We start from the raw sequence: 115343 nt of genomic DNA, 5'->3' as shown, positions 1-115343 counted from the left end.
ATCAGTCTATTCAAAAAGCCGATCGGTTGTATATTAGGTCGGGTGAATATAAAGATATCAGCGAAACATTATACATAGATGATGTTGGAACTCAGGATGAATCCAAATTTAAATTAGCATTAATTGAAGAACAGGAAGACATCCTTATTTATGAGAATTTTAGGGAGAATAAGCTTTTAAGTATGGATGTGATAGCCAAGGACTTGCGTTATAGCGATTTTAGTTATAGCGATTTTAAACAATGCAAATTTGTGGATTGTGTTCTTATTGGCACTTGCTGGAGAGACTCAGATTTAAGAGATGCGAACTTTGACGGTTCTTGGCTAATTGATGCAGATTTTTCGGGAAGTGACCTGAGAGGGGCTTATTTTGGCACGGCGAGCGGTCAAGCAAATCGTGAGGGGGCTGCCCGTTCACCAGGGCTACTAGGTATCAATTTTAGCTATGCTAATTTAAATGATGCAAATTTAGCAAATGTTCGCTTTTTTGAAAATGTGCAATTTAAAGGTGCGTCCATGCAGGGAACAGTGATTTCCTTGCAACACAAAGGGAAGATGAGTTTAACCGATTCGCAAATTAATTCTATCCATTGGATGGAATGAGCAAGGAGGATCATGGTGCAAAATTATTATCTCATCCAGGATGATACTCGGGTATCACATAAAATTTATCCAGCTCACTTTACTAATCTGAAGCTGCCATTTGAGAAAATGCCCCCTGTTCAGATTTGTGAAGTGCATACTGCTCCATCGTCTGAATACGTGGATTGGATGCTCCAGCCCACCATGCTGGTTTCTGATCGGCTAAAAAGAATATTGGAAAAATACAATCTGTATGTCCGATTTAAAAGCATATATTTAATAGATAAAATAAATGACCGGCAATCCTTATATTGGTTTTCGAAGATTCCTCGAATAGAAGGTCTATCTGAATTGACAGAGTTTAATCCTCATGATCAATCCATAAAAAAATTAGTGTTAGATCGAGGAAAAGTAAAGGGAAATCATATTTTTAAAATTAAAGGGATTAGAGAATCTTATTGCATGATTAGCGAAGATGTTGCTGAGAGTCTTCTTCGAAGAGGAATAAATGGATTTGTATTGACAAAAGTAGCTCTGGACGAGCTAGGGGTGTGCTGATGGCTGAATGGTGGGATGAATTTTTCTTAGAACAACGTAATAACCAACTCATTCATAGTCAAATGGCAGAAGCAGCGGATGAAGAGTGGATGATGTTTTCCGAAGAAGAATGTCTGGAGGCAATTTCTGAAGGAACCCTCCAACTACAGGATGGTAGGAATATGCAGTTTAAGCAAAGCCAGGTTTTTAATAATCAAATGACAATTTCGATGCCGAATAGCTTTATCGAGGAAATTAATTTAAGGGAAGGTAATGCTAGGAAGAGTAATCGGCGGATGTTTCAAGATAATGAGGCTGGAGTCACTTTTGGTATGCATTGGATGGACCATGAAATGGATAGTGAGCAAATAGAAGATTTTCTGCAAATCATATCCTTACAGGCAGTCCAATTGCGTCCTGAGATGAAGATTCTTAATCAGGTAGCCATTGAGAGTAATCAGCAAATCTTAGCTTGTTATGAAGGTCTATTCTTAGTTGAGCCTTATCCCTACTATCAGGTTGTTTTTCTTACATCGTGGCATGGAAAAGCTCTGTTGGGTAGTTACCAGTACAAACTGGAAGACGCCCCTCTATGGTATCCGTTAAGCTATGCTTTGCTAAGGTCAATAAGCTGGTAAAGGGAATGAATACTATATTTAGGTAAATGAAAAGGAGGACATCTATGATAATTCCAATGCTACTTCGCTCGTTAGTGCTTAATTTAGCAGAGGAGGATTATTCATATGTTGTAAGAGGTGCTGTACTAAAATGCAGCCAAGGCAGTCAGCCGGGAGTGTTAAATTTGCCAACATGCCATGGCGTTTATATTAAAGACCAACCACTATTAAACGTTGCTGATGCTGTTTGTGGCGCAAATATTAGTAAAATTGGTGCATTTGGAATGTGCAAGCTAACTTGGGATATTTGCAGGCCGGAAATTGCTCCCGGTATGGAATGGACAGATGGTAAAAAGGATGTCCTTATTGACGGTGAACCAGCACTGCTGAGCAAGTCAAAGTTAGTTTGTTCATGTAAAGATCCTGGTGGAATAATAACGATTGAAAATGACGGCCAGGATTTATAAAAAGAAGGTGAGAATATAAATTATGACGGCAAATTTGTCGGAGGTCATAACCTTTCATAATATTAAGGTCATTTGGCCGTATGGGGATGTGCGGCTGCAGCATGTGGAAATGACACAGGGATTTGGAGAGCACGCAAGATTGCTTATCACTGGCTACATGAATGAGGAATACGAGGAGAAAATCATTAACAGTAGTCAAAGCGGAGATCTCATTGAGTTATGGCGTATACAAGACGACGGTCAGGAAATACCACTATTCATGGGTCAACTATATTGTGTGGATGTTCAAAAAATACATAATAATTTATTTGCCACAATACATTGTGTATCTCATAGCTTTAAACTGGACACTCAACTAAAAAGTCGTTCATTCCAACAGGTCAATTATAGTTATAGTGATATTGTAAAGCGAATTCTTAACGAGTACTCAAACTCAGACATGCTTGATGAAGCATTCGGGAAACAGTTGACCGGGAAATTCATAATGCAATATCAAGAGAGTGATTGGACATTCATTAAGCGATTAGCCTCTCATGTCGGAGCGATCGTAGTGCCTAACATTACTGCACATCGTATTCAATTTTGGATTGGAATTCCACAAGGACGACGCCAGATATCTTTAAATAATGTTCCTCTTCAAATAAGCAGGAATATTGCTAATTATATGGATAAGACGATCAATGGGGCAATAAGGACATCGCCGGATGATTTCACGAGATATTCATTTGAATGGGACGAAATTCTTGGGCTTGGCGACGAAGTTTATTGTGATCATAAAATTTATGTCATTATTTCTCGCAAGGGTTCGATGGTATCGGGAGTCATGAAATGGTCTTATGAATGCGCCCTTCCTGGTGGTATGACAGTAAATAAAGTACTTAATCCTACCATAATTGGAGCTGCGATCGAAGGCAAGATCCTTGAGATTAGTCGAAACCAGGTTCGTATTCACTTGGATATGGATGAACAGCAGAATCCGAATGAAGCCCGCTGGTTTCCCTATTCCGCAGAGGGGAACCAAGTATGGTACTTAATGCCTGAGAAAGGGACGCAGATTAAATTATATTTTCCAAGTGCCGATGAAGATGACGCCATGGTGATTCAATCGGTACGAAAGCAACCGAATCGGCCGCTTTCAATGTCTTTTTCGGATGAATCTAAGGAAGAACGGTATAACAGGAAAATGTCTGATCCAGGTGTAAAATCTATCTCCAATCCTCAAGGCAAAGAATTAGTTCTGGGAGACTCCGAGTTAAATATCAATGCGGATGAAGGCATGTTATATATATCCATGAACTCTGCAAACGGAGTATCTTTAAATAGTACGCAAACGATACAGATTCAGGCAAAGGGAGGGCTAGATCTTAAGGCTAGCCATATTTCTATCCACGGAGAAGAAGGCCTAGAGATCAGGAATCGTTATGCCAAACTTCGTTTAGATGAAGAAATTGACGGTTATAGCACTGAAATTGAATTATCCGGTACTACCCATAATAGCTACCCGAAACTGTTATCACCGTTCGAACAAAAGATGGCTGAAATGGGGATTGGCAAAGCGATTGCAGATCAGATGGTGAATAACGTTGGTGCTACGCTCGAAGGGGTATGGGATGGGACTGTAGATTTTGCCAAGGATTTAGGGAATTTTGTGTTAGATATAGGAGATATAGCATTTTCATATTCACAAGGAGTTACTAGCGAACGATTTCTAACTTTATATGAACGAAACGATACCATGAGAGGAACAACGGACGGATTAATCCAAACAGGAAAGTATACAAAAGATCTCGTTACCTTAAAGAAATCTTTTAAAGAGATCTATAAGGATGGAGAATCGGCTTTTAACAGCTACTCAGCCCCTATTAAGGAAAGAGTCAGTAAATTTCTCCCGAACCCATTAACGGATACAAGAGAAGAAAGCTACCAGATGGGTTACAGTAGTATTGAAGCATCTGAACGTGTTCTTGATACTGTGGGGGTATTTATCGGAGGAGCAGGTCTGATTAAGAATGCTCCTAAAATATTTAAAAGTTTTGTGGGTAAAACAAATGCATCGGGTTTGGCAAAGCTAGGGGATGGTAAATTAAAAACAAATGCGCTGAGATCACCAAAAGGAATAGAAAATTTGGATGATTTACTTCGCGATGCGGCACGTAAAATGAATCAGGATTACATCAGAGATGGCATAGTACATAAAGGCGGCGCCGATTTCTGGAAGTCGCTAGACCAAGATGTTAAATTAAAAAGTAAGTTGGACGATGTGGAGACGAAGAAGACGAGGGATAAGACCCCTGAATCGAAACACAGTCCAGAGGAAAAACGGAGAAGGGATGAAGAAGAAAGGCGAAGAAGAGAGGAAGAGGAGAGGCGAAGAAGGGAAGAAGAGGAAGAACGGAAAAGGGATGAAGAGGTTGAGGGGACGGGTAAGATTACTGGTTCTCTGAATGGCTTAACAGATGCAGAGAAAAAAGTTGTAAATGATCTGACTGCCCGTGGTAAAAATGTGGAAATTATTCCTAAAGACCCGAATTCTAAAGTTAAAACACCTGATTTTAAAGTTGATGGAGTTAAAACAGAACTCAAGACCTTAGAGAATCCCAATGTTAACACTGGTATAACAAGGATACAAAAGGGATTGAAGCAAGGAGCGGAAACGGTGATAATTGACGCTAGGGACGCAGGATTGACTGTAGATCAAGCAAAGCAGATTATTAACCGTGCATCTGGGACATATCCTAACAGAACAATTCCAGGTAAGGTTGAAATTTGGACGAATGAAGGAACTATCACATATCCTTAAGAGGAGGGGTGTCAATGGCAAGATTACAATGTAAATGCGGTGTAACACTTTCAAACTCAAATGCACCTAATGATGTTGAATTAAGGGTTTATACAGATAAAGAATGGGACGATATTATTAATTTAGGAGATTCAATTGACCCAGTTACAATACCGTTTCCCCAATATGATGTATGGAGATGTACCAATTGTGAGAGAATTTATGTGTTTGATGGCGATACAGTAATAAAAACCTATGTTTTAGAGAATGATGAATAATTTTGGCTCTTGGCTTGCGTGATACACAGTATCTGACGTAGTCTATGCACCGCGCACCGCCTAATTAGTGGGTGGGAGATAACGAAGCCAAGTATCTCGGCTTTTCATGCACTGCGAAGACTAAACCGAATCAGTAAATCATCTAAATAGTGCGGGGAGATACGGTATCTAATCAAATACATTCGGGAGTTACCGATATTATTTAGGCTGGCTTGTTATTCATGGATTACTCCCGATGTGCCAAATTCAAGATTCAATAACGCCCTATGCTTCTGTATGTCTGGTGTGATTCCTGCCTGTAGAGTGTCTAACCTATAAGGGAAGACAACTTGAAAGGAGAAATCAATCATGATTCATCCAGTTAAGGAATGCATTCAGAAGCTAGGGCTAACACATCGGGCGTTTGTTGTCCTGTATGACATCTCATGGGAAAGGTTTCGTAGTTGCTTGTATGGCTACACCGTTTCCATCCCCCGCGCCATCCTGAATGTCATGGTACAGCATGGCTTTGATGAACAGGAAGCACAGCGGCAGTATCTCTTATGGAGGAAATGGAGCGTTCAGCAAAAGCTAGCCGCCCCCGCCACCACCGAGGGGAGGGTGAATCCATGAAACGACTACCGTTGGATACCGCCCTAACCCTAATGCGACGGGAGAACGTGCTAGGACATGGCTTTGATCTTGATGAACTTACTCAAATCTTCGTTAAGTATGTCATAGACCCGATGTCACAGGAGCAAGTTGAACTGAGTCTCGCGCATTATCTTGCTAAATCAAAGTACGATGATGTCGTTCATCGGAATCAAGTCTTAGCCAAAGTTGCTCAGTTCCTTAATCAGTATGATTGGCGTCTATCCGACGATCATATAGATTACTACCGTAAATACTTGCCGTTGTTTGGCTAACCTATCCCCCGCCGTTGTGCGGGGTTTCTATTTGCTGTTTTCGTTGGGATATAAAAATGGGGGGCGGGGGGAGTTCGAGGCTTTACAATCTCAATCATCTATATCTATTCATGATTCAATGGATTCTTGATTCGTGCTATCCGATGCTATCTATTCTGATGCTATAGAGCTATCCTCTGAGCTTCTTCTCGTTCTGTTATTCTATCCTCTATTTCTAGCTTACTCATGTCCTTATTCCTATCTATTCTCTGTCAGCGTTCATTTCAGTCTCACCCCCCGCCCGCTTCGCAGGATGGGAGTTCACCTGTGTGAAGGGAGGACAACAGAGCGTTCCCCCTCTTGCGAGGGAGAACGACTAGGCTGTGTGAAGTTGAGGTATCCCGAGCCTACGAGACATCTGGCGCACCCAGGTGTAGCTTTATTGCGCGGATAGCCCGAAGCTATCACTCTGTCAAGGTTCCCTGTCCTTTCGGACACTACGACGGAAAATCTGGGGAAGTTGAAGTAAGTCATCACGTCTTACTTTGCCAAAGGCGAATCTTCCGCTTCTAACGCGACTTCGTTCATGTAATAGGAAGAATTACATGACCCACATTCGGCTGATGAACGCCGAGGCATTTTTTAACGTGTTCTTCTGCGACCACGGATAGAGCTTCAATATTCAATTCAGTGTCTTGTTAGACCTGTTACTTTCTCTATACGGCTAGACTAGGACAGAGTTAAGGGAACCGCATCAAGTTTCTATAAAATATTCCCGTAGGAGACACGCCGCCCCTGCGCTCGCGAGGGCGGTTTCTTCTTTTCCTAGACACTGGGGGGTTTCTTAGATTGCCCTGTTCTGATTCCACGAAACGATTAAAAATATATATTCATATTGCTCTTAACCCCCTTTACATGCCTTCCGTGATGTGGTTCTGTATTCCCCACAGCAAGTTGATTTCGCCCTTTGACAACCGCATATAGAAGCCTGTGAACTGCCCCGCCGCCTGCCCTATTTACGTATGCGGAATGCGCGGCAGCAGTAGCTGATTCCAAGGGCGTTACGAAAACTTGAATTATTGAAACGCGGTGATGATTGCATGAAAGATCGTGTAGTTGGTTATGTTCGCGTCTCTACGCAAGGACAGGTGAAGGATGGCTATTCGCTTGCCTATCAATCAGAAGAGATCGAGCGTTATTGCGCCCGCCACAACCTTGAATTGCTGGACATATACAAGGATGAAGGCATTTCAGGGGCGAAGGTGGATGAGGACGAGCTAACCATAGAACGCGAGGGGCTTCAAGATGCTATCCGACCTGAAATGGCGGGATGTGAAGCAGATCGTTGTCCTGAACACTAGCCGCCTATGGCGGGCGGACATCGTGAAAGTGCTGATTCAGCGGGAGCGAAAGCGGCATAAAGTCGATGTCAAAGCCGTTGAACAGCCGCAATACAGCATCTATGCTCATGACCCATCGGACTTTCTAGTCAACGGCATTATGGAACTGCTAGACCAATACCAGCGGCTAGAGATTGCCTTAAAGCTAAGCCGAGGGCGGCGCAAGAAGGCTCAGGAAGGTGGCTATGCTGGCGGTAGAGTAGCATATGGCTATTTAGCTGTCAAAGGACAAAAGTGCTCTCCATCGACCCTGTGCAGGCTGAGACGGTGCGTAGATTGTTTGAGATCAAAAATGATCATCCGTCTTGGTCATTATCTCAAATCGCGGCATATCTGAATCAGGCGGGCTATAGAACCGTTCAGGGCAAGCTCTTCACGAAGGTGCAGGTGAAGCGAATCCTAGACCGTGAGGACTTCTATCGGGGAATATACCGCTATGGACAAATAGAAGCCAAAGGCTTGCATCAGCCGATTATTATCTAATTTCCCCCATCGTACTTAACTATGGCGTAGCACTATCGTATAGAGCAAGTAGAAGCACCAACAAACAAGGTTAAACCAGAAAAGAATGGATAGGCTTGCGTCCCAATGCGGGTCATGCGAATGACTAACGCTCGAACTAAGGTTGCCGACTTTCTTTTCTATTCTTTAAATTCGTTGATCGAGGTGATGTCTTTTGAACCAACATTATAAACAAAAGCATATTTACGTAGGCGTAGATCTTCATAAGGCTACTCACACTGCCGTGATTGTAAACTGCTGGTATGAGAAGCTGGGCGAAATCCAATTCGAGAACAAGCCCGCCGCCTTCGAGGAACTGCTCACCTATGTAAAGAAGCTCTGCAAAAGAGGCATGACCCCGATCTATGGATTAGAGGACGTGGGCGGCTATGGGCGGTCATTAGCCGTGTTCCTCGTAGAGAATAAGCAGATGGTGAAAATTCAGCATTGTCCTTTGCTGAGCGCAAGAGCTACCCAACTATGCAGAAAAGCGATAGCTGGGATGCAGAATGTGTGGCGAAGATACTTGTCAGCAAGCTCGAAATTCTGCCCGATGCGAATCCGCAAGATATCTATTGGACAATCGGGCAACTCGTAGCGAGAAGAAATGCGCTGATTAAAGCGCATACCGCACTCAAGAACCAGCTTCACATGCAGTTGTCCCATCACTATCCGAGCTACAAGAAATTCTTTAGCGATATTGACGGGAAATGTGCCTTGGAGTTCTGGCATACCTACCCTACCCCGCCCCGCATCATCTGAAAGGTGCGAGTTTGGAGGATTTGCGGGAGATGCTGTTGAAATCCAGTCACAACACCTGTTCGACTAAGAAAGCCGAGGAAATCATGGCATTGGTGGCGGCTGATGGCGAGACTAAGCGGGAGTATCAAGAATCTAGGGATTTCCTGATTCAAAGCCATGTCCGAGACATCCGTTTTAAGAAGGAAGAAGTTCAAAAGGTAGAAGATCAACTATGCCGCATGATGAAGAAACTGGGCTTTCAGCTAGAGACGATGCCAGGCATCGACCTTGTAACGGCATCGGCTTTAGTTGCTGAGATCGGAGACATTCACCGTTTTTCCTGTCCAGATAAGCTGGCTCGTTTTGCGGGGATAGCTCCTGTAAAGTTCAGTTCGGGTGGGAAGGGCAAGGAACAAAAGAGCAAGCAGGGAAACTGCACCTTGCACGGCATCTTCTATAACCTTGCTGTTCAGCAGGTGCAAGTCTCCAAAGGAAGCAAGCTCCCCCGCAATCCTGCTTTCCTAGCTTACTATGAACGAAAACAAGAGGAAGGTAAAACGAAAGGACAAGCGTTAGTCTGCATCATGCGGCGGCTGGTTAACATCATCTACGGCATGATGAAGAACAAGACCCCGTACATCGCCCCGTACATCGCTGAACAAGTTGCCTATTGATAGAATGGTAGTTGGAAAATCTGACTGCCACCATCCTTTTAGCGGGATTTAGCTTTACCACATAGGGGACGCCAAAAGCTGAAAATAATGTCGCTATAGAAAACGCTAAAAAAATTACTCATTTTGATAATCCAGCAGACCCATTTAGAGATGCATTTGGTGCTGGTTCAAAATCGCATCCAGAAGAATGGAATAAACTAATCAAAGATATGGAGGAAAATGAGGTTAAGGTGGTTTATCGAGAAGGTGCAATGGGATATGGACCATTGAGAAAAGGCGAACCAGGTCAGATTCTGATAGATTCTGAAGCATCCATGAGTGCTTTAAGACATGAGTATAGTCACTATGTGGAAGCTAAATCAAATGGATTCCCATCAGCCGCCGAATCATATCAGGATTGGGAAGGGAGAATTGCAGATGAGCTTAAAGCATACACAATTGAAATTGAAGAAGCTAAAAGGTTAGGATTGGATAATATAGCAGAACAACTGCAAAAGAACTTTGAAGCGGAGAAGCAGTATATTTTGGATAGATATGGACCTATAATCGAATAAGAATATTTTGAAGGGAAGATTTACTATGGCTTCAATAGCTGAATTAGCAGAAGAGATTAAAACCGATAAGATAAAAAACGAAGATTTAATAGTATGTTTAGAAGCTGAAAATTTAAGGGTTGTTGCTACGGCAATGTTCAAATTGATTGAAAGAAATTACTGTAATATAAGAATTGTAAATAGGCTAGCTGAACTCGGAGAACTTTTAACAGACAGTAAATTTATTGAACCATGGCAATTCGGACATGTTGCAATAGCTACGCTATCTCTTCTAGACAATGAGGATGCAAAGATTAAGTTTAACGAACTTTTTGAGAGACTAAGTGATAATGATAAATTTTTAGTAGATAACTTTATTAAATCAGAATCATATAAAACATAGGGAGTATTTGCAGGATTGTAAAACTGGGGTTTACAACTTTTACAACAAGATCGTACAATACAACCAACAAACCAAACACTAACTGATTTCAAACACTTGATAAACTTTCAAGGCTCTTTCCAACTTGTTTTATGAGTAGGAATGAGCTTTTTTTGCATACCCAAAAACAAAGGAGGAAAAGGAAAATGGCAAAACATGTACAGGAAGTAGAGGAAACGGTAGGTTTAATTGCTATGTTTTTTGACACACATCATATCCCACTTGATAATAAAAGCTACAGGATTGGACAGTTCTCACCAATTTATGAGGTTGGATATGCATGGGAGTTGGCTCAAAAGCAGGTACTAACACCCAAACAAAAAGAGTTCTTTCAACAATTAGCTCGTCATGAAATTACTGAGAGTGAGCTTATGAAAAAGGGGCATCCATACAAAGATCCTGATTCATTCAATGGAAATGAATTTAAGTCAGATCCTAAAGGGGCACATGATCTTGCCCCACCACCTCCAACTATCGAATTCGATGGGGCTTTCAGCTATTTTATGAAATATCATGATAAATAATCTAAAAAAACACTTAGAAAGGGTCTACACTATGAATACTATGAATTTAAATATGGCTATTGAGCGAATTTCGTCTATTAATTGGAGCGAAGTTGGAAAAAGGAATAGTAACTCCCATATTCAATTAGTTCGTGAGTATCTGAGAAGAGCTTCTATATTTCATAATAATTATCCAGGTAAATGTTTGTATCCTTTTCTTATGATCTCAAATTCAATAACATCACCAAAAACTAATGTTGAGGAAATCCAAATATTGAATGAAGTACATAATAGTTATCACAGAGCGTTAGTTACGAGTTATCTTGAATTAAATGCATTAATAGATGAGGGAAATCAAGTTGCTATAGATAACAAAGATTTGTTTGAGCCTGTTATAAAACTATATGAACGAGGGGGGATTTTTTATAGGGGTGAGGGAGGAATTAATGTTAATGGCTCATCATTTCCTTTTACAATTTGGGCAAATCTAGTAGAGATAGAACCAGTAGATATTACTGATGCAACCCTAGATAAAATGGATGAATCAAATTAAGAAAATGATTACGGTATTATGATTAATATGAGCAGGGATAAGAATTAAAATACAATGATATAACTAACGCCACAATGCGAGCTAATCCGTGTTGTGGTTTCTTTTTTTACGACGCTAATACGTTACCGACGGTTCATCTAATTTAAATTACAACTTAGGGGATGGGTAAAAAGTTTTTGGGCAATAAAAATAGAGAAGACGGAGCGAAATAATTGATGGAAAATTTTAATCAGGCAATTAAGCGTATTTCTGCAATAGATTGGAGTTGTATTGGAAAAAAGCAAGCAAGATCACATGTTGTTCATTTGAGTAAAGAATACTTAAGAAGAGTATCATTTTTTTCAATATTATCCTGGGGCTTGTAAGTTATCCTTTTATTATCATTTCAAATTCGATAACTAAGTCACAAGTGAGTGTTGATGAATTACAAATACTAAAGGAGATTGACAATAGTTATGTTAGAGAAATTGCTACCAGTTATTTAGAGTTAAACGCACTCATTGATGAAGGAAATCAAATTGCTATTGATAATAAAGATTTGTTTGAGCCAGCAATAAAGCTATATGAAAGAGGTGGCCATTTCTTTATAAGGGCTGGTTATTTGAATGTAGCTGGTGCTACTGATTTTCTTTCGCTTGCAAATTGAGTTAAAAGGGAACCACTTGATATAATTGATGAAACCTTGGATGCGCTAGATAATGGTTGTGCCGAGTAAACTATTGTTACATTTTTCAATATTGATTGAACCGCTTAGTGACGATAACCAGTAACCCATGCAAAAATATAGATTGGGTTTACAATGTGGCAACAAGATCATACAATACAACAACAAACCTCAAATAGACTTAAAGACGAGCTCAATTTTGCGTATTCAGAAGTAGACATAGCAGGGATAGACAAAAAGGAATTTTATGCACATAGTAGTTTAAATGGAGATAACAAGGCAATAGATTATGCTGATTTTTCGTTAAGGCCACCTAAACCGAAATATGAGGTAACCCTTGCACCAAATAGAGGTGGACATATAAGAAAAAGAGACAATGATATGGAGTACAAGATTCTAAATGATTTAGCGGCCAGACTAGATAAATTAAATGATCCTTCAAAAGCCCGTGGAAAAATAAAATTGTTCACTGAAATAGACACGTGTGCAAGTTGTAGTAGGATAATTAAGCAGTTTCATACTGATTATCCAAACATTGATATTGAAGTCATCCATAATGGTGACTAACTAGTTGGTTCTTAAGTTATATTAAAGGAGACGACAGATAAATGAAACGAAATTATGAGTCATTATTTGGTGCGTTTTATGAAAGATATTTTGATTTTAAAAACGAGAAGATGAGCGATGCTGAAGCCATTGCATGTACTACTGATGCATATTTTGGTGTTCAAAGTAGAGGTGAAATGGAGAAGGCTGTTGTATATATTGCAGAAGGTAATATTTATCTAACGCATTCAAAAATATTTTTTAAAGCAAAAGAAAGAATAATTGAGACATTAAATTCTTTAGATTTAGATCAACTTCAAGTTGAAACAACTCCAGATGAGTATAAGGACATATTAGAGCGCAGAGATATGGTACTAGATGAAATTGATAATATTCCAGTAGATTATAGCCCATACACAAGATGGCATTACTATGAAATGGAGAAAGAAGTTAAGGATTACTTTGGGATTATTTATAATGAAGTGAAAAATAAAAGCGAAATTATAGAGAAAGTATTGGAGCGTTTTGAACGTGAATGTACGAATACACTTAGTGAAAATATCGTTGTTAAAACAACACTTCTAGAACTACTTATTAGATACAGTGTCATGGTAGACGAAGAAGACATTATGAAGCTCCGAAGCGAACTAGAGCAATTTGAATTGGGAGAGGTAGGGCAACAATTATCAGAATTTGAAAAGTTAGATCTATCCATCCGAATTAAGGATGTGTTAAGTAAAATAATTTAGATTTATAGTTTGATTAAACTCCTATTTTGTGGAGTAATAATATATTTTTTGCAGTATTGTCCATTATTTGTAATTTAATACAAGCCCAATTAACAAGATCGTACAATACATCGAATATACCAAACACTTGATAAACTTACAAAAGCTCATTCCCACATTAACCATAAGTAGGAATGAGTTTTTTTCATGCAGAAATTGATACTGTAGGGATACTTGCCGGAGGAACAGGCTTAGCTAAAAATGACTCTAAAAAAATTAACAGCTTTTTAGAGTAAGGGAAGTGCATCTGGTGAAGAGGCTGAGGGGACGCCAAAAGCTCAGACTGGTGGTAGAGAACTGTCAGTAGATGAGTATTTAAGAAGACTTGATAAAGCAGAGGCAATGTACGAATCATTTAGAAAATCAAATGTTGACGTTCAGGCTATTGCTAAAAATACAGGAATGACTGAAAATAGAGTTCAGAGAATAAAGGATCACTTGTTTTTTAAAGAACATATTAAAGAGCATGGTGTTGGACGTTTTGAAGCAGATTATGAAATTGCACAAGCTTGGGACAGACTTCAAAAGGGAACGTATAAACAAAATGATATTGATTTACTGAACCATGAGTTATTTGAATCAAAATTTGAAGGTATATTCAAAACGGATTATAGGACAGCCCATGATAGAACTGTTGATTCGGGTCGTCCGTGGAATCCACCTGAGGAGGAATAGTCTTGGCTTCATATGTGTTGCTGTTAAAAGAGCATGAGGATAATGAAAGAGTTGTTTACAGATTCGGTCCAAATGAAAATATGATGGGGAAAATTGAATTGAATAAAGTAACTAGAAGATTTGCGGAAGTGGAAGCTTTACCAGACCCTGATCTATCTTCTAAATTTTATTTTGATCGAGCAGCTCAGAGACTTGTTGTGTGTTTGATTAGAGAAAATGGAGTATTCCCGGAAAGAACTGCATTTGAATCGTAAAATAAGTTGAATTAATAATTCAGTATTTACAATCACAACAACCAGATCATACAATACAACCAACAAACCAAACACTAAATGATTCAAACACTTGATAAACTTTCAAAGCTCTATCCAACTTGTTTTATGAGTAGGAATGAGCTTTTTTTGCGTGCCTAAATCAAAGGAGGAAGAAACGAATGGCAAAACGTGAATAGGTAGTGGCAGAAGAGCTGAAGAACCAGCAACTAGTACAGGAACGAAAAAAAGAATTGCAGTCTATTGCCCAGGCTCGCGAAGCACACGAACAGCTTATGGACGAAATTCGTGGTTATTGTCAGCAAGCAAGGGAATTACGTGAGCAGGCGGCAGCGTTGCAGCAAACAGGACTTACAGATTTTAAGGTTAGCGAAGAGATTCAGCAGTTGTTGAAACATGCGAAGCATTTGGATGCGGTAACAGATCAGAAGGATGGCCTGCCACGCCAGCAAGCACTAGAACTCATAGACAGACTAGAACAAGAAGCATCAGATTGCAAGCAACTTATACAGTATAACGAGGCAGTTCAAGCACGACAGAAGCAAGAATTTGAAAATGCAAAGGCAGCATCGGTGAAAATGATTCAGGATGCAGAAGAGCGTCTGGCACAAACAAGGCGAGTATTGACTGAAAAGGTGGCTCAGCTTGCAGAACTGGAGGGCTAGGTGAATGAATAACGGGATACCTCAAAAATATCAAGGCATGATGCGCGATCTGTTGCAGAATCTTAGGGGCACAGGCAAACGAATTGAACTGATTATGGAGAAGGGAGCCTATACGATGCAGGCCAACAAGTCCCTAAAAAACCCCCGGTTCAGATCCTCGCTAGTGCGGGCTGAACCGGGGGGATGATGTTTTAGCTCATACTTCTTCGTACAATCTTCTCAGAAACTCGACGCTCCCCGCCAAATGCGGTTCGGTTGTACTCTCCATAAGGCCCTGAATATGTGGCCGTTCGTATTTCATATAGCGGAGAATCGGCTCGAACTTGAGCAAACCCTGGCCTACGGGGACCATTTCGATTCGTCCGTCCCTCACAATGAAATCCTTCAGATGGAGGACGGCGATCCGATCACCCAGCAGCTCCAGTGCTTCGGCCACCACTTCGTCCTGTTGTGTATAGTTGTCCGGCGACATCAGGTTGGCGCAGTCGAGAATGATCTGCAAGTTGTTCGAAGGAATCGCATCCAGCAGACGACGGGCCAATGCAGCGGTGTGAAGGGGATGATTTAATCCCGCTTCGATGCCTACCGTGACGCCAAAGCGCTCGGCTTCCGCAACCATCTCGCGTACTGCAGGTATGACCCTTTGGAAGGCTTCTTCGGTGAAGTTGTCGGTCGTGTAGCCATGGCCAACGCTGCCCGTCTCCGTACCTACAAGACTGGCGCCGAAATCTCTCGCCAAGCGGATATTGGTCTTGAAGTCAGCCAGCGCCTGGGCCTCTGTCTGCGGGTCGGGCGCTACGATATTGACATAGCAGCCCAGCACCGCAATTTGAATGCCTGCCCGCCGGAAGGCGTTGCCGTAGTAAGCCGCCGTGCCCGGACTCAAAGCGGAAAAGCTGGGTGCGCTTTCCGGAAAAGATTTCTTGATCGCAAATTGAATATGCGAGAACTCGTATTGCTGCAGCTTCTGAATCAGATCGGTCAATGGAATTTGTCCGAAATCATGGGCGCGAACGCCGAGATGAAGTGGAACCGTCATGTGATCTCTCCTTTTAAATGCTGCTTGAGAGCAGATAGTTCATCCGATTGCTGGATGGCTAGTGCTACGAGCCTGGCGATTTGCCTTGCTCCTTCGTCCGAGAAATGAGTATCGTCGATGATGCCGGACGGGTAATTCGGATAAGCCCCCTCCGGCAGGTGCATGAATAGCCGCTTCGATCCGTCAGTCCCTAATGACTGGTACAGCTGCTGCGAAGCCGTATAAATATCAAGCAGCGGTGTGCCTGTCTCCGATGCGACCTCCCTCATCGCGGAGGGATACTCGCCTATCGCGCAGGGATCAAGGGTGCCATCTTCCAAGAAGAGGCGGCGGCTGACGGAGGTTAGCAGCACAGGCATACCGCCCTGTTTGCGGGCGGAGCCGATGAAACGCTGCAAATTTAAGCGGTATTCCTGCTGTGGATCGGCGTAACGGCTGGGGTCTTCTATTTTGCCGTCATTGTGCCCGAACTGGATGAACAGGTAGTCGCCGGGTCCAAAGTTCCGTTCAATGTCCGCCAGCCGTCCCTCAGCAAGGAATGATTTCGTGCTTCGCCCGTTAATGGCCCGATTATCCACGCGGATAGTGGATTGGAAGAACCCTTGCAAATATTCGCCCCAGCCGGTCATCGGCTTCTCGGCAGCGCCCTTCAGAGCGGCGGTGGAATCGCCGGCAATAAACAAGGTATGGCTCATCATGATCCCTTCTTTACATAATGATGTTGGCCTAGCCAATTCTCGGCAAGGGGGAGCCATTGCCGCACATGCTCATGATCGTCTGCGAGGCCGAGGCCGTGGCGCCCTTCCTCGAATATGTGCAGCTCAAAAGGAACTTTATGACGGGACAGGGCCCCCGCAAACAGCAGGCTGTTCTCGACAGGCACCACGCTGTCATCGGCCGTCATCCAGATGAAAGTAGGAGGGGTGTCGGCCGTAACACGCTGATCGGATGACCAGGCATCCAATAAATCCTTCGCAGGACTTGCTCCCAGAAAATTACGGCGGCTGCCTTCATGGGTATACGGTTCATGGAGCGAGATGACAGGATAGCAGAGCAGCAGCAGATTCGGCTTCACCGTTCCTGTAGTCGCAGCAATGGAAGCCAAGTGGCCTCCCGCAGAGGAACCGATCATCCCGACCTGGTCAGGGATCACATACCAATTTTTGGGCGCTTCTCGCACCCATTTGAGGGCATCCTCCACATCCTTGATCAGGTCAGTGAACTCGAAATCACCTACCTGATAATGCAGCACGCCAGCATGAATTCCCAGGCTGTTTAGCCAGCGGGCGATGGGCTCCCCTTCATGTTGAGCGAGATGGGTATAACCGCCGCCAGGCAGCACAAGAACGAAAGGACGGGCTTTACCGCCGTCCTCAGCCTTGCTGCGTTCATCGGTGTCTTCTTCCTCGTTAGCCTCTGTGACAGGATAGAGAAAGAGGAGGGAGGTTTCCGCCGGAAACTTCCCTTCCTCTTTCGTTAAATGCTCGTTGTTTGCGCAAACCAATAACATGAGCGCCGTCTCCTTTACTTGGCAGAACTGAAGCCAAAATAGTTGGCTGCATTGTTATAGGAAATGTCCTCAACCAGCTTTCCGAGCAGCGCAGCATCATTTGGCGCTTCTCCGCGCTCCACCCATTCGCCGATCAGCTCGCACAATACGCGGCGGAAATATTCGTGGCGGGTGTAGGACAGGAAGCTGCGCGAATCGGTCAGCATCCCGACGAAATTGGCCAATACGCTATTATCGGCAAACATCGTGAGCTGATGGCGCATTCCGCTGCGGGTATCATTGTACCACCAGCCTGATCCCAGCTGCAGCTTGCCTGGCGTATCCTTCTGATAGCAACCCATCAAAGCCAGAATCGCCGGATAGTCGTTCGGATTCAAGGAGTACAGAATCGTCTTCGGCAGTCCTTGCGTACTCTCTGCGCGATCCAGCAATTGCGAGAGAGACACGGTGAGCGACAGGTCGTTGATGCCGTCGTAGCCGGTATCCGGACCCAGCTTGTTGAACATCGGCGTGTTGTTGTTTCGGTAAGCGTGGATGTGAAGCTGCATCGTCCAATTCATTTCATGATACATGCCGATCAATGCGGACAGAAGCTCAGTGCGATAAACGGTTATTTCTTCCTTGGACAGATCATCCCCGGCCAGCCTTTTGGCAAAAATCCTCTCCACGTCGCCCGCTTCCCCGGCTTGATAGCGAAGCACGTCGAGGGCATGGTCTGACAGGCGGCAGCCGTGCTCATGGAAGAACAGCACGCGATTCTTGAGCGCATTCACCAAGTCTGCGTACGAAGCGACCGCTGTTCCGGCTGCCTGCTCCAGACGTCCAATCCAATCCTTGAAGCCCGGGGCGTCAATGTTGAGCGCCTTATCCGGTCGAAAGGTCGGGAACACCTGGAAGTCTTGCTCTTCATTGCTCAGGGCTTGATGGTACTCCAGGGAATCAACGGGGTCATCTGTCGTACAAATGATTTTCACATTGGAAGCCTTGATGAGGCTGCGGCGCCGGAACTCCGGGGAAGCAAGCTTCTCGTTCGCCTTCTCCCAAATTCGCGGTGCGGATTGTTCGTTTAACAGCTCATCGATGCCAAAGAACCGGCGCAGCTCCAGATGAGTCCAGCTAAACAACGGGTTGCCGATCGTTTTCGGCACGGTTCTTGCCCAAGCTAGAAACTTATCGTAGTCCGATGCGTCTCCGGTAATGTGGGACTCGGGGACGCCGTTGGCGCGCATCAGGCGCCATTTGTAGTGATCCCCGTAGAGCCACGCCTCGGTAATATTTTTGAAATTCTTATTCTCATAGATTTCCTTCGGATCAAGATGGCAATGATAGTCGATGATCGGCATATTATCGGCGTAGTCATGGAACAGCGACTCGGCCATATCCGTCGTTAACAGGAAGTTGTCATTTAGAAACATACCGCTTGGCTCCTTTATGGTTATTCTAGATATGCTATCAGTCCAATTACAGCGTGACGCCGGTCTTGAAGATCGCCAGCTCGCGCACTTCGTTCTGTTCGTTGCGGGTTGGCTGGCCGCTGGCTACGGCGATCACATAATCGATGAATTCCTCCAGAACTTGTTCCATCGGCGTGTCGAGCAGCGGGCCGGCGTTGAAATCCATCCAATGCTTTTTGTTATTGTAAATGTCGTTGTTGGTGGCGATTTTTACCGTCGGTACGAAGCTGCCGAACGGTGTTCCCCGGCCCGTCGTAAACAGCACGAGCTGGCAATCGGAAGCGGCGAGCGCAGAGGAGGCGACAAGGTCGTTGCCTGGCGCCTGCAGGAGGCTAAGCCCCTTCTTGCGCAGCTTCTCGCCGTACTGCAGCACATCGACGACCGGAGCGGTTCCGGCTTTTTGCGTACAGCCAAGCGATTTGTCCTCCAGCGTGCTGATGCCGCCGGCTTTGTTGCCCGGGGAAGGATTCTCGTAGACCGATTCCCCGTGGGACAGGAAGTACTGCTTGAAGTCATTGATTAAATGCACGATGTCCTCGAAAACTTCCTTGTTCTCTGCACGGGCCATCAGCATTTTCTCTGCGCCGAACATTTCGGGCACTTCCGTCAATACGGAGGTTCCGCCCTGGGAGATCAGGAAGTCCGAGAACGCGCCGAGCAGCGGATTCGCCGTAATGCCGGAGAAGCCGTCGGAGCCTCCGCATTTCAGGCCAACGTTGAGCTCAGAGAGCGGTACAGGCTCGCGGCGGTCATTTTGCGCTGCAATATAAAGCTCCTCCAGCAGCTGCAAGCCGGCCTCCACTTCATTTCCGACCTCCTGGGCAACGAGGAACTTGACGCGTTCTTCGTCATAGTCGCCCAGTATGCTGCGGAATTCAGACACGATGTTGTTCTCGCAGCCCAGGCCAAAGACGAGTACGCCGCCGGCGTTCGGATGATAGACCGCATCCGCCAGAATGCTGCGCGTCATACGGTGATCGTCTCCGAGCTGGGAGCAGCCGTAGGGATGCTTCAGCACGGTAATATTATCAAAGGTACCGAGATCAGGATGGATTGCCTTGAATTCCTTAATCATCAGCTCGGCAACCCCGTTGACGCAGCCAACCGTAGGAACGATGAACAGGTCGTTGCGGATGCCGACTTTGCCGTTCTTGCGGCGGTAGCCCTGGAAGGTCAGATCGCGTTTTGGATGCGTCACCGGATGGAGATCCGGAACATATTCGTATTCCTCTTCGCCCTCCAGATTTGTCGCCAAATTATGCGTATGCACCCATCCGCCGCGCTGAATCGCGGACGTGGCGTGACCGATCGGGTAGCCGTATTTAGTCACTACATCGTTAGGCTCGAAGCTGGTTAAAGCGATTTTATGGCCTTGTGGAATATCCTCGAGTGCTGTTAGCACCTGATTATCGAAATTCAGCTCTTCCCCTGCGCTGATCGGCCTTAAGGCAACAGCAACGGTATCGCGGGAGTTCATTTTCGTTAGTCTTTGCATCCTCATCATCTCTCCTAAATCAATTGTTGTAGAGCAGCACGGCTTCCGGATGATTCTAGCTGCTCCAAATACCCTTCAATCGCTTGCACTAAATTTGGAACCTTAGTCAAATCTTCGCCCCATAAGCTCTCGTCTTGAAGAATCGTGACTGCAACCGATTCTGGACGGCTCCAAGCCTGGTCAAAGACGGCAATGACCTCAGCGCCGTCCTGGCGCTCGATTTTGTCGCCGCGGTAGCTGAACAACAAAGCGGCAAAGGCGAGGGTAGTGAGCTTTGGAAGCTCGCCTTTTTCCCGCTGATAACGAAGCAGGACAGGCAATAATCTTGTTTTGAATTTAGAAATGCTGTTTAACGAAATCGAAGTCAACTCGTGACGGATGAACGGGTTTTTGAAGCGCTCCTGTACGGCTTCTGCGTAAGATTGTAATTCTTCCTTTGGCAGATCGAGCATCGGAATCAGCTCGTCCTCGATCAATTTTTTTACGAAAACGGAGTAAGTGTCATCGTTCATAACATCTTCTACCGTTTCAAGCCCGGCTAGCAAGGCCAACGGAACCATTGCGGTATGCGGTCCGTTAAGCAGGTGAACCTTGCGCTCCCGGTAAGGGGTCATGTCGTTGGTGACCACCACGTTCAGCCCCGCTTTGGCCAGAGGCAGGCGTTCGGACAGTGAAGCTGGACCTTCAATGACCCAGAACAGGAACGGCTCGGCCGTAACCATCAAATTATCTTGATAGCCCAGTTCCTCCGCAAGAGCTTGCGCTTTGTCGCGCGGGTAGCCTGGAACGATGCGGTCCACCAAGCTGCAGCAGAACGTATTCTCCTGCTCAAGCCACTGTATGAACGCATCTCCCAGCTGCCAATCGTTTGCGTATTGCAGCACGATTTCCTTCAGCTTCTCGCCGTTGCGGTCAATCAGTTCACAAGGGATAATGGTGAAGCCTTTTTTGCCCAGCTCAAAACGTTTATGCAGCAGAGCCGTTAATTTCCCGGGAAAACTCTTCGGCGGAGCGTCGGCAAGCCGGTCTTCCGGACGGTAGGCAATTCCCGCTTCCGTCGTGTTGGAGGTAATGAACTCCAGCTCGTCGTTTTCCGCCAAGGCCAGGTAGCTCTCATAATCGGAATAAGGATTGATGACGCGGCTGACGCTGGTAATAATCTCGTGGTCATTGACCGTTTGCTGCTGCATGATGCCGTTTAGCAGTACAGTGTACAGATAGTCCTGCTTCGCCAGCATATCGCCTAGGCCCTGCTCAATCGGCTGAACGAGTACGGCGCTGCCTTGGAACAATCCATTCTTGTTCATTTGCTGCAGCTGCCAGTCCACAAAAGCGCGCATGAAGTTGCCTTCGCCGAATTGAATCATTTTTTCCGGGTATGTGGGCAGGTCAGGAAAGGTGGTTCTGGAAAGTGGTTTTAGTGTCATAATGGATTGCTGTCTCCTTTTGTGATTAACGTCATAATGCACACGTTAACAATTTTATTTAAAAAAAAGAGTAATCTCTTTTTTTTAAGAATAAATATGTGAAGATTAGCCGCCTTAGACTTAAAAGGCTTAAATCAGAGGCTTAAATTTTGGCTACCGTTTGCCGGACCATTAACGCCGTCTTAACGAACAATTGCTCCGGCTTGCTGTCCGGCTGCTGCATCAGGTCGATCAGTTTCTTGGTTCCTAACTCGCTAATATCGGCAATCGGCCTCCGAACCGTTGTTAGGGCAGGGTTCGTGTAGCGGGCGAAGACGATGTCGTCGAATCCGATGATCGACAGCTGTGACGGGATGGGGACTCCTTCAGCAAAGCAAGCGTTCATCGCGCCGATCGCCATATCGTCATTGCCGCAAAACACGAGCGTAGGCGGATCAGGCAAGGCCAACAAGCGGGACATCGCCATGTAGCCGCTCTCAATGCTGTAATCGCCGCTTGCGAAATAATCTGATACGAGCGGAAGGCCATGCTCCATCATGCTGTCCAGGAAACCCTGCTTGCGTTCCGTGGAGGATTTGAAGCCCGTCTTGCCTTCAATCATCGCCAGCTTGCGATGGCCTTGGGAAATCGCATGATCGATCGCTTCCTTGACGCCTTCGCGATCGTTCGCAATGACGTTCATGATGCTTGAATCCTCCAGCTGCCGATTCAGGACGACCAAGGGAATGCCCATCTTCTTGACGTGATAGATGAAGGCGTTGTCCGCATCGCTCTGGCTCATCACGAGAATGCCATCAAAGCGCTGGGGAATAATGTTGTCCAGATTGTGAATGCTGTCGATTCCGTTCACGGACAGGTTGTAGTTCTCGTCCAGAACATGGTTGATTCCCTTGATCACTTCCACGAGAAAGCTGGCCGAGGTTCCTTGGTCGATACTGGAGAAGAAGAGGCCGATCGTATAAGACTTCTTCATCACCAGGCTCTTGGCGTTGTAGTTCGGTACGTAATTCAGTTCCGCGGCGATCCTCTCGATACGATCCCGGGTCTCCTTCTTGATCAGCGGGTTGCCGTTGAGCGCCCGGGAGACGGTCGTATGGGATACGCCGGCTACCCGGGCAATATCTTTAATCGTTATCATAAAACCTCACTATTTTTGAATCCCTGTAATTTTTGAATCCCTGTAATTGTTAACGATTCCATTGTATATCCCTAAGCCATATAAATCAAGTGTTTTATGCTATGCACACGTGAAAAATTTTCGCAAGTTACATCGATTCATCCAAACCTGAATTCGGCCTCTTGGACGCGGCATGGCCATCGCGATATTGCCCAGGCGTCATGCCTTCCTGCTTCCGGAATGACCGGATGAAGTTCTGAGAATTGTTATACCTGAGCTTGGCGGCGATATCTTTAACCGGCATATCCGTTTCTTCAAGCCATTTCTTGGCCATTTTGAACCGGTACATCGTCAAATATTCGCTGAAATTGTATTGCGTCTCCTTGCGGAAAATGCTGCTGATATAGTTGGCGTTGTAATGGAGCCTGGATGCGCACTCTTCAAGAGTAAGATCCGTATCGTAATAATGCTGCACCAGATCGATGATTTTCTCGGAAATGTTATGGTATTGGGCATTTTGCCTGCTGTTGAATATTTTGATCATCGGATGGATGACTACGCTCCAGAACCAGTCCTCGATTTCAGCGACGGTGTGCAGTTCCAGCATCTCTTCAAACAAGGAACCGTTCGCATGGTAAATTTGATTCAGGCTGATTCCCGACTCCTGCATCATAATCAGCAAGTTGTTCAAGAGCCGGTTCAGCGGAACTTGATATTCCTGCGGAGTAAGCTCCAGCGTGAAGATCGATTTGAACAGCTGGCTCACGATTTCCTTCGCTTTATCGGTTTCCGCCAGCTTGATGGCGTCCATCAAGTCATTTTCCTTGTGCGTCGGGTAGTTTAAGTTCAAATAATGCTTGCCCGAGTTGATGTTCTCATATTGAATGATCACGCCTTTGCCCAGTTTGATCCGATGCTTCAGCGCTTCCAGGCTTTCCCGGTAAGCGGTCGAGATTTTGTGCACAGAATGGAAGGGCAGACTCAGGCCAATGCTGACCTGCAGCTTCAAATAGCTGTTGATTTCCTGCTGCAGCTTCTCCGTGAGCGAATACAGCGTCTGGTGGAACGAACCTTCGTCCGGGTCGGTGCTGCCGATCAAGGTGACCACTGTCTGGTCAATCATCACCGGGGCAAGCCGCTGGTCGGAAGGCACCAGCTCCTCAATCATATTGTGCGCAGCGAACAGCAGGAGGTTCAGGTCCTGCTTCTCATAAGCAGAGTCATCACAGAAATCGATCGATAAGGTGAATACGGCCATCGTTTTCCATGCTTCGACCTGGGCAAGGTAGCCGAACTGCTCCAGCTCCTCGGCAAGCTCCCTCTTTTTCAGATGCCCGTTGAACGCCTTGATCAGGAAAAAAGTACGCACCTGCTGAATATGCTGGCGGACCTCCTTCTCCAGCTGCGATTTGGACTGGAAGAGATGCTGAACATGTTCCCCGATCACTTGAAACTCGTTGGCATGTTTGGATCTGATGTCTGATTTGCGCTGTCCCATCTGGTTAAGCAGCCTCTCGATTGGCGAATACATGCGGCGTGAGCCGAGCCAGGCAATTGAGATAGATAACAGAAGCATAAATAAACAGACATATAGCGTGTACGTGCCGATTTTGCCCGATTCTTTGGTCATGCTCTCGATGGAAGTTACCGACAGGTAAACCCAGCCGTTCATTTGAGATTTCAAGTAGGTAACGGCATAATCCTTTTTATCGATAAGCGTTTTGAATTGTCCTGAAAGCGCAGAGGAGTCAGCGATCGTGGAGATTTCGTTGAATCCGCTTTCACTTACAGGTTTGCCAATCATTGAATTATCTGGATGAAGAAGAATGCGGTTATGCTCATCGACAATCATGATGCTGTCGAAAGGCTGGATCTCCGAGTTGATGAAGTCCTTCAAGCTGCAGGCAGGGATGTTAGCCATCGCTAGACCGTATTTATGCAGTTTGGAAGTTGGGAGCCTTTTGATCAGGCTAATATTGTAATCGCAGTTTGTGACATTTAAGCTTTCCTCGCTATAAAACCAGGCAGAGGGGGTCATCACCCAAGACGTATTATCCGAAGTATTGATCAAATTTGCGAGCTGCTCATAATTTTTGTACTGATCAAGGCGGTACAAGCCGGAATTTTTAATCATCCAGTTCTTGCGCTGATTAATCAGCACGACATCCTCGAGCTTTGTATCAAAGGATTGCATGTTGCGGATTTCATTCCTCAGATCGTTATACAAAATGAAATCGCTCTCATTTAGCGGGTTGTCAAGTGCCCTTTTTAATACACTGGAGTTGACGACTTGATTTAAAGTTTGATTGACTGTTGCTAATTTATGCTCTACATTTGAATTGATTTGCAGGATCAGTTCCATTTTACTTTTGTTCACATTTTTCTGAATTTCGTTGGAAGACGTCAAATATGAAAAAGAACCGATGAACAACACGGGAAGCGTACTGATCACAAAGGCGAAAAGCATCAGTTTACTCAAGAAACTAAGTGGTCTCACAGAACTCGCACCTCTGCTCGTGTAGAAGTAGTCAGTATAACCTGCATTTTGATGAATAATAACAATAATCATCTCATAACGCAATAATCATTTCCTCTAATTATGGCTATAAATTTGGAAAAATTCAAGATATAGGATTTATTGTATATTTCTTCAAGTGAAGTCAGGGAGACATATTTCACATTGTTTTTAGGGGGAACTGGAATGCCTAGAGTGTCAACGAGAAGGACAACGCTACGCCTTTTTTTTGTACCGGTTATGCTTTTTTTCACCTTGTTGATTGGGTGCAGCAATGTTCGTCCGGTTCAAACGGATGTCCGGGATCAACGTCCCTATATATCGATTTTAGCACCTTTGCATTTTCCGCAGCAGCCCTCCCAAGAGGTCATAGCCGAGCTGGAGGGACTGACGGGAGCGGAGCTTGATATACGCTGGGTTCCTGAAGGGGTATATACCGATAAAATGAATACGGCGCTCACGACCAACTCGCTGGCCAAGGTAACCTTCGTAAAGTTTACCGACTACAGCCTGGTTAAAAATGCCATCAAATCGGGGGAGTTTTGGGAGATCGAGCCTTACCTTGACCAGTTTCCCAACTTAAGCCAACTGAATCCCTCCATTCTGCAGCAGACGGCTGTAGAGGGGAAAATATACGGTCTGTACACGGAACGCCCGTCCTCAAGGCAAGGGATCATTATCCGCAAGGATTGGCTGGAGAATCTTCATCTGAAGGAGCCTCAATCCTTAGATGAGCTGTACGAAGTCCTAAAGCAATTTACGTATAATGACCCTGATCAGAACGGGAAGCAGGACACGATCGGCCTAGTTGACCGGAACGACCTGGTATACGGCGTATTTAAGACGCTGAGCTCTTATTTTGGTACCCCAAACAATTGGGAGCTGGCGGGCGGCGAGTTCATCCCTGAGTTTGAGACAGAAGAGTACATGGACACGATGAATTTCATGAAGAAGCTGTATGACGAGAGATTGATTAACCAGGACTTTGCCCTTACCAGCAAAGAGCTGCAGCGAGACAGCTTCATCCGCGGTTATGCAGGCGTTTACATCGGCAGCATGACGGACGCCCAGCGCCTCTCCATCGAAGCTCATGCCGTAAACCCCAAGGTCGAGCTGGCATTGATCAACCGGATCAAGGGGCCGAAAGGGTACAGGGTCTGGTCCATTCCTAATTATAACGGACTGTATCTCTTCTCCAAAAAAGCGATCGCCACGGAAGAAGAACTGAAGCAGGTGCTCGCCTTTTTCGACCGGACCATGGATAAAGATGTTGCCAACCTGATGATGTATGGAGTGGAGGGACGCCATTACGAAATCGTGGACGGGAAAGTCATTCTTCCCGAGGAGACCTCCAGGCTGCGCGTGGACGAGGTCAACCCGCTCTACTCGTTAATGATTGCCAATGTCAGCAACCAGAACATTCTGGAGGTAGCGCAGAAGGAAGAACTGACCGCACTCGCGGAACGCCTCAGCGAAGATAATGAATCTTTCCTGGTAGCCGATCCAACTGTTCACTTAAGCTCTGACACATATGATGAGAAGAATGCCGAGCTTTCGCAGATCATTACCGACGCAACCTACAATTATATTTTGGGCAAAATAACGGCGGAGGGGTTCAAGCAAGAAACTTTGAAATGGCGGCAAAACGGCGGCGACCTGATTATCCAGGAGTACCGCGAAGCCTTGGAGCGCGAACAAATAAGAGAACATGAATAGGGCCGGCAAGCGACCACTGCGTCATTAACGCAGTGGTTTTTTTATGTGGAATTTCTCTCTTATGACGTCGATAATCATTTGTTCAGATTCCTTGATATACCGGCGTTTATGAACAAATGATTGTATTCGTAACTGCGGTTAAGCTGTACTGTTGAACATGTAAACACAATAAGTCAAATGGAGGTCAAAATGGTTATGAAGAAAAAATCCTTCTCCATCATGTTAGCGGTACTGCTGACACTAAGCGTAATGCTGACAGCCTGTGGCGGCAACGACAAAGCAGCTCCGACAGCACCGGCAACAGGGGGCGATACGTCGAAAGGCGCCGAATCGGATGCACCGACGGAAATCAAGATTATGCTTCCACTTAATACTTCAGAGACACCGCCAGACACCATTAAAAATGAATTAGAAAAATTGACGAACACGAAATTAACGTATCAATTTTTCCCGGCAGACACTTATGAAGAGAAACTGAACTCTTCCTTTGCAACGGGTTCCCTGCCGCAAGTGACTTATTTGAAAAACCAAACAACCTTCATTCAAATGAAGGATGCGATTAAAGACGGACAATTCTGGGAGATCGGGCCTTACCTCAGCGAGTTTCCTAATCTGAGCAAGCTGAAGCCGGAAATTCTCAATAATACGAAGGTCGAAGGTAAGCTGTACTCTCTGTACATCGGCAGACCGCTGGCCCGTCAAGGCATTATCTATCGTAAAGACTGGGCGGACAAATTGAATCTGGCTGCTCCGGCTAATGTCGATGAATTGTTCGAAATGGCGAAAGCGTTTACAGAACAAGATCCGGATGGCAACAATGTTAAGGATACGATCGGAGTCGTTGACCGGAACGAATTGATCTATGGCGCGTTCAAAACCGTATCCTCCTGGTTCGGAACACCGAACGGCTGGGGAGAGAAAGACGGCCAGCTGCAGCCTGAATTTACATTCCCGCAATATATCGACACGATGGACTTCTTCAAGAAGCTTCGCGATGGCGGTTATATGAACCAGGACTTCGCGGCAACAAGTAAAACGGATGCCGTTAAAATGTTCACCAGCGGTAAAGCGGGCCTTTATATCGGCGGTTCCATGCAGGATATCGACTCCTTGCACAAAGACCTCATCAAAAACGTTCCGGAAGCTGTCGTGGATACGCACAGTATGGTGGCCGGGCCGGACGGAAAGTTTGCCCAATGGATGATCCCTGGGTATAACAACGTAGTTCTGTTCCCGAAAAGCGCAATCAAAGATGAGGCTGAATTGAAGAAAATCCTTGCCTTCTTCGACAAAATGATGACACCGGAAATTGCCAACCTGATGTTCTGGGGCATTGAAGGCGTTCACTATACCGTTGAAGACGGCAAAGCCAAGCCAACGGACGATAAGGAATTGATCGAAAGAGAAGTCAAAGGCTACAAGGACAGCCTCATCGGCGAATCCGAGACGAACGGCATGTACGAAGCTTATAACACGCTGCCAGGCAGAATTCATGCTGAAGAGCTTCTCTTGGAGAACGTGAAGGTAGGCGTTCCAGACCCAACGGCACCGCTTGATTCCGCTACGTATACGGAGAAAGGCGTCGAACTGCAGCAGATCATTACGGACGCAACCTACAAATATATGTACGGCCAAATCGATAAAGCCGGTTTTGAGAAAGAAGTTGAGAACTGGAAGAAGCGGGGCGGGGATAAAATCATCGAAGAGTACAACGCTGCATACAAGAAATAAGAATTTGGCCAAGGCCAGTTAGGCTAGCTATAAATGGAAGTAGAAAAGGTTGTTGATACACTCAACAGCCTCTTCTATTCCTAAGAGCTGCGCAGCCTTGCACCAATATGAAACAGAAAGGAAGAAGAACATGCAGGAAGTCACCGCACAGGCAAGTACAGCTCAACCGGTACCTGAGGCTTCGAGGAGCAAAAATGAAGTTAGAAAACGAATATGGAGAAATCGATGGCTCTATGTCATGATTGCGCCGGGCTTGCTGTACTTTATCATTTTCAAATACCTGCCCATGTACGGACTTATCATTTCATTCCAGGATTATAAGCCCTACAACGGCATCATGGGAAGCAACTGGGTAGGCATGAAGCATTTCAACAGGCTGTTCAGCGAACCGGATTTTCTAAACATTTTGAAGAATACCATTGTTCTATTCGGATTGAATATTTTTATATACTTTCCAATACCAATCATCCTTGCATTAATGTTGAATGAGCTCAGAGGGAACTTCTTCAAACGAATTTTCCAGTCGCTCCTCTATATCCCCCATTTTATGTCGTGGGTTATCGTCGTTTCCATTTCATTTGTCATGGTCACGATGGACGGAGGGATTATCAATGATTTGCTTGTCTTTTTTGGATTTGAAAAAATCAACTTTCTGCTAAACCCGAGCTGGTTTAGACCGATGTACATCATCCAGGTGATCTGGAGAGAAGCAGGCTGGGGAACGATCATTTACCTGGCTTCGATCGCGGCAATCGACCCAGGGCTGTATGAAGCGGCTCGCATGGACGGTGCCGGACGACTGAGACAAATTTGGCACATTACGATCCCGGCTATTCGGGGCGTTATTATTACTCTCTTTATTTTGAAAATTGGTTCCGTTCTCGATTTGGGATTCGAACACGTCTACTTGCTGCTCAATTCCATGAACAGAGAAGTTGCGGAGATTATCGATACGTATGTTTACACTGCAGGTTTAAGACAAGGTCAGTTCAGCTACAGTACGGCGATCGGCTTCTTTAAATCCGTCATCGGCCTCATTCTGGTCATGACTGTAAACAAAATCTCTAAGAAAATGGGAGAAGAAGGCGTCTATTGATATGCTACGGGAGGAATTGAAATGGTAGAAGATAGATCTTTCACCGGCAGGCTGTTTGCTGCCCTTAACTTTACGCTATTAGCGATCATCGCTTTGATTACGGTGCTTCCTTTTATTCACGTTGTAGCAGGATCATTTACCACGAGCGCGGAATTGGCGGCCAGTAAATTCGTGCTGATTCCCAAGGTTTGGAGTTTCGAGGCGTATAAATTTATATTTTCCACGAATACGATTTTTAAGGCGATGGGCGTATCCATCGGAGTGACGCTGGTTGGAACCCTGGTCAGTATGTTTCTGACGTCTTTAATGGCTTATGGGCTAGCGCGCCGGGACTTGGACGGGCGCAAGGTCGTGAACTTCATGGTCGTATTTACAATGTTATTCCATGGCGGATTGATTCCTACGTTCCTGGTCGTTAAAGAACTGGGCATGATCGATACGTATGCTGCATTGATTATTCCGTCGGCAATCAGTGCATTTAACATGATTATTCTCAAAAACTTTTTTCAGAATATACCGGAAGGGCTTGAGGAATCAGCCAAAATTGACGGCTGTAACGATTTCGGCATTCTGTTCAAAATTGTACTGCCTTTATCCATGCCGGCGATGGCGACGATTTCATTGTTCTACGCGGTTACTTATTGGAACACCTACTTAACGGCGATTCTGTACCTGGATGACAGCGCAAAATGGCCGATTCAGGTCCTGCTCAGACAAATTGTCGTCCTGGCCAGCGGCCTGGATCATAGCGCTACGCTGGACGGCGTCGTGCCGCCGCCAGACCAGACGATTAAAATGGCGGTTATCGTCGTGGCCACTTTGCCGATTCTGATGGTGTATCCGTTCCTGCAAAAGCATTTTGCCAAAGGAGCATTGCTGGGTTCGATGAAAGGATAATTCATGTTATCTTGCCGTTTCAGCTTAGAGCAAAAGGATATTGTTAACATGGAGGGAGCTTAGAAATGACTGTAAATGTATCGGCTGCGCCGCTGGATTGGGCCAAAAAAGCATGTGATTCCTTAATGGACACCTATAAGGCGGGGGAACTTCCCCCAGCTCACCGCTGGCATTACCATCAAGGTGTATTCCTGTGCGGCATGGAGCTGCTGTGGGAAACGGTTCGGGAAGATCGTTACGTCGATTACATTCAGGAATATGTAGACGATCTTGTGGATGAGTACGGCAATTTGTACTTTCAGCGGGATGAGCTGGATGCCATGCAGGCAGGGCTGCTGCTGTTCAATCTTCACGAAAGAACGGGACAGGAGAAATACCGGATCGCGGCGGAGAAGCTGAGGAATTTGCTGTTGACCATCAACCAGACCTCGGAGGGCGGCTTCTGGCACAAGGATAAATATCCTTACCAAATGTGGCTGGACGGACTGTACATGGCCGGCGTATTCTCCTTGAAGTATGCCAACGCCTATGGCGAGACTGGTCTGCGGGATACGGTGCTTCATCAAGAGAGATTAATGCGCAAGCATATGAAGGATGAGGCGACCGGTCTCCTGTATCATGCTTGGGACGAAAGCCGCCGCATGCCGTGGGCCGATCCGGAGACAGGATGCTCTCCTGAATTTTGGAGCCGGTCGCTGGGATGGTACGGTCTTGCCCTGGCCCAGTTTATGGATCTGCTGCCGGCAGACCATCCGGGGCGTGCAGAGCTGATTCCTGTGTTAGGTGATTTCGTAGAAGCGCTGATTCGCTATCAAGATGAAGAAAGCGGGTTATGGTATCAGGTCGTCGATAAGGGCCATATGTCTGATAACTGGCTTGAAACTTCGGGTTCGTGTTTATTCGTGTATGCGATTGCGAAGGCCGTTAAGCTGGGAATTTCCGGGGAGAAAGCTCTGGCTGCAGCCCAAAAAGGTTACAAGGGCTTGATCAGCGTGCTGCAGCAGGATGAACAGGGAAGATTGATTTTACCGGATATTTGCATTGGCACCTCTGCCGGGGATTACGAAAATTACGTCACCCGTCCAAAAGTAAATAACGATTTGCACGGGGTAGGCGCCCTGGTTATGGCCTGTGTTGAGATGCAGTCCTTAATTAACGATTAATGGCAACGATCTTCATTGCAGCAGGACTTGATTCTCTGGAAACGCAGGGTATCAGGTCCTTATGTATCTAAGACGATAGCATAATAATGGGAGCGAGAGCAGATGCATGTATATAACATTGTAGATTACGGGGCGCAGCGGGATAGCGGGATACTCGCGACAGAGGCCATTGCCAAAGCGGTTGCCGCGGCCAGCGAAGCTGGAGGTGGAACGGTATATGTGCCGGCGGGCACGTTTTTGACCGGAGCTATTTTTCTGACAAGCAATATAGAATTGCGATTGAATCCAGGGGCCGTGTTATCATTTAGCACGAACCCGGATGATTTTCCGGCCGTGGAATCGCGATGGGAAGGCGTAAAGCGGCAGGTGCATGCGCCTTGCATTAACGGCTTCGATGCGCAGAATGTATCGATTACCGGAAGCGGGACGATCGAAGGGAACGGACAGCCGTGGTGGGATAAGCACCGGAACAGACCGGAGGAGCTGGAGTATCCGCGGCCAACGACAATTGGCTTCTATAACTGCCGCCGGGTAACGATCAAGGATGTGAACATCCGGAATTCCCCAAGCTGGACCGTAAATCCGATTTGCTGCTATGATGTCACCGTGGACAATGTCTCGATCTATAATCCGGCGGATTCGCCCAATACGGACGGCATTAACCCGGAGTCATGCACGAACGTGCGCATTAGCAACTGCAATATCGACGTTGGCGACGATTGCATTGCGATTAAGGCCGGAACCGAAGATACGGCGGAGCGCGTGCCATGCGAGAACATCACGATTACCAACTGCACGATGGTTCATGGTCATGGCGCCGTCGTGCTCGGAAGCGAGATGAGCGGAAATATTCGCAACGTCACGATCAGCAACTGCACGTTTAAGCAGACGGATCGGGGCATTCGGCTCAAATCCAGGCGAGGACGCGGTGGAATTGTTGAAGACATTCGCATCAGCAACATTGTCATGGAAGATGTGATCTGTCCAATCAAGCTGAACCTGTATTATTTCTGCGGACCTCGCGGCAAGGAGAAATATGTATGGGATAAACATCCTTACCCGGTCACAGAGGAAACTCCGTGCTTCCGCCGCATTCATTTCGCGAATATTACGGCCCGGAACGTTCATGCCGCAGCCGGCTTCCTGTATGGACTTGCTGAGCAATACATCTCAGAAATCACATTCAACGATATTGATATTTCCATGGCAACGGATGCGATTCCAGGTTATCCCGCGATGATGGCAGGCATCGATAAAATGCAGCGCCGCGGCTTTTATCTAGGAAACGTAAGAGATATTCGCTTTAACCGCGTTACGATCGAGAACCATGAAGGTACGGCCTTCTATATCGAGAACGGCGAAAATGTGGAGATCACGCAGTGTGAATCCAGAAACACCAGCAAGCCTGAGAAGCTGGTTGAGCAAGTTACAGTCGCACCTTCCAACGACAATATTATTGAATGAGGTGAAGCGTTATGACACGTGAGCGATTAAGAGGATTGCTGGGGGACCTGCCCGTCAATAAGCCGATTACGGCGACGGTATTGACCCAGGAGGAGTACGACGGCTACTTGCTGGAATCTTTGGTGCTCGACCTGAATGGAATCGAACAAGTACCCGCTTATGTGGCTAAACCTTTACATGGAGAAGGGCCGTTCCCGCTCGTTGTCGTCAACCATTCCCATGGCGGGGATTATGAGCGGGGCCGCAAGGAATTTATTAAGAGCAGCCACTATCTGCAGGAGCCTTCGTTTGCGAAGGTTCTTACGGGAATGGGATACGCAGCCTGCTGCATCGACATGTGGGGCTTCAATGAACGCGGCGGTAAAAAAGAGAGCGAGCTTGTCAAGGAAATGCTGTGGCGGGGCAGGGTAATGTGGGGCATGATGATTTACGACAATATGCGCATGGTCGATTACATGTGCCACCGCGAGGATATCGACGCTTCCCGCATCGCAACGATGGGAATGTCGATGGGGGCCATGATGTCATGGTGGCTCGCGGCCCTCGATGAGCGGATCAAGGTCGCGATCGACATCTGCGGGCAAGTAGATGCGGAGACGCTGATTGCCAAGCGGGGCCTGGATCATCATGGGTTCTATTCGTACGTGCCGGGCCTGCTGAAGCATTTCAAGACTCTAGATATTCAGAAGCTTATCGTGCCGCGGGCCCGTATGAGCATGGTCGGGCGCAACGACCGGATGACTCCGATTGAGGGCGTTGAGTATCTAGCCGACGGACTGTATGAGGCCTATCAGGCCGCAGGCAAAGCCAAGCATTGGCAGCCGTTCATTTCCAGCGCCGGGCATATGGAGACGCTGGAAATGCGGGTAGCCTGGCAGAAATTTTTAGCGGAGCATTTGTAGAATGGCTCCAATTTCAGGGCAAGTATCCAAACATATTATTGTAGGGAAACAATCCATCTGTCATTTCCAGAGCATCCAGGCGGCGATCGATTTCCTGGAGCTGCCGGGACAGCGAAATGCGGACACGGTTCAAACGCTGTATATCATGTCGGGTATATATGAAGAGAATGTGCTTATCTATCGTTCGCATTTACGAATCATTGGCCTTGGACATGTCGAAATCACAGGCAAAAAATATGCCCAACAGCTGGACGAACATGGCGAGCGAATCGAAACCTTCGGGACACCGACCTTGTTTCTAGGCGGCAGCGATTTAGTCCTTGAAAATATTGTGGTGTCGAATACGGCCGGACAAGGACCGGACATCGGGCAGGCGGTAGCCGTCTATGCGCATTGCGACAAGGCCGTGTTCAGGAACTGCTCCTTCAAGGGCCATCAGGATACGCTGTTTACGGGCCCGCTGCCGCCGGCACCCCGAGAAAGGGCGGAATTCGGCGGCATTCCGCTCAGGGAGCATCATGCGAACTACCGTCAGTTGTATCAGCATTGCTATATCGAGGGGACTGTGGATTTTATTTTTGGCGGAGCGGCGGCTTATTTTGAGGGCTGCGAGATTAGAAGCCTGCGCCATTTCGAGGATCAGCCGGGTTATGTCACGGCTGCCTCTACGCCGCAAGGACAGGAGTATGGCTACGTGTTTGACCGCTGTTTCCTGACCGCTGCTCCGGGCGTCAATAATGTATACCTGGGGAGACCGTGGCGGGAATTTGCCAAAACCGCATTTGTACATTGTGTGCTGGGCGAGCATATTCATCCGCACGGCTGGGATAACTGGAACGATCCAGCGAATGAGAAGACCGTCTGCTACGAGGAATATGGCGGTGATCAGGCTGGGTTGCTGCGCTTGCAGCGGGTATCGTGGGCAGGCTGCTTTGAGACGGAGCCGGAGGCGCTGAGGAAGGAGCAGGTGTTTGCCGGCACGAATTTTTGGAAGCGGGAAGGGGAGCAGAAACGATGACGACAAGTGGGCAGCTTCATCAAATTCATCATTCCCCGTCCCTGCTGTTGGCTGATTTCGATGCGAACACGAGCATGATTAGCGTGGCTGATATTTATTATGCAGCGGTACCTTATATCGAAGGCTTGTCTGGCATCCGGATATATCAGTCGGAGGATTTGATCCAGTGGGAGCATTACACCGATATATTAACGAATCATACAGCTTGGAGCAGCAGTGCGGATATAGGTGTCTGGACACCGCAGCTGAGTTATCATGACCATCAATTTTATCTGACTTATACCGATACGAGAACCGCGAAACGGCCTATGATGGAATGTCACAGCTATTTAATGGTCGCAGACCGGATCGAAGGGCCATGGTCGGAACCGATCTGCTTGAATCGCGGATTCGATTCTGCGCTGTCCCGTTTCGGTCAAGACAAGCTTGTCTCGGCATCGGCGCAATAGAAGAAAGCGTGGACTTATTGGTCCACGCTTTTGATTTATTATGAAATGGCTTTTACCGTAAATTTGAAAGTATAGGTCCGGTTCGACGGGAGGGTAAACTCTTCATGCGTCGGTGCTCCCCAGCTGTCGTCGCCCCCAACACCCATCTGCTTGTAATTGACTCGCAGCACCGTATGCTGGCTTGGCGGCAGCTTATGTGGATGATCATGTGCCTCAAGCTCCTGAGGCTTCCACGGCAGAGCGCACACCTCCATCAACGGGGAAGCCTCGATGCGCAGTCCCGGGCCATTCGCTCCATGCGTCAGGCAGGCGTAGCGGACATCGGTTTTGTTGCCGCACTCCTGTGGCCGAAGGTATGGCACGAACTGGTCGTGGACAGTTCCGCTGTAAAGGCCAACCCGTGCCCCGGTTTTGCGGTCCCAGTAGTTATCGTGCGGGCCGCGTCCGTACCAGGTGATCGTATCCAATTGGCCGTGCAATATGAACATCATACCGATTTCAGGGATTTCCGGCAGGCCGCTGCCAGGCACTAGCTCTTCGCAAACCTCCATCGTCCCGTCCGGGAGGATGCGGTATTCGATGGTGAGGGCAGTAAGAGGCGCAGTGTCCAGAATGTAACGGCTCGTGATGACACAGCTTTCCCCTTCATGTTTCCACGAAAGTCCTTGCAGCTGCCGGTTGTCCGGCGCATTTCTCCATACTTGGCAGCGTTCGTGCAGCTTGTTCCCTAAATCATTGTCCGTCACTGCGCGCCAGAAATTCGGCTGAACCGGCTCCGCCAGCTGCTCCTTGCCGAATAAGGCATAGGAGACGAGTTCTCCCGTGCTCTGGCTGAATCTCAGGACAACATCTTTGGCGGAAACCAATAGCTCGTCATCAAGCGCCTCGACCGTCAATGCCGCGGTGTCATCAAGAACGGGAGACTCGCTTCTGAAGTAAGGCACGAGCGTAAATTGCTCCCAAGCCACCTCATGTCCGGCTTCCGCCCATTTCGTCTTGTGCCGCGTTGCAAGGGAGACGGTCAGAATGGCTTCCTGCCCGCGGATATCTATCGGATGATAAGGAATGACGATCTCCGTGCTTTCTCCCGGCGGAAGACGGAGTTCAACGGTCCCGTTTGACGCTGGGACGCCATCCAACTGTACTTCCCAATTCAGCGCATATTCGCGAAGATCTGTAAACAAGTACTGATTCTGTACCCGGATCCGCCCTTGCTGCAGGTTCACGCTTTCGAACTTGACGCTCTGATAGCATTTTTTCACCTCGTCCAGCTTTGGCGTCACGGTTCGGTCGGCGAAGATCAGCCCGTTGCCGCAGAAATTTCCGTCATGCGGCGATTCCCCGAAATCTCCGCCGTAGGCCATATATTCGGTACCTTCCGCCGTTTTTGCACGGATTGCCTGATCCACCCAATCCCAAATAAATGCGCCTTGCAGAATGTCATAGCGGTCGAACAGCTCGGTATACAGATGGAGCCCGCCGCAGGAGTTTCCCATAGCATGGCTGTATTCGCAAAGAATATATGGCTTTTGGGGATTGTTATTCGCGTACTGCTCTACTTCTCTCGGCTTGATGTACATCGTAGACTCGATATCGGAGGCCTCCTCGGAAGCCCGGTAATGGAAAATCCCTTCGTAATGCACGAGTCTTGTAGGATCAGCTTGCTTCAGGAAATCATGCATGGCGATAAAATTGTCGCCGCCAAAGGATTCGTTGCCCAGCGACCAGATGACGATAGACGGATGGTTCTTGTCCCGCTGGAACATGGAGTTGCAGCGATCCAGCACATTGGCGCGCCATTCCGGTCTGCTGGCGGGAACGTTGCGGTCGTTGAGCTCCTTTTGCCCATATTCCCATGAACCGTGCGTTTCCAAGTTAGTTTCGTCAATGACGTACAGTCCGTATTCGTCGCATAATTCGTACCACAACGACTGGTTCGGATAATGGGACGTTCTGACGGCATTGATGTTGTAAGCTTTCATCAGTTCAATGTCCCGGATCATTTCATCTTTCGTGATCGCTCTTCCTTTGTCGCAGGAAAATTCATGGCGGTTGACGCCCTTGAACACGATCCGCTTGCCGTTGATTTTCATTAATCCGTCCTTTAGCTCAAACGTACGGAAGCCGACTTTGCAGCTCACAGTCTCCAGCAATCGTCCGGCATCGTCCTTCACGGAAAGAACCAGCGTATAAAGATGCGGCGTTTCGGCGCTCCACTTGAACGGATTCCGAACAGGGGCAGACAATGCCAGCCGCTGTTCGCTTCCATCTTGAAAAGAAGCGGTGGTTATGCAAGGGACATCCCATACAGGCTTCTGCTCGGCATCGTATAATTGCATTTCCAGCGAGCATTTGCTTTTTGCCTCGAAATAGTCCGTAAGCTTGGCGTCCAGCTGCAGCCGGGCATCCGCATAATGTTCATCCAGCTCGGCCCTTACGAAGAAGTCGGAAACATGCAGCGCCGGAGCTGAATACAGATAGACATCGCGAAAAATGCCACTTAGCCGCCAAAAATCCTGGTCCTCCAGCCAACTGGCATCGCACCAGCGATATACCTCTACGGCCAGCTTGTTCTCCCCAGCGGCAAGATAGGGGGTGATATCGAACTCGGCGGGAGTAAACGTGTCCTCGCTATAGCCGACGAGTTCTCCGTTCAGCCAGACGTAGAAGGCCGACTCGACCCCTTGGAAACTAAGGAATACGGGCTGGTCTTGCCAGGCCTCCGGAACCGTAAACGTCCGGATGTACGAGCCCACCGGATTATACCGTGTCGGCGCAAAAGGCGGCTGGAGCTCTGGCTCCGATTCTGCCCACGGATAGCGAACGTTCGTGTATTGCGGATAATCGTAGCCATGGAATTGCCAGTGTGAGGGCACTGGAAGCTCCGCCCAGCTGCTGGAGTCATAGTCCAGCTTGTAAAAATCCATGCATCGCTGCTCTGGGGTCTCAGCAAAAGCAAACTTCCAGGTGCCGTTCAACGGCATGTAGTATGCCGAAGCTGTTTTGTTTCCGGCAAGCGCCTCCTCGACCGTAGAGTAAGGCATCATAGAGGCATGAGCTTCCATGCGGTTGATCTGGAATATCTCCGGGTTGTTGTTCCACTCGGGGTATCCATTGGCAGGCGGTTGATAGACGAGTTTCTGGCGCACGATAACCACTCCCTTTTTTGATCAATTGTTGATATATTCATATTATAGATTCCATAGAGTAGGATTGATATATAAGGATTTTCTTCATTTATATCACAATATGAAACGAGGCATGTACGTGGATAGCAAGATGATTTTCTGCAATCCGCAGGAGGCGCTGCTCTTGCCGCTGTATGCGACAACAATTGGCTACTGGGAGCATCAGTCCGAGACCGTAAGACCGGACGGATTTCCTGATTACCAGCTTCATCAGGTTCTGGACGGAAAAGGGGAGTTGATCATTAAAGAGCAGAGCTATATTGTCGGCCCGGGGGATGTCTTCTTCCTGTATCCCGGCGTGACGCATCAATATGCTCCGATCAGCCGGCAATGGCAGGTGGCTTGGGTGTCCTTCAATGGAAGAGATGCTGGACAAATGCTGCTTCATGCGGGAATCAGTGAATCCGGTCCGAAGAGGCTAAAGGAGGAGAAATGGTTGCATGAGCTGAAGGAGCTGCTGCTTCAGGATGAGAATGAACCGTACGCTCCTCTGGAGCATTCCAAACTGCTGTATGCTCTGCTGGTGGATTTGAAAAGAACGCTGCAGCTGCCGCTGAACCGGGATCATGACATGGAACGGATCAAGCCCGTCCTGCAGCATATCGACAGAAATCTTCATGAGGCCCTGCAGTTAAAGGATTTGGCTAAGGTGATCTCCGTTTCCCCGCAGTATCTGTGCCGATTGTTTCAGAACACGATGCAGCTTCGTCCGATAGAATATGTGAATCAGCAGCGGGTGAATCGGAGCAAGCAGCTGATGTTCAGCGGACGGGACAAGAAGGTATATGAAATAGCGCGGCAGGTTGGCTTTGATAATACGAGCTATTTTTGCTCCGTGTTTCGGCAGGTATCCGGGATGAGTCCCAAGGAGTTTATGAGTTTGCACGGACTGTGAGGCTGTGTGGATAAAGAGTCTGACTACTAGTCTATATGGACCGTGAACTGGCGTGGATTATTCATTTGTTTGGACCGTCAGCCCCGCGTGGGCTCGGAATTCAATCCTGGCACTGGTAAAAATAAGAGCAGCGAATGAAGGCTTGAATAGAATGAGTGCAATCAAACGCCAGAAACGGAGCTGCCTATAGTCATTGAAGCTATGACTATAGGCAGCTCCGCGGTTTGTTTTCTCAGAAGGTACTTCGATGGAGGTGTGGTTTACAGCGGGTCGAGGCGGAACAGCGCTGCGCCATGAGGTGCTACGTTCGCGTAGAGGCTGTCTTTGACGACGGCGGTCTCGCCCGTCCACAGCTCCTTAGCCTGAACAGAGGCCGGGGCGCCTAATGCTTGGAGCGGAAGGCTGAACTCAAGCGGATTCTCGCCGGTATTGAAGCAGGCGACATATAGACAGCCATTCGCTCCGTCAGCTCCCCATACGATGCGGTTTCCCTCCCTCTTGAGCAATCTGGCCCCTGAGCTGGATTGATGCATCTCCAGCACATCGCGATTGGTAAGCAGCGATAACGTCCATTCGTCGTTGTCCCTCAGCTCTCCGCCAAAGAAAAGCGGAGACCGGAACAAGCACCACAACGACATCATCGTTAGCTGCTCTTCGCGGGTAAAGCGGGTCCAGCGGTCGGATCCTCCGCCATCTACGGAACGAATGCCGATATGTCCCAGCGGCAGCATGTCGCAGTCGGGCCAGCAGCCTTCTGCTGATTTGCCCTGCCATCGCTCGCAGCGGTCGAACATGTCGAGCAGAAGATCCCAGCGATCCCAGAAGTCATCCGTCATTCTCCACATATTCGCATTTTGCAAAAGGAAATCTGCATACTCGACCGGAGCTGGTCCAGGTGACAGGCTCAGCACCATCGGCCGTCCGCAACGGTCGATCGCGCGGCGGATCAGCTCAATTTCAGGCAGATGCGTATCATAAAGCCGCGAAGCGGCGATGTCGTCAACCTTCACGAAATCAACGCCCCATTCGGCGTATAACTCGAACAACGAATCATAGTAGGCCTGAGCGCCTTCCTTGACGGCATCCACGCCGTACATATCCGTATTCCAGGGACAAATGGAGTTAGGATGGGCGATATCCCGCGCGGTAACGGTTGTGTTCTTGATCGGGGTACCCGCATGAACGGCCTGACGCGGTACTCCGCGCATGATGTGGATGCCGAATTTCAGGCCGAGCTGGTGAACATAGTCGGCCAGCGGCTGGAAGCCCCGGCCGTTCGCGGCCGAAGGGAAGCGGTTCTCCGCCGGCATGAGCCTTGCATATTCATCCATGACCAGCGGCACGAACGGACGATAAATGGACGAATTGGCATCAGGTTCGTACCATTGGATGTCAACAACAATCGTATCCCAGCCATACTCCTTCAGGTGCTTGGCCATATAATCGGCATTCCCGCGCACCTCAGCTTCGGTAACAGCGGCTCCATAGCAATCCCAGCTGTTCCACCCCATCGGAGGCGTAGGGGCAAATAAACGATGATCCATAATGAGTTCCTCCAGTCCAGGTTCCAAATTTATGATGAAATAGAATTGCTATCATAATTTAATCATAATGTTCTATAGCAATAGCTATCTACAATAATTTAGGAACATAAATAGCACAAAATTGCTGTCCTATCTCCTGGAGAAATCTCTAATCGAAGAAAAGCCGGTTATACTGCAGGGCATGACTGCCCGAACGGAAGGATCCGGGGGTCTGTCCCGTGAATTTCTGGAACACTTTGATATAATAGCTTCCTGATGAATAACCGACCTCGCCGGCAATCGTCTCGATGCTCCAATCGGTAGATTGCAAAAGCTCGATCGACCGCTCAATCCTTTTTCGGTTAACATAGTCGTTCGGAGTAACGCCGAGATGCTTCGTAAACGTCCGCAGGAAATGGAATTTCGATAAGCCCAGCTGCCCGGCAAGCTGATCGAGGCCGATCATGCAGCTGTAGTGCGTATCAAGGAACCGAACGGCCTCGCGGACGGCCAGCGGCCAATGCTCTTGTTCACGGTGGCGATCGGAAGCAGTTCTTCTCAGTTCGATCAAAAACTGGTACACATACGAGGAAGCGATATACGGATCCGTGATATTGCCGCTATGCGCTTCGTCGAATAGCATCTTGAGCCGTTTGATCGGCATACTGTCGGGATTCAGGTATGGCGTGGTGCCGAGGAGGGAAACGATCTCCTTCCAGAGCGGCAGCGCCGTGCGCGGACGTATCAGCAAAAAATAGAATTCCCACGCTCCCCCGTTTGCCTTAGGGTAATAATAGCGGTGGCTGCTGGGAATTTCGGCGAGAAACGCCCGCCCGGCATCTATTCTCGTGATAGTTCCGCCGCTTTGCCCTACAGCTTCTTCAACATCTCTATCTCTATCCAGTTCCCTGGCATCCCTGCGTTTAGCATCACTTTTATCCCCGGTCTCAAAAACTCCCTCTCCTTGAACGGTGTATTGGAATATAAGTAATGGGCCATCTGTCCGAGTCAGACCATCCCAATAATACTGCGGGTTGTCTACAAGCTCATGTCCTACCGCAAACAGGCCGCATAACGGAAGATGGGGAGCGTCGTTAAATCTGAAACCATAGGTTCCCCAGGCTGTTTCTGCTTCTGAGTTCATAACCTGCCTTGCCTCCTACTGGTACTTTCAATTGCTCAACCTTATGATTGTCGATAAATTATACTCTTAAATATCCATAGGATAGCATATTTTGGCGATGGAGATGGAGATGGAGATGGAGAGGGAGAGGGAGAGGGGGGAGAGGAAGCCCTTGCGAAGGATATGTGCGGAACGGATCCTAGCTCCGCTAATTGCCGCTTTTTTGCAAAATCGGCGCGCTAACGGACACAGAAGGCGCTATTTAGTGAAAATGACCATGGAGCCCACCGATTTTATCCAAATAAGGTCTGCTGTGTCCGTTAGCTCTAGAAAAAGCAGCATTTTTGCGAAATAGCGGAACCAAGGTCCGTAAGAGGTCAGCAGAAACCAAGTTACATTTCAAACGTCGGTGTCCTTACAAACTAACGAACCTATTGTCCTCTTCTAAAGTTCTTCCCTCATTTGCGCCAAATCATTGTAGTACCTAACGGACAGCATATCTGGTGCCGTTAAAGCGTGCGCTCTTCAATGCTGTCTGGCGGCCATAACGGGTTTCTGCTGAGCCGCATGGGCGCTTCTGTCGAGCCCCTGTACTGATTAGCCATGAAGGGTAACGGCATTGATTTTCTTGTATTCATTAGGGGTCACGCCAACGATGCGTTTGAACAATTTGTTAAAATAAGCCGGATCAGGGTACCCCACTCCGCAGCCGATCTCATGGATCTTCATGTCGGGGCTTGTTTTGAGCAAATGCTTCGCTTTTTTGATGCGCACCTCGATCAAGTAATCGGTAATGGTCATACCGGTCTCGTTCTTGAACAGTTTGCTGAGATAGCTGGGGGTCAGGTAAACCATCGAGGCCAGGCTGCCAAGTTCGGTTTGCTGGTCGTAATGCTCTTGAATCCAGCGTTTCACCGTTTCAACGGATTTGTCCGCCATTTGCAGGCGGGTTGCCCTGATAATTTCGAGCCCCTTGAGAAAATGAGAGAAGAACAGGCTCTTAAGCTCGGCAAAGGCCAAGCAGGACAGCATGCGCTCCTCCAACTGCTCTTCGGCTGCAGGAGGGCTTGCCGATTTCCATCCCGGCAGTTCCGCTAAGGCCATATCGTGAATCAGGCGGCCTAAGGAGAGAATCGAATGCCGGGAAGCTTTGGCTTCCTTTGCCTGGCCGAACAATTTTTCTAGATCTGCTTTGACTAATGTAATATTCAAGATCTGTATATGTTCGCTAAGCCTTTCTCTTATGCTGATGAAGCAGTCGGTGAGATCGAGGTCTGGCTGCGGCAGATCGTCATAATGGTAATAGCTCCAGGGTGTATAATCATATAGCCCATAATCACATGCACGAACGGCCTGGCGGTAGGCTTCACTTAACCGGCCCGCCTCGCTGTATCCCCGGCTGGAGCCAGTCTGGATGATGCCGATGGGAGCAAGGACTGGCTCCAGCCGGTGAACGAGCTGTCTTATCACCTTCGCATCGGGTTCATCGGTATAATAACTAACAAGCGCCAGCATGCCATCATCAGTCTCGATGATATCTACGGCACCGTACAAGCCCGCAACGACGTCGTTCAACTGCTCGCGGAGCACCTCGATATGGCGGCTGCGGAGGACATGCACGGCAAAGTAGGGCAGCGGCAAATGCAGTTCAGGCAGCTTGCTGCAGAGGGAAGAGAAGCTTTTGAAATAAGAAAGCAGTACCCCGGAGCGCAGGCGCTGCTCTTTTCCCAAGCTGGCTTCCTTTTCTTCGTGCAGCGTATAGAGCAGCTTGAACAGCTGCTTTTTGTTGATCGGCTTCAGCAGGTAATCCACCGCGGAACAACGCAGCGCCTGACGGGCATATTCAAAATCGGTGAAGCCGCTCATGATAATACACCGGATTTCCGGCTGAAGAGATTTAAGCCGCTTAATCAGCTCCAATCCGTCGACCAGCGGCATACGAATGTCGGTAATGACGACATCGATATCCGAGGCCGTGATAAAATCCAGCGCATCTTGTCCATTGGAGAAAACGCCGGTCACGACAAAGGCTTCGTTTTCTTTAGTGATGATTTTAGCTACTCCCTCGCGAATTGAGGATTCGTCATCGACAATAACCATCCGAAGCATCAAATTACCTCCCCGTAACGAATACGATGTTCTTCTTCCAGGAGACCTGTAATTTTTAAAGTTACCGCGGTGCCTTTCCCAGGCCGGCTGTCTACGCTCAAGCCCGATGCGTTGCCGTAGTGCAAGCGTACCCTTTCATTGACATTGCGCAAGCCGATGCCGAATTTATCGATTTTTCCATCAGTCAAGCTGTGGTTCAACTGAGCCAGGGTTTCTTCATCCATGCCGACGCCGTCATCGCGAATTTCGAAGATGGCATCCAATCCTTCATTCCAGGCAGTGATTATGATGGTTCCCGGCTTCTCCTGCTTCTCCAGCCCGTGGAACACGGCATTTTCAACAATCGGCTGAAAAATCAGCTTAATGATCGGCAGATGATAGAAGTGCTGCGGAACCTCAATCCGGAAATCCAATTTGTCCGGAAACCGGATTTGCAGCAGCTGCAAATAGTTGCGGACATGTCGGAGCTCCTGCTCGACGGTTACGGTCTCGTCACTGCGCGTAATGCTATACCTCAGCAGCAGGCCAAGCAGATAGGTGAGCTCGGCGACGCGGTCGTCGTCACTCAGCTCAGCCAGCATGCGGATCGATTCCAGCGTATTATATATAAAATGCGGATTGATCTGGTTTTGAAGCGCCAGCATATCTGCTTTTTGTTTGCTCTTCTCAGTTTCGTACACCTCCTGCAGCAGCCCTTTGACCCGGTCGATCATCCGGTTGAAATGACTGCCGAGCCGGCCGATTTCGTCGTTGTATTTGACCTCAACATGTACATCGAGGTTGCCGCGCTGCACCTGTTTCATTAACCGTACCGTACGGGTCAGCGGCTTGGTCAGAGCGTAGGAGATGAAGATGGCTACCGCCAGGGCAAAGAAAACAATGAGCAACGCGGTAATCATTAGGGCGTTTCGGCTTTGCTTCATTGGGGCGAGCAGCTCGGTTAGCGGGATATAGGAAATGGTTTTCCATCCGGTGCTGGCGGATGAGCTGTAGACCGAGATGTACGGCTTGCCCTCGATGTCGAGCTCGAAATAACCGCGCGGCCCGGAAGCTTGCTTTAATAGAGCGCTGCCGCTTAAATCTTTGCCCAGCATAGCGGGATCGGAGTTGTACACGACTCTGCCGTTCTCATCCACGATCAAGGTATTTCCATGCGTAACGGTGTTCAGCGGCTCGATGATTTCCTCGAATAGACGGATATCCACATCGATCACGATGATTCCGATGTTCTTCAGTGTACTGACGGACTGGATGGAGCGCATGATAGTAAATACCTGCCGCTGTTCGGAGCCGTTAACCCGAATCGGGTGGGTTCCGAGCAGCACGGGGGAGACGCCGGCCTCGCGCGTCCGGATCTCCCATGCTGCCCGTCTCTCTTCCGGATATATTTCATTGATACCGGGCTTCGCATTATAAAAAGTTTTCCCGAAGCGGTCAGTCAAGTAAACGCTGGCAATTTCCTCCTTCATATTTGCCAGATACATCAGAAACATATTGATGCTCGCACTTTTATCCCAATCCGTCTCACGCTGGTCCAGATGCTTCTCGACGTCCTTGTTGTACAGCGGAAGGATGGTGTACCGCTTCAGGTCGGCGATGTAGCGATCCACTTTGTCCATGGCATTGTCGGTCATTTGGCCGGCCGAGCTCGTCATGTTGCTCAGGATCGAGCTTGAGTTCGCCCGGTACGAAGCGTAGCTAACGTACGTAATCGGCAAGGAAATGAGGAATACGAAGATGATGACCAGCTTCTTTTGCATGGACAGGTTAGCGAACAATACCCAGGTTTTGCGGCATAGATAGAAAACGGATGAAATCATAGGCTGCCATCCTCCTGCAGAAATTGCCGGTTATTTTACGGCGCCGCTGGTCACGCCTTCAAAAATGTACTTCTGAAGCACGAAATACAAGACGACAGTCGGCAGCAAAATTAATAATATCGCTGCACTGATCAGGTTCCAGTCAGCGATGTTCACACCTTGAAAGCGCATGAGCACCGTTGTCACCACACCAAGGCTTTGCTTCGGCATGTAAAGATAAGGCGTGTACATGTCGTTGTAAATGCTGATCGACTTGAGAATGACGAGCGTGGCTGTTGCCGGGGTCAGCAGCGGAAAAATAATCGAGCGATAAATCCGGAATAGCGAGGCACCTTCCGCCATGGCATTCTCATCAAGATCGACCGGGATGTTGCGGATAAACTGCAGGTACAGAATAATCTGGATGACGTCGGCTCCGATATACAAAATAATGGGCGCTCCCAGCGTATTATACAGTCCAAGCTGCTTAATGATTCCGAACGTGGCAACCTGGGTCGTAATGCTCGGAATGACCGTAGCGAATAAGTAGGCGCCAAACACCGCTTTTTTCAGCTTAAAAGTAAATCTGCCCAGCACGTAAGCGACCATGGTTCCAAAGATGATATTGAAGACAAGGGCAACGTAGATCATGATCAGCGTATTGGCGAACCCGTTCAGCAGCCCGCCCCGCTCGAATACGATTTTGAAATTGTCGAAGTTGAGAAAGCTGTCAGGCAGCGCCATTGTACTTGCCGTATTGAATTCATCGCTGGACTTGAAGGAGTTCACAATGATGACATAGGGAGGAAACAGGACGACGAATACGCCGACCAGCAGGGACAGGTACTTGATGATGTCGAGTCCGCTGAATTTTTTGCTGCTCAATTTCCGTTCCCCCCTCTGCTAAGGACAAATTGCTGAAGACCTACGACGACGATGACAAAAAACAGCAGGATGATGCTCATAGCCGAGGCCAAGCCATAATGATTATAGGCGAACGCTGTCTCCACGACGCGCTGTACATAGGTTTGCGACGCTCCGGCTGGTCCGCCTTTAGTAAGGACGAAGGGCAGGTCGAAGACCTCGAGGGCACCGGTGACGGTGAGGAACAAGTTCAACTGGATGACCGGTTTCATGTTGGGCAGGGTGATGCGCCAGAAGGTCTGCCAGGCATTGGCGCCGTCGATTTTGGCGGCTTCGTAAATATCGCGCGGAATCGCCTGCAGGGAAGCGATATAAATGACCATGTTATAACCCATGAATCGCCACAGTCCTGTCGAAGCCAGTGAATAGTTGACCAGGCCTGGCGTCCCGAGCCAGCTGGTTTCTCCTAGTTGCGTCAGCCCGACCGCCTGCAGCAGCAGATTGAGCGAGCCTTGCGTCGTATCAAACACGTAACCGAACATGAAGGCGACCGCGACGCCGTTCATGATGTAGGGGAGAAAGAGCAGCAGCCGAAATACGTTTCTCCCCCGCAGGCGGCCGTTCAAGAGGACAGCGAAATAAATCGCCACGATGTTCTGGACGATGCCCATCACAAAATAGGCGAAGTTGTGGGTGAACACCCCGAATATATCAGGATTAGAGAATACTTCCCTATAATTGGCCAGCCCTACCCAAGGCTTCTCCGGGCTATATCCGTCCCAGTCGGTGAAGCTGAACCAGACGAGCTTCAGAGCCGGATAGTAGGTAAAGAGCAGCAGCAGCCCGACCGGAATGAGTAGAAAAGAGAAGATGATGATGTTTTTCTGCGTTTTATATGACAAGGTTCCGAACATTCCCGTATCCCTTCTTTCTATCGGCTAAATTGACAGCAAAATGGATTATCGCCAGGCCGATAACCCATTTTGCATGCTGTTCAAGGTGATTGCCGATTCATGAATGGCAATTCATTAATAACCAAGATCCTTTTTAGCTTTGGCCCACGCTTTATTCCATTTATCAAGGACGGCTTGCGGATCTTTCGCCAGCACGAACTCTTGGGCAATAGCTGGCAGATCGATTTGCGCTTTGTTGGAAATTTCGATGACCTTCGGGTCATCCGGCATGCCTTCCTGCAGATCTACTCCTGTCGCTTGGAATTCTGCGAGTTGAGTCAGCTTGGATTCACGGCCTTCCAGCGGCGAGATGAACCCGGCGAAATCCTCATATCCGGAGTCCTCCAGCATCCAGGTCAGAAAGGCCTTGGCTGCCTCCAGGTTTTTGCTGTCCTTGCTGACGGCGTAGAAGAAGTCCGGGTTCAGGCCGGCCCGGATCTCGCCGGAGTTGTCGAAGGGCAGTGGGAAGAAACCGATGTTATCCGATTCGGCTCCCACGCCGATGACTTGGTTAATGACCCAGTTCCCCAGGAAGTACATGCCCATTTTGCCGTTCGCCACGTCTTTTTTGGATTGCTCCCAGTTGGTGGAGTTAATATCCTTCTCCAAATAACCTTTCTCAGCGAGCGTCCGCAGCAGGGTCATAGCTTTGCCGTATCCGTTGTCCATCGAGAAAGGGGCTTCCATGTTGAGTCTCTCATTAGGGAAGTTCTTATTGTTCTCGATAACCCGCGGCAAATCGTAGACCCAGTTCCCCAGCGGCCATTTATCCTTGAAGTTGGATGAGAGCGGAATAACACCGTTTTGCTTCAGCTTTTCACATGCGGCAAGGAATTCATCCCACGTCTTGGGGAGTTCGGTAATTCCGGCATCGGCGAAGGCTTTTTTGTTATACACGATTCCTGAGGTCGAGTTCCCCGTTGTAATCCCGTACAGCTTCCCGTCATAGGACTTGAAATCTTTAAATGTAACCTCCGCACTTAGCTCCAGGTCGTCGAGCGGAGCAAAATATTTGGGGAGATCCGAGTTGGGGATATCCGGAATGAACATCAAATCCGGCAGCTCGCCGCTGGCCATGCGGACTTTGATTTGCTGGTTATAGTCCGTCTGGCTTGCTTCAAATTCAATGGTGATGTCTGGGTATTTCTCGTTGAAGCGTTTGATGTAGTCGTCGTATTCTTTGCCGATCATGTCTGTCCGGTTGGTGAGGAAGGTGACCTTTCCGCTCAGTTTATTGGCTGTGTCTTTACCGGCTGCGTTACTGTCCGAGGCATTCGACGCTCCTTCGTTTATTCCGGCGTTAGTGCCGCTGCTGGTATCTTTGCTGCCGTTACAGCCTGTTAGTATTGCAGTTAGCGCAAAAACCATTATGAATGCAATCCATAAACTGTTTTTTTTCATCCTCATGTCGCCCCTCTTCTTTTTTTTGATAGCGCTTACAGTTAAATTGTATAGTTTTGTTATTTCACTTTAAATGTACTGGATTGTTATTTGTTGTCTTTAATTAACCTATTGTCGGGTTGTTGGTTGAATGGGGGAAAAGATGGAGAGAATATTTGTTTTATAATATATATAACAAAACAATAACAAAAACTATGGATAATGTATTATAATAAATTATAATTCATGAAAATTCTACTATGTTATTTGATGGAGGGCTTATGAGCATTCAACAGCAGGTATTAGATCAGTGGAGTTTTAAAGCATGTGATGAGACGAACTGGCTTTCCGCAACGGTTCCAGGGACGGTTCATACCGATTTGCTGCGGCATGGCTTGATTCCGGATCCGTTCTACGGGACCAATGAGCATGATTTGCAGTGGATTGACAAGAAGGATTGGGAATATATGTCCAGCTTTGAGCTGCCTGAGAGCTGGGCGGCGGAAATGGCTAGAGTCCAGCTTGTATTTGAAGGGCTTGATACATATGCGGATGTTTATGTGAACGGTGAGCACGCGCTGTCTGCCGATAATATGTTCCGAGCTTGGCATGTAGACGTGAAGGAGCTGCTGCGCGCAGGAAGCAATAACGTTCTCGTCCGGTTCCGCTCGCCGATAAATGAGGATTTGCCGAAGCTCGAGGAGCTGGGATATGATCTGCCCGCGACAAATGACCAATCGGAATTAGGCGGGCTCGGAGAGCGCAAGGTCAGTGTTTTTGCCCGTAAAGCGCCTTATCATTATGGCTGGGATTGGGGGCCGCGTTTTGTAACCAGCGGCATTTGGCGGGAGGTTCGTCTTGAGGGCTGGTCGGTTCCGAAAATCAGCGATTTATATATTCGCCAGGAGGAGATAAGCAGTGAGATCGCCAGGCTGACGGCAGTAGTGGAAGTTGATGCTGTAGCGGGCTGGAATGGGCGATTGCGCATCGGCACAGAGGGCATGACTTGGGAGCAGGAAGTGGTATTAAGGCCGGGGCTGCAGACTTTGACGATAGAGATGGTTATTACTGATCCCAAGCTATGGTGGTGCCGCGGGCTTGGCGACCCGTCGATGTATTCTTTCCAAGCGGCTTTGCTGCAGGGCGGGGAGACCATATCGGATCGAACTGTGCGCACGGGCCTGCGCAGTATCGAACTGGTGCGGGAGAAGGATGAGGCCGGGGCGTCATTTTACTTCAAACTGAACGGTGTCCGGGTATTTATGAAAGGCGCTAACCATATTCCGAATGACAGCTTCGCGACTGAAGTGACGCGGGAGCGTTACCGTCATGAAATCGTTTCGGCGGTAGAGAGCAATATGAATATGCTGCGTGTATGGGGCGGTGGCATTTATGAAGAAGAAGCATTCTATGAGCTATGCGATGAGAATGGGCTGCTGGTGTGGCAGGATTTCATGTTCGCCTGCAGTATGTACCCTGGGAATGAGGCATTCCTGAACAACGTGGCTGCTGAGGCGGAATACAACGTGAGACGCCTGCGGAATCACCCGTCCATCGCTTTATGGTGCGGCAATAACGAGATTGACTCCGCTTGGGCGCATTATGCCTGGGATACAGGCTGGGGCTGGAAGGAGAAGCTGGACAGCGCTGAGCTGCGCGATAAAATCTGGGCAGATTACGAGGCTGTGTTCCACCGCATTCTGCCCGAGGCCGTCCATAAATGGGCGCCCGGCACCGATTATTGGCCGTCCTCACCGCTGCGCAGCCTGACAGGGGACGAGAACCAGCATGCCACTCAAATCACGGGTGAAGGCGATGTTCATTATTGGGGCGTATGGCATGCGGTAGAGCCGTTTGACAACTATAATCAGAAAATTGGCCGCTTTATGAGCGAATACGGTTTTCAATCTTTTCCCGAGCTGAAAACGGTGCTGGAGTATGCAGAGGAAGATCAGCTGGAGCTGGAATCCAAGGTGATGCTCGCTCATCAGAAAAACGGTAAAGGCAATCAGTTGATTAAGGAGTACATGGGCCAATATTTGCCCGAACCGCGGGACTTCAAATCATTCCTGTACATGAGCCAGTTATTGCAGGCCCAGGCGATTCAGACGGCGATCGAGGCACATCGCCGGAATAAGCCTTACTGCATGGGCACGCTGTACTGGCAGATGAACGACTGCTGGCCAGTCGCTTCCTGGGCGGGCATGGATTATTATGGACGCTGGAAGGCATTGCAGTATACAGTACGACGCAGCTTCCAGGACGTCATGCTTTCGGTCGACGGGATCCGTGAAGGCGAAGTAGCGATTTATCTCATTTCCGATCGTCAGGAGCCTGTTACGGGTGTGCTTAAACTGAGCCTGTTTGATTTTGACGGCCAACTGCTGCGGGAACTGAGCCAGGATGTGGCTATCGGTGCGGATGCTGCCAATATCGTGCTTCGGATCCAAACTGATGAGTGGCTTGGCGCCCATAATCCGAAGCGCGTAGTATTGCTGGCTGAGCTGGAAGGGGATGGGGCGATGCTGGATAGCAAGCCATATTACTTTGAATCATTCCGCGAAATCGAATGGCCGGAAGCTTCTGTTATGGTGGAGGAAATTCCGGGAAGCGAGGGCACTTCTTTCAGGCTGAAGACAGACGCTCTTGCAAGGCAAGTGTGGCTCTCAGCGGAGGAAGAGGGGATATTCACCGATAACTTCTTCGATCTCATTCCGGGCGTGCCGCATACTGTCACCTTCCAACGCCGGAGCTCCGGCAATGAGGCGTTTGTTCCGGGCAAGCCGGGAGCATTAACGGTCAGTTCGATGAGGGATTTCATCAGGTAGAACTGTACAGTGCTGCATGTTAGCGGTTGGCTGGCGCCATATATCCTACGAGGATAGGTTGCGCGAAGGTGTGATTAGACTGTTAAGGTTCTATGCAAATGAGTGCGTAGCGAGTATATATGTGCGTTGTGTCCCCTATGCGTGAGCGTGATGCTGATGCTGATGGGATGGGACACAGTTTCCGCTATTTGTGACAAAATATTATAAAACGTTGCGCTGGCGGACATACGATCCTCTATTTGTTGATATCATCGTGAATCTCCGCTCTTTTTGATCAATTAAGGGATCTGTGGTCCGATAGACGTAGATCTATGTGCATTTTTGGTGAATAGGGGATTCTAAGTCCGTAAGGAATTCGACTGTCGGGAGATGCTGCGGCCTGTTCGGAATAATGAGGATCTTCAATCAAGTCGCCAAACGTTGGACATCGCCCAGGTGCATCCCTCTTAGCATAGGGGCTGCACTGCATGATAGCAGCCGGTCAACTTAAGCAGCAAATCAATGTATATGAGGCGCAGATTTCACCCCCCAGAGCGGCTATAGCCGCCTGGGGGGCTTTTTATATCAGATGGGAAATGCTCGCTAGTATGACCGCTAACCAAAGCTGGTCCCCTTGGAAATTACATTTATAGATGCACAGCTTACAAGTGGATTACTCTATCAATCCAAGGGACTCATAAACTTTGGTTGAAACGACCCCGTTAGGGATAAGGCCATGGTCGCGTTGATATTTTTTCAGGGCAGCGCTTGTATCGTACCGGAATTTACCGTTACAGACTCCGTTGAAATATCCTGCGCTCTTCAGGCGGGATTGAATCAATTGAACTTCTCCTCCCACGTCCCCTTCGGCCAAAGCCCTCGGATCCTGTTTGGCATTGCCTAGGACATGCCCGTGTATCGTTACTTTGGTGCCGATCGGAATCATGTCATATAGCTCCATGACGTCTCTATTTCGCATTCGTACGCAGCCATGGCTTAAGTGCTGCCCAATGGAGTAAGGCTTGTTTGTCCCATGGATGCCATAGGTTCCCCAGGGGACGTTCAACCCCAGCCAGCGAGGGCCAAAAGAAGGCCCCCAATCGGTTCCTTTGTATATTATTTTGTATTCCCCGACGGGGGTGGGCGTAGAGGGGTTACCTACCGCAACTGGATACGTTTTGAATTTTTCCCCCTGTGCCCGGACAATCAGCTTATGGTACTGTGGGTAAATCTCAATCGTATACAGCCCTTCGTCGGCTACGATCGGCAGCGAAGGGTCTTCATGAGCCTGAACGTAATGGGGGAAGGTTCCCCAGCCGCAAAAGACCATTTCCGTAATCATAAGCATACAAACGAATAAAGCCGATCTGAGCGGCATGCTGATTCTGGCAGTAAGTTTTATAGTCATCATTTCACCATAGAATTTATTTAGATGTAGTTTGTGCTAAAGTTCTGCTTTCATACCGCTATAAAAAAATAGCATAAAAAAGGAGAGCTTCTCGCTCTCCTTCAGTTTGTCGCATACGTATTTAATATCTTATTCAATCAACCCAGCCTGCCGCAGGAATTGGCGCAGCGCTGAAGCAGCCGTCTCGCGCGTTGTCGGCGCAGTTGGACGGAAGCTCTGACCGTTGTCGCCCAGGTCGCCGCTAATGATGCCAGCCGCTGACAGCGACTTAACGCTCTCTACAGCATAGCCTGCAATACTGGCTTCATCTTTATAAGCTTTAAGCGAAGGATTGGCTGTCTTTAGCTCAGTGCCCGTGAGCTGTAAGGCCCGGTCCAAAATAGCGCTCAGCTCCTGGCGGGTTACATGGGCATTTGGCGAGAATTTGCCATTGCCCGTGCCTCGAATCAGCCCAGCCTCGAATGCGGCCGCCACATCGTCTGCATACCAAGCTGCAGCGGGCACGTCCGAGAATGTGATCGAGCCGCTTGCTTGTAAGCCCAGCGACCGGACGAGCAGGGAGGTGAACTCGGCGCGCGTCAGATTGTTATTCGGCGAGAACGTGTCCGCCGAGGTACCCTCAATGATGAACTTGTTCGCCAGAGCAGTAATATCGGAAGCTGCCCATGAGCTGGCGATGTCTTTGAATTCTACAGAACGTCCGACAGCAGCATATACGGAAAAGCCGGGACGGCTGACCGTAACTAGCGTAGAACCGTCTCCTTGCTCTTTAACTACGGAGGCTACGGGACGGATCTTTCCGTTGGATTCGTAGAGCACGCCGGCCTGATTGGCCCCGATTTTGCCAGAAATCGTGAAGGAGCGCTTAATAAATGTGCTGCTTGGCACCTCTACAGGTTTCTTAGCGGAACCCGAAATCCAGTTTGCTTCGAAGGCTGCAGGGGAACCGATGACCGCAGCTCCTGCGGCTTTGGCGGCGAATTTAGATTTGTCCGAATCTGCTTGCGCAATGATGATTTCTAATGCGGCGCCAGCGGGCGCTCCATTCAGCAGAGATACTGGAATTGCCACGGCAGAGCCTTCAAAACTTACTACTACGGTGCTCTTTGCATTCAGCTTCTGGGATAAAAGCTGAATCTGCTCAGTGTTAAGCCTTACCTCGCTGCTGTGTTTATCATTGCCAGGAACGGGAATGATAACGGCTGCCGTCTCGTTGCCGACCGATTCCAGCACGGAGTTCAAATCATCATCACGGATAAGAGCCGCCGTGGAACTATTTGCATCACCGTTGACTGGAGCAATCACCACTTGCCTTAAGCCTTGTTCGATGACTGCGCTGGCGGCTGCGCTAATGTCGGCAGCTTGTGGTGCAGGGATAGCAGGCGGCGCGTTCGTAACCGGAGCAGGATTCACGCCAGGAGTTGCTCCCGGAGCACCGCTTGCTCCACCACCACCACCGCCGCCGCCGCCGCTACCGCCAGTGTTGCTCGTACTAAGATCCACCCGGAAGGACGTAATGCCCTGATATAAAATCGGCTCATCGCCTTTTTTTGCTAACTCACCACTTGATGTAAGCTGAGCTGCGACAACGTATATTTTATAAGTTCCGCTACTGAGCTGAGCAGGAGTTAGCGTTGCGTTACCTTGCTCGTCATAAAGATAATACTTGCTGCCGATGTTCGGTATAGTATACACGCCAGGCGCAAAACGCTGATTTAGATCATCCATCATATCACTTGCGAAATAGCCTAAAGTCTCATCCTCCAAGCTTACAACATCAACGACATAATAGTTGGTGTCTGCCGCAGTTAATCGGAAAGAAAGCTCTGCGGTTTGCTGGCTGCTTCGTTTAGGATAAACAACCGAATGGGTAAGCTTCACTTCCTGGATTCCGAACCCATTTTCGGGCAGCTTGCTGCCTACATATATGGTGAAAGGCAAATGAAGATCAGGCATGCCAGCGCTGACCAGATTGACCTGTCCTTGATAGAAGCCTTCCTTCGCATCGTCTGCGACAGTCAAGTCGAGCCTAATGACGGAAGCCGACTTGGCAGCTGCCGTGATCGTCGTCTTATCAAGCGTGACATTTACCCCTGAACCCGCATCGTGCCAAGCTATGGAAGCTTCATAGGCTACATCATAATCCGCCGTATTTTTAAGCTGCAGGTTTTTGGCGGCGACACTTCCTGGAGCAATGATGCCGAAGCTCGCCGAGGAGTTATAATTAATGACGTTTTTCGGCGAATAATTGGTGTCCAGAATCGTTATCGGCTCCAGAGCCTGCAGCAATGCTGGCGTGCTCGTCGCCTTGCTTGCATTGACGCGCCCTGCGCCCTGCTGGTACACATCGTATAAATCGTTATTCTCATCTCTGATTACATCTGCCGTGTTAGCAAGAGCAGCCCTAATATCGAACGGTGTCCAATCCGGATGCTGCTGCTTGAGCAAGAGCGCTAAGCCAGATACATACGGGGTAGACATACTGGTTCCGTTGTTGCGCAAATATGCCTGATCATAGGAAGCGTTTGGATCGCTTTTGCCATAAGCTGGATAAGTGGACAAAATATTTACACCTGGTGCCATGACATCCGGTTTAATGCTTAAGTTGGCATCAGCGTTTGGCCCCCAGGAGGAAAAGCTGGCCAAAGTATCGCCTTTGCTAATTAAGGGTTGATAATCCGTTCCAAAAGTAAATTGGAGCGCTAAATCCGGGTTCTCCATCATCGCTTTGACTAATGCGCGTCCTTCTGCGCCCTTCACATCAAAGGTAGGTATAAATAGAGGATTGTCGCCAAGCGTGGTGTCGATATAATCGTCTCTATCTGCGTTAGGAGGATCTAAGTCAGCGTCATCCCCGTCGTTGACGCCATTGAAGATTACGATCGCTTTGGCACCGGATATGCCTGCATAAATCACTTTCTCAGTGAAGGTAAGCTTGCCGCGCGAGGCCAAAACGACTTTGCCGGCAACATCCTTGTTGGCATAGTCTGAGAGACTGCCGAGACCAACGTATACTACTTCATGCGGAACGTCACCGAGAATCTGCGCCAAATTGTCCTTGCCGCTCTCCCAGCCTATGGCACGGGGGGCGGATATATTATAAGTTGCAACCGTCGCCGAGACAGGGGTTCCGCTGGCATCTGTTCCAGTATGATCTACCAAAGCAGCGTCTAGATGGACTGAGTATATTTTGCTGTCGCTCGTAACGGCGCCAACGGCAATTCCCAGCTGCGAGGTTGCGGGCGAACCCATAGAATAATGCCCTGGCCCGGCATTCCCGTTCGCCGAAACGACGATGATTCCAGACAGGACGGCATTATTAATGGCGATGGCATCCGGAGAGTTGACGTTCTTCTCAGCGTCTGAGCCTAGCGACAGGTTGATGACATGCATACCGTCCTTTACGGCCCGTTCAATGCCGTCAATAACCTGGGCGGAAGTGCCGGACGCCGTTTCGGGATCTGTCAGATCCCGTCCAAGCACTTTGTAGGCATAGAGATCGGCTTCGTAGGCGACGCCTTTTTGGGTAATGTTTGCGGACGTATTGGCCGCTCTACCTACGAGAATGCCCGCGACATGGGTACCGTGGGCCGTCCCGCCGTACCCGGATCCATAAGGATCTTCAGCAGGAGTAAGCGGGATCTCTTCATAAGGATCGTTATCGTTGTAGAAAGAGTCGTACCCGCCTTTATATGCATCCTTCAAATCAGGGTGAGTATAATCTACGCCGGTATCGACGACGCCTACCTTGAGGCCTTTGCCAGTTAATCCTTTGGCCCAAGCGGCATCAGCTCCGATTTGCTTCAGCGGAGTGTCGTCATAATTGATTGCATCTGCTGCGATGGCGGAGGCGATCGGAAGAGCATACCAGGTGCTGTTCTCCTGGATCGATTTAACGCCAGGAATCTCGGCAAGGGATGGAATTTCATTAGCAGGAATTGTTACTTCGAAGCCGTTTAATACCGTGTTGTATTGGTAATTCACTTGCAAATCGATGCCTTGGTCCTTCACTTCGTTAAGGAAATCCTGCTGTTCATAGTGCACTGCAGATTCGGTCGCCTCAGCAGCAAGCGAGCGAATGCCCATACGGGCGGCATACTTGCCAACGGCGGCAGGCTGTCCTTCGAGCTGAACAATAACACGAACCTTGCTGTGAGAGCTTGTATCGATCTGCGGCGAAATGAATGTCTCTGCGGATTCGGCTGAAGCCGATAAATCGCTGATTTGCAGGGGAAGCGAAATTACTGCCGCAGCGCTGCTTCCGCCAGGAAAAGCCCCGATCAGTAATGCAAAGGCCAGAATAACTGCAAATGATTTGCGAAACCATAGACTTTTCTTCAAATAACTCCCTCCACTTGATTAATAGATTTGATATGAATTCCAGCTTCAATTAGATGTCAGCTCTAAGTTGGCCCCTGTACCAATCCTCCTCGCACGTTAAATGGACGAAACATCATATTTGCTAGTTTAATAGGGGAAAAATACTAAAGAAGATTTTACCATTAGTAATAGATAATTACCATGTCTCTTTAACAGGTTTCAAGAATAGTAATTTGTATATATTTGTCACAATATCAGATATAATGGAATAACTATACATTAGGAGGGTTGACTATAAGTTGATAGGATAGCAAGATGCGCGATCTTGATTCCTTACTTCTTGAAATCAGAGCGCGTGCGAAATACGTTTACAAATTTAGAAGTGAATACAAATACATAACTCTTTAATATTTTTTGGAGGTATTAGATGAGCAAAAATGAACAGTCTTCTTCCGGTTACCCGATCTACCGGCACGGACCGCGTACGAAGGAGTTTCAGCTGGCTTCGGGCGACGCAGAAGCTATGGCTAGAATTGAAGAGCATATTGAGGCGCATATTGGAAAAATAGAGGGAGTATACCATGAAATCATCTCGGATTTGGTGCATGTGGATATTTTTATAGTAGCCCCGACTCCAGAGCGGAATTATTATACGCTGGTGACCTGCGGGATGAGCAACCTGCCCATGACTGTACCGGAAGGCGCCGAAAATTTTAAATACGCCGAGCTGATGATCTGTTTGCCGCCAACCTGGCAGATGACCGAAGATGCATTCCAGGACGAGAATCATTATTGGCCGGTGCGCTGCCTGAAGCAGCTGGCCAAATTTCCGCATGAATATGACACCTGGTTATTCGCCGAGCATACGATCCCGAACGGCGATCCGGCCGAGCCGTATGCGCACAATACGATGCTGTCGGGAATGATGCTTACGGTGCCTTCGGTCGTAGATAATATAGAATCTTTTTTTACGTTAACTTTCTCTGAAGATAAGGAGGTGCATTTCTTCAGCCTGCTCCCTTTGTACAAAGAGGAGATGGAACTGAAGGTAAACCGGGGGGCCGAGGCCTTATATCCTAAACTGGAAAAGGCGGGAATAAACGAAATTCTAAATCCGATCCGCAAAAATGTTTGCAAAAAAACGTTTTGGATTTTTTAATCTGCTATATTCTGCTATATATAGTAGATTCCATAGTATCATCAGCATCATGATGACTGATTTTATTAATATTAAGAAGAAGGTGTCCTGATTTGGACCGTTTCCACCTTTGGGCATTAATCATTTTGATATTCTTTGCTATTCTGTTGGCTATTGGAATTCTAATTAAGAATCTGAGCGCCGGGAGCGGGCCATTGCCTCCTCAATCTGAACCAGTTAAGAAGAGTACTAAAAATGAGAATAAGAATCAAAAGTACCCGCCGTGGTTTCATATTTTATTTGCCATATTGCTGCTTTCCTTTTGTTTGCGTGAGTTAGCGGGATTAGGGCTGTTAATGGTAAGCGGCCCCAAACAGGTAAGCGGAGTAGTTACAGAAATTGAAAAGTCGAGCGGACGAGGAAAGAGTTTCCTTAATAAAGTCCATATTGGCAAAATTACAGTACATTACATTCTACCGAATGGGATCAAGAAAGGCGAGGTTTATACCATTCAGTACACTCCGCTTACATCGAGACCCATAGGGGTGAAGAGGCTAGGCCATTCCATCATTGAAGAACAATAAGCCAGACCGTTCGCCTGCTCATGCTTGAGAACGGTCTGGCTTTCTAGAAGGTACGTAATTTATTCGAATAATTTTCCGTCCTCAATTTGGACGACGCGGTCGCAAAGATCCAGCATCCGCTGGTCGTGTGTGACCATAACGGCAGCTTTGCCATGCAGTTTCACTTCATCTGCCAGCATTTGTACGACGTCCCGACCGCGGCCGGAATCCAGGCTGGCCGTCGGCTCGTCGGCAAGAATGATCTCCGGGTCGTTCATCCAGGCCCGGGCGATGGCCACGCGCTGGCGCTCTCCGCCAGACAGGCTGTCCGGATAATGATTCCGCCGATGAGCAAGTCCCAGCCGCTGCAGCAGTTCCTTAGCCTTGGCTTCCGCCATCTTGCGCGGCGTTCTGGCCAGCTTGGCAACGAGCAGCAGTTGATCCATCACCGTCAAATAAGGAATTAAATTGGACGATTGAAACACAAAACCAATCTTGTCCAGGCGAACCTGATTCAATTCGGGAGGAGTCAGCTTGGTAATGTCCTCACCGCCCAAAGAAATCCGTCCACTAGTCGGCGACAGCAGCGCGCCCGCGATGGACAGGAACGTGCTTTTTCCCGCTCCAGATGGACCGACGACTGCTACGAACTCTTCTGCTTTTACTGCAAGGGAGACCTCCTTCAGCACTTTTACTGTTGTTTCCCCATCCCCATATACCTTGGTTATATTCTCCATTAGCAATTTATTGTTCATTACGCAGCCCTCCCAATTGCCTCAATGGCATCGACACTGACAACCCGGTACAGGGACAGTAAGGAGCCAACGACTGCTACGGCAAGGAACAGCACCGAGCAGAGGACAACGAGCCGCGGGCTGAGGTCGAACGGCATGCCAGCAGGCAAGATGGCGGCTACCCCATAGGTAAACCCTATGCTGACAGCCAGGCTTGCGACGGAGAGCGTTATGACTTGGGAAATTATATTGCGGGCCAAGTAGCTTGAGCTTGCGCCGATCGCTTTTAGGACGCCGAACTGGTTCATTTTCTGAATGGTGATCACATAGAAGAATACCGCCAGTACAAATGCCGCAATTACGAACAGAAAAGCCACCATCATGAGCAGGGAGCCCTGTTCTTCCTTATATCCGGGTATGCCCTGCAGCGCCTGATCCATCGTAATGACCTCGATCCCCGGCACCGATTCGCTTATTTGATCGGCTTTGGCAGCGCTGGCTTGTAGCGCGACGGCGTTATATTGGAGGCCATCGCCGGTGCCACCTCTTGAGACAGCCGGCTTTATCGTGCCCCATACCTTGAAATTCACGTGGATAACCGGAGAATGGCTGAAGGACTGCCCCTTCGTGAATCCGACGACCTTAAGCTGCTGACCGGACATTTGCTCCTCCAGGACTTCCCCGAGCGCTATACCTGCCTCCTTAAAAGAAATATCGACGACTGCCTCGTCCGGCGCAATCTCATCGACCATTCGGCCTTCGGCGATGGCCGGGGCCAGCATGCCCTCCGTTTCGATGGCAAACAGCGTGGCGTCAAGCTTCTTTGTTTCACCCGCTTTGGTTACGGCGGTCATTTGCACGCCGAGCGGGGCAGCGGATGACCCGCCTGCAAAATCGCGGATTTCCGCAAGCTGCGCCTCCGGCACTGTGGAACGGGTCAGGCGGTGATCCGAATCTTTTTGTACAATTAAGTAATCCGCATTCATGTTCTGAATGGAGGAGGCATTATCGGAGGACAGGCCTTGGGCTAGTCCAGATACAAACAGCACCAGCCAGGCGATCAGCACCATAATTAATGCAATGAGCAAATACCGCATTTTGGCGTGTTTCAATTCTCTTAGAGCAAGAAACATGACAGCTTCATCTCCTATCTCTTATAGTCTGTCTATCAGGTTCTGAATCAACTATAAGAGTTCTCTATGAACGGAATATGAACGGATCATGTCCGGCTAAATGGGGGCTGATGGTCTGACTACCTTGAGTTACGTTAATCGATGCTTTTCTAATATCTTGGCAGGGTGACATGGAACGTCGTGCCTTTGCCAAGCTCGCTGGCCGCTTCGATGCGGCCTTGATGAAGCTCAACGATTTTTTGCGTGATGGCCAGTCCCAGGCCGCTGCTGCCTTCCTTGCGGTTCCTGGCCCGGTCTACCCGATAGAAACGGTTGAACACGTAGGGAAGATCCGATTCTGCAATGCCGATGCCTGTATCCTCGATGTCCACATGGCACTCGGTTTCGGTCTGACGCAGGCGGATCGCGATAGTGCCGCCGGGCTCTGTATATTTGATGCTGTTCGTGATGAGGTTGATCCACACCTGATGCAACAGCTTGTCATCTCCCGCTATGAATGCTGAAGGGAGGTCGAGTTCCACGGCCAGATCCTTCTCGCGCCAGCTCCATTCCAGCATGAACAGAACCTGCCTGATCTGGGCGGACACATCGAACATCTGCTTGTCCAGAATCGCTTCTTCCTTATCGAGCGAGGCGAGCATCAGCAGCTGCTTGCCGAGCTGGGACATGCGGCGGCTCTCGTTCTCGATGATGGCCAAATAGCGCCTTCTCTGTTCCTCCGGCAAATCCGCCGACTGAAGGGTGTGCGAGAAGCCTTGGATCGAAGCGAGCGGCGACTGGATTTCATGCGATACGTTGGACACGAACTCCTGGCGCATCTGGTCGAGCTGCTCCAGACTTTTGGCCATTTGCATGAAGGTTCCGGCCAGCTTGCCGATTTCGTCCCGTCGTTTCACCTCAAGCTGAATGTTGTATTTGCCCTGGGCCAGTGTTTTGGTCGCTTCGGTCAGCTTCACGATGGGATTTACGATGTAGCGGGTGCTGACTATGACGAATAGAATGCTCAGCAGAATCGAAAGAACGACCAGCACGGCGAAAAAAATCCTCAGCTCTCCAAACAGGACGCCTACGTTAGGCCTGACGAACAAGGCGTAAACCTCGTCTCCGGCATGCAGAGGCACACCGACCGTATTAATCAGCACGTTGTCAAAGAAGCCGGTGACGAACGGCCCCGTTGTAAATTTGGACACGCCATGGTACTCCTCCCCCCGGAGAACGCTTTGAACGGCGGCGTCATCCAGCTTCGTCTCCCGGAACGGGTCGCCGAAGAAGCTCCCGTGCTCCAGGGACTGTACCAGATACATCTGGTAGCCGAGCTCGCCTACATGGCTGAAGTAGGATGCCGGGTCGAGCTCTGGGTTCTGCTCGTAGAAGGTACTGATGCTCTTCGCCATCGCCGTGATTTTCTGATCGTTGAACGGCTTTAGAAGATGCTGATAATACAGGTTGGAGCCGATGAACGCAATGAGAAAGCTTAATATCATGACAAAGATCGTTGTGATGACGATGCGCAGATACAGCGATTTCATCGGGGCGCGACCTCCAGCTTATAGCCTACGCCGCGCACTGTGGTAATGCTGAAGTCCCGATGACTGTCCGCAAAGCGGTCGCGAAGGCGTTTGATGTGCACGTCTACCGTGCGGTCATCCCCATCGAAATCAGGCCCCCATACGAGCTGAATCAGCTCTTCCCGCGTAAAAATCCGGTTCGGATAGCTCGCGAGCTGCGACAGCAAATCGAACTCTCTCATGGGGATCATGAACAGCTTGCCGTTGCTGTGCACCTCATAGCTTCGCCGGTCGATGACAGTATCATTCAGCCGGATCGTCTCGGCGTTCACCATCTGATAACGGCGCAACAATGCCTTGATACGGAATAGAAGCTCCTTCGGCTCAAAAGGCTTCGTCAAATAGTCGTCCGTTCCGACAGCGAAGCCCCTTTCTTTGTCGACCAGCTGATCTTTGGCCGTGAGCAGGATTACGGGGAAGTCGTAGTATTCCCGAATCTCCTCGCATAGCTGGTACCCGTCTTTGTTCGGCATCATCACGTCAACGATAGCTAGATGGATCTGCTGGGCGGCAAGGCGGTCAGACGCTTCCCCTCCGTCAGCTGCTTCCACGACGGAATAGCCTTCCCCTTCCAGATAAAAACGTACAAGCTCGCGAATATGCGGGTCGTCGTCGGCAATGAGAATATGGATCACGTATTATGCATCTCCTTGTTTGAACTAAGAAAGATAGAGCTGTAAAATGATCATCCAACTGATGCCAATATACCGCAACTTCTTATCTTTTCACAAATGATGATGCAGGCACGATTAAAGCAGCCTATTCAGGCATATTCATGGTAAAATAAGGATAAGCCAAACAAGATTAAAGGAGGCTCCATGCGCATGAGGATAACCGCCGCCGAAAAAACTGATTTACAGCAAATTTTGCAGCTTCAATATCAGGCTTACGAGAGTGAAGCCCATATTTATCAGGATGACCAAATCCCGCCGTTAACACAAACGCTGGCGGATTTCATAGAAGAATCGCAGTCGCGTACGATATTGAAAGCCGTTCTGGAGGACGGTATGATTATCGGTTCGGCAAGAGCCCGGGAGGGTAATGGAACATGTTATATTGGAAAAGTCATCGTCCACCCCGATTACCAGAATCGGGGGATCGGCACGGCGCTCATTCGGGAGCTTGAGCGGCTATTTGCTCACACTGCAAGATTCGAGTTGTTTACTGGACATCGGAGCGAAAGAAATCTGTACCTGTATCAGAAGCTCGGATACCATATTTATCGCACCGAACCGGTGCATGAGCGGTTAAATCTCGTCTTCCTGGAGAAACTGATGTACCAGGATGGAAGGGACGCGCTATTAGCCGCATTCCAAGATTGGGTTGCTTTTGCAGTCCAGCTGCAGAAACGGGAAGAACTCTATTGGAATCAGCCGGTCGCTCCGGGTAAATGGACGCTGCGAGCTGTTGTCAGCCATATCATGCTGTGGGATAAATATTTCTATGAACATGCCATCGACAAGATCTATAGACAGGAGCCGCTGACCCTTCGGCATACCGACTATGATGAATTCAACCGGAAGGCGCAGTTGTACAGCGAACAGACAAGCATCACGAGTTTGGCCGAGCAGGCGATTTTCTACAGAGAGAAGATCATAGCCGCCATCCGGTCATTAACGGACGAGTCCTACAATAAAGAATACATAGATGCGGACGGGCATCCGTTTTTCGTAGCGCAATATTTGAAGGATTTCATCCCGCATGACCAGCACCATATAGCCCAGATGGAGGAAAAGCATGGAGAGCAGCGTTAACCTGTTTCGGGAGGCCTGCCATAAAGGCTGGAGCTTTGGAAAACAGCTTCTGCGTACGATCTTTATCGTCATCATGATCTTATTCGGCATGCTCAGTTTATTGCAAATCGCGTTCGCCCTCATCCTGTGGCTGGACTCCATCGGAACTTAAAGAACAGACAGGAGGCAAGGTCCATGAAGCATGTGATGCGTATAACCTTAATGGCCATAATCATATTTATGCTTGCCATTTCGGCAGCCTGCGCGCCAAAGCAAGCCCCAAATGCCAATCAGGGCTCGGAGGCGCCCGAGCAATCCGGGGAGCATGTCCAGCAGCCTGAGAACGGAGCTAATCCGCAGGAGAGCGGCAATAATAACAATCAAGGACAGGAGGAGGATTCTGTCCGGGACATGCTGGAACAGCTAAGTACGGCGGAGAAGATCGGCCAATTGGTTATAGTCGGCGTGGAAGGCACGGCACCGGATGATACGGCTCGCCAATTCATTGAATCCTACCATGTTGGCGGATTTATTTTCTACAAGAACAACATTAGCGATACCAAGCAGGCTGTCGCTTTCTTCAATGAGCTTAAGAAAATGAATGCGCATAACAGGGTGCCCTTATTGCTCAGCGTTGACGAAGAAGGAGGCCGGGTTTCCCGGATGCCCGAGCAATTCCAAGTGCTGCCCGCTGCGCATACCATCGGCGCTTCCGGCAGCGCCGAACTGGCTTCCGGCCTCGGAACGATAGTTGGCAAAGAGCTGGCGGGATTCGGGCTGAACATGGACTTTGCCCCTGTAATGGATATCAACAGCAATCCGGATAATCCGGTGATCGGGAGCCGCTCATTCGGCAATGACGCAAAGACCGTCAGCGAAATGGGGGTTGCCATGCTGCAAGGGATCAAGCAGGAGGGAGTCATTCCTGTGGTCAAGCATTTTCCCGGGCATGGCGACACTTCGGTGGACTCCCATTTGGGCTTGCCTGTGGTCGAGCACGATATGGAGCGGCTGCGGAAGCTGGAACTTGTGCCCTTTGCTAAAGCGATTGAAGAAGGGGCGGACGTCGTGATGGTCGCTCACTTGCTGATGCCAAAGCTTGATGCCGAACAGCCCGCTTCATTCTCTAAAGCGGTCATCCACGATGTGCTGCGTGAGGAACTGGGCTTCGAAGGCGTTGTCGTGACTGACGATATGACGATGGGAGCGATCGTAAAGCACTATGACATCGGAGAGGCGGCCGTGAAATTCATTCAAGGCGGGGGCAATATCGTACTAGTTGGACATGAGCGGGAACGGCAGCTCGCGGTAATCGATGCCCTGACTGCGGCCGTCAAGCACGGAGATATTCCGGCAGAGGTGCTGGACGAACGGGTATACACGATTTTGAAGCTGAAAGAGAAGTACGGACTGAAGGATGATCCGGCCTCCGGCCCTGATGTCGAGGCTATTAACGAAGAGATCACGGATATTTTGACCAAATATAAAATCAAGACAGTCAAATGACGCCCTCCTTGCCCTATTTTTACCAGGCGCTGGCATGTCAACCATTGTAACTTTCCAGCTTCGCTGAACGTCTATAGCCTGACAGGACATAACCTGGCTTAAGGAAAGTGTTTGGACAGGAGGAGGCATCACAATTGCATGATTGGAGAGCGCTTGGATACCCGAGCAAATGGATACTGTACCTGATTCTGTTTATCGCCACACTGATCGGCATGAGATATGTCGTGCTTACGCAGCTGCCGGAAGGAGGGAGACCTCCGTATTTATTTATGCTGTGGAACACGTTTTTGGCATGGATTCCACTTGGCCTGGCGATCGTGCTGGATATGGTCAGTTTACTGAGGGGAAAGATGCTGAAGTTGTTGCTGTTCCTTGGGGTCGGGCTGCTGTGGCTGTTTTTCTATCCCAATGCCGCTTATTTGATGACGGATCTGCTGCATCCGTTTTACCGCTATCCTATTTCTGCCGGTATGGGAATTCGGTTCTGGGAGGAAAATTTGTTCTGGGATCATTTATTTACCATACTGTTCGCCGCAATGCTCGGGCTGGCCATTTCCACGGCCTCTTTAGCATCGGTTCATGCGCTCGTGCGCAAATATTTGGGAACGGTTATGGGCTGGATATTCGCTATTGCCGTTTTGCTGCTTAGCAGCTTTGGCGTATACATAGGAAGATTCATTCGCTGGAATAGCTGGGATGTGCTTCAAGACCCTGTACGTATCGTAGGCGAAACAATCATATATTTGATGGATTTCGAATATTTGCGGCATGCGATCGGGTTCTGCAAATGGATATTCTTGATTACTCTATTCTGTTATGTGGCTGCTTATTATTTTGGTATTGCCCAGCAATCGCAGAGTAACAGATAAACGTACTCAATTCTCCTCCATCTGGGTAATGAATGGTTAGTAGGATGCAACAAACCAGGCTTATCCAGGGGGGAGCTGCGTGCAATCATGGTGATTTGGTTAAATGTGCTGGGCATGCTTGCATTGGTATGCATACTGTACATACTCAACAAAAGGGTCACGAGCCGCTTTATATTGCTTGCGCCGATCGTTGTTTACGTAATCATATCCCTCGAGGACTTGTTCGGCTGGATTGATATCGCGTTACTGCTGCATTCAGAAGGGGCGCTTAGGGCACTGATCGTATTATTTGTCCTAGGCTCAGTCATTTTGTATGTTCTTTACATTTTTCGAAAAATCGCGGATACGGCAAATAACCTGGTAGGACTCAAAGTTGTGGTGATCCGCATCAGTACCGCTACCCTGTCCTGTATTATATTTTTTACCATTGTATATACCTCGATTTATAAGCTGTTCAAGGGCGGGAGCTTCCTGGGCGACAATATCGGCAGCGATACGCTGTCCCAGTTGATTACGTTCCTGTACTTCAGCGCCGCTACCTTCACAACGACGGGCTATGGGGATATTATGCCGGCGGACAACACGTCCAGGCTGGTCGTTGTTATGGAACTGTTCTTCAGTTTCGTAACCGTAGCTTACGCATTATCCATGCTGGGCGTTTTTCGGCAGATATTCAAGGAAGGGCCGGAAGCGGCTAATCATTCTGAATCCAAGGAAGGAGGATTAGAAGAAGGATTATAAATGATATAGGGGGCTGGAGGCATGAGTATGCACGCCAAACGGGAGTGCAGCGAAGGAATTCCCGTTCTGGAAAGTCCGCGTCTCATCTTACGCCGGATTACGCCGGAAGATTGCGAGGATCTGCACCAATACATGATTGATCCGCTAGTTCAGCGCACGATTTCGTTTGAGCCGCAGACCTTGCTGTTTCCGGCCCGGTTGTACCGTTATTTTGCGGCATGCTACGAGGGTCTCCGCGATCTCCATTGGGCTATAGAATCGAAGCAATCCCGCAGCATTATAGGGGTCTGTTCACTGCAGCAATGGGATCGTATCCAAGGCAAGGCCCGGCTTGGCTATTTGCTGTCTCCGGCGTGCTGGCGCCAGGGCTTCGCGACGGAAGCTGCCAGATCTTTAATTCATTTTGGTTTTGAATCCTTGGAACTCAACCGGATCGAAGCTCGCTGTTCGCAGGAGAATCCTGCATCGGAGCGCGTTCTGCAAAAATGCGGGCTGGCCTATGTCAAAGCGGTGCCGGCTGGATCGGGAAAACGAGGGGAAGAAGAGATGCTTAAGCTGTATGCGATAAACCGGGGGGAATATTGCGAATTAGGTTATCAAATTACATGGTTTGTTACATAAATGAAATATTACTGTGATCGTTCTCTAACAGTAAGGGGGTACACTTAATACATGACCCCCTTTTGAATATATTTGTCTTTGGAACCCAACGCCGTTCGTATGGGTTCTCTTTTTTTGCCTTCAGAACAATTTACAGCGGAACAGTTTGTTTGGTTTTGTTTTTGTAATATACCCATTCTGTGAAGCCGATTTCCTTGAGGCGGGAGGCAACGAGCTCCAGCTCGTCGGCTACGCGGGAAGGCACATGGGCATCTGATCCGAAGGTGACTTCGACCCCGAAATGCAATGCTCTCTCCAGAATGGAGTCCGAGGGGTACCAGCCTCCGGACAGCTTCGTCTTGCCAGAGGTGTTGATTTCTATGGCAACGCCCTCCTCGGCAATGACCTTAAGCGTCTCATCGATCGCTTCGGCTGCGGGAATGTCCGAGAATGCAGGATAGTTGCCCTTCATGGCATCAATATGGCCGAGAATCTGGAACATGCCGCTGCGGGCCGATTCCCGAATCAATGCGTAATAGGCCTCTTTGTCGGAGACGCGCTGCTTCTCATTGAGCTTCTTCCAGCGATTTTTGTTAAAAATGCTGACATTACCGACACTGTGAACCGACCCGATGACATAATCGAAAGGATACTTCGCCAGCGTTTGGCGGTAGATTTCCGCATGCTCGGGGAAATAGTCAGATTCGATTCCGAGCAGAACGTCGATTTTTCCTTCGTATTCGCGTTTAAGCTGAAGGACTTCCTCGACGTAATTGCTAAGCTCCTGCTTCGCCATTGCAATCTTCGGGAATGGCTGCTCTTCCGGACTGCCAAAATATGGAGTATGATCGCTGATGCCGATAACGGACAGTCCCTCTTTAATTCCAGCCTCGATGTAATCGCGGATGTTGCCGTCGGCATGTCCGCAGCGGAAGTGGTGGGTGTGCAGATCGAATTTCATGCTGATGCTCCTTTTTTAGATTAGAATAGGTTATTCTGAACCGATAAAATGGGTTTCAGGCATGCCTTTTAAATCGCCTAGGAATTGCTGCATTGCCGAATTGATGTATCGGCCTGATTTATAGATGACGCCGACAGGATGGCTCGTTTCCAGCTCGGGGATGGGGACGTTGAACAGTGAACCCTGGCGGAGCTCCCGCATCACGGATTGCTTGGAAATGATCGCCGCGCCCAAATTGATTTCCACCATCCGCTTCACTTCCTCGCTGCTCGACAGCTCCACGACGATTTCAGGCTCTATGGCATGCTTGCGGAAGACCTCGTCGACGAAGCGTCTGCCTACGGTATCTGGAGACAGCATAATCATGGGAACCTCTCTCAGCATGTCCAGCGTGGGGAATTTCGCCTGAGCCAAAGGGTGAAGCGGAGATACGACGAGCGCGAACGTATCGTAATACAGTACGGACGCATGAACCTGTGGATTATTCTCGATCAAATAGCCGATGCCGATATCAACGAGACCTTGCTCGACATTTTGATAAATTTGCGAGGAGGGCATAGATTGAATCGTCGTTTTGATCAGAGGAAATTGATCTTGGAAATAGGACAGAATCCGCGGCAAAATTTGTATGGCGATCGAAGTGGTCGTGCCTAGCACGATATGTCCCTGCGGGATATGCTCCATATCGGACAGCTTCTGCTTCAGCTCTTCGACAATATCAAGGATAGCCTCGGCACGCTCCAGAAATACCTGTCCGCGATCGGTCAATTTTACAGGCTGATTGCGGTCGACAAGCACTGTATTGAACTCGTCCTCCAGGCTTTTGATTTGCGCGGAAACTGCGGGTTGAGTCAGGTTGAGCATTTCCCCCGCCTTGCGAAAACTTTTGGTCTTGGAAATCATAAGCAGCGTTTCCAGTTGGCTTATGTTCATCCGAACTCTCCTTTCGCAGCTGTTTGCCAGCTTATTTTGATGCCACGATGGCGAACATGTTCATTTCATTAATTATAGGGGATGATCCCTTCATAACGCAATGCAAGGCATTGCCCCTCCTGGAAATCGACGGCTGAGAGGATAAAAATGTATAATCCAACAAATTGCATTATTCGATTTTTAATGACTTATTGGTAGGAATAAAGTATAATGTTGTACAAGTGAAAAAACGGGACTTTTGTAATGAATTAATTACTTCCAAGTGTAAAGGGGCGCATAAATAGTGAAAGCGGAAGTGATAAATCCTTTTCTGGAATCAGCACGGTCGGTTATAGAGCAGGTCATTCAGATTTCACCTTCTACTGGAAATCTCGGAGTCAAGGACATTATTCCGAAGCATGATCATATATGGATACAAATCGGCATGACCGGGCACTACAGCGGTATGGTCGTATTTGGTCTCCAAGAGACGGTTGCTTTGCGGATCGTGTCGGCCATGATGGGCGGATTTGTTCTTACCGAAATGGACGAGATGGGTCAAAGTGCGATTTCAGAGCTTGGAAACATGATCAGTGGAAATGCCAGCACGATTTTATCAAACCAAGGCTACGCCGTCGACATCACTCCTCCTCAAGTCATCAAGACCGACACAGCCATGAATGACGCAACCCCTCGCAAAGCTTTATGTATCCCACTGTTGATGGATGGCATCGGAGAACTGGATATTCAAGTCATGATCTCTTAGAATAAGAATAGAATTTACGGAACCGGGAACTAGCTCTGAAATTGCGTGATTTTTGGATGCTGGTTCTTTATTTCTGTCCGGCAATCTATTTGGAAGAGAGAGGACGATAACCATGTCGTTAAACAATCAGGTCGTTGTCGTTACGGGAGCTTCAAGCGGAATAGGAGCTTTGACGGCCAGAATGCTGTCGGAGCGGGGCGCGGACGTCATCCTGGCAGCTCGCTCGGACGATAAGCTGGAGAAGATCGGAGCGGAGCTTCGAGGCTCTTTTAAGCTGCTGACGATGGACGTAGGGGACGACCTGTCCGTGGCTGACGGTTTTCAAGAAATTTTCGCTCAGTATGGCCGGGTGGACTGCTTGCTGAACAATGCCGGCTACGGCAAATTTACATATTGCGACGAAATGCCGCTTGCAGAGTTTTCCGCCATGATGAACGTAAATTACATGGGGGTCGTCAGATGCACCAAGGCCGTGCTTCCTTATATGAAGCAGGTCCGCTCCGGACGGATCGTCAACGTCGCTTCCCTTGCGGGCAAGCTGGGTACAGCGAAATCGACGGCCTATGCGGCAACGAAGCATGCCGTTCTGGGCTTCAGCAGCGCGCTTCGTCAGGAGGTCCGCGAATATGGCATTAAAGTAACAACAATTAATCCAGGGCCGATCGACACTCCGTTTTTTGATTTGGCTGACCCTACCGGTCATTATGTGAACAACGTGAAAGGGCTTATGCTAAAGCCGGAACGGGTCGCGAGAGCGATTGTCGCTGCCGTGGAGAAAGGGCCGGTGGAAGTGAATATGCCATGGGCCTTCGGAGCGGGCGCGAAGTTTTATCAGCTGTTTCCGCGTCTTGCGGATATGCTGAGCTACCGGATGTTAAATAAGAAATAGAAGTTGGACCGGCTGGATTCAGCCGGTTTTTTTTTTAAGGCTTGCGGGGCCTGGAATAAAAATCATGGCGAATTTGGTGGGATTTGCTGTTATCGCATATAATGAAAGATATGACTTTTACGTGAGGATGAACAGAGATGAATACGACAAGTTTTGCTGGATTAGGTATCGAAGAGCCGCTGTTGTCTAGATTGGCAGAATACGGCATTAACGAGCCGTCGCCAGTACAGGCGGAGAGCATTCCTGCAGCGCTGAGCGGCCGCGATGTGCTGGCCCAGTCACAGACAGGAACGGGAAAGACGCTGGCTTATTTGCTGCCGGTGCTGCAAAAGATGAATACCGCGGAGAAGACGCTGCAGGGAATCGTGCTGGCGCCGACCCAGGAGCTGGCGATGCAAATTTACCGTGAAGCCGAAAAATATGCTGAGACGCTGGGCGTAGGTGTCCAAGCCCTGATTGGCGGAGCGGCGATCAAACGGCAGCTGGAGCGGCTGAAGCAGCACCCGCAGCTTGTGGTCGGAACGCCGGGACGAATCCGCGAGATCCTGGCTTTGCGCAAGCTGAAATTGCATACGGTGCGCATGGTTGTTGTCGATGAAGTGGATCAAATGTTCCAGCTTGGCGGGACAGCTGATGTGGAACATATTTTGCGGGGGACGCTGAGGGAACGGCAGCTGCTGTTCCTGTCGGCCACGATCAATGGAGAAATCAGGAATCTGGCCGGAAAGGAGATGACTGACCCCGTAGAGATCGGTATCGAACCTGAGCAGCGTACCGCCAAAAGCCTGGAGCATATTTATTTTCTGACGGAGGAACGCGATAAAATCGATATGCTGCGCCGAATCATCCGGCATTATGATCCGTCCCGGACGATCGTGTTCATTAATCATACGGATAATATTGCCGAAGTCGAGGCGAAGATCAATTACGTCGGCCTTAACGCCGGAGCATTGTACGGAGATGCCGACAAAACGGTGCGGGCCGCAACGCTGCGCCGTTTCCGCGAAGGGAAAATCCGCGTTCTTATCGCCAGCGATATTGCAGCCCGCGGACTGGATATCGAAGAACTTGAACTTGTTGTCAATCTTGATCCGCCGCCTGACACGGAGCATTATGTGCACCGCGTTGGCCGAACGGGCCGGATGGGGCGCAAGGGGCTGGCCGTATCGATCATTTCCGCTAAAGAAGAGTTCATTATTCGCAAATTTGCGAGGGAACTGAGAATTACGATTTCCGCTCGAGAGATGTATGCTGGCAAAGTCATTGAGCCGGATGCATCCTCCGGCGGGCGAAGCAAGGCCACTCCAGGGAAAGGCCGGGTTTCGGGCTTATCCGGACAAGGTACCGCTAAACATAGTGGTGCCAAAGAGGGGACTGCCAAACGAACGCCAGCTTTACGAGCAGCTGAGGGGAGAGAGGTTGTATCTGGGAGTGCCTCCGGCAGCGCCGGAGGGGCAAAACGGGCCGGCACAGGAGCCGTAAAAGGGAACCGCACGAATGGCGGGAGAAAAAACGACCGGGATCAGGACCGCAAGAACAAAGGCGCTCCCCGGTGGCTGAAAGAGAAGCGGAACAAAGATTAGGAATCAAGTAAACAGTAGTGAAGAAAATGGATGCATTAAGCATCAGGCGTTAAGAATTGAGGATTGGGGGGAACGGTTGTGAATGAAACGCCCGTTTTGCAGGTAGAAGAACTAAGCGGGGGCTACAGCATCGGTCGTCCTGTGCTGCATGACATTCAATTTGATGTGCAGCCTGGCGAGATGGTCGGCCTGATCGGGCTGAACGGTGCGGGCAAAAGCACGACGATGAAGCATATTTTGGGATTGATGACGCCTCATCAGGGCGGCGTCGTCATTCAAGGCAAGACGCGCAGCGAGGAGCCAGAGGCTTATCAATCCTCTTTGGCATTTGTGCCAGAGTCGCCCCTGTTGTATGAAGAACTGACGGTAAGAGAGCATTTGGAGTTCGCGGCCAGAGCCTACAATGTGGAGCAGAAGGATTATGAGGAGCGATCACAGCGGCTGCTCAAGCTCTTCCATATGGAGGAGAAGGCGGACAGCCTGTCGATGCATCTATCCAAAGGTATGAAGCAGAAGGTCATGATCATGTGCGCTTTCGTCGCCCGGCCTCCGCTCTACATTATTGATGAGCCGTTTTTGGGACTGGATCCGCTGGGCATCCGCTCCCTGCTGGATTTCATGATGGAGATGAAAGAGAGCGGGTCTTCGATTCTGCTCAGCTCGCATATTTTATCGACCATTGAAAATTATTGCGACCGGTTTATCGTACTACACAAAGGCAGAGTCATCGCCCAAGGGACCCTGAATGAAATCGCCGAGCAGGTCCAGATGCCGGGCGCATCGCTGGAGAATATGTTCTATGCCTTGGTCAAGGATGGGGATTAAGAAATGGAATTGAGGGCGCTGCGCAGCCGGCGCAAATCATCGTTCTGGGGTCAGATTATCCCTTACTTGCCTTATGTATTTCAAAGTGGAGTCGCGGTCGTGCTCCTTATATTGTGCATTGTATTCTCGGCATGGTACACATCATTTCTTCAGGCGCTGCCTCCGGATTTGCCCGTCCGCTGGATTATGCTGCTTCTGCTTGGGCCGCTGACGGTATATTCCGGGTTTCGAACCTATGTGCAGCCGGCGGATGTCGTTTTCCTGCTGCCGCAGGAATCGAAAATGCAGCAATACTTGTCTCCGGCGTATTTTAGCGGGGTAATTTACAAGCTGCTCGGACTCTTTCTGATCGCCGTTACAGCATGGCCGATGTATGCCAGAAGCGGGGAAGCTGCCGTTCCGTTATGGGCGCTGCTGCTTGTTTTGCTGCTCCTGAAGGTGCTAAGCGCCTACGGAGCCTGGCAGGAGATTCGAATTTCGACGTCCCGGGCTAGAATAGGCTATCGTCTGCTCCGCTGGTGCTTTATTCTGCTGATGCTTGCGGCGTGGATTTGGCTGCCCGAATGGTGGAAGAGCCTGCTGTTCATGCTGCTGCTGGGTGCGAATTACGTTCTTGCCCTGCGTTTTCCGATGAAGCATGCTGTCGCTTGGGAGAACTTGATTGCTAACGAGAAGGCGGGAGCAGCCCGGACGATGATGATTCTCGGCTGGTTTGTGGAGATTCCGGCGGAAGGACAGAAGGTCGTTCGCCGCCGCTGGCTTTCAATGGCGGGGAACCGGATTCCTTGGAAGCCGGGAACCTCGTATCGTTATTTGCTGACGAAGACATTTGTCAGAAGTGAGCTGCTAGGCATCGTTACTCGTTTAACGCTGCTGGGGCTGCTAATCGTATATTGGACGGGACACTCCTGGGTTGGGGCAGCGGTTTACCTGTTCTTTATATTCATTATTGGCACACAGCTTTCCGCGCTTCGCTATGTCCACCGGGATTCTCCGGCTGCTTCCTATTATCCGATTCTGCAAGGGGTAAGGATGAAGGAAGTACTGCGGCTGATTACGCGGCTGCTGTTTGTTCTGGCGGTTATTCTATGGCTGCCTCTGTTCGCGGCTGCCGCAGGCTCCGGTTCAAGTCTGCTGATTACCTTAGGCGGACTGGCCGCAGGCATGCTGCTTGTGCTGCTGCTTCGCGCGAACTGGACCCGGAAATGGAGCGGCCTGGAAGAGGATGAGTAGAAGCAATTAAATAGGTCTTGCTTAACGCAAAACGCCCTGCAGCTGCAGGGCGTTCTGTATTCCATTTAAAGAGTTGTAGATCAAATGACAAAGGCACGGCTCACAATGACTAACAAAATAAATAGTACGAGGATCACGCCTGTGCTGGTTCCCAGTCCAAATCCAGGGCCAAATCCGCCACAACCGCCTCTTACTCCGTCGCTCATATACATACCCCTTTCTATACTGACATGATGTAAATGTCTACATCGTATTGTATGTCACGGGGGCTTAGCATGCTTGGGCGATTGCGCAGATTACAGAACATGATATTAACCTTTCAAGTCCAGTACGGCTTTGTAAATAATGTCGAACAGCTCTTCCAGATTCTCTTCGGCAATGCAGGAGAAGGCGACGCGCAGATCGTGATCGCCAAGGGCGATGGTTCCGACGCCATATTCCTGAAGCAAGCGTTGACGAACCTCCTCTGCTTGAACCCCCTTCAGCTTAAGGCACATGAAGTAGCCCGAGTTGAACGGGTAGTATTCCCACACATCAGCGTACTTTTCGCTGTCGAGGAGGGATTTTACCTTGTTGGCCCGGCCTTTCATAATATGGTACTTCTCTTCCTTCTGCCCTTCGAATTCCGGCGACTTCAGCGCGTGAAGGATAAATGTTTGCGACGGGTGAGAGCAGCTCGAGACGGTGGCCCGGATAATGCCGAGCGTTTTCTGCTCCAGAGCCGCAAGAACCTCCTTGCTCTCTGCTGCAAAGGTGATGAAGCCAACACGGAATCCCCAGACATATTCCTCTTTGGTGGCGCCGTCCACTTTTACCGGTAAAATGCGCGGGTGGAGTCCGGCAAGCTTGCCGAAGAGGGATTCGGACAAGGAGTCCTCAAAAAATAGCCCGAAATAGGCGTCATCCGTCACGACCACGACGTTAATGCCCGCTTCCGCTGCGTCCTGGATGGCGGCGACGATCTGTTCTCCTTCTTTGGCACCCGGCGTGTAGCCGGTCGGATTGTTCGGGAAATTAAGAACAACAACGGCTTTACCTTTGTCTTTTTGCGCAAGAAGAGACTCGCGGAGACCCTCGCTGTTGAATTTCATATCGTCCGTGAATAATGGATAGTTGACGATGTTAGCATGACGGCGGATGCCGAAAGTTAGCTCATAGTTCTCCCAATTTTTGTCCGGATAAATCACGGCGTCCCCCTCATCAACGAACAGGTCCGCAACGATGCTTAGCCCATGCGTCAACGCATTGGTTACTACGGGATTGCCGAAGCTTTTGCCGTCCAAGGAAGGATTCTCGCGGATCATCTTCTCGCGCCAGACACTCCTAAGCTCGGGTTTGCCGGCAGGGGGGGCATAGGGATACAAATCCTGCGGCTTATAGGCGGACAAGTTGTCCTGAATGACAGCAAGATGCATCGGGCCGCCGTTCTCCGTGGCAATTCCGATCGTGGCATTGAACTTCTTTGCAAGGCTGGAGGCTTCCGCAGATTGGCTGAGTATTCCTTCCTTCGGAAAATAAATCTCCTTGCCCAGCGTGGACAACATATCGTATAAATGGGCGTTACCTGCTTTAAGACTTTCGTTCAACTGCTCCGCAAGTGGATTCATTGCGCAATCATCCTTCCGATCAGTTTGATATAATGGTTAGCTTCCGAATTTACTGCCTAACATTATATCACTTTGACTGTTTAGAGTCGATGGATTTCATCTTAGCTCCCGGCATGATGAGGACAGTATTTATGCATCAGCTCTACAGTCTCCTCGTCTAACTCCCCGCCTCTCATCTTAAGCCCATGAAGAACATTATCGAATTTATGGTCATTCAGGTTTTGTCCGAATTTGAATTTGGCGCTGATCTCCTCCGGGACGATACGAAACAATGCGACCGCCTTCAATTGCCCGGCGTACTTCGGGTCTTCCGGAACGATAGGCTCGTATCCGCCTTCCGGCTGGAGCTTCTCCATGAACATCGTGAAGGCATCGGCCTTTTCCCGCAAATCGCTTACGGCTTCGGCATGCCCCCGAACCATGACGCTTTTGAAGTAGGCGGAGGCTGGACAAGCCAGCAGCGGATCAGTGAAGTAGGATGGAATGATCGCATATTCCTTGGCTACCGTGAAGCTGACTTGCGGATTTGCCTTTAAATGCTTCATTTTCTCCCCGGCGAGGCTGCCGTGGAAATAAAAATAGCCGTCCCCATATACAAAATTCAAAGGTGTAACCCGGCAAGCGCCGTCGCTGCCCACAGTTCCAAGAAAGCCGAAGCTCATCTCCCGCAGGAATTCGGCAATTTCCTGCTTGTTCTCGCTCATCGAAAATTCTTTTCTTCTCATTATCCAATATTCCCTCCATACTATTGTCTATTAGCAGTTTCCACTTAGTTTAGGGGCTCGATTGACAATAAAAAAGAACCAATTTACATTAAAATTATTGGTCCACTTTACGGAGAGAGGTTGTTACCCGTGGATTTTATTTTACCGATGGAGAAGCACAGCAAGCTGTATCGCTATAAATATTTGGCACTTTATCATGCGCTGCGCGAGGCCATTTACGAAGGCACCCTTCCCGAGGGTACCCGTCTTCCTTCTACTCGTGAATTAGCTGCGCTTTATAGCGTATCCCGAGGCAGTGTCTCCCAGGCCTACGATATGCTGCACGGCGACGGTTATATTCGGTCGGCTGCGGGGAGCGGCACGTATGTGTCCGTTGCGGCTCCCCGGCTAACGGAGGAGTCTCGCAGAGGCGCGGCGATCGAACTGTCGGCATGGGGACGTACCCTATCTGGCCCGCTGTTTGTGACGGAGAAGGCGCGCCCCGATAAGGGCGGTATGATCTCATTTACCGACGCCGGCCCCTCTCTGGATTTATTTCCGCTTGCCGAGTGGAAGAGTGCGATTGCCGCCGCGGTCCGGGAAGAGCTCGATGCCTCCGCTCTGATGCTCGAGGACGCGGCTGGCGATATCGAGCTGCGCGAGGCGATCGCGGCTCATCTGCGGCGCAGCCGCGGCATTGCGGCAGATGCGGAGCACATCTGCCTGTTCAATGGCTCCATGCAGGCGCTTGCGCTCCTGACCCAGCTTCTGCTGGGTCAGGGCGAGCCGGCGGTACTGGAGAACCCGTGTTACACGGGGATCTCCAGAGCCGTCGCCGCCTGCGGAGGCATCGCCGTCCCCGCACCGGTGGACGGCGAAGGCATCATGCCGCGCGATTGGGACGCGCGGCTGCTGTTTGTGACGCCGGGTCGGCAGTTCCCGACCGGCGCAGTGCTGTCCCCGGCGCGGCGCCGGGAACTGCTCGCGTGGGCTGCGCGGCGGAACGCTGTCATCATCGAAGATGATTATGACAGCGAGTTTCGCTTCGCGGGCCGCCCGCTGGAGCCGCTGAAGGCACTCGACCGCGAGGAACGGGTCGTGTACGTCGGCTCCTTCTCCAAGACTATGTTCGCCGCGCTGCGTATCGGCTACGCTGTGCTGCCGCCCAGCCTCGTCCAGCCGGCAATCCGCGCCAAGGCGCTATACGAGCCGGTATCGCCAGCGAGGCTGGAGCAGCGTGCGCTGGCCCGCTTCATGCGGCGCGGCGAGTATGCCCGCCATCTGCGGAGGATGCGCCGCTACTATGGGGAGAAGCATGAATGGTTCCGGGCGCAGATGCACAAGCACGCCGGGGAGCTGTTTGAGCTCTATCCCTCGGATGCAGGCCTGCACATTTACGCGCGCTGGCGCGGCCTGGCGGAGGATTACGAGCTATTTCGCGAAGCGGCGATCGCGGGCGGCGTGCAATTCCGGGATACTGCCGATTACCAATTGGCCCCGGGAGCTCCTGCGGCCTGCTTCAGTTTTGCTCACCTGGATCAAGAGCAGATGAAGGAAGGAATCCGGCGAATGGCGGATGTGTGGAAAGTTATTTTAAGCAGGCGCGAGTAGGCGATATAATATAGCTAGAAATGGCAGTAGGGATATTCTGACTCAGGAGGGAAAGGACATGCTCCACGTATCACCATCCTCGATCATATTGAAACCGGCTTTTGCCAAAATCGTCTGCGAGCCGGGCTGGAAATGGCATAAACGGGATAAGCCGCTTGCGAATTACGATTTATTCTATGTGTGGAGCGGAGAAGGTACGGTCACTTTGAATGACCAGCCGATCCCTGTCGCCAAAGGAAGCTGCTTTTTATTCCGGCGCGGCGACCATACCAGCGCTACGCATAATCCGCAGCGCCCGCTAGTATTGACCTATATTCATTTTGACCTGAGCGAACCCGTTACCGAGGTGCCGAATCCTTACCGCAAGCTTGAGGATACGCTTGATTTCGAATACTTGCTGTCGCGTTATGTGCGCCTTTTCCTGCTTAAAGCGTACGCCTTCGAGCAAGAGGCCCAGCTGATTCTTAAGCAGCTGCTGATTCATTTGTTGCGCGAGGAGCGAGATGTTCCCGTGGAGAAAAAGGTCAGCAATCAGCTGGCCGAAATCATTCTGGAGGCCGCCAATTACGTTGTGCAGCACCCCGGCCTGCCGCATAAAGTAGAAAGCTTGGCATCGCGCGCCGGGCTATCGCCAAGATATTTTTCCATGAAATTCAAGGAACTGATCGGCATGCCGGTTCAGGCTTACATCATTAAATCAAGAATCGACCGGGCCCAGCACCTGCTGCTGCATGCGGGGATGAATGTCACCGAGGTGGCTGATGCGCTAGGGTATAAAGATATCTTTTTCTTTAGCCGCCAATTCAAGCAGCATACTGGAAAAAGCCCTTCTGAAATCAGATAAGGGAAAAATTTAAAAGGGAATGTGTTTCAACTGTCTTCGTTTCGGGTAAATCATTTTAGCTTTGCGCTAGGAGGAGGTGATTCTTAATGGGACAGAGACGGCGGATTCGCAGCCGTCAGTGTTTGGCGGCTGGCGGCAACATTTTTCGAAATCGCATACGTCGAATCCGGGTATCCGGTCATGAAGGATATCCTTGGTTCTGATTATTATAGCTGAATATAACCTTGATCATAGAAGCAGCGGCTTGCGGAAGCCGGCTGCTTTTTTATATTTCGCAAGCGTACGTTCAAATTCTCGATGAAAATAAACTTAATATCGTAGAAATAGTATTATATTTTGTTGGCGCGCTGAATCCTCGTTCTAATTTAATCCTACTACAATAAAGGCATAGAGACGATCATCGGGGCAACATGGCACGGATCGTTTTTATGTTCAATGCAACTACATACAGTACGGGGAGGAAGGAAAGCAATGAGGACAATGCCAACGATTCAAAAGCCGTTCATCATTTTCTTGATTGTGCTGCTGGCGCTGCCAGGCGTGTTCAGCTCGGATGAGACGGCTGAAGCAGCGGGGGGAAGCACGGCATCTGTGGAAGTTTCGATAGACAATCCAGGGTTCGAAAGCGGCGACCTTACGGGCTGGACAGTAACCGGAGCCACTTATGCGGCTTTGGTAAAGAACAGTTCCGGCGATGCCCATACCGGGAACCATGCTTTTAATTACTGGTATGACGCGCACGGGTATGAGCTCCGTTTGTCGCAAACGATCGGCGGGCTGGAGGACGGAACCTATGAACTAAGGGCGTGGGCTTCGGGAGAAAATGGAGCCGCGGATTTGCGTCTGTTCGCCGAAACAAAAGACGCTGGCGGCAGCCCCTCTGTCCAAAGTACGGCTATCGTCAATACGGGCTGGAACAATTGGACTCAGTACATCGTTCGGAATATCGAGGTTGCCGGAGGGGAAATAACCTTCGGTTTTGATGTTGCCGCTCCGGCTGACTATTGGGGATATTTTGACGATATCAAACTGGTAAAAGTGGTGCAGGGCCAGCCGTTTGACCCGAATGAATTCATTAAAGGCGTGGATATTTCTACGCTGCAGGCGTTAGAGGATATCGGGGTCAAATACTATGAAGGCGGAGTAGAGAAGGATCTGCTGGAGATTTTGAAAAATCATGGTGTCAACTACGTTCGTTTGCGCGTCTGGAACGATCCCGTTCAGGCGGACGGGTACAATGACAAGGCGCATACCGTAGCGATGGCGCAGCGGGTTAAGGCGGCGGGAATGAAGCTGCTTGTGGACTTTCATTATTCCGATTTTTGGGCGGATCCGGGCCAGCAGGTAAAACCGGCCGCCTGGCAAAGCTACAGTTTTGCGGATTTGAAGCAGGCGGTCTATGACTACACTGCGGAGGTATTGTCGGAGCTTGAGGCGGTAAATGCTTATCCGGATATGGTGCAAGTCGGCAATGAGATCAATAGCGGGATGCTGCTGCCTGACGGGTCGACCAGCAGATTCGATAATCTGGCCGAGTTGTTGAAGCAAGGAATTCAAGCCGTGCGTGATACGACGCCCGCAAACCATGAGACCCAAATCATGCTTCATCTTGCGGAAGGCGGAAGCAATGGCAAATTCCGCAGCTTCTTTGATCAAATCAGGGCGCACGGCGTAGATTACGATATTATCGGTTTGTCCTATTATCCATACTGGCATGGGACTTTCCAGGATTTGAAAAGTAATCTCGACGACTTGGTAGCAAGATACGGCAAGCAGGTTGTTGTCGTAGAGACAGCTTATGCTTATACCTACGAGAACGGGGATAACCACGGCAATATCGTTAACCGGAGTGAGACGGATATCGCCGGTTTCCCTGCCACGGTGGAAAATCAAAAACTCGTCATCGAAACGGTATTCAACACGGTAGCGAATGTAAGAGACCATCAGGGACTTGGAGTCTTTTATTGGGAGCCGGCCTGGCTGCCAGGGGTAGGCTGGAAATCGGGAGAGGGCAATGCCTGGGAGAATCAGGCCATGTTCGATTATAACGGCAATGCCCTGGATTCGCTGAACGTATTTCAATTCATGCCTGGAAGCATCACTGACGCTCTTCCGATTCTGGTATATCCCGCCGATAAGATTACAGTATCCAAGGGAGCTGTCCCAGTGCTTCCATCGACAGTGAAGGTGCTGTACAACGAGGGGTCGATTTTACAGAAAAGCGTAACATGGGACAGTATTGCAGAAGCGCAGCTGCAAACGCCAGGAACATTTACGGTATACGGTACGATAGCTGGCATGCAGCAACAGGCCAAAATTGATATTACGGTACTGGCTCAGGAGAATATGGTGAAGAATGGCGGCTTTGAGAGCAGCGATCTGAGCTATTGGAAGCTGTCCGGTACGAGTGCGGCAGGCAAGGTGGAGAAAAACGCCGCCAATGCCCATTCTGGAAGCCATGCCTTCAATTATTGGTACGGTTCGCCGTATGCCTATAAGTTGACGCAAGCGATCAACGATCTGCCGAATGGAACCTATGCGCTGAAAGCCTGGGCTTCTGGAGGCGGCGGGGAAACGGTGCTGAAGCTGTTTGCTGAAGATAGTGGCGGGCTGATTCGCAGCGTGGACATGGTCAATAGGGGATGGAATAATTGGATGCAGTACTTCATTGAAGACATTGAAGTAAAAGACGGTAAATTGACAATCGGAATCGAGGTCGAAGCACCAGCGGATATCTGGGGGTATTTCGATGACATAGAGCTGGTTCTGACTTCGGAGGATCCAACAGCCCCGACTGATCCAACGAACCCAACAAATCCTGCGAATCCAGGGAATGGAGGCGGAGCTGCTTCGGCTTCTAGACCGGGTGAAGGCAAGTCGGAATTAGTGAAATCAGAGCCTGCTTCAGGTCAAGCGACGATAAAGCCGGAGCAAATTACCATCGATGGTTCAGGGGCCGGATTGGTGACGGTAGCTCAGGACGTGAACAAGATCATTTTGACCGAAGAGGCTGTAGCTTTCCTTGGCAAGCGTCCGTTGGAGCTGACAAACGGAAGTTTGTCTCTGAATATTCCGGCGGAAGTACTACAGCAGCTAATTGAGAGCAGCGAAGCCTCAGGTTATGAAATTGCGCTGCAAATTGCGGCTGTGGAACAGAAAGATCTTGAAGCAGCCCTGAAGCGGGGAGCGTTGCAAGATGAGTCTGTTACGATCAAATTACTTGGTCAGGCTTACGACTTCAAGCTAAGCATGCTGACCGGCGAAGGGACGGAGAAGGAGTTAAAGAGCTTCCGGTCTCCGGTGACGATTCGGATCAAGCTGGAAGAGGCCCGGAATATCAAACAAACGGGTATTTTCTATGTTTCCGACAAAGGTAAGCTGGAGTTTGCAGGAGGGCATTGGGCTGACGGAGAATTGAGCGCACCAGTTCACCACTTCAGCAAATATGCCGTACTGGAGTTTACAAAGCGGTTCGCGGATGTTCCAGATACATTCTGGGGTCATGAGGCGGTGTCCGGGCTAGCACTGCGTCAAATCGTTGCGGGAATGCCAAACGGCTCCTTCGAGCCTGATCGTTCGGTTAGCCGTGCTGAGTTCGCAGTCATGCTGTCACGTGCGTTGAAGCTGGAGCAGGGGGGAGCGACGAATGTGTTCACGGATGTATCCCAGGACGCATGGTATTACCCCTCCTTGTCAGGGGCTTATAAAGCTGGTCTCGTCCAGGGACGTGACGGCCGGACTTATGAGCCGGATGCGCCGGTGACTAGACAGGAGATGGCCGTAATGCTGACGAAGGCCTATGCGCTCCGGGGAGGAGTCATGGGCACGCCGGAAGCTGCGGAAAGCTTTGCAGATGCAGTTCAAATCGCCGATTGGGCGCAAGCTTCGGTAAATACGGCTCATGCTCTAGGACTGATTCAAGGCAGAGGCCAAGGGGAGTTTGCTCCTGCAGCCTACTTAACCCGGGCCGAAGCGTCGCAAATCATATATAAATTGGTAACGAAATAACGTTATACAGCATTGTTATAAAGAGGCTGGCATCCATATGGATGCTAGCCTCTTTTTCCCAGACTTTCTTGGGGAAGCCCGCATCCTAGCCCCAGGTCTGGGATTAACTCCGGTCTTCAGCCTGTGGAGCCGAATAAATAAATGGTTACTATTAAGAGAGCACCTATGAGGGAATATCATCACTTACATATCCGGTTTACACAATGTACTTAAGCAAGGTGCAGGAGGATAACAATAGGAGGCAGGAACGGATTATGAGTCGTATCAGAAATAAACACAGAAGCCGGCTGAATTCCATCACGATGACGGCGGCGGCAGTAACGCTGGCCATGCTGGCCGGTTGCGGTATTCAAGATAAATCCGATGAAGTGATTGTCCAGGCCGCAAGTTCGCTGGAGCAATCGGTCATTCCTGCTGCGGATAAGTGGGGGCAAAGGAGCAAGGAGGCGGGGTTGTTCCGGGAAATCTCGGCGTATCATCAGATGGGCAAGGCGACAAGGCTTAGCGTCGACCATACGGTCGGCAATATAAAAATCAGCGCTTATGACGGGGAGGAAATCCGCGTTCATGCCGTGGTATGGTTTGGGAAATCGACTCAGCAGGAGAGCAGGCAGCGTATACTGGATCAAGCGGAGGTATCCGTGATTGATAAGGGCGAGCTATTGAGGATCGTGACGCATCCGAAGGATGAGCCTGACTCGAGTCTATGGAAATGGGCGGAAAAGAAATATGGGTTCTCTGATTTCATGATCGATTACGAGATAGAAGTGCCGGAAGTTTTAGAGAGCTATGATATCCGGCATGAGGTCGGGAATATTGAGCTCCATGACCTGAAAGGAAGCTATAGCATCCACAGTGAAATCGGGCAGGTTAAATTGAATAATGTCCGTATTTCGGGGCGATCATCCGTAGCAACGTCTACGGGCAGCGTTGACGTGAGCATAGCCGAATTGAGCGGCCAAGGCCAGCTTAATGTCCAGACGGAGATCGGAAATATCCATGCAGCCCTGGGCGATGCTGTGGAATGCACGCTTGTGATTAAGAACGACGTGGGGAAAATTACCGGAGCTGCAGAAGGAACGAGCCAGATCAATGGCGGCGGAGGAGAAATCCTGCTGCAAACACAAGTTGGCTCAATAATGGTGGAGTAATTTTAGCCTTAAGATAGCTAAAAAGGCCATCCTTATAGAGGATGGCCTGCTCGGAAAATGTATAAAATTGCAGTGCAGCTGGTTCTTCAAGTCAAGAATTGGCTGTCATGGAGCGCTTGCCTGCGGTGTGAAATCTCCCTAAAGGCTCTCCCATTTTGACCTTAGAGCCTGGGGCAAGCTCAGGAAGGGGCTCAAATGTATCGTTCTCGACCAGCAGAACGACGGTTGAGCCGAATTCGAAATAAGCCATATCGTCTCCCCGTTTCCAGTGCTTCGCTTCGGCATCCGTATATTTAATGCTGCTTACGTTCATGGCTCCGACTTTGACTACGGCAACTTCTCCGAGGTCGTGGGAGATGTATGTGATCAGCCGTTCATTGCGGCTGAGTACCTTCCGCATATTTCTCATTCCAAAGTCATTGACGGGATAGACCTTTCCTTTTATATGCTCGCTCTCCAGCTTGCTTCCCGTTATTGGGGCATGAATGCGGTGATAGTCGGTCGGACTAAGGTATAATACGAAGAAAAAGCCATGATTATAGCTATGTGCGCGCGGAGAGTAATTAAGCAGTTCTTCCAAAGAGTAGTCCTGGCCCTTGACATTTAGAATTGTTCCGGTCTGAATTTCTCCCATTGCAGTAATTAATGCATCGACGGGGCTGATCAATCCTTCCGGAAGGGAATGAATCGGGCGCATGTCCGGCTTGAGCCTGCGCGTGAAAAATTCGTTCAGCGTCCGGTATTCTTTAATGTCCTTTTCGGCTTCATCTAGCGGAATGCCATAGGATTTAGCGAAAGCAGGAATAAGAAGCCGGCTTGCTTCCGAGTGTGAGAACCGGCCCATCAGCCGGGAGATCCATTTCCGGGAGGTAAGCTCCGTCATCCATTTCATCCATTTTGCGATCAAATTGGTTCCCCCTAATTCCTATGCTGAACAATGGTGCTGCCGTTTTCCACTTCCGACTATATTGACATATAATACAAATGAAATCAACAACGATGCTGTAATATTTAAATAAAGCTTGCTACTGCGGCATCTCTTGTTGTATGGTTAAATCAATCGCATAGTGATACGGGAGCTTGAGAGGAATCAGGCTGAGATTGCAGTATAATCCGCTGCTGACCGTTAATCTGATCTGGATAATGCCAGCGTAGATAATCCGTTGTTCAAGGTTTCTTCGTGCCTATGAACCTATACAGCCGCCTGAGCATATCCAGCGGTTTTTTTGTTTTGTTTAGCCATACTATTTCAAAGAGGCAAGAAGAAGGGGAGATGACGGTAATGCAAGATGCAGTACAAAGAAAAGGCGGCCGGGGGCTGAAGCTGAGCGATTTGCTCGTAACGATTTTCGTCTCAATCGTCCTGGGAGTAGTTTATTATTTTTGGAGCGCGGTTTATAATCTGTTCTCGTTTTTTCCGCAGGCGGATGAGCTCGTCTACGGCATGTGGTTTATGGCGTCGACGCTGGTATTTTTACTGATTCGCAAGCCTGGCGTAGCCCTAATTGCTGAAATTGCCGCTGCGCACGTATCGATATTGTTCGGCAGCGAGTGGGGGATACAGCTTGTCATGTACAGTGTACTCCAAGGGCTGGGCGCCGAATTGGTATTCGCGGCATTCCGCTACAAGAACTATTCGGCATCGGTGGCGGCTTTGGCGGGTGTAGCCGCAGCGGTAGGTTCGCTGATCCCGGACATTTATTATGGATATATCCAGGATTATCAGACCTGGCTGCTGATTGCCAAATACGGCATGCGCGCCATCAGCTCTGCCCTGATTTGCGGATATTTGGCATATGCAATCGTGAAGGCAGTAGAGGCTACGGGGGTAACCAATTTGCTGCGTCCTGTTGAGGATAAAGATTATGCGGCGCTGGACGATTAAGCGATGATGCCTATATTGACATCCGCCGCAGCAAGTGACCAGCAGAACCGGGCAGCGGCTATAGCAGCGGGCGTAACCGGGCTTCGGCTTAAGTTCCCGGGGGAGGAACGCTTCGTTTTTAAAGATCTTACTCTGCATGTACAGCAGGGGGAGAAGGTATTGCTGCTGGGCCCGAGCGGGAGCGGGAAATCTACCCTGCTGCAGGTGCTCTCAGGTATTATACCTTCGCTTGTCGAGGTGCCCATGCGCTGCGAGAAGCGGATACAGCCCCCATCCTGGGGATTCGTGTTTCAAGACCCGGATACCCAATTTTGCATGCCTTATGTGGATGAGGAGCTAGCCTTTGTTCTCGAAAATCTTGCCGTTCCGCAAAACGAGATGCAGGAACGAATGGGAGAGGTTCTTGAGGCAGTAGGCCTTCATTTGCCGGAGCTGCATGTCCAGATCGATACATTGTCCCAGGGGATGAAGCAGCGGCTGGCTCTGGCCTCTGTGCTGCTCTCCAATCCCCAGGTGCTCTTTCTAGACGAGCCCTCCGCGCTGCTTGATCCGGAAGGCCGGGAACAGATTTGGGAGACAGTCAAGAAGGTCTCCCCCGACCGGACGCTAATTATTGTCGAGCATCGGATCGAGGAAATTGCCGGTTTCGTCGACCGGGTCATTCTCTTTGGTCCGGAAGGACAACTGCTCGGACAGGGAACGCCGCAAGAGGTGTTCAGCACGTATCAATCCGAGCTGAAGGAGTTCGGTATTTGGTATCCCGGCGTATGGGAGCATTATTTCTTATCGCCGGAGGGAGAGGCGCTTCTTGAACCAATTCTCCAAGATGCGCCGGCATCCTCTGGAGCGACCTTGAAGCTACTGGAGCTGTCCCGGTTCAAGGGCCTCAGGCACGGTAGACCGGTCATTAAGATCGAGCAGGCTTCCGTTTCACCAGGCGACTTCATTGCGATTACCGGGCCAAACGGAGCGGGAAAGAGCTCGCTGCTGCTGAGCCTGATGGGACTGCTCCGCTCGGAAGGAACTTATTTACTGCATGGAGAGCCTTTGGATGACAGGCCGTCCGGCCAGCGCGCAAGGAAAGGCCGCTGGCGCAGGAACAAGCGAGATAAGCGTATCGAGCAGGCTGCATCCCATATCGGCTTTGTGTTCCAGAATCCAGAATTTCAATTCGTTGCTGAGCAGGTGGCAGAGGAAATCGCTTTTTCCTTGCGGCTGGAAGGACTAACGGAGAAGCTCGTAACGGAGCGGGTCGACGATGCTTTGTTGACCTTTGGCCTAGAGGGGCTGAATCACCGTCATCCTTATCAGCTCTCTCTTGGGCAAAAGCGGAGATTAAGCGTGGCTGGCGCTGCGGTGTTGAATAAACCTATTCTGCTGCTGGACGAACCAACCTTCGGCCAGGATGCCGTAAATACCTTTGCGATTCTGCAGTTTTGCGAGAAGCTGCGCCGACAGGGAACCTCGATTATCATGGTGACGCATGAAGAGAAGATTGCGGATATCATTGCAACCCATCGTTGGGAGATCCGGGAAGGAACAGTCGTGTCGCAGCGGAGGACGGAACGGGGAGAGCGGATCAGGCGTCTTGCACAGGAAGAGGGGAACCGATGAAACAATTTCTAACGCCTCGGCGAACAACCTGGCTGCACCGTGCTAATCCTGCCGCCAAGCTGGGGATGATCGTGCTGCTGTTTCTATTGACCTTATTTACGCATAGCTTGGATTTTATTGCTTATCAGGCCATAGCTGTCTTTCTCGTTCTATTTCTGATGAGCGGGCATCCTCCATGGAAGATCATGCTGCTGCTTCTCCCTCTGCTGTTTGTATTTGTATCCTCCTCCATTACGATGATCCTCTTTGGCAAAGGGGATACGCTTTGGTGGAAATGGGGAATCATCCGCATATCCGAGGAAAGCTTCTATCGGGGAATTCACATCGGCTTCAAATCGGTTACTTTTGCCGCTGAGGGTTTGCTATATGTGCTAACGACCTCTTCGGTCGCCTTGTTCTATGCCCTGATGCAGAAAGTTAAGCTTGCACCGAAATACGCCTATAGCTTCATGGCTTCGGTCCGGCTGCTGCCGATGGTATGGGAGGAGTTCCTTATTCGGCGCAGCGCTCTGCAGATTCGCGGGGTACGGCATAGCCGCGGCATCCGCGGCTGGATCGAGCAAGCCAAGCTGTATGCTGTGCCGCTGTTATCGCAAAGCATTCGCCGGGCTCACCGCGTAGCGGTAGCTATGGAGTCCAAGGCGTTCCACAATAGCCGGCGCAGAACCTATTATTATACCTCTGAATTTACGTTTTACGATCTGGGGGTGTTGCTTTTGCTGGCCTCGGCAGTCGCAGCGGCTTACAGTCTGGCGAATATATATCCTTTGTTTGGAATTTCCGACGTACGATACTGAATACACGAACCATAGAAGTCCAGACTCGCCTGTGCGAATTTGGACTTCTATTAGTTATGTCAGTTCTGAATATTATCTAGGTCATATAAATATCTCGCGAAATCCATAGGCCGCTGATACGTATCTTTCCAAATGTCTGTCAATCCGGCCTTTCTGAAACCGTAACGCTGATCTCTGCCATTGCATTCGATGAAATAGAGCTGCCCATTTTCAGTCAAGCCAATGTCGATCCCGAGGTCTGCGAGCAGAGGGAGGCGCGAGGATAAATGCTTCGCTATGGTGAGTGATACATATTCTACATGGTAAAGGATATCCGGTACCATTTTTGGGGGAAGACATTGCGCCAGCACTTCTACGGGATATGGCTGTCCCCCTTTGCCAAGGTTAGAGAGAAAGCTGTTCATGGGAGCGATCTTTACGAACATCCCAGTGATGCCCCATGTGCCGAAGGCGCCGCGCTGAACGGTAACCCGCAGGTCTAGCGGCCTGGCATCGTATTCAGCAAGCGGAATGCGCTGCTGTATGAGATAGGGGGTTTGGACGAATCTGCGATAAAGCCATGCCGGAACATTCTCTTTGGCGATTCTGTCCGTGATCCATCCTCTCTTTGTTTTGCCAGGTTTCATTAACTTCCATGTCGTATCGTCCCGCCGGATTCTCATAATTCCGTAGCCGACCGACCCGCGTACAGGCTTCAGCACAAGATCATCGTATTTCGCCATCATTCTCCGCAGAGAAGCGGGAGAAGCTTCTGCGGTTTCCGGAAGATATTCCGATAGACGAGGGTCCTCCTGCAAGATACGGTGGATGACGTTTTTTCCATAACGGTTGTTTACGTTAAAGATGCAAACCCCTTGCGATATAAGGGAGTTGATTTTACGGTGCGAGCCTGCATCCTTGTAGAGAGCACGGTTATGAATGACCCTCGGCGTAGGGATCGTCTTTTTGACATAATCGTAGCCATCCTGTACGTACGCAACACTTCTGTTTGAGCCGGTATCGATATCCCCTAATCTCAGAAAGCAAGGAATGAATCCGTTTGCCCGCGCCGCCTCTTCATAATTAGCTATTGATTCCTGGCCGGTTTTACGCTGGGGAATTCCCCGGTACATGCTGGAGTTTAGCAGAATACCGACACGGTCTTGCCCCATGGATTTTCCTCCTTTTTGTTTACGTCTCTTACGAATAATTTATGTGTAATGTCCTAAAAAGCGTGGACGACTGTGCTGTAGCAACAGCCTGTTTTAGGGCGAAAAACAGTCTGCAGGATGCTTTCTGGGGTTATTAACCTTACCGGAAGAATATGCATATTTTGGAATGTGGGTGTAATTTTGCGGGGAGGAAGCGGATCGAATGAGCAGACTAAAAGTAGCGGTCATTACGCCAGGAACCTTTATGATTCCATCAGGACATAGCAGTTCCGTCGAACGGGTAATCGAGAAGGTGGCTTCATTGGCTGCAAGCGAACTGGATATTCGAATATTCGGCTTATCGGACGGTCAGATCCAAAGCCCGGGGAGCCCGGCATCTATCCCTTGCTTTCGCATGCCTGGCGGCAGGTTATATTTAACTTCGCTGCTGAGCCACTTGAGAAAGTGGCATCCTGACCGGATCGATGTTCATAATCGCCCATTGCTTGCTTATCAATTGAAGAGCAGGCTGCCGATGGCCAAGGTATTCCTGACCTTTCATTCAACAACTTATTTTTCTGCCTCCTATCAGTCGGCTGCAGGGATGCGCTGTTTATTGGATAAGGTGGATCAAATTATCGTGAACAGCGAATTTTTGCAGCAGGAGCTTCGTCGGCGTTTTCCAGCGCTCCAGACGCCGGTTTCCGTTAATCCACTGGGGGTAAGTCTCGAAGATTTCACGCCGCGATGGACCTCGCCCGGTGAATACTTAAGACAGGCCAGGCTTGCGGATTTGGGGTGGAGGCAACGTAAAATTATTCTGTTCATCGGCCGCTTGCTGCCTTCCAAGGGAGTTCATCATTTGCTGAAGGCTCTGCCTGCAATTTTGCAGCAAGAGAAGGATGCGATGCTCGTTATTGTAGGCGGCGCATATTACGGAATCAACCGGGAGAGTCAGTATGTCAGGCGACTGAAAAGAATGGCGGAGTCGCTTGGGGATAGAGTGGCGTTTCTCCCGTATGCACCTTATCCAAGCGTTGCCGATTGGTATAACTTGGCCGATCTTGTGGTCGTTCCGTCCGGGGAAGAAGAGGCCTTCGGTTTGGTCAACGTTGAGGCGATGGCTTCGGCGGTTCCCATCGTGGCCAGCCGGGCTGGAGGCATCCCCGAAGTCGTCATTGATGGAGAATCTGGAATGCTCCTTCCGCCGGCTTCGATACCCAAGGATTTGGCGAAGGGCATTGTTTCTTTGCTTGGCAGCGAAGAGATGCGCAAGAAGATGGGGCGGGCAGGCCGGGAGCTGGCGCGCCGCAGGTTTCGCTGGCAGCATACTTCGGCCCGTTGGATCCGCTTGATGAAAGGCCAGAAAGCAAGCAGGTAGCAGGCCAAACAAAAGACTATACTCGGACTCGCGGAATGATCCGCCCGAGTATAGTCTTTTGTCTTTTTCCGGACGGAAAAGGACTGTACGTTTGCCGTTGCAATGCCCCCCTGCAAACATACACTGTAAAAGGTAGTACAAAAAGCCCTATTCGTTCTCCGATGCAGAAGCAGCTGGGACAGGGAGGTGAATAACATGCTTAGGAAACGCAAGCTGGCACGCCGCTCAGCGCGGCAGATCCCATACTACAAACGGCCCAATTGGCGCGTGACAAATCATCCAAACCCAGCAGTGTCTATCATTGTTCCAGCGATGAACGAGAGAAGTACATTAAAGGGCGTTCTCTATGAAGCTCGCAGGGTTCATCCTCGCAGCGAAGTCATCGTCGTAGCTAACGGATCGACGGATGGAACAGAAACCTTGGCCAGGAGATGCGGAGCCCGCGTCATCGCGGCTGCGGAGCCGCTCGGACATGATGTTGGACGCCGTGTCGGCGCTGAGGCTGCAAGAGGACAGATATTATTATTTATTGACGCAGATATGGTTATTCCGGCTAGGGAGCTTCGGCCCTTCATCAAGGCGGTACACGAGGGAGTGGACGTGGCTTTGAACGATTATTCGGGGCTCATGGCAGGCCGGGAAGTTCATCCCGTCGTGTTGGCTAAATTTTCGCTGAATGCCATGCTGGGCCGATCCGATTTGAAAGGAGCTTCCCTGACGGCGGTTCCTCATGCCATGAGCCGCAAGGCGATCGAAGCCATTGGGTATAGCGCGCTGGAGGTGCCGCCGCTGGCCCTGGCAATTGCGGTGCTTCGAGGATGCAAAGTAAAAGCCGTGCACGCCATTCAAGTCGGCAGAATAAATCCGGTTAAATACAAAAACAGGAGAGCTGATCCGCTAATCAGCCTGATCGCTAGAGATCATTTGGAAGCCGTGCATCGACTCATTCTAGAACAAGGCCCGCGTGGGGGATATGGGGACCTCGGACGCAGGCGAGACAAGGTGAGGTGAGAGGCATGCCGAGAAGAAAATACGAAATGTTGATAAGCGGGCGGCGCTCTGCCGATCAATTTCAAGCCCGAAGACGCCCCAGCCATCAGCAGCGGAAAAGAGCTTCAAAACCGCAAATGAAATCCAGAATGAGATGGGAAGAACTTGAGGAGAAGGCTTATCGTGCCGGTAATGCCGCGGCTGTGTCGCAGACGGAAAACCCGCACTCGTATGAGCATATGCAGACTTCCTATAAGGAATGGTATGGGGAAAAATGCAATAAAACACTGCCTTGGCGAAGCGTGCTGGCCATTTCGAATGCTTACCGCCGCGGGTACAACAGGATTGCAAAGCAGACGGTACATGGAATTCCGTTGCCGCTGTATGGGAAGGCGTCAGCGGTTGTTTCTGCCTGCAATGAGGGGAGCACGATTGCAGCCGTTATAGCTGAGTTGCTTCGGCTGCCCATTCAGGAAATTATCGTCGTACTGAACGGGTGCAAGGATGGCAGCTTCCGTTCAATCGAAAGCAATGAGCGAGTAACGGTAGTAAGTTACCCTGAGAGACTGGGGCATGATGTGGCCCGCGCTATAGGAGCCTCGCTTGCTAGCGGCGATACCGTGTTGTTCGCGGACGGCGACATTGTCCTTGCTGCTGAGGACTTTGCTCCATTTCTAGTGGAAGCGGAAAATGGGATTGATGTGGTTCTGAATGACATTTCCCCCTACTTGCCGCCATTCTCCAAACAGGATGCTGTGACCCACAGCAAGATGTTTCTTAACTATATGCTGGGGCGCCCCGATTTGAAGGCAAATTCCTTGACTGCTGTTCCCCATGCTTTGTCCCGGCGGGCCCTGGCTTCCCTTGGAACCACAGCGCTAATCGTGCCGCCGAAGGCACAGGCGCTGGCGATCGCGCAGGGATTGAAAATCCGGGCCCCACGCCCGGTGGATGTGGTGAGGAACAACCGGCTGCGCAGCGGGAATGTCGGCAACGGAAATGAAGTATCCCGGCTGATCCTTGGCGATCATATCGAAGCGTTTGAAGCAGTAATGCGCCTGCAGGGGCGCAGACTGAATATGACAAGGCTGCCCCGCAGCGAGCTGGCTAGAAAGAGGAATGGCAGATGAGCGAGGAGAAGCTGACCAGCATCATTATCCCGACTCATAACGGATTGCCTTTGCTGGCCTCCTGCATCGAATCGATCCGCCGGCATACCGAAGTTCCGTATGAAATTATCGTCGTCGACAACGGATCTACGGATGGGACGCAGGAATATTGCATTCAAGAAGGTCTTACATTTATAGCGCTGCCTACAAACGATGGATTTCCGGCTGCATGCAATAGAGGGCTTTCCATCGCTTCCGGCGACCAACTGCTGCTTCTGAATAACGATGTCAACGTCACGCCGCAATGGCTGTCCAACATGCTTCTTGCGCTTTACAGTGCGGAAGACGTAGGTATCGTGGGGCCGGTTACGAACTATGCGAGCGGACGCCAGCAAGTGGATGTTGTGTGGGATACACTGGAAGAGTTTATGCAAATCGCATGCAGGCATAACCGCTCAAATCCGGCCAAGTGGCTCGAAGCCCAGCGCATTGTCGGTCTATGCTTCTTATTCAAACGAAAGTTATGGGAAATTGTCGGACAGTTCGATGAGCGATTCTCGCCAGGGCATTACGAGGATGACGATTACTGCTACCGTGCCCGTCAGCATGGCTTTCGGCTCATTATTAGCGGGGATACACTCGTATATCATGCCGGGAGCGCCAGCTTTGCGTCAGTAAATCCAGACGGTTGGAACGATTTGATCGAGAGCAACCGCCAGAAATTTATCGATAAATGGGGGATCGACCCATGGATATATCTTTGACAAAAACGGCTTTGGGGAGGGAAGCAGATGAAAGGCGTCATTTTGGCGGGTGGAACGGGGACCCGCCTTCACCCGTTGACTCGAATCGTAAATAAACATCTTCTTCCGGTCGGGAGCTATCCGATGATCAGCTATGGCATCGAACGGTTCCGGCAAGCAGGCATAAAGGATATTCTTCTTGTGATCGGCAAGCAATCTGCTGGACTATATACCAATTATTTGGGTAGCGGAGAGAGTCTAGGGGTAAACCTGATATATCGCATACAGGAAACCGCTGGCGGCATTGCCGAGGCTCTAAAATTGGCTCATAGCTTTATTGGGCCCGGAGAGAAGTTCGTTGTACTCTTGGCGGATAATTTATTTCTGGATGACTTGACGCCCTATATACAGAGTTTTATGAAGCAAGGCCACGGAAGTGCTAGAGTGCTGCTTAAACCGGTTGATGATCCTAGAAGATATGGGGTACCGGTGTTCGACCAGTCACGTCCCGAATTAATTTCTTATATTGAAGAGAAGCCGGCAAAACCGAAATCCAAATATTCCGTAACGGGAATCTACATGTACGATGATGCAGTCTTCGATCGAATTAATACGATCAGCCGTTCTGCCCGGGGCGAGCTGGAAATTACGGATGTGAACAATTTATACGCTAGGGATGGGAAGCTGGAATACGATGTTCTCCAATTATGGTGGGGAGATGCAGGAACTTTTGAATCATTGCTGGAAGCTGGAGTTCGAATGAGGGGAGTGCTTCCTTAGACCATCACCAAGATGAGTGAGAGGAGGGAGCATACTTGGATAGAACGCACAACAAACGGACCAGACGCCGAAGGCGCATATGGAACAGGGCCAGACGCCGCACAAAGACGGGAAACCGAATGCCGTCCCGGAACCGGTCGAGCATGGCAAACCGACGGCTTCCCGTGGAGTCCTCTTTAGCGCCTTCGGCTGATCCTCTCGAAGAGGATACAGCTATTCCAGGGAAGGCCGCAGGTTGTAGCTATGACGAAGGTTACCGGCAGGGTTATTATGAGGGTGGTGAAGCCAAGGTAGAACGACAGCTCCCTCCTTACACCGTGCTGCCGGATCTTACTATAGACGACTTAATTGCCTTGGGGATTCAGCAAGTAACAGCGTCGCTTGTTCCAGTCATGTCCCCGATGGCAGTATGCGCGGCAGTCATTCGTGCTCTGGAACAGCGGCAGCCGTTATCAGTCATACGTCTCGGCGACGGGGAAGTCCTCACCTTGGCACATGATATGAGCATTTCCGTGGAAGAGGCCAAGCTTTTGGGGCCATTCCTGCCCTACGCGGGAGTAACACTTCCTGATCCGGCTGCCCGCCGGTCATTGGCGGAATCCATACGCCAAGCGGATATCGTTGGAATTCCCGTCTCTCGTTATCCTTCGTTCCAAGGGTTGTTATTTCCTGCCCTGAACCAGCACGGTATATCCCACCGTATGCTGAGAATGACTTCCTCTACGGTGAATTATGCCTTGCATGAACAAGGATTGCTGTATCGAATGCTTTCCGGGCGGAAGCTGCTTCTTATTGGAAATCAGGCGGCCGGATTAGCGGATGTGATACGCAGCCGAGGTTTGGAAGTTACCGGAATCATTACTCCGGTTAAGGGAGTGCATGACGTGCAGCGGATAATAAAACAAGCCGCTTTGATTGATTTTGATCTTGCCTTGGTAGCAGCCGGAGTAGCCGCTGTTATAATTTGCACAGCCATCGCTCAAGAATTAGGCAAGGTGTCATTTGACATAGGGCATTTGGCAGATCGGCTGGTGAGCGGAGGAGCCTTTTTGCTGCCGGGGGTGGAGGTGAATGGATGAGCCGAGGAAGATATCTGCCTCTGCGCCGGGCTGTGCAGAAGGAACGGGCAGAGGCGATTAGCCGCTCTAAGCGGAAATCTGCTGTAGAGTATCATGCCGGATTTAAGGCCGGTTATCAGCTTGGGGTAGAGGAGGGGCAGCGCACTTTTGCCATTCCTTTTGAAGGCACGAGCATTGTTATCCCTACTTATAATCAAAAAGAGCTGCTTCTGCAGTGCATAGACAGTATCGAAGCTCATACAGAGCATCCCTATGAAATTATCGTCGTTGACGATGGCTCTACAGACGGAACGGGTGAGGCGCTGCAGAGGCGAAGGGGCGCGATTCGCGTCGGCACCCATCGCAAGAACTTAGGTTTTGCCAGCGCTGTAAATACTGGATTGATGATGGCCAAGGGGCAAAAGATCGTGCTGTTAAATAACGATGTTATCGTGTCTGAACGCTGGCTTAAGCAAATGCTCGCCGTACTGGAGAGCAACCCGAATGCGGCAATCGGTCCGGTTACGAATTATATCGGCGGCGAGCAGCAGATAGATACTGATTATGTCAGCCGATCGGAAATGGAATCTTTTGCGGCGAATTACAATGTGGCGGACAGATCCAAATGGCGGGAGACCGATCGGCTTGTAGGCTTTTGTGTATTATTTCGACGCGAGCTGTTTGAAGAGGTTGGCTATTTCGATGAAGGATTTGAGATTGGCAACTTTGAGGATGATGACTGGATGCTGCGCCTGCGGCTGCAGGGCAAGCATTTAATCATTGCCGGAGATACATTCGTCCATCATATCGGAAGCGTGACCATGAAGGGGCTTGGCGAAGATCGATATTTAGTCGTGAATCATAGAAATGAGAGTCTCTTCCATGAAAAATGGGGAAAACCCTTTGAACTTCTTCAACGCTTGAACACCCAAAAGGGCAGGCCCTGCCATCGTAAATCCAGTGATTTTTTTCCAACGCATGTCTGGGTGGAAGGGGCTGGGAGGTTATTTTGGCTGGAGCACGGTGTTAAATATCCGTTCATTGATGCGCCGTCCGGTAACATGCCGAATAAGCCGACTAGGCTATCGGTCATTGATTTGATACAAATACCTACGGGAACCCGGTATTCAGGGGGGAAATCCGCTGATCAGGAAAATGGATTTCTGCGGGAAGGAGCGGTAATTCGGGGCGGGAACGGCTATTTATATCAAATCGATCAGGGCCGCCTGCGAGAAATTGCTTCGGATTATGCTTGCGGCCTTTGGGGTCTATCTATCGAGCCGGACTCTATTTCACCAGAGGAGTTGAGTCAGTTCGAGGAGGGCGTGCCGATCCTGCCGCCTCCCCGATTGAAATCGGAGGATCTATAAATCCCCGTTCATAGCTGTAACGGCGAGGGTGAGCCTCGCATATGCTGGAACAGGTGAGGCCGGGACCGATGCACAATCATACTCTTGTACCCGGCATAATCGAATAAAGTAGGGGGAATCCCGGTGGAACAGAAGATCACAGAACTCATCATTCATTTGTCCCACTCGCATGCGCAAATCGCGCGAATCCTCGATGCGGAGAGGCAGGTTGCAGTGCGAATAGCGCAGATCATTCATGCTATTCCTGACGCTGAACCGGCTTTCGATGGAACCGATGGGTTGATTGAAAGCGCAGGGCGGATTAACAAGAGTGTTGTCTCCTATTTGAATTCAATTGCCGAGCTGCAGGAAGCCATGGCGGAAAATTTGGAGCTCGTGGTCAAGGAGTTAAAAGATCAGGATGAAGAATAGGTTGCTAGAGTGAGGATGATATCATGAGCAGAGAGCAGTCTTTTATGAATGTGTTGGATGCGGCAGCCAAGGTTCAATGGAATGTGGCTATGATTTTAGAGGCAAAGGCGGTAGAGGTTGAAAAAGCGCGCAATTGGATTATGAACCATGTGCATGGGGGGAGCTTCGAAAGCCATGAGAAGATGCTGTCGGAACCGCTCGATATTCATGAACAGCTGGTTGAAGTGATAGACGGGTTAACTAAGCTGCAGAGCGGTTTTAACAGTAATTTGAAGGCTGTGCTCACATCCGATGAGGATGAGTCGGGCTCTGACGATGGCGGATTTGACGGATTATTCAGCGGTTCCTTTGATTTGGAGGACTCGGAGAAATGACAGCGGGTATCGGCTCTGTCGAGGCATCTAAGCTGCGGCTGATAGATTCGATTGCTAGGAGCCAAACAGCCATGGCGCGAATTTTGGACAGTCTGGCGGATGTGACGGATCATTCGGCTGAGACGGCCCGCCGTTTAGCTCATAATATCCAAGTTCTGGCCAGGTATCAGCAAGCCATTGCGCAAACGGTATGCGGTATTACACTGCATCAAGTAAACTATGGAACTCCTTCAATGCCTTGGATTATGGATTCTTGTTACCCGGCAAACATCGCAGCCCGAGGAGTACGGGAGGATTTAATCCATGTTAAAGACCAAGACCCGGCGAAAACGCCGAATGAAGCTGGTTAGAAACAGAACAGGTTTAAGGGGCAAACGCAAACGATTAGTTAGACGCAGATCCAGGCATCTTGGCCGGAAATCGGGCCGCAGAATCAGGCATGGGCGATCGCGGCGAAAAAAAACGGCCGTCTCGCCGGCCCGCACTATAACTTCCCCAGCAGGGACTCCAGAGCAAGAACTACCAGTTGCTCCGCCAGCGCCCCCGGTACATGATCCGGCCTTGTTTCAACAGGCCTATGATGAAGCTTACCAGGAGGGATTTAATTCAGGATTCTCTAAAGGATTTGAAGATGGCCATAAATTATCTTATAAGAATAGAGTTTGACTGTAAGCGGGCTATTACTCCGGCAATTCCGGAGAGGCCCGCTTTTTCGTGGCATTCGCCAATTTATGAGGTTTCGGGGTAGTCGTCCATGATGCACATGCCCTCCAAGCATATATTTATACAGACCTAGGAAATCTCAATATAGATAGGATGAATGCCTTGGAAAGTTTGAACAATCTGGATACTAGCAAAGCCTATCAAGATGGATTTCTTGAAGGCTATAGGTTCGGCGGGTGCCAGGCTGTTCTTGAGCGAGTCTCTATGCAAGAATCGCCTAGCAAAATCAAATGCCGCGTTCTCTATGTTCCTCAAGGCTTCGAGGCGATCGATCGCGGGGTAGCAGAGGCACTAAGCGAGCTGACAGAAGAGTCCGCCGTGGCCGCCCCTGGGTCCGCATTGGCTATGGCGGTCTCCTTCCGTCCTGACTTGGTCCTCGTAATGAATGGTCTCCATGTATTTCCTCCTGAGCATGAGGAGCAGATCCAGGCCATCCGCGGGCTGGGAATCCGTACGGCGATATGGTTTGTCGACGACCCCTACTTTACGGATGATACGGTTCGGATGGCTCCAGCCTATGATGAAGTATTTACGCATGAGCTGGAATGCGTTGAGCTCTATCAGAGAATGGGCTGCAGGAAGGTTCATTATCTTCCGCTTGCGGCGAATCCGCAAATGTTTCGCCCGGTTCGTTCATCACTGCAATATCATTACGATATTTGCTTTATCGGTAATGCTTTTTGGAACCGAGCAGAGCTATTTGATCAGATGGCTTCTTACCTGCAAGACAAAAAAGTGTTCATTGCGGGGCAGCATTGGGAGCGCCTGGCTAACTACGGCCTGTTGTCCCGGTTCATTAGCAACAGATGGATCGAGCCAGAAGAGACGGTGTCGTACTATAACGGGGCCAAAATCGTTATTAATCTTCATCGTCCTACGGAGGCCGGATCGGATAACCGGAATGGGCTGAATATTCCCGGGGGCTCGATTAATCCCAGAACCTATGAGATTGGCGGATGCGGAACATTGCAAATGACGGATTGCCGGAGCGATTTGACACAGCACTATAAACCAGGGTACGACATTGAGACATTTGCTGACGCGGCTGAACTTCAAGCTAAAATCGATTATTATTTGACCCACGATCATGAACGTATCCAAATGGCCTGGCGCGCTTTGTGGACGACTCGATCCAAGCATACGTTTCATCTGCGAATTACAAGTTTGCTTGCTGCATTGCAAATCAAGTAAGCAACTAGCGACGCGATAATCAAGAGGGAGTGACGATATGTTCGTTCATTCGGATTTACAGTCAACGGCTATACGGGAAGGAGAAGCTCATGATTCAAGCAGAAGGGGAAGGCAGGCTGGATTAAAGCATGGTTTCGATGAGGGATATTTACGCGGGCGCGCAAAAGCGATCGTGGAGGCAGCCCCTGTTCATTTTCCAAAAAGAGCTTTAAAGGTTCTTTATGTGTCCTCAGGCAAGGGCTTCCCTTATGCGCCGATCGATGAGGCCATTATTGCCACTCTCCAAACGCTGGCGGCAGAAGTGAGCGTGGCGGGGCCCAAGCAGCCGGTGTCGGAACTTGTATCGAGCTTTTTGCCTGATTTGATGCTTGTACTGGATGGGATGGAGCTGCCTGCAGAACAAGTAGACGCGGTACGTGCTAAAGGGATTCGAACCGCTATTTGGCTGACGGATGATCCTTATTACACGGATATAACCATAAGAACAGCGCCTCATTATGATTACGTATTTACCCTAGAGCGCAATTGCCTGGATTTCTACCGTTCTGCAGGGTGCAACAATGTACATTATTTACCTTTTGCAGCTCATGTAGGCCATTACCGCCCCACGTTAACCCGTTCCTCTGTTCGGCGTGCAATCAGCTTTATCGGCTCGGCCTATTGGAATCGGATTGAATTTTTGCAGCCGATCATTGGCGGCCTCATGGAAAAGGGCCTGACGATTAATGGAATTTGGTGGGACCGGTTGCCTGAATATGCATCCTATCCAGACCGGATTGAAATTGGTAAATGGATGGGGCCTGGCGAAACGGCAGAAGTATATAGCGGCTCAAAAATCGTACTGAATATGCACCGTTCTCCTTATGATACGACCGTGAATAACAATTCGGTCGGCCTTACGGCTGCATCTCCTAACCCCCGGACATTTGAAATCTCCGCCTGTGGAACATTGCAGCTTGCTGATGTTCGGGATGACTTGGCCAGCTTCTATATTCCAGGCCAGGAAATCGAGACCTTCAGCAGTCCAGGCGAGCTGTACGACAAAGTTAATTATTATTTGGATCATGAGACGGAGCGGCGTGAGATTGCGCTGCGTGCTTTGGATAGAACGTATCGCGAGCATACGTATTCCCACCGACTTCATGAAATGTTAAGCCGGATTTTTGGTTAGACGGTTTGTCATTACCGTACAGGGAGGTGAGGCTCTCCTTGTCCCTTAGAAGGAGAGGCCGTTATGTCAGAATTGAAGAAGCTATTGCTGTTCTCGCATATTTGCAACAAGAGAAATATTACAGGAGCGGAGAAACTGCTGCTCTTTCTGGCCACGAGATTATCGCCTTATTTCCAGTGCGTCATCGTCGTTCCCAAAGAAGGCCTGTTAACACGGCTAGCCCACAGACGCGGCATAAGAACGATTGTACAGAATATTCCGCCTTTATACGGAATGTGTTTGCCTCATGAAGGTTTAGCCCAGCAAGCCGACGATTTGCTGACGGGAGCAGCGTTTAAAGAAACTTCCCGGCTTCTAGCTGCAGAACGGCCGGATTATGTACTAGTTAATACCAGCACCCACGTGGTTCCGGCAATGGCAGCCAAATCTATGGGTGTCCCCGTTATTTGGCATATTACCGAAGTGATTGCCAGCAACGAGTTTACGGAAACTTCTATTCGAAATATCGACCAGTACAGTGACTGGATTGTATGTATTTCGGAATCTGCAGCCGCTCCATTACGCGGTTGTTCTGCCGGGAAGCTCAGTATCTTATTCCCTTCTTGGTCTTGGAACGATTTTAACCCCCATATGTGGCCGCAGCTGCGCGAGAAGCAGAGACAGCAATGGAAAGTGAATTCCGATGATAGGGTGATTGGCTATATATCGTCCTATTTGATCCCTGAGAAGGGTGCGGATCATTTTGTCGAAGCAGCCCTGATACTGGCAGGGCAATATCAGCAGAGTAAATTTGTGATTATCGGAGCTGAATTGAGTAACCCATATTATCATAAGCTTCGGCAAAGGATCACCGAGTCCCCTTATGCGGAACGGTTCATATTTATCGATTATGTGTCAGATATCGAATCAGCATTCAGCGCGATGGATGTGGTTATTGTCCCTAGTATGAAGGATGAAGGCTTCGGTCTAACGGCAATGGAGGCCATGATCATGGAAAAGCCGGTCATTGCCTATGCATCCGGAGGCCTGGAAGAAATATTACGTTTAACAGGAAACCAGCCGTTTCTCGCTCCAGTCGGAGAGTATTCCGAGCTTAGCGTCATAGTATCCCGGTTCCTTGATGAGCCGGGTTTAATAGAATCCGTCGGCCGCAGCAACCGAATTCAGATTGAAGCCTGCTTCGGTCCTGAGGCTTATGAAGCTAATCTGCAGGCCATGTTGAACCACATTGGCGGCGGGACTTCTAGTGCGGTCCCTGTGGCAGATCCGCCTTCGCTCCGCCCCGTACGATCGAGTCCAAAGACTCGGCGCAGGGCTAAAAAGGCCAGGCTGTTGCCCTCTGCGCGCAGACGGCTGAGGAGCATAACAAGCCGAAAGAACGTCATGAATCTGAAGCGTCTAAACCGGGGGCGTAAGGGAAGCAAGGCTCGAGTGAAACCCGGAGCGCGGAGTATACGCTCCATCCGGCGGGTTAGCCCTATGCGAAGAAGAAGTAAAGATAAGAAGAGACTGTGAACAGGGAGATGAGAAAGTGAAGATAATGACGATCCTCGGAACGCGTCCGGAAATTATTCGCCTCAGCTTGATTATTCCTCTGCTGGATCGTTATGCCGATAAGCATATACTCGTGCATACCGGGCAAAACTTCAATACCAGTCTTAGTGATATTTTTTTCCAAGAGCTCGGTCTCAGACAGCCGGATTATATTCTTAATAACCGCAATACTACGCTAGGTCATCAACTGGCGGCCATGTTCTCGCAGATGGAATCGATATTAAGCGCGGAGCGGCCGGATCGGATCCTGCTTCTTGGTGACACGAACAGTGCGCTGTGCGCCATATTGGCTGAGCGGATGGGTATTCCCGTCGTCCATATGGAGGCAGGGAACCGCTGCTTTGATCTAGAGGTGCCTGAAGAGAAGAATCGCAAACTAATAGATACGATATCTACAATTAATATGCCTTATACCCCGCAAAGCAAGCAGCATCTCTTAGCGGAGGGGGTTCCGGGCAGGCGAATTATTTTGACGGGCAATCCGATTTATGAGGTCATGAAGCATTACGAGCCATTCATTGCCAACAGCGATATACTGGATCGGCTGAAGCTCAAGCACGGCCAGTATTTTCTAGTTACGACGCACCGTGCGGAGAATGTGGATCATCCCGGCCATTTGCAAGAGATCATGGAGGGATTGAACAAAGTAGCCGAGGCCTATGGCCAGCGTTTGATCTGCAGCATTCATCCCCGAACGAAGTCCCGGATCGACAGCGATCTGAAAATAAGAATGAATCCGTTAGTCGAGTTCCATGAGCCCTTCGGCTTTTTCGATTTCGTGAAGTTGGAGAGGCATGCCCGCTGCGCTTTAACGGATAGCGGTACCGTACAGGAAGAGTGCTGCATCATGCAAGTGCCCACGGTTACGATTCGCAGAACAACAGAAAGACCCGAAACCGTAGATTGCGGCAGCAACGTCGTATCCGGACTCGATTCACAGAGAATCGCGGCTGCCGTGGAGCTGATGATTGGTCTGGATCGGTCCTGGTCTTGTCCCGAAGGATACTTGGAAGAACGAGTCTCGCAAAAAGTTGTTAAATTCGTGTTGGGGGGGAAGGTGAATGTTCACTAATCAAGTCATTCTCGTGACCGGGGGAACCGGGTCGTGGGGGTATGAGCTGGTTAAGCAGCTATTGCTTCAGCAGCCGAAGGAAATCATCGTATTTTCACGTAACGAGTCTACCCAGGTTGCTATGAGCCGGGCATTTGAGGATCCGCGACTCACGTTCCGTATCGGCGATATTCGTGATAAAGAAGCCCTTATGGATGCGTGCAAGAATGTGGATATCGTATATCATTTGGCTGCATTGAAGCATGTTCCCGTCTGTGAAGATCAACCTTATGAGGCTTTGAAGACGAATGTTGTCGGCACACAGAATGTCATTGAGACAGCAATGGAGAACAAAGTAAAAAAGGTAATCTATATTTCAACGGATAAGGCGGCGAATCCCTCTAATTTCTACGGCATGACCAAGGCGATCGGGGAGAAGCTGATCGTGTATGCCAACTTGCTGCAAAGCGATACGAAGTTCGTCTGTGTGCGCGGTGGAAATGTACTTGGCACCAATGGCAGTGTAGTTCATTTATTTAAAAGCCAGATTGCCAATAAAAATCATGTACGCATTACAGATTTGAAAATGACGCGTTTCTTTTTCACACTTCCGGACGCCATCAGCTTGCTATTCAAGGCTTCTATCGAAAGTATCGGCGGGGAAATCTTCGTTATGTCTATGCCAACCTGCCGCATTGTTGACTTAGCAGAGGTGCTGATTGAGGCGTCGGGCAAGGAAAATGTGGAGATTATCGAGTCTGGGATCCGCCCTGGCGAGAAAATACACGAGATTCTGATGAGTGAATACGAGAGCATGACTACCATAGTGTACGATCGAGAATACTTGGTTATTCTGCCCAATCTGGATATTCCAGAATTAAAGGAGCGATACAGCCAGTACCCTCTTGTTCCGTTTGAGAGCTTCAGCTCGGAGCACAATTTAATGGATAAAGACGAAATCCGGAATTTATTGATTCGCGGAGGATTCATATCATGAAAATACTCATTATCGGCGGTAACGGAATGGCTGGTCATGTATTGGTTCGTTATTTCCAGCGGCAGGGGAAGCATCGCGTATTTTATACGACCCGGGATACGAGCGACCCCGGGTCGCTCATTCTTGATGTGGATGACATTTCAGCAGTAGAACGGGCCGTTCAGCTCGTCAGGCCGGATGTCATCATTAATGCCGTAGGTGTGCTCAACCATTTCGCGGCCCAGAATACAATAGCAGCTTACCATATTAACGGATTTCTCCCGCACCGTCTCCGGCGGGCAGCAGACGCGCTGTCTGCCCGGTTAATCCACATTAGTACGGACTGCGTATTCCTTGGCAGTAAAGGGAAGTACACGGAAAATGATCTGACTGACGGTACATCCACCTATGCAGTCACGAAGGCGCTTGGAGAGGTTCGGGATGAGGGGCATCTTACGATTCGGACATCGATTATCGGTCCCGAAATACGCGATCAGGGTATTGGATTGCTGCAGTGGTTCTTAGGCCAACAAGGAAAAGTAAACGGGTATCGTCGCGTTCACTGGAACGGAGTGACAACAATTCAATTAGCGAAAGCCATCGATTCTGTGCTGGACTCCTCCTTATCCGGGCTCGTGCACCTTGCTCATCCAGAAACCTTCAACAAGCATGATATGCTGAAGCTATTTCAGGAGATTTGGAATAAGCAGGATGTGAACATCGTTCCTGTGGATGAGCCGGTCATTGATCGCACATTGGTATCGACTCGGAAGGATGTTCATTTTGCCCTTCCTTCTTTTCGTGGCATGATTGAGGAAATGGCTGACTGGATGGGAAAAAAATGAATAAAGGCACCGTACTAGTTACCGGAGCCGCCGGCTTTACCGGACAGCATGCCTGCAAAAGACTGGCTGAAAAAGGCTATAGAGTGGCTGCGATTGTTCGATCCCATTCTTCCCTTAAAAAGCTGCCTCTCATAGATCATGTGGATTATCATGTGTGCGATTTGAAAGGGCAGGCAGATATATGCGAGCTTGTTCAACGCGTATCTCCCCATTATGTACTTCATCTTGCCGGCAAAAATTCTGTTCCTGAATCCTGGGCAAATCCCATCCTCTATATGGAGAGCAATATATTGGGGACAATACATTTGTTAAACGCCTTGAGGCAGCGGGAGAGAATTCCCATATTAATTGCTGGCTCGCGCCTGAAATTTGACCTGAGTTTCCCTGTAGAGCCAACTCATCCTTATGGACTGAGCAAATCGATCCAAGAAGTGATCTCCCTGGCATGGGGGGAACTGTTTCATCAACATGTTATATTGGCAGAGCCTTGCAATCTTGTCGGTCCCGGCCCATCTACCGGCATTTGCTCCCTGCTGGCGGGATATATTGCCGCTCTGGAACGAGGGGAGCCCAGACCGCGTTTCCGGCTGTCATCAGCCAGCGCAACAAGGGATTTTCTAGATGTCAGAGATGCGGTAGACGCCTATGAATTGCTGCTGCGCCGGGGAAGTTCGGGCACGGTGTATCCGGTATGTTCCGGAGTGGAGAGAAGACTTGGTGACGTGTGTCAGAGCTTCATTAATCTGGCTGAGACGGAATGTCCGCTCGAAGAAAATGTCAATGAAGAAGCAGCAGAAGGTATGCCCGAAAGGGCTGCCCTTATACAGCCCGAACTGCTGAACAGGATGGGATGGAGTCCGGCAATCCCCTGGGGAACCTCGGTAAGCGATATTTTGCAATATTATCGAAGGGAGGAAACGGATGATTTATGAGTGCAAAGGTCAGCATTATCATTCCTTTCTATAACTGTCCTTATATAGAGCAGGCGGTATCAAGCGCTCTGGGTCAGACTTATTCCAATATTGAAATCATTGTGGTGGACGACGGCTCTACTTCCTATGCGGAGCTGCTCGCGCCTTACAGGCATCGTATTCATTATTTGGGCAAGCAAAACGGGGGCACGGCTACTGCACTAAACCATGGAATACGCCATGCTTCGGGAGATTATATCGCTTGGTTAAGCTCGGATGACATATTTTATCCCGAGAAGATCAGCATACAGCTTCATGAAATGCTGCGGCACAAAGCGGTCATTTCCCACACGAATTTCAATTATATCGATGAGAGTGGAACAGTGACCCAATTTGGGGCAGGCGCTTTGCCCATGACCCGCCGAGAACTGCTGGAGACATTGACCCGCGGTAATCCTATTAACGGCTGTACCGTGATGATCAAGCGCAGCTTGCTTAAGCGGGTAGGACTCTTCGATGAGAGACTCCCTTACACCCATGATTATGATTTATGGTGCCGAATTTTGTTGGCGGGATACTCATTTCACTATGTGAACCAGCCCTTAATTGCTTATCGTCGCCATCCCGGGATGGGAACGATCCGTCATGAATCTTCCATCGTACAAGAAATTGCTTCCGTACGCTCCAGATACAGAAGGCCTTTCCATCGCCTGATACACCGCCATCGGGATGTATGAGATAGATCGGGCTGCAATACTCATAGTTTATCGTTTAAAGGCTCGATTTAAGCATATGCCTTATGTTAACTGTCCAAGCGACGTCGAACGAACGAGCATATAGTATTGTAACTTTTAAATTTTCAGGAGGTGACTCGTTTTGGGAACTTTCTTGGATGCAAGAACATCCGTTAATTCAAATCGGCCGGGGTTTCCTGGAACTCCGCTGTCCTCATCGCCGGAGCTATTTGGCATCATAGGGCTGCAAACACAAAACGTCCCTAATCCGATCGTTATCCTGCATGGTTCCATAGGAATTCTCGGGGACATCGGTGATGTAGTAACGATTGAAATTGTACGCGGGGCGACGTACGCTCCCCAGAATGTCATCTATAGAATTGAAAATGTGGTCAGCGAATCTACAGATACCCAACTGACGAACTTTGTGGCTGCTGATATTAATGCGCCGGCTGCACCGGAAACCATATATAGCAGCTACGTGTCCGGCATCTCGACATCGGTTCGAAACGGCCCCGAATCATTCGTCGGCATGGCGTCAACCCCTTAATACTGTTCTTGTACGAAAGCTTGTCAGTTAAATCAGGCAGGCTTTCGAACTTTTTCTTGAAAAATCTTGAATGCCGCCTCGGAAAGGATGAGGCTAATGGAGCGGCTTAAAATATTATTTATTACAAAAGATTTCAGCCAGTATTTAGAGAGGAATTTTCATTATTTGCAGTTGGAGCTGGCGAAGCATGCTGATCTGGCGCTTTGCCACGAGGGAGGCAAGCTGGACGAGATTCTGCAACGGATACCGTTTACCCCTGATTTTATCCTGTTGAACGATATGTTTCACTCGACGCATTGTCCTCCGGTAGAAGAGGTATTCGATCTGCAAATCCCTTGGGGAATGATTATGCACGACCTCCATGGACATGTTGACAAGCGAAGGGAGTTTCTGGCTAACAGGCCGGAGAATATCTTTACAATTTACCGCAGCGCTTTCCGCAAAAGATATCCCGAATATGAGGGGAAATTACACTGGCTGCCCCATTTTGCCGAACCTACCGTATTTCAAAACTATAATCAGCCCAAGGATATTGATATATTGCTCATGGGAGCCATCAACCGGCGAATATATCCGCTGCGTCATTTAATGAAGAATACGTATATGAGAAGGCCGGGCTTTGTCTTTCATAAGCACCCGGGGTATGTCAATTTCGAATCTGATCAACAAGTGCTGGTCGCTCAAAAGTTTGCCATAGAAGCCAACCGGGCAAAAATTTTTCTGACATGCGATTCTATTTATAAATACTCTTTGCGCAAATACTTCGAAGTGCTGGCTAGTTATACGCTATTAATGGCTCCGCCGAACGAGGATTTGAGAGACTTGGGATTTAGGCCGGGAGAACATTTCGTTGCTATTTCAGAGCGTGATTATGAAGAGAAGGTAGAGTTCTATTTACGGCCGGAGAATGATGCCCTGCGTGAGCAAATAACGAGACAAGGCTACGAATTTATTCATGAGAAGCATACGACAGCAGTCCGTGCGCAAAAACTTCTTGCAATTATTCAGAATATAGTGAAAAACAGATGAAAATTTAGTCTCGTAACTAAAGCCAGAAGTCCAAGCTAATGCAATTCTTCCTTCATATACTACTCTAGCAGTATTAGAGAAGGAGGGCTGAAATTGAGTCGAACCATTGCCATTATCGGGCTTGGCTATGTTGGATTGCCTTTGGCTGCAGCGTTCCTCGAAAAGCAGTATAGCGTTATCGGGATAGATCTGGATCAGGATAAGATTCGGAGTTTGAAAAGAGGCCAAAGTTATATCGCCGATGTTGCGGACGAGGTCATCGAAAATGCTGTTCAGCAGGGCAGATTATCCGTATCTAATGATTTTAGCAATATTAAATCTGCCGAATGCATTATTATTTGCGTGCCTACCCCCTTAACCAAGGAGCATGTGCCGGATCTTTCCTTTCTTACCGATGCCGCCAAGAGTCTGAAAGATCATTTGCAGCCCGACCAGCTTGTTACCTTAGAGAGCTCGACCTATCCTGGAACAACCAGGGAAGTGTTATTGCCCCTGTTGGAACAAAGCGGACTTACGACGGGCAAGAATCTCTTTATCGGCTTTTCCCCGGAAAGGGTGGATCCTGGCAACGAAGAGTTTCCGCTAACAGGTATCCCTAAAATCGTTAGCGGTGTAACGGAAAATTGCGCCAACCGGACGGAACAGCTCTATCAGACTGTTTTTAGCAAGGTAATTAAAGTGTCCTCCACAGACACGGCTGAAATGACAAAGCTGCTTGAAAATACCTTTCGTTTTGTGAACATCTCTTTCATCAATGAGTTCGCTGTCTTGTGCGATAAGTTGAACATCAATGTATGGGAAGTCGTGGAGGCAGCCTCTTCCAAGCCGTTCGGATATACAGCATTCTATCCAGGGCCAGGCATCGGGGGACACTGTATTCCTGTAGATCCGCATTATTTGCAGTGGAAAACGCAGCAAATCGGAGGGAGCAGCTCATTTATAGAGCTATCTTCGCGCATCAACGAAAGCATGCCGGCCTACGTCCTGTCCAAAGTAAAGGAAGCGATAGGCCATGACGAATTGAAGGGGCGCAGAATATTAGTGCTGGGGGTAACCTTCAAGAAGAATGTAGCGGATGTTCGGGGCTCCAGTTCAATAGAGCTGATTCGACTGCTTGTCCGGGAAGGAGCTAAGGTACTGTATTACGACCCTTATATTAAGGAGTTGGATATAGAGGGAGTTGCGCTTCAATCAACACAGGCGAGCGAATCGGAGTTTCGTCTTGCAGACTGCGTCATTATTGCGACTGACCACCGGGAGCTGCCGCTTCTGGAGGTATTGGAGTATTCGCGGCTTGTCTTCGATACACGCAATGCTACGGCAGGTCTGGCCGGTAAAGCCAAAGTTATAGTACTTGGCGGAGGGCGGATAGATCAGGCGTAAGACTAGGCTATAACTTATAAATTAATGAACAGGAGGAATTGGTTTGACTAGGCGGCTAGTTATCGATATTCGGTTCAATAACATGGGCATGTGCAAGGATCGATTGACCCGGCCCTGGGTAGAGCATCGGATCAAGCTGTTTCGGGATTTGACGATGAATAGCCTAATGCACCAAACGAATCAGGATTTTCTCACGATGCTTAAATATGACCCACGGTCGCATGACGTGATATATGAAGTACTTCGCGATCTTCAAATTGATTTGCCGGATAATATTCGCTTCGTTCCTGTTGGAGAGATTGATCAGGCGGTCTCTGAATACATTCAAGGAGCGGATGAATTATATATTGCCAGAACAGACTCGGATGATCTGCTCCATCGGACTTATTTTCAAAGATTGCATGAATATCAGCATCAGCCCGAGACCTGGGCATTGCTTAATCAGCATGGTTACTACTGGGATCGGGATAATAACGTAATGGCTCCGAAATTTTATGCATCCCCGCAATTTTACGTACTGATCTACAACGTCCAAAATTATCTGAAGGGGGAGCGATATACAGTCAGAGATCATGGCCATGTCATCAAATTCCCGCATGAGAAGCTTGCTGGGCGGAATTGGGTCAACGTCGTGCATTCTACGAATACTTCTCCTAAGAGGGTACCGGATGAGCAGCGGATGAAGGATGGGGAGATCAAGGCCGTATTGAAGGATTACAAGTCCGGTTTGTAAAAGAAGGTAAGCTCTGGCGGGTCGAAAGAAAGGAAGGTGCTTTAATGTTTAAGGATAAAATTATTCTTGTAACCGGGGGCACCGGATCGTGGGGAAGGACGTTGACTCGAACACTTCTCCGAGAGAATCCGGCAGAGATCCGGATTTTCTCCCGTAATGAATATGCTCAAGTCCAAATGCAGCGGGAGTTCGGAAATGACCCCCGGCTCAAATTCGTTATCGGTGATGTTCGTGATTATGACGCCGTTGAGTCTGGGTGCAAAGGGACAGATTATGTATTTCACTTGGCAGCATTGAAGCACGTTCCAGTATGCGAACATCAGCCAGCAGAGGCTTTGAAGACGAATGTTATGGGTACGGAGAATATTATCCGGGCCAGCATTGCCCAGAAGGTGGCCAAGGTTATTGACGTATCCACCGATAAAGCGGTAGATCCGATCAATACGTACGGTATGACAAAGGCGATTGGCGAGAAACTGATGATTCATGCCAACCTTTTAAGCGAGCACACCCGGTTTACTTGCATTCGCGGCGGCAACGTATTGGGGACAAATGGCAGTGTCGTACCGCTGTTCATTCAGCAATTGCAATCGGGTAGAGATCTCACATTAACTCATAGCCTGATGACCCGATTTTTTCTGACATTGAATGAGGCGATTGAATTGCTGCTCAAGGCTGCCAGAACAGCTATCGGCGGCGAGATGTTTGTCATGAAGATGAAAGCCTGCCGTATTACTGACATTGCAGATGCGCTAGCCGAGCATTATTTAGGCCATACCGTTCCTTTGCGGGAAATCGGGATGAGGCCCGGGGAAAAGCTGCATGAAGTACTGGTCTCCCGTTATGAATCGCCGTACACATACAAATATAACGAACAATACTTCGTAATCCTTCCGTCCAATCCTTCTGCCCAACTGTTCAAACAATACAATCATCTTCCACGGGTAGGTTTTGATGAGTACCATTCGAATGACAGTCTCATTACCAACCAGGAAATCGTCGATCTTCTCCGGGAAGGGGGCTTTCTCTCCTGATCTCAATAAGTTTATGCATGATCGTCAAAGATGAAGAAAAATTTCTGCCCGAATGCTTGGATTCAGTATGCGGCATTGTTGATGAAATTATTATTGTGGACACCGGCTCACGAGACAGAACCAAAGAGATTGCACAAAAGTATACTTCAAAAATTTATGATTTTCCTTGGTGCGATGATTTCTCTGCTGCAAGAAATTACTCGTTCGAGCAGGCAACCCAGGAGTATATTATGTGGCTGGATGCGGACGACATTTTATTGCCAGAGGATCAAGAGAAATTGAAGAAGCTCAAGGAGAGTTTGCCTCCAAAAAGAGAAGTCGTAATGATGGATTACTATTTGTCCTTTGATTCTGCGGGAATTCCTCTCGTTTTATCCCGCAGGCATCGCCTTGTCCGAAGGGACAAAAAGTTGAAATGGATCGGAATAGTCCATGAATATATCGACGTTGCAGGAGCGGAGGTTTGTTTTGCTAATGTCGCCGTAGCCCACCGGAGGCAGGGCTCGCATGCAGAACGCAATTTACGAATTATTGAACAATGGATTGCTTCCGGCGGTCGGCTGGAAGGGCGGCTTTTGTTGCACTACGGCAGCGAGCTGGCAGATATAAGCCGATTGGAAGAAGCAGCGGTTCAATTGAATCGCTTCCTGCTGCAGCCTGGAAATGCCCTGAGCGACTGTGTACTCGCATGCATCAAATTGGCGGACTGCTACGAAAAAATGGGGTTGAAGGAGAAAAAGCTGGAAACACTTCTTCGTTCCTTTCAATACGATACGCCGCAGAGCGAAGTTTGCTGTGCGATCGGTGGATGCTTTGAAGAACGAGGACAATGGGAAACAGCGATTTACTGGTATCGTCAGGCACTCCAAACTGCAGAGGAATTAGTACTTGGGTTTATGGAGAATCGCAGCTTTCGCACTTGGCTTCCCCACTGCAGGCTTTGTATTTGTTATGCAAAGCTAGGGAACCTGGAGAAGGCCGATTGGCATAATGAACAAGCGCTCCAGTATTTGCCGCAGGATCCGCAGCTCCTAGCCAACCGATCTAAATTCAATAATCTACTTCGTCCTCAAACTTAGGCAATAACAGAAAAGCGAAGCGGGATCAGCCCTGCTTCGCTTTTAAATTTAGCAGCATGTTTCGAAAGTCTGCGGCATATTGCTGCGGTGACATGAAGTTCAATACATATTCGGCTCCCCGGTTCCGGATATGCTCGCGAAGATGTAAATTTTCCATGAGCTCTAGTGCCTGCTGCAACGCGTCATCTTCATTGTCACGGTCAAAAAATTTGCCGGTTTCGTTATGCCGAATAAAAAAACGCACTCCCTCCGAATCCGTGCTGAGCACGGGACAACGGCACGCGATCGCTTCTGCAACCGCATAGCCGAATCCTTCAAGTACGGAGGTGGAGAGGAGAAAGCCGCCAGAGTCCCCCACCTGAGATAAATAACCCGGCATTGCGGAATGTGGAGCATTCTTATGAATTTTTATATGGTCGTGCAGGCCATAAGAGTGCACCTTCTGCCAAAATAATTGAAGTGTTTCCTTTGGGCTGAGCATATCGTCTAAAAATACCCAGAACTCTAAGTTGTGTTTAAGCTTAGACAGAGATTTGGCGATTTCCAGGAATAAGCCCCAGTTTTTATTCATTTCGAGACGTCCAATCCATGCAATA

Annotated in this window: 105 protein-coding genes, 2 pseudogenes and 1 riboswitch (2 of these 108 running past the window's edge); of the genes and pseudogenes, 77 read left to right on the top strand and 30 right to left on the bottom strand. The window is 49.3% G+C overall.

Features of this window, described 5'->3' with window-relative positions; genetic code table 11:
* From GNP95_RS04140 to GNP95_RS04040, 21 genes and pseudogenes are all read left to right on the top strand, one after another.
* A protein-coding gene (locus GNP95_RS04140) for a pentapeptide repeat-containing protein (RefSeq protein ID WP_155609585.1) crosses the window boundary here: on the top strand, positions 1-602 show its 3' portion. 499 nt of this gene lie to the left of the window's left edge; 602 of the gene's 1101 nt are visible here — the last part of the coding sequence; its start codon lies off the left edge, out of view; it ends in the stop codon at positions 600-602.
* A gap of 12 nt (positions 603-614) precedes the next feature.
* Positions 615-1139: an imm11 family protein gene (locus tag GNP95_RS04135; protein ID WP_230873648.1), complete on the top strand. Its 525-nt coding sequence runs from the start codon at positions 615-617 to the stop codon at positions 1137-1139.
* A complete protein-coding gene (locus tag GNP95_RS04130) occupies positions 1139-1756 on the top strand; it encodes a hypothetical protein (RefSeq protein WP_155609583.1) in 618 nt (205 codons plus the stop codon). The genes GNP95_RS04135 and GNP95_RS04130 overlap by 1 nt, the downstream gene beginning before the upstream one ends.
* Positions 1757-1800: 44 nt before the next feature.
* Positions 1801-2202 carry a DUF4280 domain-containing protein gene (locus GNP95_RS04125; RefSeq protein ID WP_155609582.1) on the top strand — a complete coding sequence of 134 codons (402 nt, stop codon included), beginning with the start codon at positions 1801-1803 and terminating at the stop codon, positions 2200-2202.
* Positions 2203-2224: 22 nt separating this feature from the next.
* Positions 2225-5002 carry a CdiA C-terminal domain-containing protein gene (locus GNP95_RS04120; protein ID WP_155609581.1) on the top strand — a complete coding sequence of 926 codons (2778 nt, stop codon included), beginning with the start codon at positions 2225-2227 and terminating at the stop codon, positions 5000-5002.
* Between the two features lie 14 nt (positions 5003-5016).
* Positions 5017-5259 carry a hypothetical protein gene (locus tag GNP95_RS04115; protein ID WP_155609580.1) on the top strand — a complete coding sequence of 81 codons (243 nt, stop codon included), beginning with the start codon at positions 5017-5019 and terminating at the stop codon, positions 5257-5259.
* Between the two features lie 348 nt (positions 5260-5607).
* On the top strand, positions 5608-5871 hold the full coding sequence (locus GNP95_RS04110; protein WP_155609579.1) for a preprotein translocase subunit TatA: 264 nt from the start codon (positions 5608-5610) through the stop codon (positions 5869-5871).
* The gene (locus GNP95_RS04105; protein ID WP_155609578.1) at positions 5868-6164 is read left to right on the top strand and encodes a hypothetical protein; all 297 of its coding nucleotides are present in this window, start codon (positions 5868-5870) and stop codon (positions 6162-6164) included. Before GNP95_RS04110 ends, GNP95_RS04105 begins: the two co-directional genes overlap by 4 nt.
* Positions 6165-7243: 1079 nt before the next feature.
* Positions 7244-8026 (top strand): annotated as a pseudogene (locus GNP95_RS04100) (recombinase family protein).
* Between the two features lie 193 nt (positions 8027-8219).
* Positions 8220-9459, top strand: a pseudogene (locus GNP95_RS26370) (IS110 family RNA-guided transposase).
* A 209-nt stretch (positions 9460-9668) separates the two neighbouring features.
* Positions 9669-10013, top strand: coding sequence for a hypothetical protein (locus GNP95_RS04090; protein ID WP_155609577.1), 345 nt, complete (start codon positions 9669-9671; stop codon positions 10011-10013).
* Positions 10014-10038: 25 nt separating this feature from the next.
* Complete coding sequence (locus GNP95_RS04085) at positions 10039-10395, top strand: hypothetical protein (protein WP_155609576.1); 357 nt, start codon at positions 10039-10041, stop codon at positions 10393-10395.
* A gap of 185 nt (positions 10396-10580) precedes the next feature.
* Entirely contained in the window at positions 10581-10958 is a 378-nt protein-coding gene (locus tag GNP95_RS04080) for a hypothetical protein (RefSeq protein WP_155609575.1), read from the top strand.
* Positions 10959-10989: 31 nt separating this feature from the next.
* Entirely contained in the window at positions 10990-11490 is a 501-nt protein-coding gene (locus GNP95_RS04075) for a hypothetical protein (RefSeq protein ID WP_230873646.1), read from the top strand.
* 409 nt (positions 11491-11899) lie between these two features.
* A complete protein-coding gene (locus GNP95_RS26030) occupies positions 11900-12136 on the top strand; it encodes a hypothetical protein (protein WP_230873645.1) in 237 nt (78 codons plus the stop codon).
* Between the two features lie 153 nt (positions 12137-12289).
* Positions 12290-12721, top strand: coding sequence for a deaminase domain-containing protein (locus GNP95_RS04065; RefSeq protein WP_155609574.1), 432 nt, complete (start codon positions 12290-12292; stop codon positions 12719-12721).
* A gap of 41 nt (positions 12722-12762) precedes the next feature.
* Entirely contained in the window at positions 12763-13449 is a 687-nt protein-coding gene (locus tag GNP95_RS04060; RefSeq protein ID WP_155609573.1) for an Imm3 family immunity protein, read from the top strand.
* A gap of 381 nt (positions 13450-13830) precedes the next feature.
* Positions 13831-14163: a hypothetical protein gene (locus GNP95_RS04055; protein ID WP_196427057.1), complete on the top strand. Its 333-nt coding sequence runs from the start codon at positions 13831-13833 to the stop codon at positions 14161-14163.
* A gap of 2 nt (positions 14164-14165) precedes the next feature.
* A complete protein-coding gene (locus GNP95_RS04050; protein WP_155609572.1) occupies positions 14166-14417 on the top strand; it encodes a hypothetical protein in 252 nt (83 codons plus the stop codon).
* Between the two features lie 200 nt (positions 14418-14617).
* Positions 14618-15100, top strand: a complete 483-nt coding sequence (locus tag GNP95_RS04045) for a hypothetical protein (RefSeq protein WP_230873644.1) — start codon at positions 14618-14620, stop codon at positions 15098-15100.
* A 4-nt stretch (positions 15101-15104) separates the two neighbouring features.
* The gene (locus GNP95_RS04040; RefSeq protein WP_155609571.1) at positions 15105-15287 is read left to right on the top strand and encodes a hypothetical protein; all 183 of its coding nucleotides are present in this window, start codon (positions 15105-15107) and stop codon (positions 15285-15287) included.
* A gap of 9 nt (positions 15288-15296) precedes the next feature.
* Here the strand turns inward: GNP95_RS04040 and GNP95_RS04035 are convergent, their stop codons facing one another.
* From GNP95_RS04035 to GNP95_RS04005, 8 genes are all read right to left on the bottom strand, one after another.
* A complete protein-coding gene (locus tag GNP95_RS04035; RefSeq protein ID WP_155609570.1) occupies positions 15297-16139 on the bottom strand; it encodes a sugar phosphate isomerase/epimerase family protein in 843 nt (280 codons plus the stop codon).
* Complete coding sequence (locus GNP95_RS26025; protein WP_230873643.1) at positions 16136-16837, bottom strand: rhamnogalacturonan acetylesterase; 702 nt, start codon at positions 16835-16837, stop codon at positions 16136-16138. The genes GNP95_RS04035 and GNP95_RS26025 overlap by 4 nt, the downstream gene beginning before the upstream one ends.
* Complete coding sequence (locus tag GNP95_RS26020; protein ID WP_230873642.1) at positions 16834-17649, bottom strand: alpha/beta hydrolase; 816 nt, start codon at positions 17647-17649, stop codon at positions 16834-16836. The genes GNP95_RS26025 and GNP95_RS26020 overlap by 4 nt, the downstream gene beginning before the upstream one ends.
* A 14-nt stretch (positions 17650-17663) precedes the next feature.
* Positions 17664-19064, bottom strand: a complete 1401-nt coding sequence (gene uxaC, locus GNP95_RS04025; RefSeq protein ID WP_155609569.1) for a glucuronate isomerase — start codon at positions 19062-19064, stop codon at positions 17664-17666.
* A 46-nt stretch (positions 19065-19110) separates the two neighbouring features.
* Positions 19111-20598, bottom strand: a complete 1488-nt coding sequence (locus GNP95_RS04020) for a UxaA family hydrolase (protein WP_055109226.1) — start codon at positions 20596-20598, stop codon at positions 19111-19113.
* Positions 20599-20612: 14 nt separating this feature from the next.
* Positions 20613-22025, bottom strand: a complete 1413-nt coding sequence (locus GNP95_RS04015; protein WP_155609568.1) for a tagaturonate reductase — start codon at positions 22023-22025, stop codon at positions 20613-20615.
* A 142-nt stretch (positions 22026-22167) separates the two neighbouring features.
* Positions 22168-23163, bottom strand: a complete 996-nt coding sequence (locus tag GNP95_RS04010; protein WP_155609567.1) for a LacI family DNA-binding transcriptional regulator — start codon at positions 23161-23163, stop codon at positions 22168-22170.
* Between the two features lie 127 nt (positions 23164-23290).
* Positions 23291-25621, bottom strand: a complete 2331-nt coding sequence (locus GNP95_RS04005) for a helix-turn-helix domain-containing protein (protein ID WP_230873641.1) — start codon at positions 25619-25621, stop codon at positions 23291-23293.
* A 222-nt stretch (positions 25622-25843) separates the two neighbouring features.
* Between GNP95_RS04005 and GNP95_RS04000 the strand changes: the two genes are divergently transcribed.
* The 9 genes from GNP95_RS04000 (at position 25844) to GNP95_RS03960 (ending at position 36093) form a co-directional block, all read left to right on the top strand.
* The gene (locus GNP95_RS04000; protein ID WP_155609565.1) at positions 25844-27373 is read left to right on the top strand and encodes an extracellular solute-binding protein; all 1530 of its coding nucleotides are present in this window, start codon (positions 25844-25846) and stop codon (positions 27371-27373) included.
* Between the two features lie 195 nt (positions 27374-27568).
* Positions 27569-29104, top strand: coding sequence for an extracellular solute-binding protein (locus tag GNP95_RS03995; protein ID WP_155609564.1), 1536 nt, complete (start codon positions 27569-27571; stop codon positions 29102-29104).
* Positions 29105-29234: 130 nt separating this feature from the next.
* Positions 29235-30200 (top strand): ABC transporter permease, encoded by a 966-nt coding sequence (locus GNP95_RS03990; protein ID WP_155609563.1) that lies wholly within the window; start codon positions 29235-29237, stop codon positions 30198-30200.
* Between the two features lie 21 nt (positions 30201-30221).
* A complete protein-coding gene (locus tag GNP95_RS03985; protein WP_155609562.1) occupies positions 30222-31097 on the top strand; it encodes a carbohydrate ABC transporter permease in 876 nt (291 codons plus the stop codon).
* Positions 31098-31162: 65 nt separating this feature from the next.
* Positions 31163-32260 carry a glycoside hydrolase family 88/105 protein gene (locus GNP95_RS03980; protein ID WP_155609561.1) on the top strand — a complete coding sequence of 366 codons (1098 nt, stop codon included), beginning with the start codon at positions 31163-31165 and terminating at the stop codon, positions 32258-32260.
* A gap of 102 nt (positions 32261-32362) precedes the next feature.
* The gene (locus tag GNP95_RS03975; protein ID WP_155609560.1) at positions 32363-33724 is read left to right on the top strand and encodes a glycoside hydrolase family 28 protein; all 1362 of its coding nucleotides are present in this window, start codon (positions 32363-32365) and stop codon (positions 33722-33724) included.
* 11 nt (positions 33725-33735) lie between these two features.
* Entirely contained in the window at positions 33736-34626 is an 891-nt protein-coding gene (locus GNP95_RS03970; protein WP_155609559.1) for a dienelactone hydrolase family protein, read from the top strand.
* A 34-nt stretch (positions 34627-34660) separates the two neighbouring features.
* Positions 34661-35644, top strand: a complete 984-nt coding sequence (locus GNP95_RS03965; protein WP_330163287.1) for a pectinesterase family protein — start codon at positions 34661-34663, stop codon at positions 35642-35644.
* Positions 35641-36093, top strand: a complete 453-nt coding sequence (locus tag GNP95_RS03960) for a family 43 glycosylhydrolase (RefSeq protein ID WP_155609557.1) — start codon at positions 35641-35643, stop codon at positions 36091-36093. The genes GNP95_RS03965 and GNP95_RS03960 overlap by 4 nt, the downstream gene beginning before the upstream one ends.
* Positions 36094-36131: 38 nt before the next feature.
* Here GNP95_RS03960 and lacZ read toward each other — a convergent pair whose 3' ends face one another.
* Positions 36132-39242, bottom strand: a complete 3111-nt coding sequence (lacZ, locus tag GNP95_RS03955; RefSeq protein ID WP_330163259.1) for a beta-galactosidase, LacZ type — start codon at positions 39240-39242, stop codon at positions 36132-36134.
* A 112-nt stretch (positions 39243-39354) separates the two neighbouring features.
* On the opposite strand from lacZ, the gene GNP95_RS03950 reads away from it, so the two are divergent.
* Positions 39355-40176: an AraC family transcriptional regulator gene (locus GNP95_RS03950; RefSeq protein ID WP_155610025.1), complete on the top strand. Its 822-nt coding sequence runs from the start codon at positions 39355-39357 to the stop codon at positions 40174-40176.
* Between the two features lie 260 nt (positions 40177-40436).
* On the opposite strand, the gene GNP95_RS03945 is transcribed toward GNP95_RS03950, so the two are convergent.
* The 7 genes from GNP95_RS03945 to GNP95_RS03915 form a co-directional block, all read right to left on the bottom strand.
* Positions 40437-41720 carry a glycoside hydrolase family 27 protein gene (locus GNP95_RS03945; protein ID WP_155609556.1) on the bottom strand — a complete coding sequence of 428 codons (1284 nt, stop codon included), beginning with the start codon at positions 41718-41720 and terminating at the stop codon, positions 40437-40439.
* 148 nt (positions 41721-41868) lie between these two features.
* Positions 41869-42843 carry a helix-turn-helix domain-containing protein gene (locus tag GNP95_RS03940; RefSeq protein WP_155609555.1) on the bottom strand — a complete coding sequence of 325 codons (975 nt, stop codon included), beginning with the start codon at positions 42841-42843 and terminating at the stop codon, positions 41869-41871.
* Positions 42844-43419: 576 nt separating this feature from the next.
* Complete coding sequence (locus GNP95_RS03935) at positions 43420-44931, bottom strand: response regulator (protein ID WP_155609554.1); 1512 nt, start codon at positions 44929-44931, stop codon at positions 43420-43422.
* Positions 44931-46751, bottom strand: a complete 1821-nt coding sequence (locus GNP95_RS03930) for a cache domain-containing sensor histidine kinase (RefSeq protein WP_155609553.1) — start codon at positions 46749-46751, stop codon at positions 44931-44933. Before GNP95_RS03930 ends, GNP95_RS03935 begins: the two co-directional genes overlap by 1 nt.
* 30 nt (positions 46752-46781) lie before the next feature.
* The gene (locus GNP95_RS03925) at positions 46782-47615 is read right to left on the bottom strand and encodes a carbohydrate ABC transporter permease (RefSeq protein WP_155609552.1); all 834 of its coding nucleotides are present in this window, start codon (positions 47613-47615) and stop codon (positions 46782-46784) included.
* Complete coding sequence (locus GNP95_RS03920) at positions 47612-48508, bottom strand: carbohydrate ABC transporter permease (protein WP_155609551.1); 897 nt, start codon at positions 48506-48508, stop codon at positions 47612-47614. The genes GNP95_RS03925 and GNP95_RS03920 overlap by 4 nt, the downstream gene beginning before the upstream one ends.
* Before the next feature lie 114 nt (positions 48509-48622).
* Positions 48623-49948 (bottom strand): ABC transporter substrate-binding protein, encoded by a 1326-nt coding sequence (locus GNP95_RS03915; protein WP_155609550.1) that lies wholly within the window; start codon positions 49946-49948, stop codon positions 48623-48625.
* 260 nt (positions 49949-50208) lie between these two features.
* Between GNP95_RS03915 and GNP95_RS03910 the strand changes: the two genes are divergently transcribed.
* Positions 50209-52755, top strand: coding sequence for a beta-mannosidase (locus GNP95_RS03910; protein ID WP_155609549.1), 2547 nt, complete (start codon positions 50209-50211; stop codon positions 52753-52755).
* 652 nt (positions 52756-53407) lie between these two features.
* On the opposite strand, the gene GNP95_RS03905 is transcribed toward GNP95_RS03910, so the two are convergent.
* Together GNP95_RS03905 and GNP95_RS03900 are read right to left on the bottom strand one after the other, a co-directional pair.
* Complete coding sequence (locus GNP95_RS03905; protein ID WP_230873707.1) at positions 53408-54064, bottom strand: L,D-transpeptidase family protein; 657 nt, start codon at positions 54062-54064, stop codon at positions 53408-53410.
* 207 nt (positions 54065-54271) lie between these two features.
* A complete protein-coding gene (locus tag GNP95_RS03900; protein ID WP_155609548.1) occupies positions 54272-58483 on the bottom strand; it encodes a S8 family serine peptidase in 4212 nt (1403 codons plus the stop codon).
* Between the two features lie 286 nt (positions 58484-58769).
* Here GNP95_RS03900 and GNP95_RS26675 point away from each other — a divergent pair, with 286 nt between their 5' ends.
* The 3 genes from GNP95_RS26675 (at position 58770) to GNP95_RS03885 (ending at position 60184) form a co-directional block, all read left to right on the top strand.
* On the top strand, positions 58770-58862 hold the full coding sequence (locus tag GNP95_RS26675) for a DUF2569 family protein (protein ID WP_413773728.1): 93 nt from the start codon (positions 58770-58772) through the stop codon (positions 58860-58862).
* 27 nt (positions 58863-58889) lie between these two features.
* Positions 58890-59621, top strand: a complete 732-nt coding sequence (locus GNP95_RS03890; protein WP_155609547.1) for a suppressor of fused domain protein — start codon at positions 58890-58892, stop codon at positions 59619-59621.
* Positions 59622-59713: 92 nt separating this feature from the next.
* Positions 59714-60184 carry a hypothetical protein gene (locus tag GNP95_RS03885; RefSeq protein ID WP_155609546.1) on the top strand — a complete coding sequence of 157 codons (471 nt, stop codon included), beginning with the start codon at positions 59714-59716 and terminating at the stop codon, positions 60182-60184.
* Positions 60185-60243: 59 nt separating this feature from the next.
* Here the strand turns inward: GNP95_RS03885 and GNP95_RS03880 are convergent, their stop codons facing one another.
* The 4 genes from GNP95_RS03880 to GNP95_RS03865 all read right to left on the bottom strand — a co-directional run bounded on the left by GNP95_RS03880 (position 60244) and on the right by GNP95_RS03865 (position 64233).
* On the bottom strand, positions 60244-60918 hold the full coding sequence (locus tag GNP95_RS03880; protein WP_155609545.1) for an ABC transporter ATP-binding protein: 675 nt from the start codon (positions 60916-60918) through the stop codon (positions 60244-60246).
* On the bottom strand, positions 60918-62030 hold the full coding sequence (locus GNP95_RS03875; protein ID WP_155609544.1) for an ABC transporter permease: 1113 nt from the start codon (positions 62028-62030) through the stop codon (positions 60918-60920). Before GNP95_RS03875 ends, GNP95_RS03880 begins: the two co-directional genes overlap by 1 nt.
* Positions 62031-62179: 149 nt before the next feature.
* A complete protein-coding gene (locus GNP95_RS03870; protein WP_155609543.1) occupies positions 62180-63559 on the bottom strand; it encodes a sensor histidine kinase in 1380 nt (459 codons plus the stop codon).
* Positions 63556-64233, bottom strand: a complete 678-nt coding sequence (locus tag GNP95_RS03865) for a response regulator transcription factor (protein ID WP_330163258.1) — start codon at positions 64231-64233, stop codon at positions 63556-63558. The genes GNP95_RS03870 and GNP95_RS03865 overlap by 4 nt, the downstream gene beginning before the upstream one ends.
* A 189-nt stretch (positions 64234-64422) precedes the next feature.
* Between GNP95_RS03865 and GNP95_RS03860 the strand changes: the two genes are divergently transcribed.
* The 6 genes from GNP95_RS03860 (at position 64423) to GNP95_RS03835 (ending at position 69068) form a co-directional block, all read left to right on the top strand.
* Positions 64423-65352, top strand: a complete 930-nt coding sequence (locus GNP95_RS03860) for a GNAT family N-acetyltransferase (protein WP_155609542.1) — start codon at positions 64423-64425, stop codon at positions 65350-65352.
* Positions 65336-65503, top strand: a complete 168-nt coding sequence (locus GNP95_RS03855; protein WP_155609541.1) for a hypothetical protein — start codon at positions 65336-65338, stop codon at positions 65501-65503. Before GNP95_RS03860 ends, GNP95_RS03855 begins: the two co-directional genes overlap by 17 nt.
* A gap of 23 nt (positions 65504-65526) precedes the next feature.
* Positions 65527-66837: a beta-N-acetylhexosaminidase gene (gene nagZ, locus GNP95_RS03850; protein WP_155609540.1), complete on the top strand. Its 1311-nt coding sequence runs from the start codon at positions 65527-65529 to the stop codon at positions 66835-66837.
* 134 nt (positions 66838-66971) lie between these two features.
* Positions 66972-67706, top strand: coding sequence for a DUF1361 domain-containing protein (locus GNP95_RS03845; RefSeq protein ID WP_155609539.1), 735 nt, complete (start codon positions 66972-66974; stop codon positions 67704-67706).
* An 87-nt stretch (positions 67707-67793) separates the two neighbouring features.
* Complete coding sequence (locus GNP95_RS03840; RefSeq protein WP_155609538.1) at positions 67794-68447, top strand: potassium channel family protein; 654 nt, start codon at positions 67794-67796, stop codon at positions 68445-68447.
* Positions 68448-68468: 21 nt separating this feature from the next.
* Complete coding sequence (locus GNP95_RS03835; RefSeq protein WP_155609537.1) at positions 68469-69068, top strand: GNAT family N-acetyltransferase; 600 nt, start codon at positions 68469-68471, stop codon at positions 69066-69068.
* A gap of 130 nt (positions 69069-69198) precedes the next feature.
* On the opposite strand, the gene GNP95_RS03830 is transcribed toward GNP95_RS03835, so the two are convergent.
* Together GNP95_RS03830 and GNP95_RS03825 are read right to left on the bottom strand one after the other, a co-directional pair.
* A complete protein-coding gene (locus tag GNP95_RS03830; protein ID WP_155609536.1) occupies positions 69199-70008 on the bottom strand; it encodes a histidinol-phosphatase in 810 nt (269 codons plus the stop codon).
* Between the two features lie 30 nt (positions 70009-70038).
* Positions 70039-70941 (bottom strand): LysR family transcriptional regulator, encoded by a 903-nt coding sequence (locus GNP95_RS03825; RefSeq protein ID WP_155609535.1) that lies wholly within the window; start codon positions 70939-70941, stop codon positions 70039-70041.
* 283 nt (positions 70942-71224) lie between these two features.
* Here GNP95_RS03825 and GNP95_RS03820 point away from each other — a divergent pair, with 283 nt between their 5' ends.
* From GNP95_RS03820 to GNP95_RS03800, 5 genes are all read left to right on the top strand, one after another.
* A complete protein-coding gene (locus tag GNP95_RS03820; RefSeq protein ID WP_330163257.1) occupies positions 71225-71686 on the top strand; it encodes a chemotaxis protein CheX in 462 nt (153 codons plus the stop codon).
* A gap of 112 nt (positions 71687-71798) precedes the next feature.
* Positions 71799-72575: an SDR family NAD(P)-dependent oxidoreductase gene (locus tag GNP95_RS03815; protein ID WP_155609534.1), complete on the top strand. Its 777-nt coding sequence runs from the start codon at positions 71799-71801 to the stop codon at positions 72573-72575.
* 137 nt (positions 72576-72712) lie between these two features.
* Positions 72713-74158, top strand: a complete 1446-nt coding sequence (locus GNP95_RS03810) for a DEAD/DEAH box helicase (RefSeq protein WP_155609533.1) — start codon at positions 72713-72715, stop codon at positions 74156-74158.
* Between the two features lie 78 nt (positions 74159-74236).
* Complete coding sequence (locus GNP95_RS03805) at positions 74237-74983, top strand: ABC transporter ATP-binding protein (RefSeq protein ID WP_330163256.1); 747 nt, start codon at positions 74237-74239, stop codon at positions 74981-74983.
* 3 nt (positions 74984-74986) lie between these two features.
* Positions 74987-76216 (top strand): ABC transporter permease, encoded by a 1230-nt coding sequence (locus GNP95_RS03800; RefSeq protein WP_155609531.1) that lies wholly within the window; start codon positions 74987-74989, stop codon positions 76214-76216.
* A gap of 80 nt (positions 76217-76296) precedes the next feature.
* On the opposite strand, the gene GNP95_RS26015 is transcribed toward GNP95_RS03800, so the two are convergent.
* From GNP95_RS26015 to GNP95_RS03790, 3 genes are all read right to left on the bottom strand, one after another.
* Positions 76297-76422, bottom strand: a complete 126-nt coding sequence (locus GNP95_RS26015; protein WP_230873640.1) for a YjcZ family sporulation protein — start codon at positions 76420-76422, stop codon at positions 76297-76299.
* 105 nt (positions 76423-76527) lie between these two features.
* Positions 76528-77823 carry an aminotransferase class I/II-fold pyridoxal phosphate-dependent enzyme gene (locus tag GNP95_RS03795; protein ID WP_155609530.1) on the bottom strand — a complete coding sequence of 432 codons (1296 nt, stop codon included), beginning with the start codon at positions 77821-77823 and terminating at the stop codon, positions 76528-76530.
* Positions 77824-77924: 101 nt separating this feature from the next.
* Complete coding sequence (locus GNP95_RS03790; RefSeq protein ID WP_155609529.1) at positions 77925-78548, bottom strand: pyridoxamine 5'-phosphate oxidase family protein; 624 nt, start codon at positions 78546-78548, stop codon at positions 77925-77927.
* A 129-nt stretch (positions 78549-78677) separates the two neighbouring features.
* Between GNP95_RS03790 and pdxR the strand changes: the two genes are divergently transcribed.
* The 4 genes from pdxR to GNP95_RS03770 all read left to right on the top strand — a co-directional run bounded on the left by pdxR (position 78678) and on the right by GNP95_RS03770 (position 86141).
* A complete protein-coding gene (gene pdxR, locus GNP95_RS03785) occupies positions 78678-80138 on the top strand; it encodes a MocR-like pyridoxine biosynthesis transcription factor PdxR (RefSeq protein WP_330163255.1) in 1461 nt (486 codons plus the stop codon).
* 58 nt (positions 80139-80196) lie between these two features.
* On the top strand, positions 80197-80982 hold the full coding sequence (locus GNP95_RS03780) for a helix-turn-helix domain-containing protein (RefSeq protein WP_155609528.1): 786 nt from the start codon (positions 80197-80199) through the stop codon (positions 80980-80982).
* A gap of 471 nt (positions 80983-81453) precedes the next feature.
* Positions 81454-84990, top strand: a complete 3537-nt coding sequence (locus GNP95_RS03775; protein WP_196427056.1) for a glycosyl hydrolase 53 family protein — start codon at positions 81454-81456, stop codon at positions 84988-84990.
* A 254-nt stretch (positions 84991-85244) separates the two neighbouring features.
* A complete protein-coding gene (locus GNP95_RS03770; RefSeq protein WP_155609526.1) occupies positions 85245-86141 on the top strand; it encodes a DUF4097 family beta strand repeat-containing protein in 897 nt (298 codons plus the stop codon).
* A 91-nt stretch (positions 86142-86232) separates the two neighbouring features.
* On the opposite strand, the gene asd is transcribed toward GNP95_RS03770, so the two are convergent.
* Positions 86233-87048, bottom strand: a complete 816-nt coding sequence (gene asd, locus GNP95_RS03765) for an archaetidylserine decarboxylase (protein ID WP_155609525.1) — start codon at positions 87046-87048, stop codon at positions 86233-86235.
* A gap of 155 nt (positions 87049-87203) precedes the next feature.
* Positions 87204-87316: riboswitch (TPP riboswitch) on the top strand.
* A 107-nt stretch (positions 87317-87423) separates the two neighbouring features.
* On the opposite strand from asd, the gene GNP95_RS03760 reads away from it, so the two are divergent.
* The 3 genes from GNP95_RS03760 to GNP95_RS03750 are packed head-to-tail and all read left to right on the top strand — an operon-like array spanning position 87424 to position 90437.
* On the top strand, positions 87424-88026 hold the full coding sequence (locus GNP95_RS03760; protein ID WP_155609524.1) for an ECF transporter S component: 603 nt from the start codon (positions 87424-87426) through the stop codon (positions 88024-88026).
* A 3-nt stretch (positions 88027-88029) separates the two neighbouring features.
* Positions 88030-89640, top strand: coding sequence for an ABC transporter ATP-binding protein (locus GNP95_RS03755; protein WP_155609523.1), 1611 nt, complete (start codon positions 88030-88032; stop codon positions 89638-89640).
* Complete coding sequence (locus GNP95_RS03750) at positions 89637-90437, top strand: energy-coupling factor transporter transmembrane component T family protein (RefSeq protein ID WP_155609522.1); 801 nt, start codon at positions 89637-89639, stop codon at positions 90435-90437. Before GNP95_RS03755 ends, GNP95_RS03750 begins: the two co-directional genes overlap by 4 nt.
* A 59-nt stretch (positions 90438-90496) precedes the next feature.
* On the opposite strand, the gene GNP95_RS03745 is transcribed toward GNP95_RS03750, so the two are convergent.
* Entirely contained in the window at positions 90497-91588 is a 1092-nt protein-coding gene (locus GNP95_RS03745) for a YheC/YheD family endospore coat-associated protein (protein WP_155609521.1), read from the bottom strand.
* Positions 91589-91790: 202 nt separating this feature from the next.
* On the opposite strand from GNP95_RS03745, the gene GNP95_RS03740 reads away from it, so the two are divergent.
* The 24 genes from GNP95_RS03740 (at position 91791) to GNP95_RS03625 (ending at position 114747) form a co-directional block, all read left to right on the top strand.
* Positions 91791-92948 (top strand): glycosyltransferase family 4 protein, encoded by a 1158-nt coding sequence (locus GNP95_RS03740; protein ID WP_155609520.1) that lies wholly within the window; start codon positions 91791-91793, stop codon positions 92946-92948.
* A 195-nt stretch (positions 92949-93143) separates the two neighbouring features.
* On the top strand, positions 93144-93959 hold the full coding sequence (locus GNP95_RS03735) for a glycosyltransferase family 2 protein (RefSeq protein ID WP_155609519.1): 816 nt from the start codon (positions 93144-93146) through the stop codon (positions 93957-93959).
* A gap of 5 nt (positions 93960-93964) precedes the next feature.
* A complete protein-coding gene (locus GNP95_RS03730) occupies positions 93965-95068 on the top strand; it encodes a glycosyltransferase family 2 protein (RefSeq protein WP_230873639.1) in 1104 nt (367 codons plus the stop codon).
* A complete protein-coding gene (locus GNP95_RS03725; RefSeq protein ID WP_155609518.1) occupies positions 95065-95811 on the top strand; it encodes a glycosyltransferase family 2 protein in 747 nt (248 codons plus the stop codon). Before GNP95_RS03730 ends, GNP95_RS03725 begins: the two co-directional genes overlap by 4 nt.
* A gap of 27 nt (positions 95812-95838) precedes the next feature.
* Positions 95839-96570, top strand: coding sequence for a sugar phosphate nucleotidyltransferase (locus GNP95_RS03720; protein ID WP_155609517.1), 732 nt, complete (start codon positions 95839-95841; stop codon positions 96568-96570).
* A 143-nt stretch (positions 96571-96713) separates the two neighbouring features.
* On the top strand, positions 96714-97649 hold the full coding sequence (locus GNP95_RS03715; protein WP_230873638.1) for a GT-D fold domain-containing protein: 936 nt from the start codon (positions 96714-96716) through the stop codon (positions 97647-97649).
* Entirely contained in the window at positions 97646-98998 is a 1353-nt protein-coding gene (locus GNP95_RS03710) for a glycosyltransferase family 2 protein (RefSeq protein ID WP_155609516.1), read from the top strand. The genes GNP95_RS03715 and GNP95_RS03710 overlap by 4 nt, the downstream gene beginning before the upstream one ends.
* 123 nt (positions 98999-99121) lie before the next feature.
* Positions 99122-99409, top strand: a complete 288-nt coding sequence (locus GNP95_RS03705) for a nucleoside-diphosphate sugar epimerase (protein WP_213589269.1) — start codon at positions 99122-99124, stop codon at positions 99407-99409.
* Between the two features lie 23 nt (positions 99410-99432).
* Entirely contained in the window at positions 99433-99783 is a 351-nt protein-coding gene (locus GNP95_RS03700) for a restriction endonuclease subunit S (protein ID WP_155609515.1), read from the top strand.
* Positions 99780-100133, top strand: a complete 354-nt coding sequence (locus GNP95_RS03695; RefSeq protein ID WP_155609514.1) for a hypothetical protein — start codon at positions 99780-99782, stop codon at positions 100131-100133. The genes GNP95_RS03700 and GNP95_RS03695 overlap by 4 nt, the downstream gene beginning before the upstream one ends.
* Positions 100134-100608: 475 nt before the next feature.
* Complete coding sequence (locus GNP95_RS03690; protein WP_230873637.1) at positions 100609-101697, top strand: CgeB family protein; 1089 nt, start codon at positions 100609-100611, stop codon at positions 101695-101697.
* A 37-nt stretch (positions 101698-101734) separates the two neighbouring features.
* Positions 101735-102868: a CgeB family protein gene (locus GNP95_RS03685; protein ID WP_155609512.1), complete on the top strand. Its 1134-nt coding sequence runs from the start codon at positions 101735-101737 to the stop codon at positions 102866-102868.
* Between the two features lie 63 nt (positions 102869-102931).
* Complete coding sequence (locus GNP95_RS03680) at positions 102932-104383, top strand: glycosyltransferase family 4 protein (RefSeq protein WP_155609511.1); 1452 nt, start codon at positions 102932-102934, stop codon at positions 104381-104383.
* A gap of 16 nt (positions 104384-104399) precedes the next feature.
* The gene (wecB, locus tag GNP95_RS03675; RefSeq protein ID WP_283927451.1) at positions 104400-105494 is read left to right on the top strand and encodes a non-hydrolyzing UDP-N-acetylglucosamine 2-epimerase; all 1095 of its coding nucleotides are present in this window, start codon (positions 104400-104402) and stop codon (positions 105492-105494) included.
* Positions 105484-106470, top strand: a complete 987-nt coding sequence (locus GNP95_RS03670; RefSeq protein ID WP_155609510.1) for a polysaccharide biosynthesis protein — start codon at positions 105484-105486, stop codon at positions 106468-106470. The genes wecB and GNP95_RS03670 overlap by 11 nt, the downstream gene beginning before the upstream one ends.
* Complete coding sequence (locus GNP95_RS03665; protein ID WP_155609509.1) at positions 106467-107294, top strand: dTDP-4-dehydrorhamnose reductase family protein; 828 nt, start codon at positions 106467-106469, stop codon at positions 107292-107294. The genes GNP95_RS03670 and GNP95_RS03665 overlap by 4 nt, the downstream gene beginning before the upstream one ends.
* Positions 107291-108226 carry an NAD-dependent epimerase/dehydratase family protein gene (locus tag GNP95_RS03660; RefSeq protein ID WP_155609508.1) on the top strand — a complete coding sequence of 312 codons (936 nt, stop codon included), beginning with the start codon at positions 107291-107293 and terminating at the stop codon, positions 108224-108226. Before GNP95_RS03665 ends, GNP95_RS03660 begins: the two co-directional genes overlap by 4 nt.
* Complete coding sequence (locus GNP95_RS03655) at positions 108223-108942, top strand: glycosyltransferase (RefSeq protein ID WP_155609507.1); 720 nt, start codon at positions 108223-108225, stop codon at positions 108940-108942. The genes GNP95_RS03660 and GNP95_RS03655 overlap by 4 nt, the downstream gene beginning before the upstream one ends.
* Before the next feature lie 139 nt (positions 108943-109081).
* Positions 109082-109489: a hypothetical protein gene (locus GNP95_RS03650; RefSeq protein WP_155609506.1), complete on the top strand. Its 408-nt coding sequence runs from the start codon at positions 109082-109084 to the stop codon at positions 109487-109489.
* Between the two features lie 96 nt (positions 109490-109585).
* Entirely contained in the window at positions 109586-110518 is a 933-nt protein-coding gene (locus tag GNP95_RS03645; RefSeq protein ID WP_155609505.1) for a glycosyltransferase, read from the top strand.
* A gap of 93 nt (positions 110519-110611) precedes the next feature.
* Positions 110612-111901: a nucleotide sugar dehydrogenase gene (locus tag GNP95_RS03640; RefSeq protein WP_155609504.1), complete on the top strand. Its 1290-nt coding sequence runs from the start codon at positions 110612-110614 to the stop codon at positions 111899-111901.
* 43 nt (positions 111902-111944) lie between these two features.
* On the top strand, positions 111945-112634 hold the full coding sequence (locus tag GNP95_RS03635) for a glycosyltransferase (protein WP_155609503.1): 690 nt from the start codon (positions 111945-111947) through the stop codon (positions 112632-112634).
* A 44-nt stretch (positions 112635-112678) separates the two neighbouring features.
* A complete protein-coding gene (locus tag GNP95_RS03630; RefSeq protein ID WP_155609502.1) occupies positions 112679-113668 on the top strand; it encodes a polysaccharide biosynthesis protein in 990 nt (329 codons plus the stop codon).
* Between the two features lie 17 nt (positions 113669-113685).
* Positions 113686-114747 carry a glycosyltransferase family 2 protein gene (locus GNP95_RS03625; RefSeq protein WP_155609501.1) on the top strand — a complete coding sequence of 354 codons (1062 nt, stop codon included), beginning with the start codon at positions 113686-113688 and terminating at the stop codon, positions 114745-114747.
* A 25-nt stretch (positions 114748-114772) separates the two neighbouring features.
* Here the strand turns inward: GNP95_RS03625 and GNP95_RS03620 are convergent, their stop codons facing one another.
* A protein-coding gene (locus GNP95_RS03620; RefSeq protein WP_155609500.1) for a glycosyltransferase crosses the window boundary here: on the bottom strand, positions 114773-115343 show its 3' portion. 506 nt of this gene lie beyond the right edge of the window; the window shows 571 of its 1077 coding nt (coding positions 507-1077); the start codon falls outside the window, past its right edge — the gene reads right to left on this strand; it ends in the stop codon at positions 114773-114775.

The sequence above is a fragment of the Paenibacillus woosongensis genome, assembly GCF_009725165.1.
GTDB classification, from domain to species: Bacteria; Bacillota; Bacilli; order Paenibacillales; family Paenibacillaceae; genus Fontibacillus; species Fontibacillus woosongensis.
This window is presented reverse-complemented; position numbering and strand designations above follow the sequence as displayed.

Excerpts from the sequence above, each read along its gene's own strand:
- GNP95_RS04135 (WP_230873648.1), top strand. The coding sequence starts at position 615 with ATGGTGCAAAATTATTATCTCATCCAGGATGATACTCGGGTATCACAT.
- GNP95_RS04130 (WP_155609583.1), top strand. The coding sequence starts at position 1,139 with ATGGCTGAATGGTGGGATGAATTTTTCTTAGAACAACGTAATAACCAA.
- GNP95_RS04125 (WP_155609582.1), top strand. The coding sequence starts at position 1,801 with ATGATAATTCCAATGCTACTTCGCTCGTTAGTGCTTAATTTAGCAGAG.
- GNP95_RS04120 (WP_155609581.1), top strand. The coding sequence starts at position 2,225 with ATGACGGCAAATTTGTCGGAGGTCATAACCTTTCATAATATTAAGGTC.
- GNP95_RS04115 (WP_155609580.1), top strand. The coding sequence starts at position 5,017 with ATGGCAAGATTACAATGTAAATGCGGTGTAACACTTTCAAACTCAAAT.
- GNP95_RS04110 (WP_155609579.1), top strand. The coding sequence starts at position 5,608 with ATGATTCATCCAGTTAAGGAATGCATTCAGAAGCTAGGGCTAACACAT.
- GNP95_RS04105 (WP_155609578.1), top strand. The coding sequence starts at position 5,868 with ATGAAACGACTACCGTTGGATACCGCCCTAACCCTAATGCGACGGGAG.
- GNP95_RS04090 (WP_155609577.1), top strand. The coding sequence starts at position 9,669 with ATGGAGGAAAATGAGGTTAAGGTGGTTTATCGAGAAGGTGCAATGGGA.
- GNP95_RS04085 (WP_155609576.1), top strand. The coding sequence starts at position 10,039 with ATGGCTTCAATAGCTGAATTAGCAGAAGAGATTAAAACCGATAAGATA.
- GNP95_RS04080 (WP_155609575.1), top strand. The coding sequence starts at position 10,581 with ATGGCAAAACATGTACAGGAAGTAGAGGAAACGGTAGGTTTAATTGCT.
- GNP95_RS04075 (WP_230873646.1), top strand. The coding sequence starts at position 10,990 with ATGAATACTATGAATTTAAATATGGCTATTGAGCGAATTTCGTCTATT.
- GNP95_RS04065 (WP_155609574.1), top strand. The coding sequence starts at position 12,290 with ATGTGGCAACAAGATCATACAATACAACAACAAACCTCAAATAGACTT.
- GNP95_RS04060 (WP_155609573.1), top strand. The coding sequence starts at position 12,763 with ATGAAACGAAATTATGAGTCATTATTTGGTGCGTTTTATGAAAGATAT.
- GNP95_RS04055 (WP_196427057.1), top strand. The coding sequence starts at position 13,831 with ATGTACGAATCATTTAGAAAATCAAATGTTGACGTTCAGGCTATTGCT.
- GNP95_RS04040 (WP_155609571.1), top strand. The coding sequence starts at position 15,105 with ATGAATAACGGGATACCTCAAAAATATCAAGGCATGATGCGCGATCTG.
- GNP95_RS04035 (WP_155609570.1), bottom strand. The coding sequence starts at position 16,139 with ATGACGGTTCCACTTCATCTCGGCGTTCGCGCCCATGATTTCGGACAA.
- GNP95_RS26025 (WP_230873643.1), bottom strand. The coding sequence starts at position 16,837 with ATGATGAGCCATACCTTGTTTATTGCCGGCGATTCCACCGCCGCTCTG.
- GNP95_RS26020 (WP_230873642.1), bottom strand. The coding sequence starts at position 17,649 with ATGTTATTGGTTTGCGCAAACAACGAGCATTTAACGAAAGAGGAAGGG.
- uxaC (WP_155609569.1), bottom strand. The coding sequence starts at position 19,064 with ATGTTTCTAAATGACAACTTCCTGTTAACGACGGATATGGCCGAGTCG.
- GNP95_RS04020 (WP_055109226.1), bottom strand. The coding sequence starts at position 20,598 with ATGCAAAGACTAACGAAAATGAACTCCCGCGATACCGTTGCTGTTGCC.
- GNP95_RS04015 (WP_155609568.1), bottom strand. The coding sequence starts at position 22,025 with ATGACACTAAAACCACTTTCCAGAACCACCTTTCCTGACCTGCCCACA.
- GNP95_RS04010 (WP_155609567.1), bottom strand. The coding sequence starts at position 23,163 with ATGATAACGATTAAAGATATTGCCCGGGTAGCCGGCGTATCCCATACG.
- GNP95_RS04000 (WP_155609565.1), top strand. The coding sequence starts at position 25,844 with ATGCCTAGAGTGTCAACGAGAAGGACAACGCTACGCCTTTTTTTTGTA.
- GNP95_RS03995 (WP_155609564.1), top strand. The coding sequence starts at position 27,569 with ATGAAGAAAAAATCCTTCTCCATCATGTTAGCGGTACTGCTGACACTA.
- GNP95_RS03990 (WP_155609563.1), top strand. The coding sequence starts at position 29,235 with ATGCAGGAAGTCACCGCACAGGCAAGTACAGCTCAACCGGTACCTGAG.
- GNP95_RS03985 (WP_155609562.1), top strand. The coding sequence starts at position 30,222 with ATGGTAGAAGATAGATCTTTCACCGGCAGGCTGTTTGCTGCCCTTAAC.
- GNP95_RS03980 (WP_155609561.1), top strand. The coding sequence starts at position 31,163 with ATGACTGTAAATGTATCGGCTGCGCCGCTGGATTGGGCCAAAAAAGCA.
- GNP95_RS03975 (WP_155609560.1), top strand. The coding sequence starts at position 32,363 with ATGCATGTATATAACATTGTAGATTACGGGGCGCAGCGGGATAGCGGG.
- GNP95_RS03970 (WP_155609559.1), top strand. The coding sequence starts at position 33,736 with ATGACACGTGAGCGATTAAGAGGATTGCTGGGGGACCTGCCCGTCAAT.
- GNP95_RS03960 (WP_155609557.1), top strand. The coding sequence starts at position 35,641 with ATGACGACAAGTGGGCAGCTTCATCAAATTCATCATTCCCCGTCCCTG.
- GNP95_RS03950 (WP_155610025.1), top strand. The coding sequence starts at position 39,355 with ATGTACGTGGATAGCAAGATGATTTTCTGCAATCCGCAGGAGGCGCTG.
- GNP95_RS03945 (WP_155609556.1), bottom strand. The coding sequence starts at position 41,720 with ATGGATCATCGTTTATTTGCCCCTACGCCTCCGATGGGGTGGAACAGC.
- GNP95_RS03940 (WP_155609555.1), bottom strand. The coding sequence starts at position 42,843 with ATGAACTCAGAAGCAGAAACAGCCTGGGGAACCTATGGTTTCAGATTT.
- GNP95_RS03935 (WP_155609554.1), bottom strand. The coding sequence starts at position 44,931 with ATGCTTCGGATGGTTATTGTCGATGACGAATCCTCAATTCGCGAGGGA.
- GNP95_RS03930 (WP_155609553.1), bottom strand. The coding sequence starts at position 46,751 with ATGATTTCATCCGTTTTCTATCTATGCCGCAAAACCTGGGTATTGTTC.
- GNP95_RS03920 (WP_155609551.1), bottom strand. The coding sequence starts at position 48,508 with ATGTTCGGAACCTTGTCATATAAAACGCAGAAAAACATCATCATCTTC.
- GNP95_RS03915 (WP_155609550.1), bottom strand. The coding sequence starts at position 49,948 with ATGAAAAAAAACAGTTTATGGATTGCATTCATAATGGTTTTTGCGCTA.
- GNP95_RS03910 (WP_155609549.1), top strand. The coding sequence starts at position 50,209 with ATGAGCATTCAACAGCAGGTATTAGATCAGTGGAGTTTTAAAGCATGT.
- GNP95_RS03905 (WP_230873707.1), bottom strand. The coding sequence starts at position 54,064 with ATGGTCTTTTGCGGCTGGGGAACCTTCCCCCATTACGTTCAGGCTCAT.
- GNP95_RS03890 (WP_155609547.1), top strand. The coding sequence starts at position 58,890 with ATGAGCAAAAATGAACAGTCTTCTTCCGGTTACCCGATCTACCGGCAC.
- GNP95_RS03880 (WP_155609545.1), bottom strand. The coding sequence starts at position 60,918 with ATGAACAATAAATTGCTAATGGAGAATATAACCAAGGTATATGGGGAT.
- GNP95_RS03875 (WP_155609544.1), bottom strand. The coding sequence starts at position 62,030 with ATGTTTCTTGCTCTAAGAGAATTGAAACACGCCAAAATGCGGTATTTG.
- GNP95_RS03870 (WP_155609543.1), bottom strand. The coding sequence starts at position 63,559 with ATGAAATCGCTGTATCTGCGCATCGTCATCACAACGATCTTTGTCATG.
- GNP95_RS03860 (WP_155609542.1), top strand. The coding sequence starts at position 64,423 with ATGAGGATAACCGCCGCCGAAAAAACTGATTTACAGCAAATTTTGCAG.
- GNP95_RS03855 (WP_155609541.1), top strand. The coding sequence starts at position 65,336 with ATGGAGAGCAGCGTTAACCTGTTTCGGGAGGCCTGCCATAAAGGCTGG.
- nagZ (WP_155609540.1), top strand. The coding sequence starts at position 65,527 with ATGAAGCATGTGATGCGTATAACCTTAATGGCCATAATCATATTTATG.
- GNP95_RS03840 (WP_155609538.1), top strand. The coding sequence starts at position 67,794 with ATGGTGATTTGGTTAAATGTGCTGGGCATGCTTGCATTGGTATGCATA.
- GNP95_RS03835 (WP_155609537.1), top strand. The coding sequence starts at position 68,469 with ATGAGTATGCACGCCAAACGGGAGTGCAGCGAAGGAATTCCCGTTCTG.
- GNP95_RS03830 (WP_155609536.1), bottom strand. The coding sequence starts at position 70,008 with ATGAAATTCGATCTGCACACCCACCACTTCCGCTGCGGACATGCCGAC.
- GNP95_RS03825 (WP_155609535.1), bottom strand. The coding sequence starts at position 70,941 with ATGAACATAAGCCAACTGGAAACGCTGCTTATGATTTCCAAGACCAAA.
- GNP95_RS03815 (WP_155609534.1), top strand. The coding sequence starts at position 71,799 with ATGTCGTTAAACAATCAGGTCGTTGTCGTTACGGGAGCTTCAAGCGGA.
- GNP95_RS03810 (WP_155609533.1), top strand. The coding sequence starts at position 72,713 with ATGAATACGACAAGTTTTGCTGGATTAGGTATCGAAGAGCCGCTGTTG.
- GNP95_RS03800 (WP_155609531.1), top strand. The coding sequence starts at position 74,987 with ATGGAATTGAGGGCGCTGCGCAGCCGGCGCAAATCATCGTTCTGGGGT.
- GNP95_RS26015 (WP_230873640.1), bottom strand. The coding sequence starts at position 76,422 with ATGAGCGACGGAGTAAGAGGCGGTTGTGGCGGATTTGGCCCTGGATTT.
- GNP95_RS03795 (WP_155609530.1), bottom strand. The coding sequence starts at position 77,823 with ATGAATCCACTTGCGGAGCAGTTGAACGAAAGTCTTAAAGCAGGTAAC.
- GNP95_RS03790 (WP_155609529.1), bottom strand. The coding sequence starts at position 78,548 with ATGAGAAGAAAAGAATTTTCGATGAGCGAGAACAAGCAGGAAATTGCC.
- GNP95_RS03780 (WP_155609528.1), top strand. The coding sequence starts at position 80,197 with ATGCTCCACGTATCACCATCCTCGATCATATTGAAACCGGCTTTTGCC.
- GNP95_RS03775 (WP_196427056.1), top strand. The coding sequence starts at position 81,454 with ATGAGGACAATGCCAACGATTCAAAAGCCGTTCATCATTTTCTTGATT.
- GNP95_RS03770 (WP_155609526.1), top strand. The coding sequence starts at position 85,245 with ATGAGTCGTATCAGAAATAAACACAGAAGCCGGCTGAATTCCATCACG.
- GNP95_RS03760 (WP_155609524.1), top strand. The coding sequence starts at position 87,424 with ATGCAAGATGCAGTACAAAGAAAAGGCGGCCGGGGGCTGAAGCTGAGC.
- GNP95_RS03755 (WP_155609523.1), top strand. The coding sequence starts at position 88,030 with ATGATGCCTATATTGACATCCGCCGCAGCAAGTGACCAGCAGAACCGG.
- GNP95_RS03750 (WP_155609522.1), top strand. The coding sequence starts at position 89,637 with ATGAAACAATTTCTAACGCCTCGGCGAACAACCTGGCTGCACCGTGCT.
- GNP95_RS03745 (WP_155609521.1), bottom strand. The coding sequence starts at position 91,588 with ATGGGGCAAGACCGTGTCGGTATTCTGCTAAACTCCAGCATGTACCGG.
- GNP95_RS03740 (WP_155609520.1), top strand. The coding sequence starts at position 91,791 with ATGAGCAGACTAAAAGTAGCGGTCATTACGCCAGGAACCTTTATGATT.
- GNP95_RS03735 (WP_155609519.1), top strand. The coding sequence starts at position 93,144 with ATGCTTAGGAAACGCAAGCTGGCACGCCGCTCAGCGCGGCAGATCCCA.
- GNP95_RS03730 (WP_230873639.1), top strand. The coding sequence starts at position 93,965 with ATGCCGAGAAGAAAATACGAAATGTTGATAAGCGGGCGGCGCTCTGCC.
- GNP95_RS03725 (WP_155609518.1), top strand. The coding sequence starts at position 95,065 with ATGAGCGAGGAGAAGCTGACCAGCATCATTATCCCGACTCATAACGGA.
- GNP95_RS03720 (WP_155609517.1), top strand. The coding sequence starts at position 95,839 with ATGAAAGGCGTCATTTTGGCGGGTGGAACGGGGACCCGCCTTCACCCG.
- GNP95_RS03715 (WP_230873638.1), top strand. The coding sequence starts at position 96,714 with ATGGCAAACCGACGGCTTCCCGTGGAGTCCTCTTTAGCGCCTTCGGCT.
- GNP95_RS03710 (WP_155609516.1), top strand. The coding sequence starts at position 97,646 with ATGAGCCGAGGAAGATATCTGCCTCTGCGCCGGGCTGTGCAGAAGGAA.
- GNP95_RS03700 (WP_155609515.1), top strand. The coding sequence starts at position 99,433 with ATGAGCAGAGAGCAGTCTTTTATGAATGTGTTGGATGCGGCAGCCAAG.
- GNP95_RS03695 (WP_155609514.1), top strand. The coding sequence starts at position 99,780 with ATGACAGCGGGTATCGGCTCTGTCGAGGCATCTAAGCTGCGGCTGATA.
- GNP95_RS03685 (WP_155609512.1), top strand. The coding sequence starts at position 101,735 with ATGTTCGTTCATTCGGATTTACAGTCAACGGCTATACGGGAAGGAGAA.
- GNP95_RS03680 (WP_155609511.1), top strand. The coding sequence starts at position 102,932 with ATGTCAGAATTGAAGAAGCTATTGCTGTTCTCGCATATTTGCAACAAG.
- GNP95_RS03670 (WP_155609510.1), top strand. The coding sequence starts at position 105,484 with ATGTTCACTAATCAAGTCATTCTCGTGACCGGGGGAACCGGGTCGTGG.
- GNP95_RS03665 (WP_155609509.1), top strand. The coding sequence starts at position 106,467 with ATGAAAATACTCATTATCGGCGGTAACGGAATGGCTGGTCATGTATTG.
- GNP95_RS03660 (WP_155609508.1), top strand. The coding sequence starts at position 107,291 with ATGAATAAAGGCACCGTACTAGTTACCGGAGCCGCCGGCTTTACCGGA.
- GNP95_RS03655 (WP_155609507.1), top strand. The coding sequence starts at position 108,223 with ATGAGTGCAAAGGTCAGCATTATCATTCCTTTCTATAACTGTCCTTAT.
- GNP95_RS03645 (WP_155609505.1), top strand. The coding sequence starts at position 109,586 with ATGGAGCGGCTTAAAATATTATTTATTACAAAAGATTTCAGCCAGTAT.
- GNP95_RS03630 (WP_155609502.1), top strand. The coding sequence starts at position 112,679 with ATGTTTAAGGATAAAATTATTCTTGTAACCGGGGGCACCGGATCGTGG.
- GNP95_RS03625 (WP_155609501.1), top strand. The coding sequence starts at position 113,686 with ATGATCGTCAAAGATGAAGAAAAATTTCTGCCCGAATGCTTGGATTCA.